Below are 112,078 nucleotides of genomic sequence, written 5' to 3'. Positions count from 1 at the left end.
AGGATCAGCGGCTCTCGCTGGAAGGGGACTTCGATCGGCACTTCTCGCTGTTCTGCCCCGCGGGGTACGAACGCGATGCCCTGTACCTGTTCACACCGGACATCATGGCCCGTTTCATGGACCATGCCGCCCAGTTCGATGCCGAGATCGTCGATGACTGGCTGTTCCTCTACGCCAGGAACGAGCAGGTCTCCACACTGGACCCGGCGCGCTGGTCGGCGCTCTTCACCACGGTGGGCGCTGTGCTGACCAAACTCGACCAATGGGCCCGGTGGCGGGACGAGCGCCTTCGCGCCGACGCATCGGCCGTGGCGAGCGCCTTCCCGGCGCACTCGCCCTGGGCGGACGGCGCCGGCTCGACCGCTTCTGCGCGTCCGCTCGAGGGGGCAGCCGCTTCCGCCGTTCCCTTCGCCGCACCTCCGGCGCCGGGGGTCGCCGCCCCTGGACGACGCCTCCGACGCACCGGATCCTGGATCGGCGTCGTCGCGGTCGTCGGCATCGGCGCCCTGTGGTTCTTCTCCCGCATCGTCTTCGGCCACTGAGCCCCCGCGCCGTTCCCTCATCCCGCCGCTGCCGACCCCGGCCTGACGAGGCCCTGCGCCCACGCGCTGACCGGGAGACTGCAACTGCGTTCCAAGAGTGCAGGAAAATCGCGCAGTCTCGGAACGCAGTTGCAGTCTCGCGGGGAAGGACGAGGCGAGTCAGCGGCGGCGCACCGACTGCCAGAGGGCGCGGCGCTCGGCCTGCTCGACGGGATCCGGAACGGGGAGCGCCGCGAGGAGCTCCCTCGTGTACGCGTCCTGCGGGTCGTTCAGCACCTGCACGGTCGAGCCCTGCTCGCGGATCCGTCCCTGCTGCAGCACGATGATCCGATCCGAGACGGCGTCGATCACGGCCAGGTCGTGGCTGATGAACAGCGAGGCGAAGCCGAGGTCGGCCTGGAGCTGCACGAACAGGTCCAGCACCTTCGCCTGCACCGAGACGTCCAGCGCGCTGGTCGGCTCGTCGGCGATCAGGAGCTTCGGGTCCAAGGCCAGGGCCCGGGCGAGCGAGGCCCGCTGACGCTGGCCGCCGGACAGCTCGTGCGGATAGCGGTCGCCGAAGGAGGTCGGCAGTCGCACGGCGTCGAGCAGCTCGTCGACCTTGCGACGCGCGGCGGCCATGTTCGCCGCCTTCCCGTGCACGATGAGCGGCTCCGCGATGCACTCGGCGATCGTGAGCAGCGGGTTGAAGCTCGTCGCCGGATCCTGGAACACGAATCCGATCTCCGGACGGAGGGGCGCGAGCTGCCTCGCCTTCACCCCCCGCATCTCCAGCCCGAGCACGCGCAGCGACCCGCCGACCACCGTGGTGAGACCCACCACGGCCCGCCCGATCGTGGTCTTTCCCGATCCGGACTCGCCGACGAGGCCGACGACCTCGCCCGGTCCGACCCAGAAGTCCACGCCCTTGACGGCGACGACCCCGCCGCGCCCGAACCTCCCGGGGTAGCCGATCTCGCACGCCGAGGCGACGATCAGGCTGCCCTCCGGGGCGGAGTCGGCGACGGCGGCCTTCGGATCCTGCGAGCGCGACTTGCCCTGGCCGACGTGGGGCACGGCGGCCAGCAGCTCGCGAGTGTAGTCCTCCGCCGGCCGCTCGAACAGATCGTGGACGGGCGCCTGCTCGACGATGTCGCCGCGGTACATCACCACCACACGATCCGCGAGGTCCGCCACCACGCCCATGTTGTGCGTGATGAGCACGATGGTCGCGCCGAACTCGTCCCGGCAGGTGCGGAGCAGGTCGAGGATCTCGGCCTGCACGGTCACGTCGAGGGCCGTGGTCGGCTCGTCGGCGATGATGAGCCCGGCGTTGAGGACCAGCGCCATCGCGATCACGATGCGCTGCTTCTGCCCGCCGGAGAACTGGTGCGGGTACTCGTCGACGCGCTTCTCCGGATCGGGGATGCCGACCCGGCGCAGGATGTCGACGGCCTTGGCCCTGGCATCCTTCTTCGAGAGCTTCCCCTGCCCTGCCGGGCGATGTGCGCGCAGTCCCTCCGCAATCTGCCACCCCACGGTGTACACCGGGTTCAGCGCCGTCGACGGCTCCTGGAACACCATCGCGGCGTCCCGTCCGCGCATCGCACGAAGGCGCGCGCCCGATGCGTGCACGACATCGGTCTCGTCCCCGGCGCGCGAGCGCACGATCACGGCGCCCGACATGGTCGCCGTCTCGGGCAGCAGTCCGAGCAACGCGTTGGCGGTGACCGTCTTGCCGGATCCGGACTCGCCGACGATCGCAAGCACCTCGCCGGCGTGCGCCTGCAGATCGATGCCCTTGACCGCCTCGACCGGGTCGCCGTCGGTGGCGAACGTGATCCGCAGATCCTCGATCTGCGCGACGTCCGCGCCGGTGGCGATGCCGGTGCGGGTGTTCTCGCTCGAAGCGGTCATGCCGCACCTCCTGCGCGACGGCGGGTGCGCAGTCGCGGATCGCTCAGGTCGTTCAGACTCTCTCCGACCAGGGTGATGCCGAGCACCACCAGCACGATCGCGAGACCGGGGAAGATCGAGGTCCACCAGATGCCGCTCGTGACGTCGGCCACCGAGCGGTTCAGGTCGTACCCCCACTCCGCGGCGGCCGTGGCCTCGATCCCGAAGCCGAGGAAGCCCAGGCCCGCGAGGGTCAGGAGCGCCTCGGACGCGTTGATCGTGACGACGACCGGCAGGGAGCGGGTGGAGTTGCGCAGCACATGGCGCAGGAGGATCCGCCGGGTGGACACCCCGATCACCTTGGCCGACTCCACGAAGGGCTCCGACCGCACCCGTACGACCTCGGCGCGGATCACGCGGAAGTACTGCGGCACGAAGACCACCGTGATCGACAGCGCCGTCGCCATGACGCCAGCCCACAGGCTGGACTGCCCGCGGCTGATCACGATCGACATGACGATCGCGAGCAGGAGCGAGGGGAAGGCGTAGATCGCGTCGGCCACGACGACGAGGATCCGGTCGAGCCAGCCGCCGAAGTATCCGGAGAGGAGGCCGAGGAGGATGCCGAGGAAGATCGAGCAGGCGATCGCGGCGAGGATGACGAGGAGCGCGGTCTGCGCCCCCCAGATCATGCGGGAGAACACGTCGAACCCGGACACCGTGGTGCCGAGGAGGTTCGTCGCACTCGGCGGCTGCTGCGTGCCGAACTTCTGGCCGTCCACCGACTGCTGCGCCCAGGAGTACGGGGCGATCAGCGGCGCGAGGAGGGCGACGACGACGAAGAACAGCGTGATCACGAGGCCGGTGACGAGCATTCCGCGCTGGAGCCCGATGCTCTGGCGGAGGTGCGAGATCACCGGCAGCCGCTCGGTCCAGCGGCGCTTGCGCGGCGTCGCGACGGCGAGGGTCGCGGTCGACGGCGTGGGCAGGTTGCGGTCCACCACGTTCAGTACCTCACCCTCGGGTCGATGACGGCGGCGACGATGTCGACGAGGAAGTTCGTCACGGCGACGATCACCGCGATCATCACCACGATCCCCTGGACGGCCACGAAGTCGCGGGCCTTGAGGTACTCGGCGAGCATGAAGCCGATGCCCTTCCACTCGAACGTCGTCTCGGTGAGGACGGCGCCGGCGAGCAGCATCGCGATCTGCAGGCCGATCACGGTGATGATCGGGATCAGCGCCGGCCGGAACGCGTGCTTGGTGACGAGGCGGTACTCGCTCACGCCCCGCGACCGCCCTGATGTGACGTACTGCTGTCCGAGGGTTCCGATCACGTTCGTGCGGATGAGCCGGAGGAAGACGCCGGCCGTGAGCATGCCGAGCGCCACGGCGGGCAGCACCGCGTGCCACAGCACATCCCCGATGGCCTCGCCGTTGCCGAGGCGGATCGCGTCCAGGAGGTAGATGCCGGTGGGCGTGTCGATGCCGCTCATCAGCAGCTCGGTCCGGGTGCTTGCCCGGCCGGACACCGGGAACCATCCCAGCCAGACCGAGAAGAGGAGCTTCAGCAGCAGTCCGACGAAGAAGATGGGCGTCGCGTAGGCGAGGATCGCCATGATCCGCAGCGCCGCGTCCTGCCACTTGTCACGGCGGTAGGCGGCGACGAGGCCCAGCGGGATGCTCACGGCGAAGGCGACGATGAGCGCGTAGACCGCGAGCTCCAGCGTCGCCGAGCCGTACTGGAGCAGGACGTCGGTCACGGGGCGGCCGTCGGTGATCGTCATGCCGAAGTCGCCGCGGAGGGCGGCGCCGAGGTACTCGAAGTACTGGACGATCAGCGGCCGGTCGTACCCGGCCTGGTGGATGCGCTCCGCGAGCTGTGCCGCGGGGAGGCGGCCGCCGAGGGCCGCGGTGATGGGGTCGCCGGTGATCCGCATCAGGAAGAAGACCATCGTGACCAGGATCAGGACGGTCGGGATGATGAGCAGGAGTCGGACGATGATGTAGCGCCATAGTCCGCCGCCGGCGGATATGGAGCGAGCCGCCGGGAGTTCCGGGGCGAGGGCGTCTACGGCCATGGAGGCACCTTCGTTGCTTGGGGCCGATCGGGGCGCCGTCACGCGGACGGCGCCCCGATCGGATGTGCGCTACTTGGTCAGCGGCGCGTAACGGAACTTGAACGAGGCATCCAGCGTGGCGCCCTTCACGCCCGAGCCGACCACCGCGACCTGCTTGCCCTGGAGCAGCGGCAGAGTGGAGAGATCGGTCGCGACGAGGTCCTGGATCTCGCCCAGCATCTCGAGGCGCTTGGTCTTGTCGGTCTCGGTCTGCGACGCGACGATCATGTCGTTGACCTTCGGGTTGTCGTAGTGGTTTCCGAGGAAGTTCTCCTTGAGGAAGAACGGCGACAGGTAGTTGTCGGCGTCCGAGTAGTCCGGGAACCAGCCCAGCTGGTAGGCCGGGTACACGTCGGCTGTGCGGTCCTTGGAGTACTGCACCCACTCGGTCTGCTGCAGGTTGACCGTGAACAGGCCGCCCTGCTCCAGCTGCGCCTTGACGGCGGCGTACTCGTCACCCGACGAGGGGCCGTAGTGGTCGCCGTTGTACTGCAGGTTCAGCTGCACCGGGGTCTGCACCCCTGCCGCCGTGAGCGTCTCCTTCGCCTTGTCGACGGAGGCTGCGCCCTTGCCGTCGCCGTAGAGCGACTTCAGCGGCTCCGTCGCACCGGGCATGCCCTCGGGCACGAACGAGTACAGCGGGGTGTAGGTGTCCTTGTAGACGTCCTTGGCGAGCGCTGCGCGGTCGACGAGCGAGGCCGCGGCCTGACGGACGGCCTGCGCCTTGGCGGGGTCAGCCTCGGGCGTGGTCGCACCGAACGGCATGGTGTTGAAGTTGAACACGATGTAGCGGGTCTCGCCGCCGGGGCCGTCGACGACCTTGACCTTGTCGTTCTTGGACAGGTCGTCGATGTCGGTGGCGGAGAGGCTCCGGAAGGCCACGTCGATGTCGCCGTTGCCGATCGCGAGCTTGAGGTTCGAGGCATCGGCGTAGTACTTGGCGGTGATGCCGGAGTTCTCGGCCTTGCCCAGGTTGCCCTTGTAGTCGGCGTAGGGCTTGTACGCGATCAGCTCGTTCGTCTTGTAGCTGGTGATCTCGTACTGCCCGGCGAACGCCTTCTCCTTGACGATCGTGTCATCGGGGGTGACCGCGTCGGCCGAGAAGACGTCCTCGTCGACGATCGGGGCGGCGGGGCTGGAGAGGATCAGCGGCCAGATCTGGTCGTTGCCGTTCTTGAGCGTGAAGACGACGGTGGTGTCGTCCGGCGCCGCGACGCTGGCGAGGTTGCCGAGGAGGGCTACGGGGCCCTCGGCGTCGTTGATCTTCACCACGCGGTCGAACGAGAACTTCACATCGCTGGAGGTGAGGTCGTTGCCGTTGGCGAACTTCAGGCCCTTCTTCAGCGTCACCGTGTACTCGGTCGGCGAGGTGAACTCCGCCTTCTCGGCGATGTCGGGCGTGACCTCGGCGGTGCCGTAGGTGCTGTTGAGGAGGAAGGGGTAGATCTGGTTCATCACGGCGAAGGAGCCGTTGTCGTAGGAGCCCGCAGGGTCCAGCGACGTGATCTTGTCGGTCGTGCCGACGACGAGCTCGCCGCCGCCGGAGCCGGAGCCCTCGGCCGCGCCTCCGCCGCCCGTGCTGCTGGTGGCGCAGCCGGCGAGAAGGATGGCCGAGGCGCCGAGCGCCCCGATGGCGAGGCCGAGCCGGCCCCGCGTGCTGTGCAGTGACATGTACACCTCTTGTATCTGTGTGATGACTTCTTCGTCAGGACCGCAGCCTCGCGGTCAAGGCGTCGGGCAGAGGTCTTCATCCTGCCCGATCCTGGCGGCTCGCGCTACGGACGCCGCCGCCCGGCGGACCTTCCCTCCGCCTAGACCTCGCGTTACTAACATATTACAAATTCAGATGATCGGTGGAATCTCACTCACGAGGGATTCTTGAATTAAGACTTGATCAGCAGTTTTTTTCTGGTATCCGAAAATCTCGGCCCGAAGACTTCCCGGAGAGATCGCTTCTTTTCCCGTTTAGTGCAATGCTACTGACGAGATAGGCCTGGTCCGCGCGACCGGTCTCCTCGCCGCGCAGTGACGCGCGGATTCCCCCGATATCGAACGAAGGAGACACCTTGGCTTCCACACCAGGGCACGGCTCCGGATGGTCCACCCGGCGACGGGTCGCGGCAGCGCTGACTGCCGCGGGGGCCATCACGGGCCTGATAATGAGCGGCTCGATCGCCGCGGTCGCCGGCGACGCCGCCGTCGACCCGAGCGTGCTCGACCCGATCGATCCGCAGAACTGGGTCAACGCGGATGCGATGACCTGGGACGACTACGTCCCGATCCCCGGCACCGACTGGTCGAACGACACCGACGGGTCGACCCGCCAGTTCCATGGTGCGATCGTCCTGGTGGACTTCGCCAACCAGGACTTCGTGGTGACGCAGGAGGAGGGCACCCACGTCTTCGGCAACCCGACGGGGCTCGCCGAGCCCGTCGATCGGGAGGAGGTGCCCGACTTCTACCTGAACCTCCTGAACACCCCGAACGACCTCAACCACGGGCGCACCATCAACGAGTACTACATGGAGCAGACGGGCGGCCGTCTGAGCGTGCAGATGGAGGCCTTCGGGCCCTATCGCATGCCCGGGAACATCGAGGAGTACGGCCTCAACGACTCCTTCAACAAGACCGGCGGCTCCAACGCCACGCTCTGCCCGCAGGGCCTGACCTGCAACAAGAACATCCGCACCGACGCCCTGGGCCTCTGGGCCGCCGAGATGGGTCTCACCGATCCGCTGGCCGAGTTCGACCAGGTCTTCTGGGTCACGGCGGGACACGACGAGTCGGGGACCTGGGAGGAGTTCGGCCCCATGGTCTTCGCCAACCCCGAGGACGTGACCGACGACTTCGGACCCCCGCGCGACGCCGAAGGCAACGCCTTCGATCAGAACGGGGACCCGATGGCGAACTGGGCGAAGACCCGGTACGTCCCGTGGACCAGCTGGGCGTCCGCGAGCAACCACTGGCCGAACGCCAACTTCCCCGTCAAGGACGGCGAGGGCAACGTGCTCCGCGCCGGCAACTCCACCCAGGCGGAGTCGAGCGGCATGGGGGTCTTCGCGCACGAGTTCGCCCACATCCTCGAGATCGGCGACAACTACGGGAACCCGTACGGCACGGACGCTGACGACGGAGGGCCGCTGCGCGACACCTCCGGGCCCTACGACGTGCTCGCCCGCGGCGCCTTCAACGGCCCCGGCGGACCGCACACCCGCTGGAACGTGCCCGCCCTCGCCGGCGCGTCCCAGCCCTCCGGCCTCGCACTGCGCAACCGGCTCAAGCTCGACATGATCGACGCCTCCAGCGTCGTGAGCCTCAACCGCAGCGAGCTCGCCGCGGCGGGCTCCATCGCGGTCGACCTGCAGAGCCGTGCGCACCAGGAGGACGGCGTCTCCCTCGGCGTGAACCTCGTCCTCGACGGCGGCGACCTCTCCACCGGCTCGTGCACCCGCAAGGCGCAGTGGGACTGCGACGGCGGCGGCTACGACAACTACACGCTCGAGGTCATCGACCGGATGGGCACGGACTCGTTCCAGCCCGACAGCGGTGTGATGATCGCGAAGACGAAGAACCAGGACAGGAACCCGTTCATCTGGACGGTCGACGCCAACCCGCAGGACATCGACACTCTCGACTACGTGCGTGCCGATGGCACTCCGGTGCCGATCACCCGCGGTGACCAGCGCCAGCTGAACGACGCGCTGTTCCACGCCGGCATCGACTCCGGCTCCGAGTTCGAGTACGTCGACGAGGCCAACCGCCTGCACTTCTACGTGGCCGACCGGGCCCGCGACGACCGTGGGATCCTGAGCTACGGCATCGCGGTGCGCTCGCTCGACAGCGCAGGACCGCAGGCGCGTGCGGTCGCACTCGGCGAGACCACCCAGTCCGGAACCGTGGCCGACGGCCTCGTCGCCCTGAACGTTCCGGTCCGCAACACCGGCGGCGCCGTGACCGACCAGCGCGCGAACAGCGACATCTACCGCATCACGACCTCGGTCGTGGGCGGAGGCGGCGCATGGAGCGTCCAGACGCCGAGCGAGATCGTGACGATCCCGACCGGCGAGGAGCGCACGGTTCCGGTCTACGCCTTCACGGGTGCCGCCGAGGCGCTCACCAAGGCGGACGTCCCGGCCGTTCCCGCCGACGCCACCGTCACGGTGACGATCACCAGCGAGAACGACCCGACGGCGACGGTCACCGAGACGTACGACCTCGCCAAGGCGGTCGAGCCGACCCCGACCCCGACGCCGGAGCCGACGGTCGAGCCGACGGCGACCCCGGAGCCGACGGCGACGCCGACCGAGAACCCCGGCAACCCTGGCACTCCCGGCACTCCCGGCACGCCGGGCGGCACGGGAGAGAACGGCGCCGGCGGTCAGCACCCCGGCGGCGGCCTCGCCACCACCGGTCAGGACGGCGCCCTGCCGCTCCTCCTCGCGGGCGGTGCGGCGATCGCGGTCGCCCTCGGCTCCGGCCTCCTCGTCGCCGTCCGACGGCGCCGGGCAGCGCAGGAGTGATCGTCCCCTGACCGCCCTGCGGCGGCACCCTCTCCCCCTTCCCCTCCCCCTCCCGGAAGGGGGAGGGGGTGCCGCCCGCTCGACCCACCCTCTCGACCTGTCCGCCCGATCCGGAGTCCAGATGCCCCTCCGCACCCTCATCGATGCCCGCCGTCGCCTCGCCGTCCTCGCCGGATCCGTCCTCGCCGGCGCGGCGGTGACCGGGATCGCCCTGACCGCCTGCGCCCCCCAAGCGACGGCGCAGGACGGCCTGCTGGTCGTCCGCGACGGCGCCCTCCGCGCACCGGACGCCGACTGCGCCGGATCCGGCAGCGCCCTCTTCCTGCACGCGGGCGCCGTCCTCACGGCGGTCGACGACGACGGCCGGACCGTGCTCGAGGCCACACTGCCCTCCGGCCGCGCCGATCGCTCCGACGACAAGGACTACGGATCCGCATCCCGCATCCCCACCGTCTGCGCCTTCCCCTTTCCCGCCGCCGCGCTCGAGGACGGCCGACCGTACACGTTCCGCGTCGACGGGACGGAGATCGGCCGCACCGAGATCAGGCGCACCCGCGACGACCTCGCCGTCGTCGCCTATCCCCTGCTCGGAGACCCGAGCGCGACCACGGGAGACGACCGATGAACCGACGCCCCGCCCTTTCCGCCCTTCCCGTCCTCGCCGCTCTCCTCGGCGCCCTCCTGCTGCTCGCGGGCTGCGCATCGTCCCCACGGGGCGGCGCGGAGACCCTCCCCTCGGCGGCGCCCGAGGCGGCGGGCGAGATCTTCTCCCCTCTCGACGGAGCAGTCAGCGCCCCGGCCGCGTCGGGGACGCTGATCGACGGCACCCGTGTCGATCTCGCCGACCTCTGGGCAGAGCGTGTGCTGATCGTGCAGTTCACCGCGACCTGGTGCTCCTCGTGCAAGGCCGCGGAGCCGATGCTCCGCGACACGGTCGAGGAGTACGGCGACGCCGTGCTCCTCGTCCACATCGCGCTCGACGAGCCGGTCGACGAGGTCAGGGCCTTCCTCGACGAGAACCGGACGACCGGTCCGGTTCTGGTCGACGGATCCGGTGCGCTCTGGCGGGACTATGCGGTCTCCGAGCCGCCGATGACGGCCGTGATCGACACGGCGGGCGGGATCGTCCGGATGTGGCCGGGAGGCGCAGGGGGCGACGAGCTCCGTGCGGCGCTCGACCGTGTCGTGCGCCGGTAGCGCGGCGATCGGTCAGCCGTGGCGCACCGCGAGGCACGGCACCAGGAATCGCTCGATCTCGCCCGTGCCCTCCAGGTCGACGGCCTCCACGTCGATCACCGACGAGACGAGCGGCGCCCCGTCCGTGGCGCGCCGCAGGGCGGCGCGGCGGGAGCGCTCGGGGCCGACCACCCTGATCCGTTCATAGGCTCCCGCCGCACGCGCCGCCCACCGGTCCGCGGTCTCGACCCGCACCGAGGCTCCGGCGCGGAGGAGACCCCTGTGCAGGCGGTCGGCGAGCGGATGACCGAGACTCAGCTCCACCGTGAGTCCCGCGCGAACGGCCGCGGCGACCACGCGGAGCACCTCGAGCATGTCGGACCCGTCGGCGGCCTTCACGCCGAGACGCCGTCCGACGGGCTCGCCCGGTGCCTCGGACCGGACCCGGAGGTCATCGACCGCGGCACGACGGAGACGCTCGGCCTCCCCCGGCTCCAACGCCTCATCGGCGGTCCGCAGTATCTGTCCGATCGCGATCTCGACATCGACAGACGGGATGGGGGCGGCAAGGGGCATCATCGGTCCTCTCGGGTACGGCCTCGACTCGGAGCGCCTCCGGCGCCGTCGTCGACGGGGGTTCGGCCGTCAGGATCAGTGTGGCCTCCGCCGTTGGTGAGGAGAAGTGCCAGAATGTGACCAATCCAATGAAGCACAGATTCACAATCGGGAGCGACGATGCTCGATGTCCGACGGCTTCGCCTCCTGCACGAGTTCCAGCTGCGCGGCACCCTGGCCGAGGTCGCCAGGGCGCTGTCGTACTCGCCCTCGTTCATCTCCCAGCAGATGGCCCTCCTCGAACGGGAGACCGGGGCGGCGCTCCTCCGGCGCAGCGGGCGCAGGGTGCACCTCACCGCGCAGGGTGAGCTGCTCGCCACCAGGGCCGGGGAGATCCTCGACCGTCTCGAACGCGCGGAGGCGGAGCTCGCCGCGCAGACGGCGACCATCGCCGGCACGGTGCGGCTCGCGGTGTTCCAGTCCGTCGCGCACACGGTCCTGCCCCGGGCCGTCGCCCTTCTCGCCGGCGCGCACCCGGGCCTCCGTGTGGAGATCGTCGAACGGGAGCCGGAGCTCGGCCTGTTCGAGACGACGGCGCGCGACTTCGACCTGGTCGTCGCCGAGCAGTACCCGGGGATGCGGCGACCGCGGCGCAAGGGCATCGACCACGTCACGCTCGGCGAGGACGACCTGCTGCTCGTTAGTGCTCGGGCGGGGCGCCACACGGCGGGCGGTCTCAGCGACGCCGAGACCGCCCCCTGGGTCATGGAGCCCCGCGACACCGCCTCCCGCTCATGGGTCACGCAGATGTGCCGCGGCGCGGGCTTCGAGCCGGACGTCCGCTTCGAGACGCCGGACCTCGTCACGCATCTCCGCCTCATCGAGCGGGGAGAGGCGGTGGGGGTGCTCCCCGCGCTCTTCCTGGCCTCCCTGTCCGCCGACGTCGTCGTGCGCTCGCTGCCCTCGGCACCGAGGCGCGAGGTGTTCAGCGCCACGCGGACCGCTGCGGCGCCGGCGCCGGCCATCACCGCCGTGCGGACCGCGCTCGCGGACGCCTATGCGGACGTGCTGGAGGAGATCCCCGCGGCGGGATGACCGGCGGGGCGCGGCTGCTCCCCCTCGACGTCGGGGACGCCGCTCAGGATGTGGGCGCGGACGAGCTCCGCGACGCCGGGTCCGTCCCCGTCGATGAGGCGGTCCAGGATGAGATGGTGCTCGCTCGCCGAGCGACGCATCTCCGGGCTGTCGAGCTGAGCGGCCAGTCCCACCTGCCGCGAGCGCTGGCGGAGACCTGCGACCACCTCCAGCAGGGTGCTGTTGTCGAGCACGGCGAGCACGCGCTCATGGAACGCCACATCCGCCTCGACGTGTCCGCCGAGATCCCCCTCGTCCACCGCGCGCACGATCTGATCCGCCAGCGCCCGGAACTCCGACACGCGCTCGCGGGGGAAGACGGCGGCGATCTCCGCCATCGCGGGCGCCTCGATCCATGCCCGGAGCATCGCCACCTCGCGGAGGTCCCGGTCGCTGACCTCCGTCACCCGAAAACCCTTGTTGCGCACGGGCGAGAGGAAGCCGCGCTTCTGGAGGTTGACCATCGCCTCGCGGACGGGGGTCGCCGAGACCGCGAACTGGGCGGCGAGCGACGGGACCGTGATCAGCGTGCCCGCCACCAGCTCCCCGGTGACGATGGCGTTGCTCACCATGCGCTCGACCTCGTCGCGGAGTGTGCCGGACGCGTCGTCACGGTGGATGGTCGTCGTCTCCGTCGTCCTCACCTCTTCCCCCTCCTGGGCGGACCGTGAGGGCCCGCGGAGTCAGCATAGGACTGGACCCTCTGAACTGACCGGGATATCTCCCGCCGCGGCCGGGCTTTCCGCGTCGTGTCGACCCGGGCGAGCAGAGCTCCTGGTCAGGCGCGGGCGGCCCACCAGTCGCGGAGGCGCTGCTCCGACGCCTCCGGGCCGATCACGCCCTCGTCCAGACGCAGATCCAGCAGGAAGCGATAGGCCTCGCCCACCTCGCGGCCCGGTCGGATGCCGAGGATCCGCTGGATCTCGTTGCCGTCGAGCTCGGGGCGGATGGCGTCCAGCTCCTCGCGCTCCCTGAGCTCGGCGATCCGCTGCTCGATGTCGTCGTACGCCGCCGCGAGACGCGCGGCCTTGCGACGGTTGCGCGTGGTCACGTCCGCACGCGTGAGGATGTGCAGCCGCTCGAGCTGATCCCCTGCGTCCCGCACGTACCGGCGCACGGCCGCGTCCGTCCATGCGCCCTCCGCATAGCCGAAGAACCGCAGGTGCAGCTCGACGAGGGTCGCCACGGCCTCGGTCGCGTCCTTGTCGAAGCGCAGCGCCTGCATCCTCTTGCGCGCGAGGCGGGAGCCCACGACGTCGTGATGATGGAAGGTCACCGCGCCGCCGGGCTCGAGCTTGCGCGTGCGCGGCTTCCCGATGTCGTGCAGCAGGACCGCGAGCCGCAGCGTGGCGTCCGGGTCGGCGCCGGGATGACGGGACCGCTCCAGCGCGATCGCCTGCTCGAGCGCCGTGAGCGAGTGCTCGTAGACGTCCTTGTGGTGATGGTGCTCGTCCACCTCGAGCCGCAGCGCCGAGACCTCGGGCAGGAACTCCTCGATCAGGCCGGTGTCCACGAGGACCCGGATGCCGCGGACCGGGTCGTCGGTCTGCAGGAGCCGGACGAGCTCGGCCTGGACCCGCTCGGGGCTGACGATCCGGAGGGTCTCGCGCAGGCGGGCGATCGCGTCGAGGGTCGCCTGCTCGATCCCGAACCCCAGCTGCGCGCTGAAACGCGCGGCGCGGAGCATGCGCAGCGGATCGTCGCCGAAGCTGACCGCCGGGTCGCTCGGGGTGCGCAGCGATGCGGCAAGAAGGTCCTCGACGCCTCCGGTCGGGTCCACGAGCCGCACCTGGGGCACCTGCAGCGCCATGGCGTTGACCGTGAAATCGCGACGGCTCAGATCGCCCTCGATCGTGTCGCCGAACTCCACGGTCGGCTTGCGGGTCTGCCCGTCGTAGCTGTCGGCGCGGTAGGTGGTGACCTCCACCTGCTCCCCCTGGACGCGGGCGCCGATCGTGCCGAACTCGCGCCCGATGTCCCACTGCGCCGTCGAGACGGGGGTGATGATCCGAAGGATGTCGTCCGGACGGGCATCGGTCGTGAAGTCGAGGTCGTGGGTGCTCCGATCCAGGAGCGCGTCGCGCACCGGGCCGCCGACGACGGCGAGGTCGAACCCCGCATCGGCGAACGCGGTCGCGAGCGTGCGCACGACCGGGTGCTCCGCCAGTGCGCTCAGACGCGCGAGTCCCTCGGCCATGTTGAGCATGGATTCCAGGGTACCGGGGGTCATCGAACGCCCGACCCGCCTCTCAGCCCGTTCCCGTCGCGAAATCTGCCGCATCTCCGGGCGGCGCGCGGCAGATTTCGCGACGGGAAGGCGGCGAGCGCGTCAGGGACGGGGAGGAGGCGCCGTGCCGCCGACGTCGCGGATCGCCTGCTGCTGGCTGCGGGTGGAGGTCACCAGCCAGACCGACAGGGAGATCGCCCCCAGGAGGGCGAGGACGATGATGAGCCACATCCCCTGATCCGGGTCGACGATCCCGAGGACGTAGACGACCAGGGTCGCCGCGGCGAGAGCCGCGCCCTCGACCAGGGCGAAGCCGACGAAGAAGCGCGTGCGCTTGCGCCCGTACTCCTCGTTGACACGGCGGACGCGGGCTTCGGTGGAAAAGTCCGTGGAGTCGCTCATGCCCTCAGGCTAGCGACCGGCCCGGGGGATTCCCACCCTCGGCCGGTGCTTCGAATCCGACCTCTCCGCATCGAGGGAGACGTCACGTACTACGGGTTTCCACCTAGCCACTCCCCCCTTGTCCCCCGACACCGTGGCATCGCCTCGGCAATCGGGTCACGTTCACGACGCGCGGCTCTAGGCTGTCTGCGCGCCACCGTCCGGGCACGGACGGTGGCGCCGGACGCTCGCACGCGGCCCGCGGAGAAGACTCGCTCCCGCCGGCGGCTCGGCCGGGAACCGCCGCCACCGTTGGCGCGGTGCCGACCAGCCGCTCTCCTCCCGGAGGACGCGAATCCCGAGCCAGAGGAGGACTCATGCCGTGGAAACTGACGACGACGCTCGTGCAGATGCGCGAGGCGGCGTCCTCCCCCGTCGCCCCGCACGTGGCGGCGCAGGTCGGCGCGTTCGCCGACGGCGACCCCGGGATCGTCCGCGAGGTCACGACGGCGCTGACCCCGGCGCAGCTGCGCGGGGGCTCGGCGCTGCCCGATCCGCTCCCCTTCCCGTCGAGCGTGCGGACCGAGGAGCTGGACGGGCTCCGCGTCGCGGAGCGGCGCGTGCTGCTCTTCGCCGCGCTGACCCGGACGGCGGCGATCTCCGATCTGCTGGACGCGGCGGCCGTGGACATCGATCTGCTCCTGTTCGGCCGGATCCGGCAGCTCCTGACGATCGACCGTCAGCGCGTCCGTTTCGCCGATGACCGGATCAGGGCGCAGATCCTGCTGGAGTCCTCCGAGCCGGAACGCCGCGCGGTGCACGAGGCCCTGGCGCGCTCCATCCGCCGTCGCGGCGAGAACCCGGCGGCTGCCTGGCACACGGTCGGCGCGGATCCGGCGCGGCGCGCGGAGTCCGCACCGCTGCTCCTCGCCCACGCCGAGCAGCGGATGGTCGCCGCGGACCCGTGGACGGCGCAGCTCGTCGCGAGGACCGCGGCCGAGGGCAGCGGAGACGCGGCATCGCGCGCCTGGGCGACGGCCGGCGTCGCCGCCGTGTGGTCCGGCACGTTCGACGACGCCCAGACCTGGCTGCAACGCGGGGCGAAGGGCAGCGTCGCCCCGTCGGCCGAGATCGTCCGCGACCTGCTCCGCGTCCACGAGCTGCTGACGGTCGGATCCGCCAGCGGCGGCCCCTACGACGCCGAGGAGGCGGGGTTCGTGTTCCGCACGCTCCGATCGGCCGCGCGGGGACCGGCGGATCGCGAGGCGATGCGCCATCTCGGCGCCGTCTACACGGCCGCCTACCGCGACCTCGGGGCCGCCGACATCCTGCACGCCCGCATGCTGCTCACGCTCTCGGGACGATCCTCCGAGGAGTCGCCCCGCCTCTCCCCGCACGCCGAGGCCCACGTCGTGGTGTCGCAGGCGACGGCGCTCGTGCTGGCCGGCGAGCTCGACGGCGCGGCGCGACTGCTCGCGAGCGCCGTCCCGCGACTCCCTTTGATCCATCCCGGAGGCGGTCTCGTCGCGAGCTACGTCCGCCTCTGCGCCGGCCGTTCGGGTCTCGACGGCGTCATCGCCTCCGCGTTCGAGGAGATCGGGCCGGCCACCCCCCTGCGCCACGGCAATGGCCTCTCCTCCCTGACTCTCCCCCCTGCCGCGACGGCACGGGCGGCGGCCGCGGCGACCATGATCGCGCCGGCGACGGACTCCGCCGCCGCGGGGACCACGCCGCGGGAACCGCTGTCGGCACGCCAGAGCGAGGTGCTGGATCAGATGCTCCGCGGGGTGTCCAACCGGATCATCGCGGACGCGCTGGGCGTCTCCCACCGGACCATCGAGGTGCACGTCGGCCATGTGCTGCGCAAGTACGGCGTGACGTCCCGCAGCGCCCTGCTCGCCCTCCTCTCCGGAGGGGACGCCCTCGGCGGCTGATCCGTCACGAAAAGGGCGAATGCCGTCACCCGGGGCGCGGAGTCGGGATAATCGAGGGACGACCGTCCCCCCGAGGAGAGAGCGATGCCCTGGGATCTCAGCGTGACGATCCGTGAGATGCAGGCGATCACGGACTCCCCCATCGACCCCCGCGTCGCACAGCGCGTGATGCTCTTCGCCGACGGTGACACCGAGATCCTCCGCGCCGCGTCCCTCGCGCTCACACCGGCGCAGCTGCGGGGCGGCGCCGCGCTCCCCGATCCCCTGGCGGGAGCCGGAACGAGACACGGCGAGACCTGCGACGCCCTGAGCACCGCCGAGCGCCGGCTGCTGCTGCTCACCGGGCTGTCGATCACGCAGCGCACCTCGGACCTGCTCGACGCCGCCGCGGTCGACATCGACGTGCTCCTGTTCGGCGGCCTGCGCGAGCTCCTCCGCGTCGAGGACGGACAGGTGCGCATCCGGGACGAGAGGGTGCGCTCCCGGATCCTGCTCGACACGGACGAGACCGAGCGTCGTGAGGCCCACGCCGCCCTCGCCCGCGCCTCACAGCGACGCGGTGCACGGGGATCGGCGGCCTGGCACCGGGCGAACGCCTCCGGCACGGACGCCGAGCTCGGCGCCGCTCTGGTCGCCTTCGCGTCGGCCCGGCTCGCGCAGGGCGACGCCGCATCCGCCCGGACGATCGCCCGCTTCGCCGCGGAGACGAGCGGCGGGCACCTCGCCGTCCAGGCCTGGGCGACCGCGGGACTCGCGGCGTTCTGGAACGGCGAGATGGAGGACGCCGAGGAGTGGCTCGGACGCGTCCAGTTGCCCGCCGACTCCCCCCTCGGCGCGAGCGTCGATGCGGCGCTCGAGGTCAGGAGGGCGCTCGAGCAGGGACCAGCCGGCACGATCTTCTCGCACGGCGAGGCGACGCCGATCTTCCGAGCGATGACGACCGCCGCGCGCGGACCGGCCGACCGAGAGGCGATGGCGCAGCTCGGGGCCATCTCCGATGCCATCTACCAGGAGCCGCTCCTCGCGGACTCCCTGCAGGCGAGGCTCTTCCTGTCGGCCAGCACCGGGGTCGGGGACCGCGGGGGCCTCACGGCACATGCGGAGGCCCACGTCGTGATGATGCAGGTCGGGTTCCAGTCGCAGGCCGGCGACAGGAGGGGCGCGGCCCGCCTCCTGTGCGGGGCCGTCCGACGCCTCCCCCTCGCGCACCCCGCCGCGGGAGTGATCTCCAGCTTCGTGCGCATCCTCGCCCCCGAGGGACCGGGACTCGACGAGACGATCGCCGGCGCCTACGAGTCGATCCGTCCCCATGGCTCCATGCGCTACAACGGCGACGGGGCGTCCCTCGGTCACGGAGCCGACATCGGGTCCCGTGCGTCCGCGGCGGCCGGGCTGCATCGATCCGCCTCTCAGGACGCGTCCGATCCGCTCTCCTCCGAGCCGCTGTCGGCCCGCCAGCGTCAGGTGATGACGCTCCTGTCGGGGGGCCTCACCAACCGGGAGATCGCCGACAAGCTGGGGCTCTCGCATCGGACCGTCGAGGTCCACGTCGGCCACATCCTGCGCAAGCACCGGGTGACCAGCCGCGCGTCGCTGCTCTCGCTGATCTCCGGACGCACGCGACCGGAGGTCGGCGAGGACCCGCCTCCCCCCGCCGTCGACTGAGCCGCCGCGCGGTCGTCCTGGGGGCCGAGCCTCCGTTCAGAGGCGCTCACGGGCGCTCAGGGGTGCTGAGGGCTCGTGAAGACGTCGTTCAGGGTGACGGTGCGCAGCCCGCGCTCGGCGATGATCTGCGCGAGCTGCGGGAAGACGGTGGTGACGGGCGTGTGGTTGAGGTGACCGATCACGATGTGCTGCGGCAGGAACCACTCGTGGCCGAGGCGCAGGATCTCCTCGGCGGGGATGAGTCCGGAGTCCGCCAGTGATCCATACCAGAGGACCGGCGAGGTGTATCCGATCGAGGCGGCCACCTCGCGGACCCGATGGTCGTGGAACCCGTACGGAGGGCGGTAGAACGGGCGGGCGTCCACGCCGTAGAGCTCGCCGATCCGATCGTGGGTGCGCTGGAGCTCGTCGATGATCGCGTGGTCGGAGAGGGTCTGCAGATCCGGGTGGCTCCAGGTGTGGTTGGCCAGCTGCACCTGCCCCGATGACACGAGCGGCTTCAGCACGTCGACGTTGTCGGCCCACGCCGAGTAGGAGCCGGTCGCGAACAGCGTGAGGCGCGTGTGGGTCTCCGCCGCGAACTGCGCATAGGCGCGGACCACCGCGGAGTCGGAGCCGTCGTCCACGGTCCAGGCCAGCAGGTTGCCCTCCCCGGGGAGGGCGGTGAACGCGTCGACGGGCGCGGGCACCCGCACGAGCTGGGGCGCGGGCGGAATCGTGAGGGTCGGCGTCGGCCGGGGCGCCGTGACCAGAGGACGAGGGGCGGGCGTCGACGTCGCCGCCGGATCGACGGACACTTCACCGCGACCCCCACAGGCAGTGATGAAGGTGCCGATCGCGAGTCCGGTCGCCGCAAGGAACGTACGACGCCCCCATGCGTGTATGTTCCCGGTCACGACGCCCTCCCCTCGTTTCGCGAACGATACGCGCCCGCCCCGTGTCCGCCGCCGCCGGTCCGGAAGAACCGCGGAATCTCCGCGTTTCCGACATCGCCCACCTACGGGCTAGCTCGTAGCCGGCCCGTTTCCGGGCTGTCAGGGCCTCCGTGACGGCTCGCCGGCCGCCCGGCGACCGCGTTCATCCGCCGGCCTCCCGCGGGACAACGACAGGCCATCTGGCGTTGATGGGCTGGAGCCGTTCGCGTCGCCGCCCCGGGCGCGCGGAGATCCTCATCGCTATGCAAAGGACCGACACATGACATCCCCCACCCCTGCGGTGCGGTGGCGACGGCGCGGAATCGTCTCCGCGACCGTGCTGGCGCTGCTCGGCGGCGCCTACGCCTCGCCGTCCGCCGCGCTCGCCGACGGCTCCCCCGCCGTCCCCACGACGCCGCTGATCACCAGCGACAGCACCTGGCGCTATCTCGACGACGACACCGACCCCGCCCGCGGTGACGCCGACATCCGCGTCTGGACCACCCCCGGCTACGACGACACCGCGTGGAAGAGCGCCCCCGGCTCCTTCGGTGCGAAGAAGGGCGCCCTCGGCGCCGTGGGTCCCCATCAGCCCCGCACCCTCCTCACGCACTACATCGACGGCACCAAGACCGCCATCCCCACCTACTTCCTCCGCACCTCCTTCACCCTGGACCAGGGCGTCGCGGAGAAGGTCGCGACCCTCGCCAGCACCGTCACCTACGACGACGCGCTGGTCGTGTGGATCAACGGCACGAAGGTCGCGAGCTTCGCGGACGGCCGGATCACCGAGACCACCAACCGCGAGTACGCGGGCGAGGGCAACGGCGACCCGGTCACGAGCACCTTCACGGCGGAGGGCGGGCTGCTCCACGACGGGGAGAACACGATCGCCGTCGCCCTGCACCAGGACCGCGCGTCCAGCTCCGACATCTACTTCGACATGTCCGCGCTCACCCTCGTCGCGGCCACCGACGGCGAGGGCCCGATCGTCGCCCCACCGACGCGCGTGATCCTCACCCCCACCGAGACGCCGACCACCTCGCAGTCGTTCTCCTGGCTCGCCGGCGACGCCTCGCACACATCGGGCGCGGTCGAGATCGGCACCGCGGACGGCGGCGAGACCCGACTCGTCGACGGCTACGACGCCGGCGTCGTGAACGGGAACCCGAACCACCACTTCTCGGCGACCGTCGACGGCCTCTCCCCGGCCACCGCCTACCGCTACCGCGTCGGCCTCCCGGGCAGCTGGAGCGACTGGCACGAGTTCCGCACCGCGGACCCGCAGCAGACCGACTTCCAGTTCGTCTACTACGGCGACGCCCAGATCGGGCTCGACACCACCTGGCCGTCGGTCGTGAAGCAGGCGGAGGAGAAGGCGCCCCGATCGATCGGATCGGTGCACGCCGGCGACCTCATCAACAAGTCCAGCAACGAGGTCGAGTGGCTGAACTGGTTCAAGGGGATGCAGGACTCCGCGACCCGCACCAACGTCATGGCGGCCCCCGGCAACCACGAGTACTCCGGCGACAAGCTGCTGCAGGCGTGGAAGGCGAACTTCGAGTACCCGCACAACGCCCCGGACGACAGCACGATCGGCGAGCTCGCGGCTCTCGCGCAGGGCGACTCCGATGTCGCGCGCCAGTACCGGTCCCTGTTCGACCACTGGGCCGAGTTCGCCAAGGAGACGGTCTACTTCACCGACTACCAGGACGTGCGCTTCATCACGCTCAACGCGACGCGCGACGAGACCTTCCTCACCCCGCCGAACATGCCGGCGTGCTCCGCGCCCGAGTGCCCGGCGTTCGACGGCGAGCGGCTGTGGACCCGGTTCCAGGCCGCCTGGCTCGACCATGTGCTGAAGAACAGCCCGTCGAAGTGGAACGTCGTGACCTTCCACCAGCCGGTGTTCTCGGCATCCGAGGGCCGGGACGAGCCGATCCTGCGCGCCGAGTGGCTGCCGGTGTTCCAGGAGAACGACATCGACCTGGTGCTCATGGGTCACGACCACACCTACGCGCGCGGCTACCTGGACAGCGACGCGACGGCGACGCCCGGCATCACCTCCGGTCCGGTCTACGTCGTCTCCAACGCCGGGGCCAAGCACTACGACCTCGCCCCGGCCGAGGACAACGTCTGGACCCGCAACGGCGCCACCCAGGTGCTGCGCGGCGAGGGCGTGACCACATATCAGGTGATCGACGTCTCGCATGACAAGCTCGTCTACCGCTCCTACCTGGCCGAGAAGACGCCGACGGCCAGCACCGACCTCCCCGTCGGCGCGACCTACGACGAGTTCACCGTCACCAAGACCGATGACGGCCGGAAGTGGGTCACCGAGGCCGGCCTGGAGCCGCCGGCTCCGGCCTCGCTGACGCTGGGCGCGGGCGAGGTCGGAGCCGGCGGCGAGCTCGCCGTGACCGGGGCGGGCTTCGACGCGGGCGAGAAACTCTCCTTCGAGCTGCACTCCACGCCGGTCACTCTGGGAACGGCGACCGCCGACGACGCCGGATCCTTCCGGACGACGCTGACCATCCCGGCCACTACCCCGGCCGGAGCGCATGAGCTCGTGGCGACCCGCGCCGACGGCTCGCAGCTCTCGGCCGCCGTCACCGTGAAGGCGGCGCCGGAGACCCCCAAGCCCGAGACGCCGAAGCCGGAGACCCCCACTCCGAAGCCTGAGACCCCCAAGCCGGGGATCCCCGGCGGGACGGGCGGATCGGGCACGGGCGGATCGGGCACCGGGTCCGGAGGCTCGGGCGGCCTTCCTGCCACCGGTGCGGACAGCCTGCCGTACCTCGCCGGCGGTGCACTGCTGCTGATCACCGGAACCGTCCTCCTCGTGGCCCGTCGCCGAGCGCGCGGCGGGGAGATGCGTCCTCCCGTCAGGTAGTCCGCGGGTCCCGCCGGTTCAGCCGGTTCAGATTGCAGGACCATTCCACCGTTGTCGGCCCATTCAGCCGATCCGGGCCGACAACGGTGGATGTGGCCGACAAAGTGAGCAGGCAGGGTCAAGCAGGCAACGTCCTAGAGGTATCCGGTTGCCGGATCGATCGCCGCGAGGAAGTCACGAATAGCGGCCACATGCCGTTCATGAGGGAACGGTTCGAAGCCTCCGAACACACTGAAGCCATAGCCGTCGTTGGGCCCCGACACCCAGTCGTAGTGGTTGGAGCCGTCGTCGTCGCGCCTGCGAACGACGAAGGTCTCACCATCCACGGTGAAGGTCCCGACGTCGGTATAGGTATCGGCGTCCGGCAACGCAGAAAGAGGGACGTAGGTCACTCCCTCGTCCTCCGTGGCGTCGCGGTCGCTCTCCATCCGCTCGACCCTACCCAGAGGACGCGAGGCCTGCCATCGCGTCACCACTGCATCGCCGCCGAGTCGACCCGCTGTACCCCGCGGGTTCAGATCGCAGGACCATTCCACCGTTGTCGGCCCATTCAGCCGATCCGGGCCGACAACGGTGGATGTGGCCGACAAATGTGGCCGACAGAGTTGCCCCGGCACGGAGCACGCCGGGGCAACTAGCGCCGGGCCTCAGATCGGGTATCCGCCGACCGGGCCCTCGGTGTTCGGCTTCCAGCCGAGCGCGGGCGCGACGTGCTCGGCGAAGGCCTCCAGGACGTGCAGGTTGTACTCGGGCCCCAGCTGGTTCGGGATGGTGAGCATGAGGGTGTCCGCCGCCATCACGGCCTCGTCCTGCTGCAGCTGACGGATGAGCACGTCCGGCTCGGCCGCATAGGTCTTGCCGAAGGTGGAGCGGAAGCCGTCGATGATCCCGACCTGGTCATCGCTCTCCTCGGACCTCAGGCCGAAGTAGGCCCGGTCGCGGTCGTCGATCAGCGGGAACACGCTGCGGCTCACGGAAACGCGCGGGGTCCCGGTGTGACCGGCCTCGCGGTAGGCGGCCCGGTAGAGGTCGATCTGCTCCCGCTGCAGCTCGTGGAACGGGGCGCCCGTCGCCTCGGTGACGAGGGTCGAGCTCATCATGTTCAGACCGCGCCGCCCCGTCTCCTCGGCGGTCGCCCGGGAGCCGGACCCCCACCAGATGTGATCGCGCAGCGTCGCCAACCGGGGCTCGATGGCCAGGTACCTGCCCTCGCCGACCATCCTCGGGTCGCCCTGGACGACGCCTGCGCCGTCGATCGCCTGGAGGAAGAGGTCGAACTTGTCCCTGGCGAGGTCGGCGCCCCGCGGATCCTCGGATCCGACGTACCCGAAGGCCTCGTAGCCCCGCAGCGCCGTCTCGGGTGACCCCCGGCTGACGCCCAGGGCGATGCGTCCGTCGGCGATGAGGTCCAGCGCCGCCGCCTCCTCGGCGAACTGCAGCGGGTTCTCATAGCGCATGTCGATCACGCCGGTCCCGACCTCGATGCGCGACGTGCGTGCGGCCATCGCCGCCAGCAGCGGCATGGGGGACGCCGCCTGCCTCGCGAAGTGGTGGACGCGCACGTACGCGCCGTTCACGCCGATCTCGTCCGCGCCCTCAGCGATCTCGATGGTCTGGGTCAGCATGTCCCCCGCGGTGCGGGTCGCCGAGCCGGGCACATCGGCGTAGTGCCCGAAGGAGAGGAATCCGAAAGCCTTCATGATCTATGCGAACGCATGAATCCGACGGGGCATTCCCCGCAGCGGGCCCGAAGGCGCGGGCGGCGGGACATCATGTCGCGGCCGGGGCGAGGAACCCGTCGACCACGAGCTCACGGATCCGCGGTTCGAGATCGGCCCAGAGATCGGGCAGCGGCACCTCGAACAGGTCCGCGAGCGCCGCCGCGATCTGGCCGACGGTGAGCTCCCCGTCGCAGGCGCCGACGAACCCGGCGAGCGCGGGATCCGCCGAGACCGTCCGCCCGAAGCCTCCGCCCTGGCGCAGCTCGATCACGCTCGGGGCGTCCTCGCCGGGGATGTGGTGGCGGGCCTCGGTGACGTCGGGGGCGACCACGAGGCGCTCCGGGATCCCCGCGGCGAGCGCGTCGTGCGCCGCGAGCCCGTCGCGGAAGGCGCGCCCTGGACTCGATGCGGGCTGGGCGACGCGCTCGAGACGCCGCAGCCGCGGAGCCCTGTCGCCATCCGGCGAGGCGTCCCGGGTCTCCGGGCGTCGGATCAAGACGTATCCGAACCCGACCTCGGTCACCCCGCGCGCGGCGAAGTCGTCGGACCAGGCGTCCAGCAATGTCTCGAACCCCTGGTCCCGCGGGGTCGTCCCGCCGTCGCGGATCCAGAGCTCCGCATAGCCGAGGGGGGAGAGCGTCTCCCGCTCCACGACCCAGACGTCGAGATCGTCGTCGATCCAGGAGTCCAGTCGGTCAAGGCCCGCGAGCCCGTCCCTGGACTCCCAGTTGCCCAGCAGCTGGGCCGCGCCGCCGGGGGCGAGGTGCGCGCCGACCTCCCGGACGAAGCGTTCCACCAGCGCGTCGCCGACCAGGCCGCCGTCCCGGTACTCGTAGGCGGGCACGCCGTCGCGACGCGGCGTGATCACGAACGGCGGATTCGACACGATCAGCCCGAAGCCCTCCCCGGCGACGGGATCGAATATGCTGCCGAGCCGGAACTCGATGTTGCCCACGCCCGCCAAGTGGGCGTTCAGCTGCGCGTAGGCGAGGGCGCGCGCGGAGACGTCGGTGGCCACCACGTGCCCGGCGTGACGCGCGACCAGCAGCGCCTGGATCCCGCATCCGGTGCCGAGGTCGAGTGCCCGCTCGACCGGCACCGGCATCACGAGCGACGCCAGCGTCCGGGACGCGCCGCCGACCCCCAGCACATGGTCCGCGGGGAGCGGGCCGCCGAGGGCCGCCTCGTCGAGATCGCTCGCGATCCACCACTCCCCCACGCCGTCGGCGTCGACGAAGGACTGCGGGCGGATGAGGGCGGCGGGGATCACATCAGCGCCCTCCCGCTCGGCGAGTCCCAGCGCCTCCAGCCCGTCGATCCCCGTGCGCGGGAGCGCCGCCTCGACCGCATCGGCCGGCTGCGGCAGCCCGACGACGAACAGCCGCCCGAGCGTCACGAGCGGGTCGGTGCGATCGGCGACCGCACGCAGCAGCGGGGAGCGGATCCCCCGTGCCAGGGCGTCGTCGGCGTCCTCCCCCCAGGCGGCCCTCAGCGGTTCCGAGCGGAAGTCCGCGGCATCGAGATCCGCGGCGAGCGCGGAGCACAGCAGGGCGTCGGGGCGGGGATCGAGGTGTCGGAGCACGGCGTCACTCTACGCGGGCCGCACCCGCCCGCCTCCAGGGTTCGCCCGGCGCAGCCGCCTAGAATCGCAGGGCAACGACTCATCCGCGCCCGTTCCCCGGCGCCCGACGGACCTTCCATGACCGCTTCGCACTCCCCAGAAGACCGCGCGCGCCGGGCGCATGCCGGCCCGCGGCCCGCGCGTCGATCCCGTCTCCGCGCCACGGCGGTCGTCGCCCTCACCGCGCTCGCGGTGCTGACCGGATCATTGGCACCGGGGCTGTCGGCGTCTCCCGCGATCGCCGCGACGAGCCCCACCCCGACTCCGACGCCCGAGGAGAGCGGCGTGGCCCTGTCGCTCGCGCCCGACGCCCACGGGACATATGTCCCCGGCACGCCGCTGACCGCCTCGGTGTCCGTGCAGAACGGGACCGAGGAGGAGTTCACGACCGGATACGTCCGCCTCGACATCGGCCGCTCGGCCCTCGCGGACCGGGTCGCCGTGACGGCCTGGCTCGACGGGAGCTCCTCCCCCGCCCTCACCGCGGTCGGCGGCGCGGAGACCCCCGCGATCGGGGACGGCTCCTCCGGCACGGCCAGCATCAGCGTGCCCGCCCTCGATGTCGGAGCCCTCGCCCCCGGCGTCTATCCGATCCGTGCGACGTTCACCCCGACCGTCTCGGGGCGGTCGCCGGACCCGGTCACCGCGGAGAGCGTGATCGTCGTCTCCCGCGGCCAGCGGGCTGCGGTGAGCGTGATCGTGCCGATCACCGCGACGCCGGCCGCCGACATCCTCAGCCCGGAAGAGCTGATCGCCCTGACCGCGCCGGACGGCGCGCTGACCGCTCAGCTCGATGCGGCCTCCGGCACGTCCGCGATCCTCGCGGTGGATCCGGCCATCCCCGCCGCCATCCGCGCACTCGGCACCTCTGCCCCGCCGACCGCGACGACCTGGCTGAACCGTCTCGAGGCCCTCTCCAACGAGCGGTTCGCGCTGCAGTTCGCCGATGCCGACACCGCGGCCCAGGCGGCCGCGGGTCTCACCGCGCCGCTCGGTGTCGACACCCTGGCCCCCTTCCTGCGCGGTCAGGCGACGGCGACGCCGACCCCCACGTCGAGCGCGACCCCGTCACCGTCCTCGACCACGGCGCCCGCCGTCCCCAGCGTCGAGGACCTCACGGCGATGGGCAGCGCGCAGCACAGCCTGCTCTGGCCGCGGGGCGAGGTCTCCGCTCAGGACGTCGCGGCGCTCGCCGGGTTCCGGAGTCCCGGCGATGCGGCGGAGACCGCCACGACCACGATCCTCCCCTCCACCTCCTTCACGACCGGCGCCGATCACGCGCCCGTCCCCGCCCGCGGCGACGTCGACGGCTCTGCGGTGCTCGCCGTGGACGCCGCGGTGTCCGACGCCCTGAGCCGCGCGGCGGCGGAGCGGGACCCCCTCCGCCGGGGCGCGCCCCTCGCCGAGGCCGAGGCCATGCTCTGGTTCGCGGACCCCGCCGGCCCCGTGCTCGCCGGCCTCGCCCGCGACGAGACGAGACAGGGCGATGCGCTGAGCTCGACCCTGGCCGCCGCATCGGGCGGCATCGCCGCTTCATCGCTCGCGGGGCTGCTCTCCTCGACGCCCGCCCCGCTGTCGATCTCCTCCGCGTTCGCCTCCGACCGCGCCAGCGCCGTGACCGACGCCCTCGAGGACGAGCGGCAGGTCGCCGCCTTCTCGTCGATCCTCGACGAGCCGGCGCAGTTGACCGTCCGCCAGCGCATCTCGATCCTGCGGCTGTTCGCCGTCGGCCTCCACCGTGACGCATCCAGCTTCTCGATCGCCTTCGCCGACCAGCGCGCGGTCACCCGCGCGACTCTCGGCTCGGTGGGGATCCAGCCATCGAACCCGATCCTCATCAGCGCCGCCGTCGACGTGCCGATCTGGCTGCGCAACGACCTGCCCTACCCCGTGAACGTCCGCCTCGGGATCCAGCCGAGCGACGCCCGGCTGGATGTCCCCGTCTCGGTTGAGGCGAAGGGGCAGGCCGGGAGCACGACCCGGCTGAAGGTCCCGGTCGAGGCCCGTGTCGCGACCGCCGAGGTCAACCTGTCGCTGTCGCTGACCAGTCCGACCGGCGTCCCCATCGGGTCACCCCAGGTCGCGCGACTGACCGTCCACGCCGAATGGGAGAGCATCGGCCTGATCGTGCTCGGCGCCATCGCGGCACTGCTGATCGGAGGGGGGATCGTCCGCACGATCCTTCGACGCCGGAGCATCGCCGCGACACATGCCGCGGACGGCATGAACGAGGAGAAGAGCACGGATGACTAGTCTCGGACGCGCCAGCGCGCTCCTCGCCGCCGGTACGCTCGTCTCCCGGATCACGGGTCTCCTCCGCACGATCGTGCTGGTGACGCTCATCGGCTCGTACGGGTCCGAGGCCGCCGACGCCTTCTCCGCGGCGAACCAGCTCCCGAACGACGTCTTCTCCCTGATCTCGACGGGGATCCTCACCGCGGTCATCGTCCCGCAGATCGTGCAGGCCACCGCGCAGCGAGACGGGGGCAGCGCCTTCATCTCCAAGCTCTTCACCCTCGGCACCGTGGTGCTGGTCATCGCCACCGCGATCGCCGTCCTCCTCGCCCCCGTGCTGGTGACGTTCGCCGCCGGAAGGGCGACGCCCGAGATGCAGGCGCTGGCCACGGCGTTCGCGTACTGGTGCCTGCCGCAGATCCTCTTCTACGGCCTGTACGCGATGATCGGCGAGACCCTCAACGCCCGCCGCATCTTCGGCCCGTTCACCTGGGCGCCCGTCATCAACAACCTCCTCTCCATCGCCGGCTTCCTCATCCTCGCTGCGGTCTTCGGCGGCGCGCAGACCCGCGTGGAGAGCTGGACCCCCGAACGCATCGCCTGGCTCGGCGGGCTCGCCACCCTGGGGATCGTCCTGCAGGCCGTGGTGCTGCTGCTGTTCTGGCCGCGGACGCGCCTCGCGCTCCGTCCCGACTTCCGGTGGCGCGGGGTCGGCCTGGGAGCTGCCGGGAAGCTGGCCGGCTGGACCCTGCTGATGGCCGTCGCGAGCCTCGTCGCCGGCTATCTGCAGCACAACATCGCGTCCGAGGCCTCCGGCGAGGGCGCGTCCCTGACCGTCATGATGAACGCCTGGCTCGTCTTCATGCTCCCCTACTCGGTGATCGTGCTCTCGATCGGGACGCCCTACTTCACCCAGCTCAGCGAGCACGCCGCTGCCGGGCGCGATGACGACGTGCGTTCCGACATCTCGCGCAGCATCCGCACCCTCGGCGTCTTCCTCACCGGCGCCCTCGCCGCGGTGCTCGCCGCGGCGATCCCGGCCTCCCGGATCTTCACGGGCGACGCGGAGAACGCCGCCCAGGGAGCGGTCGACTCGGCGCTGGTCCTCGTCGCCTTCCTCATCTCGCTGCTGCCCCTCGCCGTGCTCTTCATCGTCCAGCGGACCTTCTACGCCTATGGCGACACCCGGACGCCATTCCTCTTCACGATCCTCCAGGCGGCACTGGTCATCGGCACGGCCTATGCCGCACAGGCCCTGTACGCAGCGGGGGTGCTGCCCATCGAGTACCTTGCCGCGGCCCTCGCGCTCGGCCAGTCGCTCGCCACCGTGCTGCAGACGATCGTCGCCACCGTGCTCCTGCGCCGACGGCTCGGAGGGATCGGCGCGGGGGCGTGGATGCTCTCGCTGCTCCGCTTCGTCGTCGCGGGCATCCCGGCAGCGGCCGCCGGATGGGGCGTCTACCTCCTCCTCGGCGGCCCCGATGGCTGGACCAACGCCTCGCAGATCTCCGGCGCCGCCGGCTGCCTCATCATCGGCCCGGTGGTGCTCGCCGTGTACGTCGGCGCCCTCGCGCTCCTCCGCGCGCCGGAGCTCTCCGCCGCGACCGGTCTCCTCAAGCGCTTCCTCCCCGGCCGCTGATCCCGCCGGGGCGGGAGGATGGAGGCATGACCGCCCCCTCGGCCGGGTACCCCGACACGATCTCGTCGGCCGTCACCCACGAGCTCGTCGAGCGGAAGTCCCGCTTCATCGCCCACGCCTCCCCCGTCTCCTCCGTCGCCGCAGCGGACGCTCTCATCGCCTCCGTCCGCAAGGCGGCCTGGGACGCCAGCCACCACTGCACAGCGATGGTCCTGGGCGTCCAGGGCGATCAGGCGCGGTCCTCGGACGACGGCGAGCCCTCCGGGACCGCGGGCGTGCCGATGCTGGAGGTCCTCCGGCGCCGGCGGCTGACGGATGTCGTGCTGATCGTCACGCGATACTTCGGCGGGACGAAGCTCGGCGCCGGCGGGCTGGTCCGCTCCTATTCCTCCGCCGCCTCCGAGGTCCTCGACCGGGCCCGGATCGTGCATCGCGGCCTGCTCCGCCAGGTGACGATCGACATCCCTCACGCCGATGCGGGGCGCCTGGACAACATGCTCCGGGACTGGGCTCACGCGCACGGGGCAACGCACGGCCCGACGACCTATGCGGCCTCCGCGGGCTTCGAGCTCTGGGTCCCCCCTGATGCCCTCCCCCGTCTCGGAGACGATCTCGCCGCCTTCTCCTCGGGCACGCTGCGTCCCGTCGTCGGCATCGATCGCATCGTCGACGTCCCCTCAGCGCACTGATCCTCGTCCGCCTCGGCACCCGGTCCCCCGTGCCGCCCAGCGCGGGGGAATGTCCCACGGCTACCATGTGTTGAGGCACGTGAACACGAGGAGAGTCAATGCGTCAGGTCATCATCATCGGTTCCGGTCCCGCCGGCTTCACCGCCGCCATCTACGCCGCCCGAGCGAACCTGCAACCTCTGCTCATCGCCAGCTCCGTCGAGGTCGGCGGAGAGCTGATGAACACGACCGAGGTCGAGAACTTCCCCGGGTTCCCCGAGGGCATCCAGGGCCCCGAGCTCATGGCGAAGCTGCAGCAGCAGGCCGAGCGCTTCGGCACCGAGATCGTCTATGACGATGTGGTCGAGCTCGAGCTCAACGGCCCCGTCAAGAAGGTCGCGCTCGGCAGCGGGGCGACCCACGAGGCGGCGACGATCATCTACGCCACCGGCTCCGCGTACCGCAAGCTCGGCGTCGCCGGCGAGGAGCGCCTCTCCGGTCATGGCGTGTCCTGGTGCGCGACCTGCGACGGCTTCTTCTTCCGTGAGCGCACGATCGCGGTCGTCGGCGGCGGCGACTCGGCGATGGAGGAGGCGACCTTCCTCACCCGCTTCGCGGACAAGGTCTACGTCATCCACCGCAAGGACTCGCTCCGCGCCTCGAAGATCATGCAGGAGCGCGCGTTCGCGAACGAGAAGATCGAGTTCGTCTGGAACAGCGAGGTCGAGGAGATCCTGGGCGAGGAGGCCACGTCCGGCGTCCGCCTGCGCGACACCGTCGACGGCTCGACCCGCGACCTGGCCCTCGACGGCCTGTTCATCGCGATCGGCAACGACCCCCGCACCCACCTCGTGCACGAGAAGCTGGACCTCACCGCCGAGGGAACGATCTGGGTCGACGGGCGTTCGTCCCGCACCTCCGTCCCCGGTGTCTTCGCCGCCGGCGACGTGATCGACCCGACCTACCGCCAGGCCGCGACCGCAGCGGGCTCCGGGACGGTAGCGGCCCTGGACGCCGAGCACTTCCTGGCCGACTTAGAGGACGCTTCGGTCGAGGTTCCGGCCGCCGTGGCCGCCGAGATCCTCACCGCCTGAGTCGGGAACATCCCGGCCTCACCCGCTGTTGACGTCGATGAACGTCACTGTTCACGAACAAGGAGAATCCATGACTGCCAAGGCAACAAGCCAGGCGACCTGGGAGCAGGACGTGCTTCAGGCCGAGGGCACCGTTCTGGTCGACTTCTGGGCTGTCTGGTGCGGGCCGTGCCGCATGGTCGCGCCTGTCCTCGACGAGATCCAGGCGGAGAACCCGGACAAGATCACCATCCTCAAGCTCAACGTCGACGAGAACCCCGAGCTGGCGATGAAGTACCAGATCACCTCGATCCCCGCGATGAAGGTCTTCCAGGGTGGCGACGTCAAGACGACGATCATCGGCGCGAAGCCGAAGTTCGCACTGGAGAAGGACCTCGCCGACTTCCTCGGTTGAGCCTCCCCTTCAGATCCTCGAAGCCCGTCCCCGCCTTTTGTGGGGGCGGGCTTCGTCGTTCTCGCGTGACGTCGGGTCGTCGTCGGATCGCACGATGTTTCACGTGGAACGTACCGTCATTGCCCGCCCCCGCTGAGGGGTTACAGCCCCCGGGACATGGCGCCGATCGCTGGGCTCAGAAAGCGGGATGTTTCACGTGAAACGGTTTGCCTGATCCGAAGTGCCCTGCTGAGGGTCGGCGACCACCGGATCCCAACGGCGATGCGAAGACCCGTGGCCGAGCAGACTCCAGACGACGGGCGTGAGGTCGGGATAGTCCAGGGCGATCTGGCGAAGCAGGTCGTAGTGACGCGTCGCGTCGGGCCGTACTCCCCCGTCAGAGGTGATCCCTTCGGCCCGGAGCAGGAAGACGACGAGCTCGTCGATGCTCGGGAGCTCCTCCATGAACGCCCACGGATCCTCCCCGCCGAGAAGCCTCTCCTGAACGAGCACAGCCAGCTCATCGGCTGCTTCGGCACGAAGCACCTCGAGACTCGCGCGACGGGCCGGGGATTCACTCACCCGACAAGCCTACGCGGGAGCACCGACATCGGGGCCCGTCCGTGACCGTCTCGCCCACGCGCTGGCAATGGGCTCAGGCATCCACGGCGGCCTCTCCGCACGGACCGGATCTGCCCGGCGGGATCAGCTCGCGCCGTAGCCGTCCTCGCCGAGCTCGTTCAGGATGCGATTGAGGTCTTGAATCGAGGCGAACTCGATCTTGACCTGGCCTTTTCGTGCTCCGAGCGCGATCTGCACCCGAGTGTTCAGACGGTCGCCGAGCTTGTGAGACACCTCATCGAGGTAGGCACGACGGGCTCCGGCATGGGGCTTTGACCCCGTCGACGAGGACCCCGCCGACTGGATCGTCTTCGCGGCCTCCTCCGTCGCGCGCACCGAGAGGTCTTCGTTCACGACCTTGTCGGCAAGTCTCTGCATCGCCTCCGGATCGACCAGGGAGAGGATCGCACGCGCGTGCCCGGCGGTGAGGACCCCGGCCGCCACACGCTGCTGAACGGGAACGGGCAGCTTCAGCAGGCGGATGGTGTTGCTGATCTGTGGCCGGGAACGACCGATCCGCGCCGCGAGCTCCTCCTGGGTCGTCCCGAAGTCCTCGAGGAGCTGCTGGTACGCGGATGCCTCTTCGAGCGGATTCAGCTCGGAGCGGTGCAGGTTCTCCAGCAGCGCGTCCCGCAGCAGGTCCTCATCCGCGGTCTCCCGGAGGATCGCGGGAATCTTCTCCAGTCCGGCCTCGCGCGCTGCTCGTGTGCGCCGCTCCCCCATGATGAGCTCATAGGCACCATCGGCGTTCGTCCGAACCACGACCGGCTGGAGGACACCGAACTCCCGCACGCTGTGCACGAGCTCGGCGAGGTCGCCCTCGCGGAAGTCCGACCGCGGCTGACGGGGATTGGGGACGATCGCGTGCGGATCCACGTGGATGAGCCGCGCGCCCGGAACGATGAGCAGCTGCTCCTCTGCCGCGGCCGCCTCTGCAGCCGCGGTCTCCTTCGCGCCCGGGAAGAACACGTCGACCGGCCGTTCGGCCTGCTCTACGGTGGGGATCAACGCGCCGATACCTCGTCCCAGTCCAGTGCGCTTGGCCATCAGTTCCTCTTTCCGATCCGCGCCGCGCGACCGGCGATCTCCACTGCAGCCTCACGGTAGGCGACCGCGCCCACCGACTGCCCATCGTAGGCAATCACCGTCTGCCCGAAACTCGGCGCCTCCGAGACACGGACGGATCGTGGGATCACGGTGTCCAGCACCTCATCGGGGAAATGCTCGCGCACCTCCTCGGCGACCTGCTGTGCGAGACGGGTCCGTCCGTCGAACATCGTCAGCAGGATCGTCGAGAGCTTCAGCACCGGGTTGAGATGCTTCTGGATCATCCGAATGCTGCCCAGCAGTTGGCTCAGCCCCTCCAACGCGTAGTACTCGCACTGGATCGGGATCATGACCTCGGTCGCCGCTGTGAAGGCGTTGATCGTGAGGAGGCCCAGCGACGGCGGGCAGTCGATGACGACCACATCCGTGGGATGCGACTCCAGGTAGTCGTGCAGGGCCGTCCGAAGCCGGTGCTCACGCGCCACCTGGGACACCAGCTCGATCTCCGCGCCGGCGAGATGGATAGTGCTCGGTGCGCACAGGAGATCCGGGGACTCGGGGCTCGTCTGCACGACGTCCGCCAGCGACGTGTCGTTGATCAGGACGTCATAGATGCTCGGCACGTCCGCGGTGTGCGGGATACCGAGTGCGGTGGACGCGTTTCCCTGCGGGTCCAGGTCCACGACGAGGACACGCGCGCCCAGCTGAGCCATCGCTGAGGCGACATTCACCGCGGTGGTCGTCTTGCCGACGCCGCCCTTCTGGTTCGAGACGGTGAAGATCCGTGTCGGGCCATCGAAATCCACCGTGACATCGGCAAGAGCCTTGCGTCGAGCCGTCAGATCAGCCAGCTCCCGCGCGAGCGGGGTATCGCCGCCGTATCCCGTCGTCGAGGGCTTCTCGGACTGTTTCACGTGAAACATCCACTCCTTTCGGCGGAATCGGCGGCCTGCCCATCTACTCTAATCGCGCTCACCGACACCGGAGGACGGATCGGCCTCTTGGCTGCCACGAAACGCGATGTTTCACGTGAAACGTCGCGTTGAGCCGGGGTGTCCCCCATGCGTCTCCGCACATCGACCTGTCGTGGACCGTTTCACGTGAAACACCGACGGTTCATCTCGCACTCACATCTGGCGCTCATACCGCGTCGGCGACGAGCTCCACCTTGAAGCCGGAGGAGTTCTCCACCCATCCCGCGTAGTGATCCCGCCCGCCGGCGTGCGGATACCGGTCGTGGTACAGCGGTGTCCATCCATGCTTCGGCGCATCGGACATGATCGCATCAACCGTCTCCCGCGCACCCACAGCGAAGGCGATGTGGTTCACTCCGGGGCGCCGGCGATCGTGAGGGTCGTCCTTCAGGTTCGGAGACGTGGTCAGGACGAGCGCAGACCCACCCACGTCCCACGACTGTCCTTCCGCCCACTCCGCTTTCAGCGTGAATCCCGCGCGCCGGAGAAGCCATCCCCATTCACTCAGTGCGACATCGAGGGGGGATACCCAGACCTCGACGTGGTGGATTCCTGGCATGGGAACAGTCCGCCCGTCACCGATACTGCGAGTCAGCCACGGCCAGTGGCCCGTACAGTGGCGCGGATCACGCGCGTGCTCTCGTCCAGACGGCCCTCGCCGAGAGTCTCGACACGGACGTTCGTCAGTCCGAAGCGCTTGATCTGCTTCGCCGCCGCGCCGATCTCGTTCTCGGCGTTCAACCCCTTGAGCAGCGTCAGCTCTCCCCCGTCACGGACCAGGGGTGCCGTGATCGGGATCAACGTGCGCAGCGCGCTCACCGCACGGGCCGTGACCACGTCGAAGGACCGCTCACGTCCGACGTCCTCCGAGCGGCCCCGCAAGATCTCGACGTTGTCCAGGCCGAGCGCATCCCGCTGCTCGGTGAGCCAGGTCACCCGACGCTCCATCGGCTCGATGAGCGTCCAGTGCACGTCCGGGCGTGCGATCGCCAGCACGAGCCCGGGAAGCCCAGCCCCCGAGCCGATGTCGGCGACGCTGCCATGGAACAGCGGAGCGGCGATCGCACTGTTGAGGATGTGCCGAGTCCAGAGCCGTGGGAGCTCCTGCGGACCGATGAGTCCGCGCTCCTCCCCCTCCTGGGCGAGTGAGGCGGTGAACGCTCGGGCCAGATCGATCCGCTCGCCGAACAGCTCGATCGCGGCGGAGGGTTCCGGCTCGAGTCCGTCGATCGCGATCATCCGCTAGCTCCCTGTTCTGCGGAGACGCACACCGCGATGTTTCACGTGAAACGTCAGGCGCGACGGATCACGGTGTGCCGGGTCGGGCCTTCGCCATACGACTCGGAGACGAGACCGCGGTCGGCGACGATGTCGTGGACGAGCTTCCGCTCGTAGCTCGACATCGACGGGAGGGACGCCTGCGAGGCCCCCTCCTCCAGCTTCACCACGGCGAGGTCGACGAGCTTCTCGAGCTGCTGACGCCGCGCGTCACGTGACCCGCCCACGTCCAGGATGAGGCGGGAGAAGGCGCCCGTCTTGCTCTGGACCGCGAGACGGGTGAGCTCCTGCAGGGCCTGGACCGTGTCCGGCTCCGAGATCAGGCGCAGAGCGTCGTCATCGGCGTCGACCGACACGTAGGCCCGCCCCTGGCGAACGTCGAGTGTGAGGTCGCCGTCGATGTCCGCGATGTCCAGAAGTCCCTCGATGAAGTCCGCGGCGACGTCGCCCTCGTTCTCCAGCTCGCTGACCGATGGAACCTCGTCCCGGACATCGGTGTCCCGGACATCGGTCACGGTGCCGTCCTGATCGCTCATGCCTCGCCCTTCTTCTTCGAACGCTTCTTGCTCATGGGCTGCTGACGCTTCGGAGCCTCCGCCTTCGCGCGCTCCGCCTCGTCGAGCATGCGCTGCTGCTCCGCCTGGTAGGCCTCCATCGGGACGACCTTCCCCTCGCCGTTGATGGCCTTGCCCTTGCGCGCGAGACGCTCCTCACGGGCCTTCGCGGCGTCCGACCCGGGGGTCGGCATCTCACGGAGCACGAGGAACTGCTGCCCCATCGTCCACAGGTTGCTGACGAACCAGTAGATGACGACGCCGAGCGGGAAGAACACACCCGAGAAGATGAAGCCCAGGGGCAGCACGTAGAGCATGATGCGCTGCATCTGGTAGGCCTGACCGGTCTTGGCCTCCGGCGACAGGTTCTTCGAGATGATCTGCAGCTGGGTGAAGAACTGCGATCCGATCATGAGGACGACCAGGATCACGAGGATCGTGACCACGACCTCCCAGCCGTCCGGCTTCTGCTGGATGGCCTCGATGAGGCTCGTGTGCAGCGGGGCGACGCCGAACAGCTTCGCGTCGTAGAACTCCTTCGTCAGCGCCGAGCTGAGCAGCCCGACACCTCCGACGCCTGCCTCGGCGTGCTTCTTCACATCGCTCAGCGTGTAGAACATGCCGAGCAGGAACGGCATCTGCACCAGCAGCGGGAGACAGCTCGACATCGGCGTCGTGCCATGCCTCTTGTACAGCGCCATGGTCTCGCGGCTCATCGCCTCACGAGAGAGCTGATCGCGCTTTCCCTTGTACTTCTCCTGAACTTTTCGCAGTTCAGGGGCAATTTCCATCATCTTGCGCTGGCTCTTGATCTGCCGCACGAACAGCGGGAACACCGCCGCGCGGATCACGATCACCAGACCGACGATCGAGAGCACCCACGTGAGTCCGGCCGCGGTCGGCAGCCCCACCGTCGTGAGCACCCAGTGCCAGCCGACGAGGATCGCCTCGACCAGGAACTTGAACGGCCACATGACGGTGCCGAGCAGGTCGAAGCCGCCGCCCCCGGAGGGGGTAGGCGACGGTGTCGCTGCGGCGAACAGGAGATCCCAGCCCACTGATCAGTCCTTTCGGGAAGGTACGACGAACCCTCGTGGTGTGAGGGAATGTCGGAAGTTCTTGTGCGGCCGCACGTCATCCACACCGCCGTGAGTCCAGGGATTGCACCGCACGATGCGCCATGCCGCCAGTCCTGCGCCCTTCACGGCGCCGTGCTGTTGCACCGCACCTACAGCGTAGGCGGAACAGGAGGGATAGTACGCGCACACGTCGCCGTAGAGCGGGGAGATCACTGCACGGTAGGCGGTGAGGAACCCCAGCACCAGGTTCCTCGGGACGAGCGGAACGGCACGGAGAGCGTCCGTGCCGTGGAGATGAGCAGTCCCCCGGGAGTAGGACGGGAGAGCGCTCATGCCCTGTTCCCCACACTGTTCTCCACGCGGCCCAGGGACCGGGAGACGTCGGCGAGCAGATCGGCGAACGGCGCGGAGGCGGAGGCCGGGAGCGCACGGATCACGATGTCCGCGCCCGCGGGGACCTGCGGCAGATTCCGCGCGCAGACGTCCTTGAGCCGCCGTCGCACGGTGTTCCGCACGACCGCATTGCCCACCTGCTTGCTCACGATGAAGCCGAACCGCGGCGGGCGGTCCTCCTCCGTGAGCAGCACGGAGGTGACGACCCGCGCACCGCCGTATCGCCTGCCGCGGCGGACCACCGTGCGGTAGTCGATGCCGCGCACGAGCCGATGCCGGCGGGCGAGCACGGGTGTTACGCCGAGAGCTCGGTGCGGCCCTTCGAGCGGCGAGCCGAGAGGATCGAACGACCGGCGCGGGTGCGCATGCGGGCACGGAAGCCGTGCTTCTTGGCGCGACGACGGTTGTTGGGCTGGAAAGTGCGCTTGCTCATGAGTTACTCCGGGAGTGCTGTCACCGGGATCGCTGCGACCGGAGACGGGCGGACAAAGACTGCCGATAGGCATAAGTCAACCGATTAAGGCTACGTCTTCGCCCCCGACATCGCAAACCGACGAGCCCGCCTCCGTCATTATCCACAGCTGTGGACGGATGAGCGGAAGGAACACGCATCCGCACGTTCTCCCCAGTTCTCAAGGGACAGGTTGCCCTCCGCCCCCGCGCTGACTACCGTGGCACGAGCAGTTATCCACAGGCGGCCGTCCTCATCCGGGGCCGCCGTTCCGACCCCCCGGAGCACCATGTCGTCATCCGCGCAGCCTGAGGTTCCGATCTGGAGCGTCCTCCTGGACGCCCTCGCCGACGACGATCGGGTGACGCCCCAGCTGCAGGGGTTCCTGAGCCTCGCGGTGCCCGCCGGCGTCATGGGCTCCACGCTCTACCTGGACGTCCCCAACGATCTCACCGCCGCGCAGATCAACAAGCGCCTCCGGCTGCCGATCATGGAGGCGCTCTCCGGAGCCGGCGACGAGGTCACCGCGTTCCGCGTGATCGTGAACCACGAGCTGGCCGAGCATCAGACCATGCCGATCCCGGTCTCGGACTTCGGCGCGTCCCGTCAGGAGTCGACCCGCGCCGAGTCCCCCATCGAGCAGCCGACCCCGATCCGCCACGACTCTCGGCTGAACCCGAAGTACACCTTCGACAACTTCGTCATCGGCCAGTCCAACCGCTTCGCCCACGCGGCGGCGGTCGCGGTCGCCGAGGCGCCGGCCAAGGCGTACAACCCGCTCTTCATCTACGGAGACTCCGGCCTCGGCAAGACGCACCTCCTGCATGCGATCGGCGACTACGCCCAGTCCCTCTACACCGGGGTCAGGGTGCGGTATGTCTCCAGCGAGGAGTTCACGAACGACTTCATCAACTCGATCGCGAACAACCGAGGCGCCGCCTTCCAGGCGCGCTACCGCGACGTCGACATCCTCCTCATCGACGACATCCAGTTCCTGCAGGGGCGTGCGGAGACGCAGGAGGCCTTCTTCCACACCTTCAACACGCTCCACGACCACAACAAGCAGGTCGTGATCACGAGCGACGTCGCGCCGAAGCTCCTCACCGGCTTCGAGGACCGGATGCGCAGCCGCTTCGAGTGGGGCCTCATCACCGACGTGCAGGCGCCGGACCTGGAGACCCGCATCGCGATCCTCCGCAAGAAGGCCCAGAGCGAGGCGCTCCACATCCCGGACGAGGTCCTCGAGTACATCGCGACCGTCGTCTCCTCGAACATCCGCGAGCTCGAGGGCGCGCTCATCCGCGTCTCCGCGTACGCGAGCCTGAACCGGTCGACCCTCGACATGCCCCTCGCCCAGACCGTGCTCCGCGACATCGTGGACCACTCCGAGGACAACATCATCTCGCCGACGGACATCATCACCGCCACCGCCGGGTACTTCAAGCTCACCGTCGACGACCTCTACGGCTCCAGCCGCTCCCAGCAGATCGCGACCGCGCGTCAGATCGCCATGTACCTGTGCCGCGAGCGGACCAACCTGTCGCTGCCGAAGATCGGCCAGCTGTTCGGCAACCGCGACCACACGACGGTGATGTACGCGTACAAGAAGATCAGCGATCTCATGAAGGAACGTCGCTCGATCTACAACCAGGTCACCGAGATCACCGCCCAGCTCGGGCGCCGCTGACCGGTCACTGCCCGTCGCGCCCCGCGAATATCACGAATTACACATGTGGATAACCTGTGGATGAATGACCTCCGCAGGGGTCGGAAATCCCCAAGGATCCCCTCAACCTGTGGATAACCCTCCGGAGCCGCGTTCGGCCCCCGGTCCCCCGATCCCCCGGATTCCGCAGAGAATCCACATCTCACACCGTTGTAGTTCCCTTGTCCCGTCAGGAATCCCCAGAGTTACCCACATTCTCCACAGTTGTTAACACCGTTAAGGAGTTAACTCGAATGACGGTCGCTCGATCACCTGAAGGAGGGCGGCTGGGGACGGATCGGCTCCGGGGACACCCCGGCTGTCGGATCCCAGGAAACGTGGCATTAGCATGGGATCCCGTGGCGTCCGCCATGTGACGGCATCTGCCGTGGAACGACGACGAAGGAGCGCTCAGTGAAGTTCCAGGTCAATCGCGACGTCTTCAGCGAGGCGGTGTCCTTCGTCGTGAAGCTGCTCCCGCAGCGCAACCCGCAGCCGATCCTCGCCGGCGTGCTCATCGAAGCGGGCGAGGACGGGCTCACCCTCTCGGCCTTCGACTACGAGGCCTCCGCCCGCACGACGATCGAGGCGTCCATCGACGAGCCGGGAACGATCCTGGTCCACGGCCGTCTGCTGTCGGACATCGCGAGCCGGCTGCCCAATGCCCCGATCGACATCGCCGTCGAGGACGACGGCGGGATCACCGTGCGCTGCGGATCCGCACGGTTCACCCTCGCCGCCATGCCGGTCGAGGAATACCCGTCGATCCCCGAGGTCTCCGGCACCTCGGGCGTCGTGCCCGCCGACGAGTTCAGCACCGCGATCGCCCAGGTCGGCTTCGCCGCATCCCGCGACGACGTGACCCCCGTGCTCACCGGTGTGCAGCTCGAGGTGAGCGGACACCAGCTCAGCCTCGTCGCGACCGACCGCTACCGCGTGTCCCTGCGCGACGTGCCGTGGGACGGCGAGTCCTCGGAGCAGAGCGCTCTCGTCCCCGCCCGCACGCTGCAGGAGGTCGGGAAGACGTTCGGCAACGCCGGGACGATCCAGATCTCGTTCTCGGGGGCGGGCGATCGGGAGATCATCGCCTTCACCGCGGGCAACAAGACCGTCACCTCGCTGCTCATCAAGGGGAACTTCCCGCCGGTGCGCCGGCTCTTCCCCGAGCAGACCGAGCACCATGCGGTGGTCAGCACCGCCGAGCTCTCCGAGGCCGTCCGCCGTGTGGCGCTGGTGCTGGACCGCTCGGCGCCGCTGCGCTTCACGTTCGGTCCCGACAGCGTCACGATGGACGCATCGGGGAGCGAGCAGGCGCGCGCCTCCGAGTCGGTCGACGCGCACCTCATCGGTGGTGACGAGGTCACTCTGGGCCTGAACCCCCAGTACCTCCTCGAAGCGCTGAGCGCGGTCAAGAGCGAGTTCGTGCGGGTGACGTTCACGTCGTCCGACAACGCGAACAAGCTCAGCCCGGTGCTCGTGACCAGCCAGACCTCGGTCGAGCAGGCGGGTCTCGACTCGTTCAAGTACCTGCTGCAGCCCAATCTCCTGCTGCGCTGACCGCCTCGTCGCGGCCCTCCCCTCCGCCGAGACTGCACTTGCGTTCCGAGACTGCGCGAAAATCCCGCAGTCTCGTGACGCAGATGCGGTCTCGCGGGCGAGGGAGGGCCGGGCGTCGGCGATCGGCCGGCGTCGGACCCGGAAGGTAGGGTTGCTCGCGTGATCGTGGAGCACCTGAATCTCGTGGACTTCCGCAATTACGCCACCGCGGATCTCACGCTCCACAGCGGCCCGAACGTCCTGGTCGGCCGGAACGGGCAGGGCAAGACCAATCTCGCCGAGGCGGTCGTCTTCCTCGCGACCCTCGGCTCGCATCGCGTCTCCTCGGACGCGCCGATGGTGCGGGACGGCAAGGACGCGGCGTTCGTCCGAGCGCGACTCGCCCACGGGGAGCGCCGGGTCCTCGTCGAGGTGCAGATCAACCGGCAGGGATCGAACAAGGCCCGGATCAACGGCTCCCCCGGTCGCACGGCCGATCTCCCCCGGTACGCCCACGTCGTGCTGTTCGCCCCGGAGGACCTGCAGATCGTCCGCGGCGATCCGTCGGCGCGACGGCGCTTCGCCGATCAGCTCCTCATCCAGCGCACGCCGCGGATGGCGGGGGTGCTCGGAGACTACGACCGGGTGCTCAAACAGCGGACCGCGCTGCTGAAGTCCGCCCGCGCCAGGGGCGTCCGGGGCGAAGGGCTCAGCACTCTCGACGTGTGGGATGACAAGCTCGTGGCCCTCGGCTCCGAGATCATCGATGCGCGCACGCGCCTCGCGGACGACCTGCAGAAGCCCCTCACCGACGCGTACGCGTCGATCGCGGGCGCCGATCACGACCCCCGGATGGACTGGGCGCTGTCGATCCGGGGCGCGGATCCCGAGGAGGGGGACGCCGAGGCGGAGGCCACGGGCGGCGGTGCCACCGCAGAGCTGTTCCGCACGGCGCTCGCGGCCAGGCGCTCGGCGGAGCTCGAACGCGGCCTCACCCTCGTCGGCCCGCACCGCGACGACCTCGTGCTGCGGGTGCGCGACCTCCCCGTGAAGGGCTACGCCTCGCACGGCGAGTCGTGGTCGATCGCCCTCGCGCTGCGTCTCGCCTCGGCCGAGCTCCTGCGGCACGAGTCCCCGGCGGGGGATCCGGTGCTGATCCTCGACGACGTGTTCGCCGAGCTCGACGCGGACCGGCGGCAACGGCTCGCGGCGATCACCGCCGGCTACGAGCAGGTCGTGGTCACGGCCGCGGTGGAGGAGGATATCCCCGAGGTCCTCCATCGGCATGTGGTGCGGATATCCGCGGGCACGATCACCGACGAGAGGGCGGGCGTCGAGGAGCAGGAGGGCGAGGATGACTGAGCCGGACGACGTCGCACGCGTCCCCGAGACGGTCGCGACCTACCTTCGCCTCCGGGGGCTGAAGCCGAGCGCCACCTCGTGGAAGCGCAAGCGGCGCATCGTCACGGACGACGACAACGCCCCGTTCACCCCGGGGCGCGACCCGGGGATGCTCGGCGACGTGCTGATCCGGCTCAGCAAGGACTCCGGGTGGGAGACGACCCTCAGCCGCGAGGACCTGGTCCGCCAATGGGGCGAGCTCGCCGGGCCCGACACCGCGAAGCACTCGGAGCCGGTGTCGCTGGAGGGAGGCATGCTCACCGTCAAATGCGACTCGACGGCGTGGGCGAAGAACCTCCAGTACATGCGCGCGGTGATCGTCACGGAGATCGGCCGGCGCTATCCGGAGGCCGGGGTCGAGAACATCCGGTTCGTGGGGCCGGACGTCCCCTCATGGAAATGGGGCCCCAGAGCCGTTCCAGGGCGTGGTCCCCGCGATACCTACGGCTAGGACACGTTCCATCCCGTTCCCAGGGGTTTCGGACGCGCAGAGAGCCGCACAGCCTGCATCGAAGGCGGATCCACGATAGGATGGAGCTCTAGATTTCGATGTGGAGCCTGCCTTCCGATGACGCTTGAACCCCCCTCCGACGAGAACGAGTCGAAAACGAACCCTTCTCCCCAGAACGCAGGGGGCACACAGACTCCCGACAACATGGCGACCCCGCCCAGCGGCGACTACGGCGCCGACGACATCCAGATCCTCGAAGGACTGGAAGCCGTCCGCAAGCGCCCGGGCATGTACATCGGGTCCACCGGTCCCCGGGGCCTGCACCACCTGGTGTACGAGATCGTCGACAACTCCGTCGACGAGGCACTCGCCGGCTACTGCGACGCGATCGTCGTGACGATCCTCCAGGACGGCGGCATCCGCGTCGTCGACAACGGCCGTGGCATCCCGGTCGATCCGCACTCGTCCGACCCGAACAAGTCGACGGTCGAGGTCGTGCTGACGATCCTGCACGCCGGCGGCAAGTTCGGTGGCGGCGGGTATGCGGTCTCCGGCGGCCTCCACGGCGTCGGATCCTCGGTCGTGAACGCGCTCTCGACGCGCTTCGAGATCGAGATCCGGCGTCAAGGGCACGTCTGGCGGCACAGCTTCGCCAACGGCGGCGTCCCGCAGCAGGCCCTGGAGAAGGGCGAGGAGACCGAGGAGACCGGGACGATCATCACGTTCTGGCCCGATCCCTCGATCTTCACCGAGACCGTCGAGTTCGACTACGACACCCTGCGCACCCGCTTCCAGCAGATGGCCTTCCTCAACAAGGGCCTGCGGATCGAGCTGCACGACGAGCGCGACTCCGCCGCGATCGAGGAGGAGGTGGACGGCACCGTCGTCGCGAAGCAGCGCGAGGACGTCTTCCTCTACGAGCAGGGCCTCGTCGACTACGTCGACTACCTCAACCGGGTGCGGCACGCCGAGGTCGTGAACGAGGAGGTCATCGCCTTCGAGTCCGAGGACACGGAGCGCCGGATCTCCCTCGAGGTCGCGATGCAGTGGACCACCGGCTACACGGAGAACGTGTTCACCTACGCGAACACGATCAACACGCATGAGGGCGGCACGCACGAGGAGGGCTTCCGGGCGGCGCTCACCACGCTCGTCAACAAGTACGCCCGCGCGAACGGACTCCTCAAGGAGAAGGACGACAACCTCTCCGGCGACGATGTGCGCGAGGGGCTCACCGCGGTGATCTCGATCAAGCTCGGCGAGCCGCAGTTCGAGGGGCAGACCAAGACGAAACTCGGCAACACCGAGGCGAAGGCGTTCGTGCAGAAGGTCGTCGGCGATCAGCTCGGCGACTGGTTCGATCGGAGCCCCGCGCAGGCGAAGAACGTCGTGCGCAAGGCGATCGACGCCGCGACCGCCCGCCTCGCGGCGCGGAAGGCGCGCGAGACCGCCCGTCGCAAGAGCGTCTTCGAGTCGGCCGCGATGCCGGACAAGCTCAAGGACTGCACCTCGAAGGACCCCTCGATCAGCGAGATCTTCCTCGTGGAGGGGGACTCCGCCGGCGGCTCCGCGGTGCAGGGACGCGATCCGCACACGCAGGCGATCCTCGCCCTTCGCGGAAAGATCCTCAACGTCGAGCGTGCGCGTCTGGACAAGGCGCTCGCCAACAAAGAGGTCCAGGCGATGATCCAGGCCTTCGGCACGGGCATCGGCGAGGACTTCGACCTCGGCAAGGCGCGGTACCACAAGATCGTGCTGATGGCCGATGCCGACGTCGATGGCCAGCACATCACGACGCTGCTGCTCACGCTGTTGTTCCGGTACATGCGCGGGCTCATCGAGGCGGGCTTCGTCTACCTCGCGATGCCCCCGCTGTACCGCCTCAAGTGGACCAACGCCCCGCACGAGTACGTCTACTCCGACGCCGAGCGCGACGCTCTGCTCAGGGACGGCCTCGCCGGCGGCCGACGGATCCCCAAGGAGGCGGGCATCCAGCGGTACAAGGGTCTCGGCGAGATGAACGCCAAGGAGCTGTGGGAGACCACGATGGACCACACCACGCGGACGCTCCGCCAGGTGACCATCGAGGACGCGGCGGCCGCGGACGAGATCTTTAGCGTCCTGATGGGCGAGGACGTCGAGTCCCGCCGGACGTTCATCCAGCGCAACGCGAAGGACGTCCGGTTCCTTGACATCTGAGGTGAGACGGTCCGGGCGTCGTGGTGTCGGCTCCGCAGTCCCCCGCCGCGCTGCGCGCGGCTCCCGCCAGGCCCGATGCCTGCGGAGCCGACACCACGACGCCCTCCCCTCGACTCGACAGCAACGACCCACCCGAGTGCCGCGCGTCCCGCACTCGAACGTAGGAAGAAACGCAGATGACTGACGACGAACGCCCCGACCCCAACGCCGGCCACGTGCACGGCAAGATCGACCAGGTCGACCTGCAGTCCGAGATGCAGCGCAGCTACCTCGACTACGCGATGGCCGTCATCGTCGGCCGCGCGCTGCCGGACGTGCGCGACGGGCTCAAGCCCGTGCACCGCCGGGTGATCTACGGCATGTACGACGGCGGGTTCCGCCCCGACAAGTCGTTCTCCAAGTGCGCCCGTGTGGTGGGCGAGGTCATGGGCCAGTACCACCCGCACGGCGACAGCGCGATCTACGACGCGCTCGTCCGCCTCGTGCAGCCGTGGTCGCTGCGCTATCCGCTGGCCCTCGGCCAGGGAAACTTCGGCTCCCCCGGGAACATGGGCGCCGCCGCCCCCCGGTACACCGAGACGAAGATGGCCCCGCTCGCGCTGGAGATGGTGCGGGACATCGAAGAGGAGACCGTCGACTTCTCCGACAACTACGACGGCCAGACCCAGGAGCCCGACGTCCTTCCGGCGCGGTTCCCGAACCTGCTCGTCAACGGCTCCGTCGGCATCGCGGTCGGCATGGCCACGAACATCCCGCCGCACAACCTCCGCGAGGTGGCGGACGCGGCGCTGTGGGCGCTGGACAACCCCGGCATCTCCCGCGAGGAGCTGCTGGACGGGCTGGTCCAGCGCATCCCCGGCCCCGATTTCCCGACCGGCGCCCAGATCCTCGGCACCAAGGGCGTCCAGGAGGCGTACCGCACGGGTCGCGGCTCGATCACCATGCGCGCCGTGGTCAGCGTCGAGGAGATCCAGGGCCGGACGTGCCTGGTGATCACCGAGCTCCCGTACCAGGTCAACCCCGACAACCTCGCCGTCAAGATCGGCGATCTCGCGCGCGACGGCAAGATCAACGGCATCGCCGACATCCGCGACGAGTCCAGCGACCGCACCGGACAGCGGCTCGTCGTCGTGCTCAAGCGCGACGCGGTGGCGAAGGTCGTGCTGAACAACCTGTACAAGCACACGCAGCTGCAGGAGAACTTCGGCGCGAACATGCTCGCGATCGTCGACGGCGTGCCGCGGACGCTGGCCCTGGACGGGTTCATCACGAACTGGATCGATCACCAGATCGACGTGATCGTGCGGCGTACCCGGTTCCGCCTCCGCAAGGCCGAGGAGCGGATGCACATCCTCCGCGGCTACCTCAAGGCGCTCGACGCGCTGGACGAGGTCATCGCGCTGATCCGCCGCTCCCCCACCGTGGAGGACGCGCGCGTCGGCCTGAAGGCGCTCCTGGACATCGACGACGTGCAGGCCGACGCGATCCTGCAGATGCAGCTGCGTCGCCTGGCGGCCCTCGAGCGGCAGAAGATCATCGACGAGGCGAACGACCTCGAGGCGCAGATCACCGTGTTCAAGGAGATCATCGCCGACCCCGCCCGCCAGCGCACGATCATCCGCGAGGAGCTGACGGAGATCGTCACCCGCTTCGGGGACGAGCGTCGCACGCACATCCTGCACGGCTACGACGGCGACATGTCGATGGAGGACCTCATCCCCGAGGAGGAGATGGTGGTCACCGTCACGCGCGACGGGTACATCAAGCGCACGCGCAGCGACAACTACCGGTCGCAGCACCGCGGGGGCAAGGGCGTGAAGGGCGCACAGCTGCGCGCGGACGACCTCGTCGAGCACTTCTTCGTCACGACGACGCACCACTGGCTGCTGTTCTTCACGGACAAGGGCCGGGTCTACCGCTCGAAGGCGTACGAGATCCCCGAGGCCGGTCGCGACGCCAAGGGGCAGCACGTCGCGAACCTCCTGGCGCTGCAGCCGGAGGAGAAGATCGCGCAGATCCTCGACATCCGCGACTACGAGGCGGCCGACTACCTGGTGCTCGCCACCCGCGGCGGGCTCGTGAAGAAGAGCCGTCTCGGCGACTACGACACGAACCGCCAGGGCGGCGTGATCGCGATCCGCCTCCGCGAGGAGGACGAGCTCGTCAGCGCGTTCCTGGTGGACGCGACCGACGACATCCTCCTGATCAGCCGTCGCGGCATGTCGCTCCGGTTCCACGCGACCGACGATGCGCTGCGCCCGATGGGACGCGCCACCGAGGGCGTCAAGGGGATGAGGTTCCGCGAGGGCGACAGCCTGCTCTCCGCGTCCCTCGTCACCACCGAGGGATACGTCTTCGTCGTCACCGACGGGGGCTACGCCAAGCGCACCGCGGTGGACGAGTACCGGGTCCAGGGACGTGGCGGACAGGGCATCAAGGTGGCCAAACTGAACGATGATCGGGGCGTTCTCGCGGGCGGTCTGATCGTCGCGGACGACGACGAGGTCTTGGTGGTTCTTGCCAGCGGCAAGGTGGTACGCTCTGCCGTGGCCGAGGTCCCGGCGAAGGGTCGCGACACGATGGGCGTTGTTTTCGCCCGTACCAGCGACGACGACCGGATCCTTGCGATCGCCCGGAACACCGAGCGAGGACTTCCCGAAGACGCAGATTCGGAAGACACGGAGAACCCGGCCGACGAGCCCCCCACCTCTGAGGAAAGCACGAACGCATGAGTACCGTAGCCGACAAGCTGGCGAAGAAGTCCTCGAAGAAGACCACTGGGAAACAGGTCCGCCTGCGTCTCGTCTACGTCGATTTCTGGTCGGCGCTGAAGCTCTCCTTCCTCGGTGCCGTCGCACTCGCCATCGCGACCATCGTCTCCTTCCTCCTCGTCTACCTGATCGTGGACGCCACGGGCCTGGTCGAGAAGGGAGACGAGATCATCGCCGGCATCACCGAGAACAAGGTCTCGCTCACCCAGATCCTGGGCCTGCCGCAGGTCATGGCCTTCGGCTCGGTCGTCGCGATCCTCAACCTCATCGTCTTCACGGTGCTCGGTGCGATCATCGCCGGGATCTACAACCTGGCGGTGAAGGTCACCGGCGGCCTGCTGGTCGGCTTCACCTCGAACTGACCCTCCTCGACTGACGCTCCTCGAAGGCCCGGATCATCGGATCCGGGCCTTCGTCGTTCCCGGGGCCTCGCCGGGATCGTGCACACCTGCACGATCCAGACCCGGATGCACGACGATTCCCCCGGTCCGGTCGTGCAGGTGTGCCTGAGTCGTGCAGGTGTGCAGGCAGGGACCTGGTGCGGATCAGACGACGCCGGACGTGCCGAGCAGGGTCCCGATGAGCCAGGTCGCGAGGAGGGCCAGCGCGCCGCCGAGCACGAGACGGACGGATGCGCGGACGGGAGACGACCCGCCGATGAACGCGGACACGCCGCCGGTGAGGGCCAGCGCCACAAGCACGGCGACGAAGGTGATCGGAATGCGGATCCCCGCCGGAGGGAGAAGGATCGCGAGAAGGGGCAGCAGCGCGCCGAGGGTGAACGCGATCGCGGAGGAGAGCGCCGCGTGCCAGGGGTTCGCGAGGTCGTCCTGATCGATCCCGAGCTCGACCTCCAGGTGCGCGGACAGCGCGTCGTGCGCGGTGAGCTCCTCCGCGACCCTCTTCGAGGTCTCCTCGGACAGGCCGCGCTGGCGGTAGAGGGCGGCGAGCTCTTCGAGCTCCTCCTCGGGCATCGTCCGCAGCTCGTGCCGCTCCTTCGCGATGAGCGCTCGTTCGCTGTCGCGCTGGCTGCTCACGGAGACGTACTCGCCGAGGGCCATCGACACGGCGCCGCCGACGAGGCCGGCGATGCCCGCCGTCAGGATCGCCGCGTCCTCGGTGGTGGCCCCCGCGACGCCGACCACGAGGGCGGCGACCGAGACGATCCCGTCGTTCGCGCCGAGGACCCCGGCACGAAGCCAGTTGAGCTTCTGGGCGAGCCCGGCGCCGTGCGGCTCGCCGTCGTGAGGTGCGCTCATGATCCCATCCTGGCCCCTGTTCCCCGCCCTCGGCATCATCGAGGTCCCGTGGATACTCACCCGAGGTCTTATGGATAGCCGGAACCGAAGCATCCGGATGGCTCCGTTCCGGCGCGGGGGCCATCGCCGTACCGTGGAGCCATGACCACGATTCCGTCTCCATATCCGGCCGCGGGAAGCGCGGTGCCGACGCCTCCGTCGGCACCGGCATCCGCGCCGACGACCGGCAAGCCACCGCTTCGCCTGGTGCTCACGATCCTCGAGCTCGCGGCCCTCGGCCTCGTCGGCTGGGCGATCGGCAGCAGCCTCGCTGGGACGTTCGCCGCCGGTGTGGGGCTCGTCTTCGTCTTCGGTGTCGGGCTGATCCTGCTCGTCGGGTTCGTGTATGCGCTCTTCGGTCTCGGCTGGTTCGAGATCGCCCGCCTCAACGGGCTCTACGGGTTCGATCTCCCCGCGCTGCGACTGCGGCCTCGGCAGACGCCCGGCTTCGGCGGCTGGCTCCGTGCACTCGGCCGGCAGGCGATCGACGGACGGATGTGGCGCGCCCTGGCCAACTTCGCCATCGCCTGCGTTCTCGGCAGCGTCGTCCTGCGGGCCATCGAGTGGCTCGGCTGGTCGGCCGTGACGGCCTTCGCGCCGATCTTCACCGCAGCGGACGCCGACACCGGATGGGGAACGCACTACCCGGTCGCCTGGGCACCGGTCGTCGGCGTGGTGGGGGTGGCCGCCTCGCTGATGCTGCTGTGGTGCATGGCGCTGCTGCACCGGGTGCTGTCCCGTGCGATCGTGGCGGCCCCGACGCGGGAGGCCCAGCTCACCGAGCAGGTGCGGACCACATCCGCCCAGCGCGTCGGCGCGGTCCGTGCCGCCGATGTCGAGCGCACCCGCATCGAGCGGGACCTGCACGACGGCGTCCAGCCGCGGCTGGTGTCGGTGGGGATGACCCTCGGCATGGCGCAGCAGAAGATCGACTCCGATCCCGTCGCCGCCAAGGCGCTCATCGAGGAGGCGCACACCTCCACGAAGGCGGCGATCACCGAGCTGCGTCAGCTCGCCCGCGGCATCCACGCGTCCGTCCTCGACGATCGCGGTCTGGACGCGGCCCTCTCCGCCCTCGCCGGTCGCTCGCACATCCCCGTGATCCTCGACGTCCGCATCGACGGACGGTGCAGCAGGGACGCGGAGGCCGCCGTCTACTTCTCCATCGCGGAGTCCCTGACCAATGCGGCCAAGCACTCCCGGGCCAGCGAGTGCCGGGTGGTGGTGCGCCGACGTGAGGACGGGACGCTGTGGGCCCGCGTCGAGGACAACGGCATGGGCGGGGCGCAGGTGCTCCCCGGCGGCGGCCTGGACGGGATCTCCAACCGGGTGCTCGCCGCCGGCGGCACGGTACGACTGGAGAGTCCGATCGGCGGACCGACGAGCCTGGAGGTGAGCGTGCCATGCGCATCCTGATCTGCGAGGACTCCGTGCTCCTGCGGGAGGGGCTCGTGCGCCTCCTGGAGGACGCCGGTCACGACGTGGTCGCGGCGCTCCCCGACGCGACGGCGCTGGACGAGACCGTCGACGCCGTGGCCCCGGACCTCTGCATCCTCGACGTGCGGCTCCCGCCGACGTTCGTGGACGAGGGGATCCGTGCGGCGCTCGCCCTCCGCAGGCGCATCCCTCCGCTTCCGCTCCTCGTGCTCTCGCAGTATGTGGAGGAGCGCTATGCGAGCGACCTGATCGTGGCACAGAGCGGAGGGGGTCCCGGTGGTCCCGGCCCGCTGGGCTATCTGCTGAAGGACCGCGTGGCGGACGTGGCCGACTTCATCGAGTCGGTCGAGAGGATCGCCGCCGGCGCGACCGTCCTGGATCCCGAGGTGGTGGCGCAGCTGCTCACCCGACGCAACCAGGACGACCGGATGCGCGCTCTCACCGAACGCGAGCGCACCGTCCTCTCGCTGATCGCCGAGGGGAAGTCGAACGCGGCGATCGCCGCTCTGCTCTTCCTCTCGGAGGCGAGCGTCGAGAAGCACATCACCGCGATCTTCCAGAAGCTGGGCCTCGAGCCCGACGAATCCGGCAACCGTCGCGTGCTCGCGGCGATCGCCCACATCGAGAACGTCTCCGGCACCCCGGTGCCGCCCCAGACAGGAGTGAACTGATGGACACCACACCCCTCACGCCGCCGGAGCCGGGATCCACGCCCACTCCCCCGCTCGGTCCGGTGCCGCCCGGGGTTCCGGGAGCGCCGGGAGCACCGGGCGCGCAGGCGCCTTCCGGGGTCTCAGCGTCTTCTGGACCTTCGGGACCGTCGGGTCCTTCCGGTCCTTCTGGTCGTTCGGGCTTCTCGGCGCCTGCGGAATCGCCGGTGTCGCGTGGTCGGGGCATCACGATCGCGGCGGCGATCGTCGGTGGCCTGGCGCTGCTCGGCACCGGTGGCGGGGCGGCGTTCGCGGCCACCGGCCAGTTCGTCGACGGGGCGACCGGGCACGGGACGGCCCTGGATGGGGCCGGCCTCAAGGACCTTGACCTGGAGTCGGGCGGCGCGGACGTCGAGGTGCGCTTCGGTGACGTCGACAAGGCGACGCTGGAGGTGACCGGCAGCGATCGAGGGCGCTGGGAGATGCGGCGAGACGACGACACGCTCGTCGTCCGTGGCCCCGAGCCCGCCTTCGGCTGGTGGATCAGCGGTTGGTTCCACAACGAGGTGACCGTCACGCTCACGCTTCCGACGCGCCTCGACGGAAAGCTCGACGCGGAGCTGGACGTCGCCAGCGGCTCGCTGAGCGCGCGGGGCGATTTCCGGGAGCTCGATCTCGGGCTGGGTGCGGGAAGCCTCGCGGTCGACGGCTCGGCCCAGAGCGTCAAGGCGTCGATCAACGCGGGTCGTGCCGACCTCACACTGTCCGACGTCCGCACGGCGGAGCTCAGCGCATCGGCCGGTCGTCTGGAGGCGGGTTTCTCCGGCCGGCAGCCCGACGACCTCGTGCTGGAGATGTCCGCGGGATCGATGGATGTCACCGTCCCGCGCGGCACCTACTCCGTGCAGGACCAGGTCAGCGCGGGGAGCTTCGACAATCAGCTGGAGACGGCCTCGGCCTCCAGCCACACCGTGTCCGTGACGGTCTCCGCGGGGAGCCTCTCGCTCCGGCCGGGGAGCTGACGGCCGATTTCGTGAACGCGTCGATTTCCGGTAAAGTCTTGGAGGTTGACGCGGGGCTATAGCTCAGGCGGTTAGAGCGCTTCACTGATAATGAAGAGGTCCCAGGTTCAAGTCCTGGTAGCCCCACTCCGCAACAACTGAAAACCCTCGGGATCCACCCGTGCCGGTCCGCCGGCCGCGAAGCCCGGGCCCCGGGGCCTTAGCTCAGTTGGTAGAGCGCCTGCTTTGCAAGCAGGATGTCAGGAGTTCGAATCTCCTAGGCTCCACAGTTTCCCTTCCTTCCGTCCGGACGTCTTCGTCTGGCGTTCCTTCGTTGGCGTTCGGCTGGCCCGCTTGGCGGGAGATTCCCCGCCCGGCGGGCCTCTCCGCTTCGAAACGCCAGCCAAGCGGGGAATCTCCATGCAACTGGGCGCCGATTCGGCTCACGCGCCGCGGGTCCGCGTCTCGATCGCGGTTGCTGGTGTCAGTCCTCTTCGGCCAAGTAGGTCGTGCCGTACAGGTCGCATCCGATCGCGGCAAGATCGCTGATCACGTTGGCGGGCATGGCGAAGCCGCCCTGAGAGCTGTCCGACGACCCGTGCCACCAGATGATCGTCTCGCAGGAAGGTCGGAGGTCACGAATCCTCGTCGCCTGTGGCTTCACGGAATCAAGCAGCGCTCTGAGCGAGCCGAATGCGCCGAACCCCTCAGCGACGGGCGAGTTGAGATGCCACTGCGCCTGCGGATATGTCAGGTGCTTCGCCAGGTGCGGGCGTCCGGAACGGGCAGCGTAAGTGGGATCGCCGCGTTCGTGCGTCCTCGTCGGAGGAATGCCGAGGACATCGGTGATCTGGGCCGCGGTCAGGTGATCGCTGTAGATCGAGAGAGTGGCCATGCCATCCGTGGTGATCACGATGTCAGGCTAGCGCCTGTATGAGCACCCGCGATGTGTGCGATTCAGCCCCATTGGGCGGTGACGGCGGCGGCGATGGTCCCGAAGACGGCGGGGATCAGCACGACCGCGAGGAATGCGCGACCCCACGGCGACGGGGTGAACAGCGCGGTTCGCTCGGCGCTGCGCTGCTCCCAGCCGGATCGCGTGGCGTCGTCGATGGTCATCGATCGCGACAGCACGACGTCGACGAGGACGGCGAGGTCCTCGACCCAGCGCCAGAACGCGGTGTCGGTCATCGCGAGCCGGCGGCGCGCGATGATGGAGACACGATCGCCGACGATCTCGATGTCACAGTGCGACGCGAGCCGCAGCAGCGCCTCCCGGACGTCCGGACCGAGGATCCGTCGGACATTCTCACCGTCCCGGGGATCGCAGTACACGCCGATGTGGGCGTCGAGCTCCGCATCGATCTCCTGTCTCCGCTGACTCGTCGGGGGAACGACGGGCTGGCCCCAGACATCGCCGAGTCGGGTGATCAGCGTCATGGCCGAAATTCCGGCAGGGGCATCGAAGGCGACGAAGCATGCCGTGTGCGGCATACGCGTTCGCGCGGTCATCTTCTCGTAGCCGTAGTTCGCCGTCTGGATCCCGGGCCTCGACAGGCTGTCACGGAGCGCCCGGGAGCCGCCACGGCGGAACAGCGCGGGCGGCAGCTCCGCGTCCGCCTGGTACGGCGCATATGCCATGGAGTTCGCCGCGGCGAACCGGGCGAGACGGTACCAGCTCTCCTCCTCGTCGCGCCGCGTCCTGATCTCCGCCCTGATCTGGAAGACGGCCAGAGGAATCACCATGATGGCGGCGATGAGCCACGTGAAGACGTTGGCGCTCCAGCCGCCGAAGAACAGCTGCACGGCGACCACGAACAGGGATGACAGCACGCCGAATCCCACGATCAAGACGGTCAGACGGAAGACGGTTCGGGCGGTCCGGCTCGAGCTTCCGTGCTCCCCGAGGATCTCCCGCACATGGGCCTGAGCCTCGGCGTGCGCGGCCTCGGCGTCGATCGGCCCCTGAAGGGCTGCCGTGTCGAAACGGGGGATGCTCATGGTCGCGCGGGGAGCTTCCGGTCGGGGCGGGGGCCATGGTCAGGACGAAGTCACCATACCAATCCCTCTGTGCCACCCGATGGGCTTGCCGGAACGGCGTCCATGGGATTGGCGGCAGTCCGTGCCGCGTGCGACATCATGTTGTGCCGAACCCTCGACCACCGACGTCACGGCAGCGTGCCCTCCTTCACACTACTGATGCGACGGGAGCCGCCGTCGAAGCGAGCGTGAGGGGAAACCATGGGGGAGATCGAGATCACCGAAAGCACGGACGGCATGGGGGCCGTCGACGGTGTCCAGCGGCGGGCCGTCGTGAAGGGGGCGGCCTGGTCGATCCCCGTGATTGCGATGGCCGTCGCGTCACCGATGGCATCAGCGTCCACGACGCCCGTGTGCCGCACCGTGCGCGTCGATGCTCCGCTGCCGACCGGGACGGGACGGGTCGAGCCCGCGTCACGGACGACCACCTTCACCGTTCCCGCGACGGTGACCCGCATCGACTTCGCCGTGGCCGGAGGGGCTGGTGGAGGCGGCGGGGGCACGGGGGGCTCGGGAGCCCTGGTGACAGGCGTGCTCTCGGTCGTGCCCGGCGAGGTGCTGACCCTGACGGTCGGTCAGGGAGGCTGGACCGACACCCGGCCTTCGGGCACGATCACCCGCCCCGAAGTCGCCGGCGGGCAGGGGTACGGCGACGGTGGGACCGTGGTCGAGGTGGCCCGCCTCAACGACAACGGGGTGCTGAGCTCGACCGATCAGGGCGGCTCGGGCGGTGGCGGCTCGGCGATCCTGTCCGCTGGCACTCCACTGGTCGTCGCCGGCGGGGGCGGCGGACGGAGCAGTGCGGTCTGGGAGGTGCAGGACTGGAACCTGACGACCTCCCCCGCGGGCGGGAACGGAGGGCAGCCGAACAGCGCCGTCGCGAATCGCATCGATCGAGTGGGCAACGACGCATGGCTGTCGGGCGGTCGTGGACTTGGCGGCAGCGGATCGACTCCCGGCGCCGGCGGCACCGGAAGCTCGAACATCGCCGCCGCGAACATCGCGTCGGGAGCGAACGGTGCCGGACGTGACGGGGGCAATGGACAGCTGATCGGCATCGGTGGCGGTGATGACCTCGTCAGCGGGGCGGGCTTCGTGCGGACAGCGGCGGGCGCGGGCGGCGGCGGATACGCGGGCGGAGGCGCGGGCGGGCGTGCCAGTTTCTCGAACGACGTGACCAAGGCCGTCATGGGCGGTCCCGCCGGCGGCGGGTCGAACTACGGGTCCCCGCGCGCCGTCGGCGTGAGCCACGGTCTTGCCGGCAACAACGCCGGCGCGGGCGATGTGCGCAGGCCCGGCTGGATCACCCTGTCGTACGAGATCTGCAGCTGACATCAGCTGTCGCCTGGATCGCCGCCCCGTCGGCTTCCCGCGGTCAACCCTTCACCGGACATGCGGAGGTGCGGACGCGGGGCGGCGGAATCCTGTGCGGGCGAATGCGTCCCGTGCAAGCGGCCGGGATCAACCATTCGGCTGATCTGAGAATGCCCGCGGCGATCCACGATCGATCGAGATGGCTCAGTGTCCCCAGCGAGCCCGAAGGAGAAAGACGGCTCTGACCATGCCGCATCGTGACCTCATGCCCAAAGACCCGCCTCGTGGGTGGAGCGATCTGGTCGGACATCGTCGCTACGGCTACGACTCTCAGCGCCCGGAGAGCCGCAGGGCGCTCGCGCAGTTCATCGCGGGCGCCGGCATCACCGTGGTCGAGGGCGACCTGTCGACGCTCAGCGTCAACGCCCTCCGGCTCAACACCTTTTTCGTGGCGCGCATGACCGCCGCACAGCTCCATGTGTCGTGGACGAGGGACCGCATCCCTGCACGGTCGCGGTATCTCTATCTGTTCGTCAACCAGGGCATGGTCGAGTTCCTCGGCGATGCCGAGCGTGTCGTCGCCGACGGTGGCGGTCTCTGCATCGTCCTCCCCGGCCGGGTCCCCGTCGAGTTCCGGATTCTCGGGCCCACCGAGATGATCTTCTTCACGTTCGACGAACGGGAGATCCTCCCGCTGTCACTGTCGCAGTCCAATGCGGGTTCGCTTTCCAGGTCGTCCACCGTCTTCCGGGGCGCCTATGCCTACCTGCAGGCGATCACCGCTCCGCAGAGCGAGGAGTCGGACGGGGAGTCGCTTGTGCTCCGCACCCTCACCCGTGACGTCGCGAGGGCGGTGATCGCCGAGGCGGCCGTTCGTCGCAAGGTCGACCCCCTCTTCGAGACGGCACAGCTCGTCATCGCCGAACGGGCTCTGGACAGCCGTTTCACAATCGACGACCTCGCGCGCGCGTGCGGGGTCTCGCGGCGCACGATCTATCGTGTCTACGCCGACCACTCGACCAGCCCTTCCGAGGAGCTCAGACGGAAGCGGCTCGAACGAGCACTCGATGTTCTCGAGAACAATCCCGGCACATCACTCGCGGGCGTGGCCGCGGCCAGCGGCTTCGGTTCCGTCTCCACCCTCGAGCGTGCGTTCCGCACGGTTCGTGGTGTATCCCCCCGCGTCGCCACCCGAGCCCAGACATCTGGATCGTAGGTCGGACACCCCTGTCTGGTCGATCAGTGCCGTTCGCGACAGCAGGTCGTGCCAATCCTGGGCAGCGGAGCAGGAGGACGGCGTCCCTGCGTCCAAGCTTTTTCCGGTGGGCGGGTGCCCACCGGCGAGAGCCGATCGACCAAGGGGAGGATCATGGGAGAGCTCGAAGGACGGACCGATGTCGACAGACGTGAGGGGCACCGGGCGGCGAAAGGAACGGGACGGCGTGCCGTGCTCAAGGGGGCGGCATGGTCGATTCCCGTGATCGCAGGGGTTGTGGCGGTGCCGTCGGCGTCGGCATCGGGCGGACTGCTCGCTCCGCTCACCGGGGGAGACTGGACGTCGCAGTACCCCGGCGGTGGTCAGTTCGACGTCCACGCTCCGGTCAGCACGGGCGGTTGCAGCTCGATCCAGGTGACCGTCGTCGACTACACGATCACCATGAAGAACGGGCAGAGCCTGACGGCCAGCACGAGCATGGTGAACGCCGACATGTACTTCACTCGGTCAAGTCGTCCCGGGGAGGGCCGAATCACACTCGGGGGGCAGATGCCTGCGGTGCCGCTCGCGGAGTTCGAGCAGCTTGTCGTGATCCTGAACGTCTCCGAGAACTGTGGGGGCCCGACCGGCAACATCACGTTGCGCTGGAGCGCCTTTCGCAACGACCAGGATCAGCCGGGGCAGAGCGACGGCATCTGGACCGCCATCGCCTAGGCCGAGGCACTGACGAAAGGGCGAGCGGGGGACGGAGGAATTCGAACCCTCCGTCCCCCGCCACGGCCCGTTCGTCAGCGGGTGGTGTAGCCGCCGTTCGCGAAGATGGTCTGCCCGGTGATCCACCATCCGTCGGTGGCGAGGAAGGTGATGATCGGCGCGATGTCCTCGATCTGCGTGAGCTGGTCGCCCATGGCCTGGGACTTGTGGAACGCGACGCGCTCGGGGGTCTCCTGCCCGTAGAAGAACGGGGTGTCCATGGGTCCGGGGGCGATCGCGGTGACCGAGATCCCCCGGTCGGCGAACTCCTTCGCCGCGGCTCGGGTGAAGTGCTCCACCGGGCTCTTCCCGCCCGCGTAGGTCGAGTAGCCGTCGGTGAACGCGCCGAGCAGGGAGGTGACGATCGTGATGATCCTGCCCCCGTCGGCGAGGTGGGCACCGGCCTCCTTGATGAAGAAGTACGCCGCCTTCGCGTTGATGTCGAACATCGAGTCGTACTCGCCCTCGGTGGTCTCCGCGATCGGCTTGCGGAGCACCTTCCCGACCGTGTTCACCGCCACGTCGATCGCCCCGATCCCGGCCTCCGCATCCGCGAACAGCTTCTCCACGTTCGCGGGGACCGTGAGGTCGCCGCTCAGCAGCACGGCCTTGACCCCCGCGGCCTGCACGTCTGCGAGAGTCCCCTCCGCCTCGGCTCGGCTGGACTCCGAGTTGTAGTGGATCGCGACGTTCGCTCCCGCCGCCGCTGCCTCCCGGGCGAACAGCCCGCCCAGGTTCTTACCTCCTCCTGCGATCAGAACGTTCTTGCCCTCAAGCGTCCGCACCATGGCAAACCTCCGGTTGTGTCGTCTCGTTTGTATCAGTGATATGCGATTACATATCACTGATACTGGATACTATAACAAGATGACAGACATGCCGCACGTCGATACACGGACGCGTCTGCTGGACGCCGCGGCCGACCTCATCGCCGCCGAGCCCGGTGAGGACTTCTCCTTGCGTGCGGTGTGCGACAGCGTGGGGGTCAAGATGCCCACGCTCTATCACTTCTTCGGGAGCAAGCAGGGGCTGATCGAGGCCGTCATCGAGCGTGGTTTCGACATGTATCTGGCGCAGAAGGAGTCGGCGGAGCCGAGCGGGGACCCGATCCAGGATCTCCGCTCCGGCTGGGACGCCCATGTCGCGTTCGGTCTCGCGAACCCCGGCTTCTACTCCCTGATGTACGGCAAGGTGCGACCGGGATACTCGCCCGAGGCGCAGTCCCGTCCGAGCGAGCTGCTGCGGGGGCTGACGGCCGAGGCGCACCGTCAGGGGAGGCTGGTGGTGCCGCCGGAGCAGGCGGCCGCGCACGTCCTCGTCACGAACATCGGCGTCACGCTGCGCCAGATCATCCTCGCCGCCGAGGACAGGGCGCTGTCGATCGCCGTGCGCGAGGGAGCCATCGCCGCGATCACGGGTACGGCGCCGGCCGCGGGGGACGGGATCCTCCCATCCGCCGCCGACCTTCGTGTGCGCGACCTCGTTGAGCGCGCCGCGGCGCATCCCGAGGTGCTGGGAGCGGCGGAGACCCGGCTGCTCCTGAGCTGGATCCAACGTCTCGGCGGCGACGGCGCGTAGGCCCCGGCCTCACCCCCGCCTCACGCCCCGGGGCCGGCGCGCCCGTGCGGGCTACTGCGCCGGGGCGGCGGTGCGGATGCGCTCGGCGAGGAAGGCCAGATCCACGTCGCCGAGGGCGGTGACGGCGTAGCGGGTGGGCCAGAGGTCGCCGTCGTCGAGCTGCGCCGCCCACTCGAACTCGACCGTCGCGTAGCGCACCTTGAACTTGGCCTTCGGCTTGAAGAACAGGACGATCTTGCCGTTCCCGTCCGCATAGGCGGGCATGCCGTAGTAGGTGCGGGGGAGGAGGTGCGGAGCGTTCTCCGAGACGAGGCGGTGCACCGCCTCGGCGAGCACGCGGTCCGCCTCCGTCATCTCGGCGATCTTCGCCAGCACCTCCGCCTCGCCCTCGCGGCGGACGGCCTCCGGGTCCGCCTTCGTGCGCGACCTGGCCGCACGGTTCTCGGTGACGGCGTCCTTGACCGCGGCGCGCTCCTCGGCGCTCAGCCCGTTCCCCGAATCCTTCGTCATGGTCGTCCTCCTGTGTCCGCGCCGCGGCGGAAACCCCGGCGATACGCCCAGCCTAGGAACCGGGCCCGCTCGAGGCTTCTTCAGAACTGATCGATCGACGGAGACAGCGACGTAGATGGCGACAGAGACGGCGACGGTGACGAGGCAGCGGCGCTCGCGGCATGCGCTCGGCAGAACGCGCACGGCCCGAGGTCGGTAGGGTGATCGCGTGGACATGCGCGTCGCCGCCTATGCGGTCATCACCGGCGATGACGGTCGCGTGCTGCTGGCACGCTGGACGGAGGGGCGGCGGGCGTCGTGGACGATGCCGGGCGGGGGACTGGAGTCCGGCGAGGACCCCGAGGACGCCGTACGTCGTGAGGTGCGCGAGGAGACGGGGTACAAGGTCGTCGTCGACGAGCTCCTCGGGATCCACTCGCGGGTGATCCCGGCCGGACAGCGCGTGACGCAGGGTGCGACGACACCACTGCACACCCTGCGGATCGTCTATCGCGCCCACATCGTCGGCGGACGGCTCCGCTTCGAGAAGAACGGCTCGACCGACATGGCGGGATGGTTCGACCTGGACGCCGTCGGCGGGCTGCAGCGCGTGAAGCTGGTCGACATCGCCCTCGGGATGGCCGGCATCGACCGGGCCTGAGTGGCGACCGGACCGCACCGCCGAGCCAAACTGCGCGGCCGCGCTGCCGCGCTGCCGCGCTGATACGCCGCGCCCGCGGGCCCGTGTCTCAGGGCCGGACGGTCATTCGGGCTCGGAGATGTCCGCGACCGTGGCGTCGTAGGCCGCGATGAGCGCGTCCGCCTCGACGAAGAGGCTGTAGCCGTGGGCGCCGGCACCCATCGCGATCCGCTGGCCGCGGATCGACTCGTCGGCGAAGACGGGCCAGTCGCCCGTGCTCCCGATCGGGACGATCGTGCCCCGTTCGTATCCGGTGGCGGCGAGGGCGACCTCGGCCTCCGGGAGCTTCAGGCGGTTCACGCCGACGACGGCACGGAGCTTGGGCCAGGAGATCTTGCGGCCTCCGGGGACGAGCGCGAACAGGAACGTGTCGTCCGACCTCTTCACGACGAGCGTCTTGACGATCCCGGAAGGCAGGATCCCCAGGACCGCCGCCGCCTCGTCGAGGCTTCGCGCGACCGGCCGCTCGCGGATCTCGATCTCCAGGCCGCGCGCTGCTGCCGCGTCCCGCACCCTGGAGTGCGGGACGCGTGCGTCGTCGGTCACGCCGCGGGGGTGCTCAGCGGGTCGTCGGCGACCCACAGCTCGTCGTCGGCGCGGAGCGTCTGCCAGGCGGCGAAGAGCACGCCGACCGCTGCGCCGATGCCGAGCACGACCGCGATCACGGTGCCGATGCCGCGGCTCTTCTTCTCGGGCGCCGGGGCGACCAGTTGCACGGTGCTCGCACGACCGTGCGATCCGCTGCGCTTGGCGTTCGCGATGTCCCAGGCGGTCAGCGCGGTGCCGATGGCTCCGCCCACCGCCGGGACGACGCGGTCGTCGACGAGGTGCTTGGAGAACTTGACGCCGCGGTCGACGGCCGGGACGACGCGGTGCGCGTAGACGTCCTGGACGGTCGGCACGACCTGCTCACGGCTGAAGTTGCCGAGCTGGCGGCTGGCTTCGCGAGCGACGTTGGCCGCCTCGCCGACCAGCACCTGCTGCGCCTCCCACAACTTGTTCGCATCGCCTTGCAGACGGTGCAGTTCCTTCTTGCGCTTACGGCTCAGGCCCACGGTGCCCTCCCAATCGACAGGGGTTCGGATTCACCATCTTGCCAGACTGCGCGCGAGAAACCGTGGAGTTCCCCGAGAACTCATCGGAAGCTCTGCGAGAATGGACCCATGCCTCACGCCACTCATGTCGCTACGTTCCACACCAATCACGGGGACATCGTCGTCAGCCTGTTCGGCGACCACGCTCCGCGCACCGTGAAGAACTTCATCGGTCTCGCCGATGGAACGGGCGAGTGGACCGATCCCGCCACCGGCAAGCCCGGTGAGGGCGCGCTCTACCAGGACGTCATCTTCCACCGGATCATCCCGAACTTCATGATCCAGGGCGGCGACCCGCTCGGCCAGGGCGTCGGCGGTCCCGGCTACACCTTCAACGACGAGATCCACGGCGAGCTCGACTTCAATGCCCCGTACAAGCTGGCCATGGCCAACGCCGGCCTCCGCCGCAACCCCGCCACCGGCGAGGTCGAGGGCACCAACGGGTCGCAGTTCTTCATCACCACGGACCCGACGCCATGGCTCCAGGGCAAGCACACCATCTTCGGCGAGGTCGCCGACGAGGAGTCGCAGAAGGTCGTCGCCGCGATCGCGGCCGTGCCGACCGCTGCGGGCGATCGTCCGATCGAGCCCGTCGTCCTGCAGTCGATCGACATCGTCGCGTCCTGACATGCCGATGAGCTCCCGTCCGCGCGCCGGGGCGTCGACCCCGGCGGACGGCGGGGTGCGCCGATGACCACGCCCGAGTTCTCCGCGAACCGCGACAACTACTGCTACCGGCATCCGGATCGGCAGAGCTTCGTGCTGTGCCAGCGGTGCCTGCGCACGATCTGCCCCGAGTGCCAGACGCAGGCACCGGTGGGCGTGATCTGCCCGGAGTGTCTCCGGGATCAGCGCAAGGCCGAGTCGCCCGCGCAGCGCAAGGCGCGGAGGAGCTGGGGTCGCGGGCCGATGGGTGCGGTGACCGACGGCCGGCCGGTCATGACCTACGGGATCATGCTCGTGACGTCGATCGTCAGCCTGATCCAGATGATCCCCGGCGTCGGCGATGCGATCACCGATCAGCTGTACTTCGCCGCGATGTACCTGTATCCGCAGTTCAGCGTCGCGCCGTTCGAACCGTGGCGGCTGCTCACCGCGGCGCTCGTGCACGGCGGGTTCCTCCATCTGGCGTTGAACATGCTCGCGCTGTGGATGATCGGCCGGAGCCTCGAGCCGGTGCTGGGGCGATGGCGGTTCCTCACGCTCTATGTGCTCAGCGCCCTGGGCGGCTCGGTCGCCGTCGCGGTGATCGCCCCCGGCACAGCCACCGTCGGTGCTTCCGGTGCGGTGTTCGGGCTCATGACGGCGCTCTTCGTGGTCGGCCGCCATCTGGGGGCGAACGTCACCGGAATCCTGGTGGTCCTGGGCCTCAACCTGGTGATCGGCTTCCTGCCCCAGATCTTCGGGGGACAGTCGATCATCGCGTGGCAGGCCCACGTGGGCGGTGCGCTCGTCGGCGCTCTCATCGGCTTCATCTACACCCGGACGCGACGCCCGAACCAGCGTGGCTGGCAGATCGCGCTGCTCGTGGCCGTCGCGGTCGTCCTGCTGGCGGTGGTGGCCGTGGTACCGCCGATGCTCCTTCTCGCTGGAGCCGTGGGCTGACGCACGACGTCGATCTGTCGGCCAGAGTCAATGAGGTCGGTCCGTTTCTCGCGAACGGGCCGACCTCATTGCATCGGTCCGACGATGTTGCCACCGAGACCGCTGAGACAGACGTGTCAGCGGGACCGAGGCGACCGTGCGGAAAAGTTATCCACAGGTGTTATCCACATGGGGAGAATTACACCCATGTAATTCGATGCCTCTCCGATCGGCTACGGAGCCGATCGGAGCCGCAGATGCGCGGAAGAGGAGCAGGAGACGAGAAACGCCCCCGCGGGATGGCGGGGGCGTTCGTCGGTCGGAAGGGGCGTCGTCAGCGCCACTGGGTGGTCATCAGGAAGCCGATCATGGCGATGCCCAGGCCGATGAGGAGGTTCCAGGCGTCGAGACCGGGGATCGGGAAGGCCTGTCCGCTGATGTAGTAGACGAGGATCCAGATGAGGCCGAGGAGCATGAAGCCCACCATGACCGGCTTGAACCACGCCGCATTGGGCGCCGCCTCACCCTCGACCTTGTCGATGGCGGGTTCTTCGCTCTTGCCGGATCGTGCCATGCGTTCCAGTGTACCGGGCGGGCCGATGTTCATCAGAGATGGGTAGGATCGCGGCATGACCCCCACCGTCGACGTGCCGCGTCGCGCCCGGCGCCGGCGCCCGCGGGTCACCGTGACCGGCGTGATCGGTGAGCTCCTGCTGACCGCCGGTGTCCTGGTCCTCCTGTTCGTCGCCTGGCAGATGTGGGTCGGCGACTGGATCATGGCCGCGGAGGGCGACGCGGAGGGGAGCCAGATCAGTCAGGAGTGGGCGCAGGAGCCGCCTCCCGCCCCTCCGGCCCTGCAGGACCCCGCCACTCCCGACGCCGCCCCGCAGTACGAGCCGCCGCTCATGACCGCTCCCGGGGACGGCGAGTATTTCGCGCAGATGATCATCCCGCGCTTCGGAGCCGACTACAACCGCATCCTCGCCGGCGGCGTGACCCGACCGGTTACCCTCGACAACGGCTGGATCGGGGTCTATCCGCAGTCGGCGATGCCCGGACAGGTCGGCAATTTCTCGGTCGCGGGTCACCGGACCACATGGGGCAAGCCGCTCAACCAGATCGACCAGCTGCGACTGAACGATCCGATCGTGGTCGAGACGCGCGAGGGATGGTATGTCTACCGCTTCCGGACGCTGGAGTACGTCACGCCGGACCGGGTCTCGGTGCTCGAGCCCGTCCCCGAGGCGCCGGGACTGCAGACCGGCGAGCGGTACATCACGCTGACCGCCTGCTCGCCGCTGTACTCGCTCGCCGAGCGGATCATCGCGTACGGCGTGTTCGATCGCTTCCAGCCGCGTGCCGACGGCGCACCGGTGGAGCTCACCGAAGGGGGGCTGTGATGTACGGCGCATTCTGGCGGATCCTGCCCGGCCCGTGGTGGGTGCGGCTGCTTATCGTGCTCGTGCTGCTGACGGCGGTGCTCTACGGCCTGTTCTTCTACGTCTTCCCGTGGCTGAGCCCGATCATCGCCCCCGGTGATGTGACGATCGAGTCCCCGACCCCTTCCTAGCCCGCCAGCTGGCCTGCCCGGCCCCGCCCGCCCCGCCCGGCCCGCGCCCTCCCAACCCGCGAGACTGCAACTGCGCCACGAGACTGCAGGAAAATCGCGCAGTCTCGTGAGGCAGTTGCAGTCTCGCGGTGAGAGAGGGGAGTCGGGAGAGGGCGGGTCAGGAACCGGAGCAGTAGCTCAGGTCGATGGTCGAGAGGACCGGGACGTCGCCCGGCGCGACCGACATGGTGCTGACGAGCTTCTGCTCCGAGCCCTTGCAGGCCGGGTTCGCCACCGGGTTGCCGGTGAGTCCGAGCTCCTTCAGCGCCTCGACGGCCGCGTCCACCGGCCAGCCGGTGAGGTCCTTGAGGGTCACGACCCCGCTGGCGACCACGAGGTTCACCACCGTGCCGGGCAGGACCTCGGCATCGGCGTCCGCGCTCGCCTCGAGCACCGTCCCGCGCTGAGCCTGTGGATCGTTGCGCTGGAGGACGGAGCCCACGGTGAGTCCCGCCTTCTGCAGTGCGTCCTTCGCCGCAGCCTCGCCGAGCCCGAGGAGGGTCGGGACCTTCGACATCGCCGCACCGGTCGAGACGTAGAGCGTCACGGTGTGGCCGACCTCGAGGGTTGCTCCGGTGTCCGGGTCGCTGCGGATCACGTTGCCCTCGGCGACCTCGGCATTGGCCTCGTTGATCCGGGCCGCGGTGAGGCCCAGCTCGCCGAGCGCGGCCTCCGCCCGCTCGAACGTCATGCCGGACAGGTTGGGCACGTCACGCGAGTTGGAGGGGAGCTCCTGGGATGGGCGCATGGCCACGACCCAGATGAGGACGGATGCGAGCAGGACTGCCAGAAGGGCGACGCCCGCCCAGATCCAGGCCACCGGGGGACCGGACTGCGTGCGCGTCATGGTCGTGTCGGAGCTGAGCTGACGCAGGGTCCGCGCCGTCTCGGCGGCGTGCCGCGGACTCGGACCGTACAGCTCGCTGGTCAGAGCGCCCAGCTGCTTCTTCGTGGGCGCGACGCCGGTCGCGGTCTCCTCCAGCGCCTTCCGGAAGGCGGCGGCGTCGGGGAACCGCTGGAACGGGTCCTTGGCCATCGCGCGGAGGACGACGGGGTCCAGTGCGCGCAGCGCGTCGGCGTCCTCCGTCCGGTCCGTCGCCTCGCTCGGCGGCACCGGGGTCTCGCTCACGTGCTGATAGGCCACGGCGACGGGCGAGTCGCCGCGGAAGGGCTGGCGTCCCGCGAGCATCTCGTACAGCATCACGCCGGCGGAGTAGATGTCGGTGCGGGCGTCGACCTGCTCGCCCTTGGCCTGCTCGGGGGAGAAGTACGCGGCCGTGCCGATGATCTGCGTCGTCTCGGCCACTGTCGACGAGGAGTCGGAGATCGCGCGGGCGATCCCGAAGTCCATCACCTTCACGGCGCCGGTGCGGGTGATCATGACGTTGCCCGGCTTGATGTCGCGGTGGACGACCCCGGCGCGATGCGAGTACTCGAGCGCCTCCAGCACGCCGTCGGCGTAGCGGACGGCATCCGCCACGGGGACGGGGCCGCGGGCGATGTGGTCCTTGAGGAGCTCGCCCTCGACGAGCTCCATCACGATGAACGGGACCGGCTCGGCGGGGCTGCCTCCGGCCTCGGCGGACGGGTCCTCGCCGGCGTCGAACACGCGCACGATCGAGGGGTGCGCCATGCGCGACGCCGCCTGCGCCTCCATCCGGAACCGCGTGCGGAAGGCGGTGTCCCTGGCGAGGTCGCGATCCAGGATCTTGATCGCGACCTCGCGCCCCAGGGTCATGTCGTACCCCCGGTAGACCTTGGCCATTCCACCCCGGCCGATGGGTTCATCGACCCGATAGCGCTCCGAGATCACGCGCGACTGCGTGGACAACGAAGGACCCCCCTGAACGTCGACGATCGAAAAATGCTACTTGCGGTTGGTGCCGCCGGCGCCGTTGCCGGCACCCGTGCCGGTCCCGTTGCCGTTGCCGTTGCCGTTGGTGTTGCCCGAGGGCTCGGGCGTCGGCGCGCCGGCGATCGACTCCATCAGCTGCGGCGACGATCCGGTCGGTCGGTCGCCGCACATGGCCGTGTAGCTCGCGGTGACGTGCTGGCCGGGGAGGTTGGCGACCGTGATGGAGTCGCTGGTCTGACCCGCCCCGTACGTCTTGGTCTGAGTGCCGTCGCCGAACGAGGCGCCGCTGATGACCACCGTGTAGCCGCTGACGTTCCCGGTGCCGCTGGGGCAGACGTACGCCGCCCAGCTCAGGGTGGCGGTCTGGCCGGCCACGGCGGGCTGGTCCAGGCTCGGGGCGTTCGTGGGCGCTCCCACCGCGGTGCGGTCGCCGTGGATCGTCAGGGCGAGGATCGTGCCCTTCTGCACGGTTCCCGTGGGCTGGACGCTGTAGACCTTGCCCACCTGGTCGTCGCTGGGTGCGGCGTCCCCGGTGGTGCAGCTGGCGTCGAGGTTCGCGGCCTTCGCCTTGGCGGTCGCCTCGTCACAGGTCAGGCCGACGAGGCCGAGCGCGTTGACGTCCACACGGTCGGACACCGGCGGTGCCGACGGAGTGGTCGGGGTCTTGGACGGCGTCGACTTGGGCGTCGCCGAGGGCGAGCTCGACGTCGGTGCGGGCGCCGGCGTCTGGTTCTGGTTCATCAGAGCGAAGACGGTGCCGCCGAGGACGATCGCCAGCAGCGCGATCAGAGCGATCAGCGGCCACGTCCAGGGGCTGCGCTTCTTCTTCTCTTTCTGCTCCCCCGCGTCGTCCCCGGTGGGGATCTGGGCGGTGGTGGGAAGGATCCGCGTGGCGCCCTCCGTGCCGGTCGCGCCCATCAGCTGGGTCAGGGCGTCGTCCGCACCCGCGCCGGCGGCGGCGACGCCTGCCGCGATGGCGGGCACGGCGATCGCGGCGGAGTTCAGGTCGCCGCGGCGCAGGGCCTGTGCCGCGCGGGCGACGGTCGCCGCCGAGGTCGGCCGGTCGGCCGGCTTCTTGGCGATCATCGCCATCACGAGGTTCTGCACCGGCACGGGCACCGTCGGGGCGAGCGGCGGCGGCTGCTCGTTGATCTGCGCCATGGCGATGGCCACCTGCGACTCGCCCGTGAAGGGACGCTTGCCGGCGAGGCTCTCGTAGGCGACGATCCCGAGCGAGTAGATGTCGGTGGCGGGGGACGCCGGATGCCCCGAGGCCTGCTCCGGCGAGAGGTACTGCACCGTTCCCATGACCTGCCCGGTGGCGGTCAGCGGGACCTGGTCGGCGATGCGCGCGATGCCGAAGTCGGTGATCTTCACACGGCCGTCCGGCGTGATCAGCAGGTTCCCCGGCTTGATGTCGCGGTGGACGAGACCGGCGGCGTGCGCAGCCTGCAGCGCCGACGCCGTCTGCGCGACGATGTCGAGCGTCTTGTCGGCGCTCAGAGAGCCCTCGCGCTCGAGGATGGTCGACAGGGCCTCGCCGGGCACGAGCTCCATGACGAGATAGGCGGAGCCGTTCTCCTCGCCGTAGTCGAAGACGCTGGCGATGCCCTCGTGGTTGACGAGGGCGGCGTGCCGGGCCTCGGCGCGGAAGCGCTCCAGGAAGCCCGGATCCCCCATGTACTCGTCCTTGAGGATCTTGATCGCGACCGTCCGTCCGATGACGTGATCGGTCGCCTCCCACACCTCGCCCATGCCGCCGATCGCAATCCGCGACTGCAGCTCGTAGCGACCACCGAACGACACTCCCTGCGTCGGCCTCATCTGTTCAGCACCGCCTCTATGACCTTCTTCGCAATCGGTGACGCGATCTCGTCACCGGATCCGGATTGACCCTTGCCACCGCCGTCTTCGACGACGACCGCTACGGCGATCTCCGGGTTCTCCACCGGCGCGAAGCCGGTGAACCACAGTGTGTAGGGCCTGGTGTCGCCGTTCTCCGCCGTACCGGTCTTCCCGGCCACGTTGACCCCGTCTATTCTTGCACCCTGCGCCGCGCCATTCTGGACCCCAGCCATGAGCACCTGGCTGATGGCGCTCGCGTCCTCGGCGCTCATCGCCCGGCCGAACTCGGTGTTGTCGTAGGCCTTGACCACGGACAGGTCGTCTCCCAGGATGCTGTCGACCATCCGCGGGTTCATCACGACGCCGCCGTTCGCGACGCCCGCCGACACCATCGCCATCTGCAGGGGAGTGGCCCGGACATCGCCCTGGCCGAAGCCGGTCAGCGCGGTCTGGTCGGGGCTGAGGTTGGACGGGTAGGTCGAGGGGGTGGACTCGAGTGGCGTGGCGAAGCTCTTGTCGAAGCCGAACTTCTCGGCCGTCTGCTTGATCGCGTCGTCGCCGAGCTCCGCGGCGAGCTCCGCCATCGGGATGTTGCAGCTGAGCCGCAGGGCCTCGGCGAGCGTGACCGTGTCGCCCGCGCCGCACGCGCCGCCCCAGGCGTTGTGCACGGCGGTCGTTGTCCCGGGCAGCGTGTAGGCCGCGGGATTCGGGAACGTGGACTGGAGCGTGTACTTGCCGGACTGGAGCGCCGCGGCGACCGTGACGATCTTGAACGTGGATCCGGGAGGGTTGAGGTCGCCGGCGAGACCGCGATTGAACAGCGGCTTGCCGGGGTCGTTCTCCAGCGCGTCGTAGGCGGCCTGGGCGGCATCGGCGTCGTGTACGGCGAGGCTGTTCGTGTCATACCCGGGCGTGGAGACCATCGCGAGGATCCGCCCGGTCTTCGGCTCGACGGCCACGATCGCGCCCTGGTATCCCTGCAGGGCGTCGTAGGCGGCGCGCTGCACGGCCGGATCCAGGCTCAGCACGACGTTCGCGCCGCGCTGGGGCTGGCCGGAGAGGATCCGCTCGACCGTGGCGAAGAACTGCGTGCCCCCGGTGCCGGAGAGCTCGCTGTTCATGGCCCGCTCGATGCCCGTCGCGCTGCCGAGCGCGGGGTTGTAGTAGCCGGTGACGGGGCCCCAGAGCGCGGGGTCCGCGTAGACGCGCTGGAAGGAGTACTTGTCGGCGGCGGGGACGGAGGAGGCGATCTGCGTGCCGCCGACGAGGATCGATCCGCGCTGGATCTCGTAGCTGTCCAGCAGGGTCCGGGTGTTCCTGTCGTTCTGCGCGAGCTCATCGACCTGGACCACCTGGATCCAGCTCGTCGCCACGAACAGGGACAGGAACATCAGCAGCACGACCGCGCTGATGCGGCGCAGTTCCTTGGTCATCCGATCACCACCCGGGGTTGACGGCGCACGCCGTCGGAGATCCGCAGCAGCAGTGCCACGATGAGCCAGTTGGCCACGAGGGAGGAGCCGCCCGCCGCGAGGAATGGCGTGGTCAGCCCGGTCAGCGGGATCACGCGCGTGACGCCGCCGACCATGATGAACACCTGCAGGGCGATCGTGAACGACAGGCCGGTCGCGAGGAGCTTGCCGAAGTCGTCCTGCCCGGCGAGGCCGATCCGAAGGCCCCGGCTCACGAACACCATGTAGAGGCACAGGATCGCGAACAGCCCGATCAGGCCCAGCTCCTCGCCGAGGCTCGGGATGATGTAGTCGCTCTCGGCGAGCGGGGTCAGCTGGGGTCGCCCCTGCCCGAGGCCGGTGCCGAGGAGCCCGCCGTGCGCGAGGCCGAAGATGCCCTGCACGAGCTGGAAGCTGCCGCCGTCGGCGTCGATCAGCGCGGGATCGAACGCGTCCAGCCAGTTGTGGAAGCGGCCCTGCACGTAGCTGAGGATCTGGGTGGCGACGGCGACGCCGGCCGCGACCATCGCCAGTCCGATCAGCACCCAGCTCGTCTTGCCGGTCGCGACGTAGAGCATGACGATGAACATGCCGAAGATCAGCATGCCGGTGCCGAGGTCGCGCTGAGAAACGATGATCGCGAGCGAGATGAGCCAGACCACGATCACGGGGCCGAGCTCGCGCATGCGCGGCCAGGTCATCCCGAGGAACCGCTTGCCGACGGACGACAGGCTCTCCCTGGTCCGCACGAGGTAGCCGGCGAAGAAGACCGCCAGGAGGATCTTCGCCAGCTCGCCCGGCTGGAACGAGAAGAGGCCGCCGATCGAGACCCACACGTCCGCGTTCGAGCCGGTCGCCCCAAGGCCCGGGACGAACGGGAGGAGGAGGAGCACGATGCCGGCGAGGCCCGAGAGGTAGGTGAACCGGTACAGCACGCGGTAGTTGCGCAGCAGGATGATGAGCGCGATCGCGCCGGCCAGCGAGATCGCGGTCCACACCAGCTGCTTCGTGGAGAACGCCGCCCAGCCGGTGAGCTTCTCGGCGATGTCGAGGCGGTAGATCATCGCGATGCCGAGGCCGGTGAGCAGGGTCGCGATCGGGAGCACGAACGGGTCGGCGTCCGAGGCGACGAAGCGCAGCACGATGTGCAGCGCCAGGGCGAGGACGGCCAGACCGCCGCCGATGAACAGGATCATCGGGTCGATCTGTCCGAGGGCGCCGAGCTGCACGAGGGTGATCGCCGCGCCCGAGACGAGGGCGGCGAACAGCAGCAGCCACAGCTCGCGGTTGCGCTGGGTCTGCGGTCCGCGGATCCGGCGCAGCGCGCGCAGGACGCTGGTGTCGGCGGAGACGTCGGCGGTCATGGGCGCCCCTTCGCGGATTCGCGCAGTCGTTCGACGATCTGCTGGGCGTCCTCCAGGGAGCCGGCCGTCAGGGTGGTCTCCACCCGGGAGCGGTCGAAGCTGGGCAGGTCGCGGAGGCGGATCCCGGTGTCCTCGTACACGCTGGAGAGGGAGAGCGGGCCGATGTCCTGCTGGATGCCGCGGAAGATCACCACGGAGTCGGAGTCGGAGCCGACGAAGAAGCGGGTCTGCGTCCAGGCGTAGGCGCCGAACAGGCCTGCGGCGAGCAGCACGATGACGGCGATGAGGCCGGCGAACCAGCCGACCCGCCGGCGGCGGGAGCGCCGCCGGTCCTCCTCGATGAGCTCTTCGAGGTACGCGGCGGCCGGCTCGAAGTGGGTGGGCTCGTTCGCGGCCTGGCGCACCGGGTGCAGCCAGCTGGGTCGGGCGGGGCGCGCGGCGGGGACGACGACGCCCTGCGGGTTGGAGGCGGATCCGACGATCGTCGGCGTTCCCGACATCAGCGGGTGCTGCCCGCCGACGTCGACGATCACGATCGTGACGTTGTCCGGCGCCCCGCCGTCCAGGGCCTGCTTCAGCAGGCTGTCGGCGGTGCGCCCCGGTGCCATTCCCAGGCGCAGCACCTTCGTCATGTGGAGCTCGTCGACGACGCCCGAGAGGCCGTCGGAGCAGAGCAGCCAGCGGTCGCCGGGCTGGGTCGGCATGACGAACATGTCGAGCTCGGGGTCCGCGTCCATGTCGCTGAGGACGCGCATGAGCACCGAGCGCCGTGGGTGGTAGCGGGCCTCCTCGGGCGTGATGCGCCCGGAGTCGACGAGCCGCTGCACGAACGTGTGGTCCGCGGTGATCTGGGTGAGCGCGCCGTCGCGGTAGAGATAGATGCGCGAGTCGCCGATGTGGCCGATGACCGCGTAGTCGTCGACCATGATGATCGCGCTGAGGGTCGTCCCCAGTCCCGCGAGCTCCGGACGGTCCTTCGCGGCGCGGATGAGGTCGCCGGCGGCCGTCGTCGCGGCGGCCTGGAGGGATGCGGCCGCGTCGTCGGTGGAGGGGAAGGCCTGGTCCAGGCCCTCGATCCGGTGGATCGCGATGCTCGACGCGACGTCCCCGCCCGCATGCCCGCCCATTCCGTCGGCGACGACGAACAGGTTCGCCCCGGCGTAGCCGGAGTCCTGGTTGTTGGAGCGGACCTTCCCGGTGTGGGAGATCGCGGCGCTCGAGCCCTCGAAGACCATGTGCGCCGTTACGCCCGCAGCTCGAACGTCGTCGCGCCGACCTTGATCGGGGTGCCGATGGCGATGGCGACGGGTGCGCCGACGCGCTCGCCGCCGAGGAAGGTGCCGTTGGTGGAGTCGAGGTCCTGCACCATCCAGTTCTCGCCCCACAGCAGCAGGCGTGCATGGTGGCTGGAGGTGTAGTCGTCGCGGATGACGAGGCCGGACTCGCTGGAGCGCCCGATCGTCATGGGCTCGTTGCCGAGCGGCAGCTCGAGACCGGCCTTCGGGCCGGACGTGATGACGAGCTTGGTGACGGTGGAGGTCGTCGCAGGTCCTCCGGTCTTCTTCGAGGGTTTGCTCGGCGCTGGCTTCGCGGCCGGCTTGCTCGGCGCGGCGGGCGCCGCCTCCGCGGGCATCTTCCGCACGCGGACGCCGAAGAGATCGGCGCGGAGGGAGTACACCACCGCGAAGACGAAGAACCACAGCAGCACCAGGAACCCGATGCGCAGCAGCAGCAGCGTCAGTTCGCTCACGGCATCGCTCCGAACGCGCGGGTGGCGGCGTCGTCGCCACGGGAGGGGCGGGTGGCCGTCGGGACGATCCGGAAGACGAGATCCGTCCGTCCGATCGTGATGACCGTGTCGCTCGGCAGGGGCGCCTCGCGGACCTTCTCGCCGTCGACCTTCGTGCCGTTGGTGGATCCGAGGTCGCGGAGCATGGCGCGCTCGCCGTCCCACAGCACCTCGGCGTGCTTGCGGCTGGACCCGGCGTCCGAGATCGTGATGTCGGCGTCGCTCCCGCGGCCGATCACGGTCCTGGCACGGCCGAGCGGGTGGCGGGTCCCCGCGACGTCGATGACGGCCTGCCAGGTGACGCGGCCGTCGGCGGCGCCGGATTCGACGCGGACCGTGCCGGTCGGGATCCTCTCGTCCGTCTCGAGGGTGATCGAGAGGGGCCCGGCGAAGCTGTACCCCTGGGAGCGGGCGTGCGTCGAGAGAAGGGAGTGCAGTTCGTCCGTGAGCGCGCTGCCAAGGCCCTTCATGGCCGAGGCGTCCTCTCCGCTCAGATGCACGACGAACGAGCTGGGAGCGATGATCCGGTCCCGGCTGACCACGGCGGCCTTCGTGTCGACCTCTCGGCGCAGGGCCGAGGCGATCTCCACGGGCTGGATGCCGCTGCGAAAGGTCTTCGCGAACGCGCCGTTGACGGCACGTTCAAGACCCTTCTCAAAGCTGTCTAGTAGTCCCACTGGGCTCCCAAGGCTCACCGATTGGTACGGCCATCGTAGCCACACGGCCTGAATGATCCCCTTGACCGGCCTCTTCATGGTTTGCCCCGGGTCGACGAGGCCGTCTTCCGCGCCGCTTCAGGCGGGAGAGCGGGGGAGGGGAGGGCGAGGGGGCGCGATCGTTCATGATATTCTCGGGAGGTTGGTTCTTCGGAGCCGGCATGCGCGAGTGGCGGAATAGGTAGACGCGCTGGCTTCAGGTGCCAGTGCCCGTAAGGGCGTGGGGGTTCAAGTCCCCCCTCGCGCACGTAGTGAAATGGCCCCTGATCCGGGATTTTTAACTCCGGATCTGGGGCCATTTTCGCATTGTCCGGCGAGTGTCATCATCGGTCCATGTACCCCATGTGCTGCGCGTTGTACCTGGTGCCGGCGACGCCGACAGTCCGGGCGAGGGCGTCGAGATCGGCCACGTCGTCGGCCGAGAGGGCGATGGCGGTCGCTGCGGAGTTCTCCTCGATCCGGCTGGTGCGGCGGGTGCCCGGAATCGGCACGATCCACGGATGCTGCGCGAGCAGCCACGCGAGGGCGATCTGCCCGGGTGTGGCACCTCGGTCGTTCGCGAGCTGTGTCACCTGTTCGACGAGCGCCTGGTTCGCGGCGAGGTTGTCGGCCTCGAACCGGGGGACTCGACGACGGATGTCGTTCTTGTCGAAGGTGACGTCGGCAGTGACCGTCCCGGTGAGGAAGCCCTTGCCGAGCGGGCTGAACGGCACGAATCCGATGCCGAGCTCGCTCAGCGTCGGCAGCACCTCGGCCTCGGGGTCGCGCGTCCACAGCGAGTACTCGCTCTGCACCGCCGTGACCGGGTGCACGGCGTGCGCTGCGCGGATCGTGGCAGCGGATGCCTCTGAGAGTCCGAAGTGTCGGACCTTTCCTTCGGCGACGAGATCGCCCACCGTGCCTGCGACGTCCTCGATCGGCACGTCCGGGTCGACGCGATGCTGGTAGAAGAGGTCGAGGACGTCGACCCGCAGGCGCGTCAGCGACGCCTCGGCGACCCGGCGGATCCGCTCGGGTCGCGAGTCGAGGCCGACGCTCTGACCGTTCTCGATGTCCCACCCGAACTTGGTCGCGATGACGACATCGTGGCGCAGCGGCTCGAGCGCCTCGCCGACCAGTTCCTCGTTGACGTAGGGTCCGTATACCTCCGCAGTGTCGAAGAAGGTGACTCCGAGCTCGACCGCGGATCGAAGCACGGCGATCATGTCGTCGCGGTTGCCCGGGTTCGGGCCGTATGACTGCGACATGCCCATGGCGCCGAGTCCGATGGCCGACACCTGGAGGCCTTGGCCGAGCGTTCGTGTGTGCATGGTTCTACTCCTTGACGGGCATCGTGTGACGATCAGAGACGGACTCGGACTCGGGCGCTGACTCAGAGACGGGCTCGGGCTCGGACTTGGACTCGGCGAGGCTGGCCAGCAGACGGATCCTCTCCTCGGTCGGGGTGTTCGTCTCGGCTGAGTAGATCAGCAGGGACAGATGGGGCTCTGCGGCCAGCTTCATCTCCTCGTAGACGAGGGTGACGTCGCCGACGGCGTGGTGGTGGAAGGTCTTCATCCCGGTGGAGTGCTGTCGCACGTTGTGCGCGCCCCAGCGGGTCCGGAACTCGTCGCTGCGGGTGGACAGCTCGCCGACGAGGTCGTGCATGGCCTTGTCGTACGGGTCACGCCCCGCCTCGGTGCGCATGATGGCCACGGTGATGTCCGCTGCCGTCTCCCATTGCGGGTAGAAGGCGCGGGCTCGCTCGTCCAGGAACGCATACCTGGCGATGTTCCCGTGGCCGGGTGCGTCGAACACCTCGTCATAGAAGGCTCGGCCGAGAGGATTCGTGGCAAGGATGTCCATGCGTCCGTTTCGGACGAATGCAGGCCCGCCGGTTATCGTGTCGAGGACGAGCTGCAGTCCGGCTCGACGGGTCCATTTTTTCTGCTTCGGCGCCGGCCTGCGGGATGAGGCAGCATTGGCGGCGCGGGCGAGGTCGAACAGGTGCGCACCCTCGGCCTCGTCAAGCTGGAGCGCGCGTGCGATGGCGTGGAGGATGGCGTCCGATACGCCCGAGAGGTTCCCCCGCTCGAGATGGCCGTAGTACTCGGGGCTCACGTCGGCGAGCATCGCGACCTCGCCGCGCCTCAGGCCAGGCACGCGCCGGTTGCTGCCTCGGGCGATGCCGGCCTGTTCTGGAGAGAGCCGCGCACGACGCGAGTTGAGGAAGTCGCGCACCTCGCTCCGATTCTCCATGACACTGACGGTACGCCGCTGTCCCCGAGGAAGGGATGCTCTGTCAGTACACGTTTCGGCCGGGGCTTGGTCCATGACTGGATATGAACGAGTACGGCATCACCGTTGGCTGACCGACACTCGAGGTCTTCGCCGATGAGCACCTCGTCGGCATCTGGTTTGAGTCCAGCGGAGGCGACCTGGATTCCGGGCCAATCACGGAACACGTTCTCGGCTGTGGGGCTGTGTAACCGATTCCGACTACGCACGAAGAGCACGTTCATGCCCAAGGCTACGTATGCATTCACTCCGAATCCCGGTGACATCGCGGCCATCCCCGGAGGTCCTGCCGGGTCGCCACCGTGCCCTTTCGCGAAGGTGAACTTTGGTGCAGTTCAGGACTGTACTTGAGTACATGCGTGCGTCTCTTCGGTGTTCGTAGCGTGGTCGGTACGAACACCGAACCACTACCGAGGAGACGCAGAATGAACGGTCTTCAGCTCGCGGGCATCAGCCGGAGCTTTGGCAGCAATACGGTCCTGCAGGATGTTGATCTGACAGTCCAGCGCGGTGAGATCGTGGGATTCATCGGCGGAAACGGTGCCGGGAAGACCACGACGATGCGTCTGATTCTCGGTCTCCTTTCTCCGAGCCAGGGGTCGATTACCTGGGATGGTCGTCCGATCACCGCCGCGGATCGACGCAACATCGGCTATATGCCTGAAGAACGTGGCCTGTACCCCCAGATGTCGGTTCGCGATCAGGTCGTCCATTTCGCGCTTCTCGAAGGCCATTCCCTTGCGAGGGCCACGGTGATCGTCGATGACCTCATCCGTTCCTTGGGGCTATCGGATCGCGCAGAGTCGCTTGTGCAGGATCTGTCTCTGGGGAACCAGCAGCGGGTCCAACTGGCGGTGTCGCTTGTCGGCAACCCGGCGCTTCTGGTCCTGGACGAACCATTTTCAGGTCTGGATCCCCTCGCCGTCGAGACGATGGCTGCACTCATTCAGGAGCAGGCTGACCGCGGAGTCGGGGTTCTGTTCTCCTCGCATCAGATCGAACTGGTCGAACGCATCTCGGATCGAGTCTGCGTGCTGGACCGCGGCCGGGTCGTCGTATCCGGACCCGTTTCGGAGCTGCAGAGCACCGGTACCACACAGTGGCGTTTGACATTCTCCATCCCAGTGAACGGCCGGCTGCTGGCCGAGCTCGCCGTTCCTGGGGGAATCAGAACTGCCATCGACCCGGAGAACCCGCAGGCCGTGCTCGTAACTGTGGGCGGAGACAAACAGGACATCCCCGACGAACTGCTCGACGTCGTTCGTCGCACGGGAGGTCTGCTCAGCATCGAACAGGTTCGTCCGTCCCTCACAGACATTCTGTCGCAACGTTTCATCTCCTCCGGCAAGGCGCCGTCCGACGAAGCACAAGAATCTGCATCCAAGATCACGGCGGGAGGCATCCGATGACTACGAATATTCTTGCGTTCGACGCCATTGGCGTCAGTAAGGCGAAGGAGAGCCCGAGCACGGGCAGGGAAACCTGGTTGGTGATCCGTCGAGAAGTTCTCACTCGGCTGACGAATCGCACTATCCGGTTTGCCACGGCAGTGCTTTCTCTCGGGCTCGGAGTCGGCCTGTACTTCGCTGGAAGGGCACTTCACGATTTCGTCGGCACGGTTGGAACAATGAACTTCCGACCGGAGACGTTCTTTCCCGTAGCCATGGTCGTCATCCTCATGACGGCTCTCGTCTATTCGTCCTCATCATTGACTTCGGGTGTGGTCGAGGAGAAACAGTCCAGAGTCGTCGAGATTCTCCTGACCAAGATCGGGGTGGCGCCGCTCGTCGCTGGAAAGGTGATCGGAATCGGCCTGGTCACGCTGGCCCAGCTCGTTCTGATCGGAGGGAGCGGCGCTGTCGGATTCACTCTTGCCGATGGTTGGGCCGCGCTCGACGTGGATGCCCCGCTGCCATTGCTCGGCTGGTTGCTGCTGTGGTTCCTACTCGGATACGCCATCTACGCGTTCTTGAACACGATCTTGGCATCGACTGTTGCGCGCCAAGAAGACCTGGGCACGGCACTGATGCCGCTGAACATTCTCCAGATGGTGATGGTCGGAGTGTCGCTATGGGCAGGTCTCTCGGCAGAACGTGAGTCGACCTGGTTCCACGCGCTGTCCTTCGTCCCGCTGTTCTCTTCATACCTCATGCCCATGCGGCTTGGCATGGGCGATGCCCCCACGCTCGAACTTGTCGCGGCGGGAGGGATCGCAGCCATAACCATCCCGCTGCTGTTCTGGATGACGGCCCGTGTCTACCGGAATACCGCGCTGCGTACCGGATCCCGGCTCAGCTTGCTCAACGCACTCACACCGACCGACTCGAAAGGATCCACCATGACCGACACTCGATCAATCGACGCCAAGGCCGTGCGCAAGCGCAAGCTCATCTGGATGACGCTTCAGATCGTCGCCGGAGCCGTTATCGCGTATGCCGTCATCGGTCTCTTCTTCTGAACATGTTTCTCCCCGAACCTGCTCCGACCGACACTGTGACCCGCCCGTTCCCGCCCGATCATTCCCGAGAGGAGGAGAGAATCCAATGCTGATCCTTGCCGCCCCGCCCGCCGATAGGAGCATCTCGTGCGTTCTGGCGCGTGGATCGAGAGTCAGTGGGCACCCGCGTCTTCGGTCATCGGCGCAGCTGGAATCGTCGAGATCCGCGAGTGGAGGGAAGAGATGCTGAGCGGCACCCAACTTGTACGTGGCCTGGGTGGTCGGAGAAATCGCGGAACTCTTTGCGTTCTACCCGGACCTGCGCCCCGTCCTCGCCGGTTTCCGAGGTGGATTCATCGAAGGCTACGGTGATGCCGACTTCGGAATGCTCCGAATCGGCATCGCGTATCGACTCGCTCAGCACGCGTACGACTGGTTCCACTACGCGGACGCAACCGAAGCGCAGGCTCGTAGTCTCCTCACCCTCGCGGCGGCATACGTCACGTCACGATCGGTGAAGGACCGCGAGATGGTTGGCCGGTGAAGAAGATGATGAGTGACGAGAATCTGAGAAGCATCTCCGTGAGAGGTCTTGCAAATGGGGCCAGGACGGTGGTCGTCCACGACCCTCGTGCGAAGAACTGCACGGTTGTTCTTGCGGTTGCCGCAGGGATGCGCCATGAGCGGCCAGGGCAGGAGGGGATGATGCATCTGCTGGAGCATGTCATCTACCAAGACAGTGAGCGGATTCTTGCGACTGACAGGCAATATCAGCTCGAACGCAGCGGAGCGGTCCTTGGCGGGCATACCCACATGGACTATTCCGAGTACTACGAGACGGCCGCGCCGGATGATCTGCTCCAGATGGTTGGACGGCTTGACGACCAGGTGTTCGCTCCCGCCTTCGAGCCGGGGCAGATCCGGACCCAGGTCCATGGCGTGGCTGAAGAACGTACAAGGCGTCTCGGAGCCGCTCCCGGCGGCGTCCTCCCGTGGCCTCACCTGACTCAGCGTTTGTGGTTGGACTGGCCGAACCGTCACGACGGCACCGGTGATCTCGACCTACTCGAACGTGCGACTCCAGCGACGTTGCAGAAGCTGCATCAGCATCACTATCGCCGCGCGAATGCCGTCCTCGTCGTCTTCACACCGATTGCATCTGAACTTGTCCACGAAGGGATCGAGAGCATCTTCGGTGCCGTGGACCGGCTCGGTCGCCCAACGGATCAGCTCGCCCTCCGCGGAGTGCCGGCAGGAATCGACCAGGATGTTCGAATCCAGTCCGAGTCGCCAACTGGACGTCGGCTCCAGGCTGTACGCCTCGCAGATTCGCTCGAGATCACGGACCTGGTGCTCGGCGAACAGCTTGCGGCCGCGGCGCTCAGGGGGCAGCAGAGCATCGATGCGAGTGCCGGCCTCTTCGGCCCAGGCGATCTTGCGCATGACGATCTCTTCGTCATCGTCGATGACAGTGGACTCGCGCTCGACGCTGAGGATCGCTTCCAAGCTCTTCCTACGATCAGCGGGGAAATGCTCGATCAAGCGATCGCCGGTGCGGCGTTTCGGGTGGAGAAGCTGATCCATGACGATGAGCACGCCACGAGAACGATCGCCCGCGATCTGCTGCTTCGCGGGGACGTCGCCTTCTCCGAGAAGTTCGTATCGAAGCTCTCGGCTCTCATCGGCAAACCTGAGCATGCACGCGAGCTTCTCGATAGTGCGAGCTGCAGACTTGCTGCGCAACCAGCCGTATCGATCACCCTCGATCCGTGAGAGGAATACAGATGAACGAAATTTCCGCCGCTTCAACGCCCTTCTGGGTCGCTGATACCCGTTCCCTCTTCACGGCTGTATCAATCGGATGGCGAATGCCGAGCCGAGACGCCCTCCAGCGCACAAAGTCACTACGCGAGATGTTGGGCGGCGAGTTGTCTCTCCAGCGGAGACGGACTGCGCAGGTCATCACGGAATGGACTGTCAGCGACGGTGGTGAATGTATGACGGCGGCCCTTCCCCGAGGATTATTGATGACGTGGCTACGAGATGTCCTTGAACGAGCTCGGGCTCTCGGTATCGGAGAGGGGTACATCTCCGTGGTGGGCTCACCAGATGAGCTCGGAGAAGCCGAAGCACAAGTGATCGCGAGTGCTTCACACGCATCGGCGACGGTTCCGATTCTGTCGTCGATGAGGCAGACCAAACTACAGGGATATCAAAAGACCATCGTCCTTGGGACGGATCCAGCAATGGATATCGGCGCTGCGGAGACGTTCATCGCGATCTGCCTTGCCACAGCCGGACGAGACGCAATTGTCCCCGCCACGATCAGGCGACACCGCCTCAATGGGACTATGCAGCTCAGCCGCGGACTGAAGGAGGGCTCACCGGCACTGATCTGGCAGACCATCGCTCAGGAGGACCACTCTGCGAGCCTTCTCGAACACTGCCTCGACGCGGTTGCCCACTATCGGGTTCTTCAGAACCCAGATGCGCTCATCCGAACGATGAGGTTCGCGCGAACGAATCTGGCCCGGCCGTGGCGCAGTCCGTTCGAGCTTGCGCGGACTCTGACCCAGTATGAGGTCATGGGGTGGGACGGAAGGCTCGTCCGGCTGCCGGAGGACATGCTCGCACGAGTCGAGGAGGCAGGAATCGAGCGAGCGCTGGCTGCGCTCATCCAGCCGCTCAACGAGGTACTTGGACGGCGGTGACTATCGACCGAGCGGTGTCTCTCCGCGTAGGTCGACCAGTCCTCGGGCGACCGCCACGACGAGGATCTGTACGCGGTCACGCACGGAGAGCTTCTCCATCACCTTTACGAACCGAGCCTTGATCGTGGACTCGGTGACGTACAGGGCGTCGGCCATCTCTCTGTTGCTCATGCCACGAGCGAGAAGATGGATGACCTCGATCTCCTTCTCTGTAAGCACCGCGATGAGATCGGCATCAGGCTGGATCTCCGCAGGCACAGAAGCTTCGAGCCCTTTGACCACGTGGCGGGTCACCTCCGGGGAGAGGATGGACTCGCCGGCGACGACTTTGTGCACCGCGTTGACGATGTCTTCGGGGCGCGCGTCTTTGACGAGGTAGCCGGAGGCGCCGGCCCGAAGCAGATCGACGACATAGCGGTCGGTTGAGAATGTGCTGAGCCCGAGGATCGCAACATCCGGCCATTGCCCATGAATATCCGCCGTTGCCGTGACCCCATCCATCACGGGCATCTGCATGTCCATAAGAACCACATCCGGCTGCAGGGCAGCGACCTGCTGAATGGCAACTCGCCCGTTCGACGCCTCCCCGACGACCTCCAGCTGAGCGTCGGAGTGGAGGTAGTCGCGAAGGATCTCTCTCGTCATCGCTTCATCGTCAACCAGCAGGACTCGAATCATCGGGTTGCTTTCGTGTGTTCCGCTGAGCGAGCTACGCCGTCGAGCGGGATGGACATTTCAGTGGTCCAGCGTTCGCCGTTGCCGCCGCTCTCAATCCTGCCACCGAAAACCTCGCATCGTGCTCGCATCGCTTCCAGCCCTGTCCGAGAGGACGCCACCGGCAGTCGACCTCTTCTATAGGTGTTGCTCACTCGAATGGTGACGCAGGGATCTGAGATGATGAGTGTGACTTCGACCGGGCCCGCAGTCGCATGCTTGAGTACGTTTGAGCCGAGCTCGCGAATCGTACGTCGCAACGCCTGACGCAGACTTTTTGGAACACGAGCGACCTCTCCGCGAACCGCGAAGTCCACCTCAAATCCGCTGCGTTCGAGCGCTTCAACCACGTTTTTCAGATCGTGGAAGAATCCGAGCGCGGTCGTCGTCTCCCCGGAAACCTCAGGTGTGTCGAGCAAGTCGTCTGCTGCGGCACCGACGATCGGCTCTGGCGCTTCCTCGTCCTTGAGGAGGAGGACCAGGCTGCGGAGATCGTTGAGTGCCTGGCGGGCAGAATCGCCGATGCTCCGCAAGATCTCCTGGGTTTTGTCTGCCTCGGTGACCAGACCAGCACGCTGAGCCTGCATGGCGATGATCGTGACGTCATGCGCGACGATGTCGTGGAGCTCGTGAGCGAGGGTCGTCCGTTCTTCTCGACGGATCTGCGCCTGCCGTTCCTTGAGTGTCTTGATCTCGTCGATGCTCCGACGATTTCGTTCTTGGTAGATACGCAGACTAACGCCGACGGCGATGCTCATGCTGTACACGGCGGCTTCGATCAGCGCCGACTGGCTCACTTCCGGGTTGATCAAGAGAGCAATGGGAATTGTGAGATATGCCGCTGCTGAGAATGCGAGCGAAGAACGCCAAGGCATGAGGAATGCCACGAACGCGAGAACGATCGCGGTCGGGAGCAAGAACTGAGCCAGCTGATACAGCTGGCTGCCCAGACACAGCAACAGGACGGCCGTGGCCAGCCACGCCACGGCCGCCGGGAAGGCGCCGAAGAGCAGAGCGATGAGCGGTACGTATGGAACGAACAGGTTGATCCAGCCGAGAGGGCTGGTGAGATCGATGTACCTGCCGGGCAGGTCAACCGCAACCATCAGGCCGACGAAGCTCAAGAGCAGTGCTCGGATGGCCCACCCGCCAGGCAATGGTCTGGCGGGCTTCCAGCGGCCGACGCGAGCTTCCGTCATGCCTATCGAGCATAGCGGGAGGGGCGTCGCCTGATCAGGCCGTAGCGAAGAACTGAACTTTCGTACAGTTCTTCGCCGTTCTCGAGGCATATTGACCTTTTGTATAACTCAGCATGGCAGAAGGGGCAGGAATCTGAACACACCCAGATTCCGTCGACGCGACGGATCCACAACCAAGGAGAATCCAGTTGCTGAAGAATGCAATCGCCACCGTCGCTATCGTCGCCAGTCTCGGCGGCGGACCCGTGCTCACCAACGCAGCAATGAGCGAGCCCTCTGTGCGGCAAGGAGCAGCGGCCGGAGAAGTTCTTACCATGCAGAAGGCGAACTTCTTCTGCATGGTGCTAAAGGTCTGTTAGGCCGTGACCTCGGCTGCGCTGTCCGACATGAGTCAGTTCGGGTGGTGATCGCGGGACACTGGATGTCGGACCGTTCACCCATTGTCGGATGGATTCGCCGATCTCGACCGATCAGCGTGCATCGGGCCGACGAGAGTCTTCATGCAAGGGGCGGGCGACATCCCTGCGAAGATCGGGGAAGAGGGCGCAGTCGTCGGCCTGCGAGAAGTGGATGGGTGAGCATGGTCTCTTACGTCGTCATCCCCGGGATCGATGGTTCGGACGGGCAGCATTGGCAGACGCTGTGGGAGAAGCGCTGGGGGGTGCTCGGGGTGCGGATCGAGCCGCGATCCTGGTCCGAACCCGATCTGGCGGACTGGATCGACTCCGTGCAGACGGCATTCGAGGTCGCCTCGGAGCGGGACTCCGATGTGGTGCTGGTCGCCCACAGCCTGGGCTGTTGGGCCGCAGCGGTCTGGTTGGGCCGCAATCCCTCCGCGCAGGTCAAGGGCGCCTTCCTGGTGGCCCCGCCCGACCCGCGAGGCAGCGCCTTCCCGAGCACGGCGGCGCCCACCTTCCTCAGCGTCGAGGCGCGCACGCTGCCGTGCCCGAGCCTTGTCGTGGCCAGCGCCGACGATCCTTACTGCACTCTCGACGCTGCAAGACGTCTGGCCGCGGGCTGGGGGTCGGCGTGGCACCCGGCGGGGGCCGTGGGGCACGTCAACTCCGCAAGCGAGCTGGGGTCCTGGCCTCGTGGCCAGGGCGTCCTGGAGGCGTTCGTCCAGCGCTGAGGTCAGCGTCGAACCGGATCCGCATCCCCGGTGAGGAACCGTTCGAGCTCGCGCCGCGTCGGCGCGGCCTCCCAGTCGCCCGGGACGAGGCAGGCCATCGCGCCGCAGGCGTTCGCGCGACGCAGCACGGCTTCCAGGTCGAGGCCGTCGAGCAGCGCGCTGAGGTATCCCGCGACGAACGCGTCACCGGCGCCGACCGTGTCGACCGCGTCGATGACGAATCCGGGCGCTGTGACGACCTCTTCTCCGACGTGCACGGCGGCCCCGCCGGGTCCGAGCTTGACGACGACCGTCGCGCATCCGGCCGCGTGCAGCAGGGACGCTGCGCCCCCGGTCGAGGTGCCCGGATAGAGGATGCCGAGCTCGTCGACGCCGCCGAAGACGATGTCCGCGCGCTCGGCGAGCTCCCGGAGAACCGGTCCGGCGACCTCGGCCCCGGCCAGCGCCGACCGGTAGTTGACGTCGAAGCTCACGGTCGTCCCCGCGGCTCGCGCGCGATCGACGGCCGCGTGCACGGCATCCTTCGCCGAGGCGGAGAGCAGTGGCGTGATGCCGGTGATGTGCAGCAGCGAGGCGTCCTCGATCCAGCCCGCGGGAAGATCGGACGCGACCAGTCGCGAGCCCGCGGATGCGGCCCGGTAGTAGATGACCGCGGTCGACGAGGCGGACGGGCGCTCCTTGACCATGAGGCCGGTGGGCGCGTCGGGATCGACGATGCCGTGCGTCGCGACGCCCTCGCCGCGGATCTCCCGCAGCACGCGTTCGCCCATCGGCCCATCGCCGACTCGTCCCAGCCACGACACGGAGACGCCGAGGCGTGCGAGCCCGATCGCGACGTTGCTCTCCGCCCCGCCGATCCCCAGGCGCAGATCGCCGACGTGGCGCAGCGATCCGATCTCGGTCGTACGCATGAGCGCCATGGTCTCGCCGAGCGTGACCACCGAGGAGGAGGTCATGCCGACCCCCCTGCGCAGACCGCGACGAGCGCCTCGGCCCTAGTGCGCAGCGCACCGAGATCGCCGCCGTCGAACGCATCGCCCAGCAGCGGGCCGCCGACGCTGACCGCGACCGCTCCCGCGGCCAGCCAGGCCTCGGCACTTGCGAGGTCGACCCCGCCCGAAGGCACCGCGACGATGTCCGGGAACGGGCCGCGCAGATCCTTCAGATACGAGGGGCCGACCTGCCCTGCGGGGAACACCTTCACGGCGGACGCCCCGGCCGCCCACGACGTGAACAGCTCGGTCGGCGTGAGGCCTCCGGGAACGATCGGCACGCCGGCGTCCCTCGCCTGTGCCACGAGCGCGGGCGACGTGACGGGGGTGACCAGATAGCGCGCCCCGGCGTCGACGGCGCGGGCGAGGTCGTCCCCGTTCGTCACCGTGCCGACACCGAGGTCGGCCCGACCGTCGTAACGCGCCCGCAGCTCGGTCAGCAGGTCGAACGTGCCTGGTGTCGTGAGGGTGAGCTCGACGCTGCGGATGCCGGCGTCGATCAGGACGTCGAGCACCGCCTCATAGTCCTCGGCCCGCCGGGCGCGGGCGACGACGATGAGCCGCGATTCGACCGTGCGTGCCGGCAGGGCGACACGGCTCCGCTCACCAGTCATGCACGGTCCCGTCGAGCAGGCGGTTCACCGGCAGATACGCCTTCGTGTACTCGTGTCCGGATGCGGCGTCCTCATCGAGCTCGACCCCGAGGCCCGGGCGGTCGCCGGGATGCAGGAAGCCCCTGTCGAAGGTGAATGAGGTCTGGAACACCTCGAGCGTCCTGTCGTTGTGCGGCATGTACTCCTGGATCCCGAAGTTGTGGATCGCGAGGTCGAGATGCAGGGCGGCGGCCATTCCGACGGGGGAGATGTCGGTCGGACCGTGGATGCCCGACTTGATGCCGTAGATCGCGGCGAAGTCGAGCAGCTTCTTCATCGCCGTGATGCCGCCGGTGTGGGTGACCGCCGAGCGGACGTAGTCGATCAGGCGCTCGGTGATCAGGGTCTGGTAGTCGAAGACCGAGTTGAAGACCTCGCCGATGGCGAGCGGCGTCGTCGAGTGCTGACGGACCAGACGCAGGGCGGACTGGTCCTCACCCGGGGTGCAGTCCTCGAGCCAGAACAGGTCGTACGGCTCGATGTCCTTCGCGAAGCGTGCGGCCTCGATCGGCGACATGCGGTGGTGTCCGTCGTGCAGGATGCGCAGATCCGCGCCGAAGTCCTCGCGGATCCTCGCGAAGATCCCCGGCATGTGGGCGAGGTAGTTGCGGGTGTCCCAGCGCTCCTCGCTGGGACGACCGTTCTCGACGCGCTTGGCCGGCTCGTAGTCGTAGCGCACCCCGGGGCCGGTGGCCGAGACGCCATAGATCTGGCCGAGGCCGGGAACGCCGGTCTGCACGCGCACGGCGGTGTATCCGAGCTCCTCATAGCCGGTGATCGCGTCCTTGAGGGCGGCGTAGTCGGTGCCCGAGGCGTGCGCGTAGACGCGGATCCCCTCACGGCTGGCACCGCCGAGCAGCTGATACAGGGGCATCCCGGCCTTCTTGGCCTTGATGTCCCAGAGCGCCATGTCGACCGCGGCGATCGCGGCCATCGTGACGGGTCCGCGACGCCAGTAGGGCCCGCGGTAGAGGTACTGCCAGGTGTCCTCGATCCGGTCCTCGTCGCGGCCGATGAGCATCGAGGCGAGGTGGTCGGAGAGGTAGGAGGCGACCGCGAGCTCGCGGCCGTTCAGGGTGGCGTCCCCCCAGCCGACGACACCGTCTGCGGTGGTGATCTTGAGGGTGACGAAGTTGCGTCCTGGGCTGGTGATGTTGACGTCGACGAGCTCGATGGTCATGTCGGGTTCCTCATGGTGGCGGGGTGCGGCCGGCGGTGGCGACCGCACCCCGGGTGATGTGCGGTGGGGGTCGGGTCACATCGCGGCGCGCGGATCGGTCAGATCGCGCCCCGTCCACTCCGGCGCCCAGATGGCGGCCGCGAGGGCGGACGCCGTGAAGACGCCGAGGAGGATCATGACCGGGACGATGCTGCCCGTGGTCGCCGAGACCCAGGCCGCGACGACGATCGGACCGACCCCGGTCGCGATGATGGCGGCGATCTCGCGCACCATCGCGGTCAGCGTGTACCGGTTGCGCGCGCCGAAGATCTCGGGGATCGAGATGTTCTCCATCGAGGCGAGACCGAGGACGGAGATGTTGTGGATCAGCGCGTAGCCGACGAACACCCAGACGAGCTCCGCCGTGTTGATCATGAGCAGCGTCGGCACGATGAGCACGAGCGACAGCGAGGTCATGACGATGTACATCCGGCGGCGGCCGAACCTGTCGCCGAGGAAGCCCATGAGGGGGATCGTCAGGAAGCCGATCAGCGAGGAGACGATGACGACCTCGGGGCCGACCTCCTTGGACATCGCGAGCGTGATGGTGATGAACGAGATCAGGTACGTCTGCACCAGGCCCGAGTTGCCGGCCTGGCCGAAGCGCAGGAGGAACGAGACGATCACGGCCTTGACGGGCTTGCGCTCGAGCGACTCGAGGGTGCGGATGTCGTTGGTCTCCGTGGCGAGCTTGACCATGTCCTCGCGTGAGAGCGCCTTGCCGTCGACGACGTCGGTGCGCTCCTCGAAGACCGGGCTCTCCTTGAGGTTGAACCGCACCCAGAGCGCGAAGAGCATGATGACCGCACTGCCGATGAACGGAATGCGCCAGCCCCACTCGATGACGTCGCTCTCGAGCATCACGGCGAGAAGGATCGCCCAGATCGCCGAGGCGAACAGCGTGCCGCAGTTGGTGCCGAGCGCGACCAGCGAGGCGATGACACCGCGGCGGTTGCTCGGGGCGTACTCCGAGAGCATGACGCCGGCGCCGGAGATCTCCGCGCCCGCGCCGAAGCCCTGGGCGAGGCGCAGGACGACGAGCAGGATCGGGGCGAGGATGCCGACCTGCTGGTAGGTGGGCAGGAAGCCGATCAGCGTGGTCGCGGCGCCCATCAGCAGGATCGTGTAGAACAGCACCTTGCGGCGGCCGACGCGGTCGCCGATGCGGGCGAAGACGAAGGCGCCGATCGGACGCGCGATGTAGCCGACGCCGTAGGTGGCCATCGCGAGGACGACCGCCATGCCGGGGTCCTCACCCGCGAAGAACAGCTGGCTGAAGACGAGGGCCGCGGCCAACGAGTACAGCTGGAAGTCCATGAACTCCAGCGCTGTGCCGAGCCAGCCGGACACGGCGGCGCGGACGAGGTCGCCCATGGTTCGTTTGGCGGCGGGCGGTGTCGCGGGGGCGTCCACGCCGGGGGCTGAGGGACTGCTCATCGGAGTACTCCTTTGTAGTGATGTGCGCGGGGCGGGGGAACGGCTAGAGGGCCAGCAGGACCTTGGCCGAGGCGGACGAGTCGCGGGCGAGCTCGAATGCCCGGACGGCGTCGGCGGCGGGGATGACGTGGGAGACGACCGGGTCGAGGGCGTCGGACTCGGCGAGCATCGCCACCGCGTCGTCGATCTCGGTCGAGAAGCGGAAGGCGCCGCGGATCGTCAGCTCCTTCGCGAGCAGCGGCGCGAGGTTCACGCCGATCTCCGCGTTCGGGAGCATGCCCACCTGCACGATGGTGCCGGTCCGTCTCGTGGCGCGCACGGCCTGCGTGAGGGCTGCCCCGACGCCGGAGCACTCGAAGACGACGTCGTACGACTCGTCCTCGATCCCGTCCCGACCGACGAGCGCGACCTCGGTCGCACCCAGGGCCTGTGCGCGGTCGAGGGGCTCGGTACGCACATCGCTGGCGCCGACGACCCCGGCGCCGGCGTGCACGGCCGCGGCGACCACGAGCAGGCCGATGGGGCCGGCGCCGATGACCAGCACACGACGGCCGGTGAGGTCGCCCGCGAGACCGACGGCGTGGAGGGCGACGGCCAGGGGCTCGGCGAGGGCGGCCCGCTCCAACGGCAGGTCGTCCGGGAGCACGCGGACCATGTGGTCCTCCACGATCAGCAGCTCGGACGCACCGCCCTGACGATGCGGGGCGGCCGCGGCGCTGCCGAGGTAGTCGCCGCCGGGTCGCAGGTGCGGGCGGGCCTCGAGACCCGGGATCGCGGGGCCGTAGCGGGCCGGGTGCACGGTGACCGGCGTCCCTGGCGCCAGGCGCCCGGACGGGTCGACGTCGACGACCCCCGACAGCTCATGGCCGGGAACGAGGGGCTCCCGGATCGTGTACTCCCCGTTCGCGCCGTGGAAGTAGTAGTGCAGGTCGGATCCGCAGATGCCGACGAAGCCGATGCGCAGTCGGATCTCGCCGTCGCGGGGCTCGGGGACCTCGCGGTCCTCCCAGCGGATGTCTTCCTTGCCGTGGATGACGAGCGCCTTCATCGTCGCCCCTCCTTCGTGATCGTGTGGGATGCCGAGACGGCGTCGGAGATGGCCGCATCGACGCCTCGGCTGCGGATGATGTCGATCAGGTCGCCGATGCGGGCGATGAACGCGTCCTGTCCAGCGAGTTCATCACCGAATAGCTGCAGCTCGGCGATCACGCGCTCGGCGAGGTCGCGTCCGTGGCGTGCCGTCGCGGCGAGGGCGGCGAGACGTTCGCGCGCGCCGTCGGTCATCGCCGCGGCGTGGCGCCCGGGGTCGAAGCCGGGAAGAGGCGCCAGGCACGACAGATAGCCGGCGACGGTCAGTGCGATCAGGTGCGGTATCTCGCCGTTGCGCAGCGCCAGCATGGCGGGCTCGGGGATGCGCTGGCGCAGCTTGACGGAGCCGTCGGTGCCGACCTGGCTCGTGCGGTGGCCGAGTGCGGTGTTGCCCCATCGTTCGAACAGGCGGCTCTCGTACTCGCGGAGATCGACATCGGAGGGGGCATCGACGGAGGGCTCGTACTCGCCGCGGAGGATCGAGCGGGCCGCCTCCTCGACCTCCTCGAGGCGGATGGCCTCGGGGATCGTCGCGACGCCGCGGAGCGCGCCGAGGTAGGCGATGAGGGAGTGGGTGCCGTTGAGCAGACGCACCTTCATCTGCTCGTAGCGGCCGACCTCGTTCGTGAAGACGGCGCCGCCCGCCTCCCAGGCGGGGCGTCCACCGGCGAAGCGGTCCTCGATGGCCCACATCGTGAACGGCTCGGCGGGCACGGGAACCTCGTCGCGGACGCCGAGGAGCGCGCTCACCTGCTCGCGCAGGTGAGCGGTGGTCGATGGCACGATGCGGTCGACCATGCTCGACGGGAAGGTTACCGCCTGGTCGAGGAACGCGAGCGTGTCGGCGCCTTCGCCGTGAGGGAGGGCGCCGAGGAACTCGCGCACCAGCTTCTCGGTGTGGGCGCCGTTGGAGGAGAGGTTGTCGCAGCTGAGCACGGAGAGCGGGGCGCCGTGGTGCGCGGCGCGGGCCTGCAGGCCGCGGGCCAGCTGCCCGATCGTGGAGCGCGGCGCCCCGCCGCGCAGGTCGGACTGCACGATCGGGTCGTCGAGGTCGAGACGCTGGGTGGCCGCCGAGTAGCTGTAGCCGTTCTCGGTGACGGTGAGCGTCACGATGCGGATGCTCGACTCCGCCAGGTGGGCGACCACGCGCTCGGGCCGGGCGGCGCCGACGAAGGCATCCGTGTGGACGCCGGGGATCGCCAGCGACGTGCCGTCGGGTGAGATGGTGGCGACCGAGTAGAGGAGGTCCTGTGCGTGCAGGGCATCGACGACGGCGTGCGAACGCGAGGCGACGCCGATGATCCCCCAGTCGCCGCCCGCGCTCCGAAGGGCGGCGGCGGTGTAGATCGCCTGATGGGCGCGGTGGAAGCTGCCGAGCCCCAGGTGCAGGATCCCCGCGCCGGAGGGGGAGGCGAGCGGGGTCGCCGTGCCCGGCGTCGTGCGGCCGAGGGCGGATGCCCGGATGCTCATGAGGTGCTCTCCTCGAAGGCTTCGGCGCACCGCGGGGGGTGATCGGCGATGATCATCATGTAAAGAAGTGTGTATGAATTGTACAACATTGTCAACCAGTTTTACATCGTGATCCGTGCTCGTAGGATTGCGGGATGACCGGAGGGCGACAGTGGCAGCGACTTTGACGGACGTGGCGAGGCACGCCGGAGTGTCCATCGCGACGGCATCCCGCGCTTTCGGAGAGCCCGAGAGGCTGGCGGGCGGAACGCTCGAGCGGGTTCTCCAGGCCGCCTCCGATCTCGGGTACACCGCCCCGCAATCGGCTGTGACCACCAGGACCTTCGGGGTCGTGGTGCCCGACGTCTCCAACCCCGTCTACGCGACCCTCCTCAAGGCGATCCAGGGGCAGGCGTGGCACGGACGCCATCGCATCGTGCTCTTCGACGCCGACGAGGATCTGCGGCGCGAGCGCGAGCAGATCGAGCAGGCGCGCAAGCTCGACGGGATGCTGCTGTGCTCGCCACGGCTTCCGGACGCCGAGGTGCTCGCGCTGGTCGGAGACACCCCCTACGTCGTGGTCAACCGGCAGATCGACGGTGCGCCCTGCGTGCTGATGGACACCGAGGACGGGCCCACGCAGGCGATTGAGCATCTGGTCGCCCTCGGCCACACGCACATCGCCTACGCCGCCGGTCCGCGCGGATCCTGGGCGGACGTGCGCCGCGCCGACACGATCGCCAGGGCCTGTGAGCGCCATGGCATCCGGCTCACCCCGCTAAGCCATCACGCGGCATCCATCCAGGGCGGCCGTGCCGCCGCCGCGCCCGCCGCCGCGAGCGGAGCCACCGCGGTCGTCGCCTACAACGACCTCGTCGCGCTCGGCCTGGAGGCCGGCATGATCGAGCTCGGCCGACGTTGCCCCGCCGACATCAGCATCGTCGGGATCGACGACATCGACCTCGCCGGTGCGGTGACGCCCGCGCTCACCACCGTCCGGATGCCCATCGAGCGCAGCGGCGCGCTCGCGGTCGACCTGCTGCTGCAGGCGATGTCAGGGGTCGTGATCAGCGACATCGTGACGCTCGGCTCGCAGCTCATCGTGCGCGCGTCGACCGCGCCGCCGCCCGCCTGACACCGCCCGCCTGACCGGCGATCCGGTCGGGTGCCGGTGTGGCGGGGGCGGGGCCGGCTCATCCGGCGGGAGATTTCCCGTTTGGCGGCGGTTCCACCGGCGGAGCTCCCGCCAAACGGGGGATCGCCATGCACGGGGAGCCGGGCGGGGCGGTGGACAGGGCGGGCCGTCGGGCACGGTGGGGAGGTCGGAGGGGTGCATCCTGGTCGGCCAGATGCACGCAGGTCGGATGGAATCGCGGAATCGGGCCGACGGGAGTGCATCCGTCCGACCGGAGTGCACGACGGCGAGGGTGCACGACGACCGGAGTGCACGGCGGCGAGGGCGCACGATGACGGGAGTGCACGACGGCGAGGGCGCACGGCAGCCGCCCGGCGTGATCAGCGACGGGAGGCGATGCCGTGCTCGTAGGCGAGGATGACGAGATGGACCCGATCGCGGGCCTGGAGCTTCGCGAGGATGCGATTGACGTGGGTCTTGATCGTCGGGACGCTCAGGTGCAGTCGCGCCGCGACCTCAGGGTTCGACAGTCCGTCCGCGACGCCGAGGAACACGTCGAGCTCGCGAGGCGAGAGCGCGGTCCGCGGGTCGATCGCGTGCGCCGTGACCCGTTCATCCGCTCCTGAGGAGACGAACGCCTCGATGAGTCTTCGGGTGATCCGGGGATCCAGGACGGCGTCGCCTCTCGCGACGGTGCGGATGGCGTCGACGAGGCGGTCGGGGGAGGCGCTCTTGAGCAGAAAGGCGCTGGCTCCGGCGTTGAGGCTTGCGAAGGCGTATTCGTCGAGGTCGAACGTGGTCAGCACGATGACCCGCGTCTCGGGCCGGGCGGCGGTGATCCGGCGTGTGGCCTCGATTCCGCCCATGCCGGGCATGCGCACGTCCATCAGGACGACATCCGGCGCGAGCACCGCTGCCCGTTCGGCGGCCTCCTCTCCGGTCGATGCCTCTCCGCGGACGACGAGGTCGTCGGTGGATTCGATGACGAGAGCGTTGCCGGTGCGGATGAGGGCGTGGTCATCGACGAGCAGCACGCGGACCGGTGCGTGCGGCTCAGCCATCGGTCGCCCGGCTCTCGGGCGGGTGGAGGACGGCGTGGGTGCGCCAGCCCCCTCCGGGTATCGGGGCCGAGCACGCTCGGCCGCCGAGCGCCGCAGCGCGTTGCTCGATGCCGATCAGCCCGTGACCGGGCGTATGCGGGCGGTGCGCGACCTGCCCGTCGTCCTCGACGGTGATCTCGATCCGTCCGTCCTCATGGCGGATGTGCACGGCGGCCCGAGTCGGGCTCTTCGCATGCCGGAGGGTGTTGGTCAGTGCTTCCTGCACGATGCGGAACACCGCGAGCCGCACCCCGGTGTCGGCGGGGAGCGGTGTCCCGTCCCGGATGATGGCCACGGGAAGCCCGGCAGCGTCGAATCGGTCGGCGAGCTCGTCGAGGGACGGCAGATTGTCGCCGGACCGGTGGAGGTTCGCATCCAGCCCGGTGTCGGCGCTGCGCAGCATATCGAGGGTGCGGTGCATGTCCTCCAGCGCGTCCCGCCCGACGGCGGCGATCTGCTCGACGGCCGCGTCGGCCTTCGCCGGGTTCTTGCTCCGGATGCTCGTGGCGCCGTTCGCGAGGGTGACGATCACGGTGAGGGAGTGCGCGACGACGTCGTGCATCTCCGCGGCGATCCGGGTGCGCTCGGACAGGGCGGCGTTCTCGATGCGCTGGTTGACCAGCTCGACGAGCCGGCGTTGCTGCTCACGGCGGTTCCTGACGATGAGGCCGGCGACGAGGGCGATGAGCGAGAACGGGTCCAGAAGCGTGACGAGCGGCGGGGTCGTGCCGCTCAGCGAGTACGGGACGGTGGCGAGGGTCGTCACACCGATCCCGATGCCGTACCCGATCAGCGCGCGGGTCGCGGACCGGCGCGAGGCGACCGTGTAGAGGGCGACCGAGAACGGGATCATCGGGAAACCGAATCCGGGCTGCGCGAGCGGGCTGCACGCGCACGCGATCGCGACGACCACCAGGACGGCGAGCGGGTGACGGCGCCGGAACAGCAGCGCCGCGGCCGTGATCGCCAGCAACGGATATCCCCACCAGCCGAGATCCTCGGCGCGAAGGATCAGGGCGATCAGCTGCGGGACGCAGGCGACGAGGACGACGGCGATGTCCACGGCGACCGGGTGCCGCCTCAGCCACTCCGCAGGGCGCGATGGCGGTCGTCGCAGATCCGCGAGCCGCATGTCCTGGCCGTTGCTCACGCCGACTCCCTTCTCGTCTCAGGACCCGTCTCAGGACCTGTCGTCGGACCCGTCCCCCGTCCGCTTCCCGCTCACCCGCTCCATTCCAGTCTGAGCGACATCGAGCCGCCGCGCATGTCCTCTCGTGATGGGTCAGGCATCGCGGGCTCGGAGCAGGATGCCGGCGGCGAGCAGCGCCGCGAGCGTCCAGGCGACGAGCACCCCGAATCCGGCCCAGGGGGTGAGCTGCGCGATGGTCTCGTAGTCGGAGATGAGGCGGCGCCCCGCGGAGGTCGGGGTGTAGTCCGCGAGCCGGCCGATGCCGGGGATCGAGGACAGCACGGGCGGCACCACGATCAGCAGCGCCAGCACGGAGACGAGGCCGGCGACGACATGTCGCAGCACGGCCGTCAGCCCGACGGCGAATGCGGCGATCGCGGCGAGGTAGAGCCCCGATCGCAGGCAGAGCGCTGTGATCTCGGACAGCTCGGGGTCGTAGTGCACGCCGGTGCCGGTCAGCGCGAAGACGGAGCCGCCGAGCGAGATCGCGGTGCCGATGACCCCGACGAGGAAGCCGGCGACGGTCAGCACGAGGGCCTTCGCGCCGAGCCATGGCAGGCGTGTCGGCAGCGCCAGGAGGGAGAGCCGCACCTGACCCGAGGCGTATTCGCTCGTGACAGCGAGCACACCGAGGATCGCGACGACGATCTGCGCCCAGAGCACGCTGTCCACGAACTGCAGGGGTGTCGCCCCCACGGCCTGCCCCGCGAAGCGAGGATCGGTGAGCCTGCTCACCAGGCCCATCGAGAACAGGCTGCCGGACCCGACGATGATGAGCACGGCGACGGCGAGGAGGATCCGGTTGGACAGCAGCGTCCACAGCTTCAGCGCCTCGGCGATCAGCGCACCGGACCACGTTGGTCGAAGGGACGCGCGGCTGTCTCGACGGGTCATCTCGGTTCCTCTCCTCGGATGTCAGTTGTCGGTTGTCAGATGTCACGGACGCGCACGGCGATCGTGGCGCCGACGAGGGCGGCGCACGACCAGATGAGCAGCACCGCGCCGCCCGCCCACGGGGTGAGCGGCGCAGAGGGGTTCTCGACGGCGAGCAGCTGTCCGCCCGCGGGCGAGGGCAGATAGGCGATCAGGCGCTGCACCACCGGCGAGGGGATCAGCGTGACTGCCAGCGGGAGGACCCAGAGGAAGCCGATCACCGTGAGGATGCCGCCGACCAGGTTGCGCGCGATGGCGCCGAGGCCCAGGGAGAGCACGGAGAGCGCGCCGAGGTACACGCCCGCGCCGAGCACGAGCCGGATCGCCAGCCCGGTGTCCGCGCTGACCTCGACCCCGCCGGCTGCCCCCAGGGCGAGCGCGCCGGCCGCGCCGAGGGCTCCGACGACGAAGGAGACGGCGCCCACGACCGCGGCTTTGCCCAGCAGCACCGGCCACCTGGCCGGGACCGCGAGGAAGGTGACGCGGCTCGTCCCTGACGCCCACTCGGAGCAGACGAAGACGACGGCGAGCACCGCGAGCAGCAGTTGCGCCCAGGAGACCCCGGTCAGCAGTTCCACCGGCGATGTCGAGACCGACTCTCCGGCACGCGCCCAGACCAGCACGCCGGAGAGCGCGACGATCATCCCGAGCGAGGCGAAGGCCGTGAGGGGGTTCGAGGCGAGCGTGCGGAACTTCAGCCATTCGGCGTGCAGGGCACGGGCCGGTGTGACCGATGCGGACGGCGTGACGGGTGTCCCGGGGGAGGATCCGGTGACCGGTGCGGCCGGTGAGGAGGTGGGGATGTCGGCGCTCATGCCTCGCCCCGTCCCACGTCGTCGGTGCGGTACTCCACCGCGTCGTGCGTCAGCTCCGTGTACGCCTCCTCCAGCGTGCGCCGCACCGCCGTGACCTCCAGCAGGACGATCCCGGCCTCCGCAGCACGACGCGCCACATCCTCGACCGGGAGGCCGGTGATCTCCGCCGTGCTGCCATCGGATGAGGCGAGGATCGCCCCGTCCGGGGCGAGCAGGCGCAGCAGCTCGTCGAGCTGTCCGGTGCGCACTCGCACGCGGTCGGCGTCATCCGTCAACGTCGTGATCGCGGCGTCCGCGATCAGCTCGCCGCGTCCGATGACCACGACGTGCTCGGCGACCAGGGCCAGCTCACCGAGGAGATGCGAGGACAGGAACACCGTCCGGCCCTCCGCGGCCAGCGATCCGAGCAGGGTGCGCATCCAGGTCACGCCTTCGGGATCGAGTCCGTTCACCGGCTCGTCGAGGATCAACGTGTGCGGGTCTCCCAGCAGCGCGACGGCAATGCCGAGCCGCTGGCTCATCCCGAGCGAGAACTTCCCCGCCTTGCGTCGGGCCACGCTCTCCAGGCCCGCCAGCCCGATCACCTCGTCCACCCGCGCGCGCCCGATCCCGTGCGTGGCGGCCACCGTCCGCAGATGATCGACCGCTCGACGGGAGCGGTGCGCGGATTTCGCATCCAGCAGCGTTCCCACCTCGCGGAGCGGCGACCGCAGCTGCGCGTACCGCCGCCCGTCGATCAGCGCCTGTCCGGAGGTGGGGCGATCCAGGCCGACGATCGAGCGCATGGTCGTCGACTTCCCCGCCCCGTTCGGTCCGAGGAAGCCGGTGACGATGCCGGGCCGGACGGTGAACGTGAGGTCTCGGACCGCCCAGCTCCGCCCGTATCGCTTGCTCAGCGCCTGCACCTGAATGGCCATGATGATCTCCGACCTGCTCCGTGGACTCGACTCGTCTCGACGCTACGGAGCAGCGCCGGCGATGCGATGCCAACCCAGGGTGGAACTTCCGTCGTCGGTTGTCGGCGTCGCAGGCGGTTGTCGGGCGCCGCGAGCGGGCGGTGGGCGCATCCTCGTCGGCCGGATGCACGCAGGTCGGATGGAATCGCAGAATCGGGCCGACGGGAGTGCATCCATCCGACGGGAGTGCACGACGGTGCGGGTACGCGACGGCGCGGGTGCGAGAGGCCAAATTCCTGCCTGAAAGTCAACGTTGTCCTTGCCGGATCCGCACCGCATAGTAGACGCCGGACTAAGCGGGCAATGCCGGGCGGCGGCGGAAGGCGGAGGGCGAGGCGTATGGGCGAGAGCGTGAGCAAGGCCGGGCAGATCGAGGGGCAGATCGAGGAGGAGCAGCGATCCCTCGATGCGATGTATGCGCGACTCGACGCGGATCTGAGCGCGAGGATCGCGGCGCGCGACCGGGCGTTGGCCAGGCCGGTCGAGGGGCCGGAAGAGCTCTCGGCGAGGGACTTCGAGGTCTCGCGGCTGGCGGACGGTATCCGTCAGCTCCGTGTGGGGGAGAGGTCGTTGTGCTTCGGGCGCATCGACGGAGTGCAGGCGGGGGAGTCGTGGCACGTCGGTCGGATCGGACTGCGCACGGACGAGGGGGAGCCGTTGCTCCTGGACTGGCGGGCGGAGGCCGCACGGCCGTTCTACGCGGCCACGATGGCCGCGCCCTTGGGGCTGCGTCGCCGCCGTCACCTGCGCACGGACGGCCGCACGGTCATCGACGTGAGCGACGAGATCCTCGACGGAACCGATCCGATCGCCGGCGACGTCGTCGGCGACGGGCCTCTTGTCGCGGCGCTGAGCGGTGCGCGGACGGGACGGATGCGGGAGGCGGCCGCGACCCTGCAGAGCGAGCAGGACGAGATCGTCAGGTCGCCGCATCGCGGGATCATGGTGGTCGACGGCGGTCCGGGCACGGGCAAGACGATCGTCGCCCTGCACCGGGCGGCGTATGTGCTGTACGCGTTCCCCTCGGTCGCCGAGCGCGGGGTCATGGTGTTCGGGCCGAACAGACGGTTCCTCGCCTACATCTCCGACGTGCTGCCCTCGCTCGGGGAGAACGACGTGCAGCTGGCGACGCTGCCCGACCTGGTGGGTGCGGAGGCGACAAGGGGTGAGCCGGACGCGATTGCACGGATCAAGGGCCGCGCGCAGCTCGCCGACGGGCTCGCCCGTTGGGTGCGGGCACGTCAGCCCGACGACGTGCCGCTCGAGCTGCAGACGGCGCACGGGACCGTCGTCCTCGATCCCGGCCTGGTCGACGCCGCGCGACGGCACGCCCTGCAGGGAGGCGTCGGGCACAATCGCGCCCGAGAGCTGTTCCTCGAGCACGTCGTCGAGGAGCTGGTGAACGAGCTGGAGCAGCAGACGACAAAGGAGGTCTCGGACTTCGAGGCCGAGATCGAGGCGTTCCTGGGCATCGACCTCGATCGAATGGTCGCGGGGGACCTCCGACGCGCCGGCTCCGGTGGCGCGGATGCGAATGCGAATGCGGATGCGGATGCGGATGGCGGTGCGGGTGGCGGGGGTGCGTCCGCGGGCGGTCTGGACATCGATTGGGACCGGATCCGGGAGGACCTCCTCGGCGACCCGGCGATCGATCGGATCGTCGATCGCGTCTGGCCCCGGCTCCGCGCGGAGGACGCCGTCCGTGGCCTTCTCGCGGACCGCGCTGCGCTCGCCGAAGCCCTTCCGGACGTCCCGGAGGCGGATCTCGCCCTCCTCGCCGGTCCGGGCCGGGCGGGCCTGTCGGCGTGGACGGAAGCTGATCTCGCCGTGCTGGATGAGGCACGGGCGCTCATCGACGGTCTCCCCGAGAGCGCGTACGGGCACATCGTCGTCGACGAGGCGCAGCAGCTGTCCGAGATGCAATGGCGGATGCTGATGCGCCGCTGCCCGCAGCGTTCGATGACCATCGTGGGGGACCTCGCCCAGGCGGGCCCCGTCACCTCCATCCGCACCTGGCGCGAGGCGCTGGAGCCGTTCGTCGGCGAGCGGTACGCGCGCCACACGCTCACGGTCAACTACCGCACCACCGCCGAGATCCTCCAGACGACGGAGGATCTGCTCGCCCGCATCGCCCCGGAACAGCGCCTCTCCCGTTCCATCCGGCACGGAGAGCAGCCCGCCGTCGTCACGATCGCCGCAGAGGACACCGATGGGGACACCGCGGAGAACACCGCATCGGTGCTCCGGGAGCTGATCGAACGCACCCGGGAGGCGCATCCCGACGGGCTGATCGGCGTCGTCGTCCCCGAGCGACGCTCCGCCGCCCTGGGCGCGGAGATCGGCGAGACGGACGTCACGATCCTCGCCGCCCCCGACGCCCGCGGCCTGGAGTTCGACACTGTGATCATCGTCGACCCCGACGGCATCCGATCGGCCGGCGAGGCGGGTCTGCGCGACCTCTACGTCGCGCAGACCCGGGCGACCACGCGCCTCCTCATCCTGGAGGTCGCATCCCCGGCCGGTCTCACCGGATCCACCCCGGACTGATCCGCCCCCGCCCTGCCCGCGCCCGCCCCGGCCCACCCACCCGACCGCCCCGGGGCGGGTGCAGATGGCGGGAGTTCCCCCGCTTGGCGGTCGGCCCGCCGGGGGAACTCCCGCCAGGCGGGGAAACGTCATGCAGGTGGGCGGACGACAGGTGGGTGGACGCCGTCAGCCGAGCAGGGCGACGAGGCGCTCGGCCGTGGCGACGCTCGACTGCGGGTTCTGGCCGCTCACGAGACGGCCGTCCACGACGACCGTGCTGCTCCACGGCTCCCCGGTCTCGATGATCGCGCCGAGCTCGCGCAGCCGGCCCTCGACCCAGAAGGGCGTGCGCTCGCCGAGGCCGCCGATGCGCTCCTCCTCGTCGGTGAAGACGGCCAGGCGGCGGCCGTCGAACGCGAAGCCGCCGTCGGGTCGGACCGCGCTCAGCAGCCCGGCGGGACCGTGGCAGAGCACGCCGACCACGGCGTCGCGGTCCACGGCGTCGATGAGCAGCCGCCCGAGGTCGGCGTCCGTGGCGAGGTCGGCCATCGGCCCGTGCCCGCCGGGCAGGACGATCGCGTCGTAGGAGCCGACGGCGATGTCGCCGAGCGTCAGGGGTGCGGCGAGCACGTCGTCGATCGAGGCGAGGTAGTCGCGCAGCCCGACTCCGGCATCCCCCGCCGCGTCGAGGCTTCCCGGGTCGACCGGCGGACGGACGCCGCCGGGCGTCGCCACGTCGACGTCGTGACCGGCGGCGACGAGGGCGCGATGCAGCTCGACCAGCTCCTCCGCCCAGAATCCGGTCGTGTGTGCGCTGCCGTCGGCGAGCGTGAGCGTGTCGGCGCCGGTGACGGCCATCAGGACCCGTGACATCGTGTTCTCCTTCTCTCGGGGCGCGGCCTCCGCGGGCCACGGGGAGGAGAACCTCGGAGTCATCGACAGGATTCCCTACACTGAATTCCAGCCATAGAAATTCTGATGGGAGAGCATGCGCGACCTCGATCTGCTCCGGACCTTCCTCGCCGTCCACCGCGCGGGCTCCCTCACCGCGGCCGCCGCCGAGCTCGACCTGAGCCAGCCGGCGGTCAGCGACCGGATGGCACGGCTGGAGGCGGAGCTCGGCGAGCCGTTGCTCGTCCGATCCCCGCGCGGCGTGTCCCTCACCCCGGCCGGGGAGCGGCTCGCCGCCCGCGTCGCCGAGCCGATCGACCGGTTGCGCGACGCCTGGGCGCCCACCGCGGAGGTGACCGGGACCGTGCGCATCGGCGGGGCGAGCGATGTCGTCGCGAGCCGGATCGTCCCCGCGCTCGCGCCCCTCGCCGCGGGCGGGATCCGGCTGGACTTCTCGCTCGGGCTCGCCCCCGCGCTCCTCGACGACCTCGCCGCGGGCGCTCTCGACCTCGTCGTCTCGTCCATCCGTCCCACGGTTCCGGCGCTCCGCTCCCAGGGGCTGATCGATGAGGAGTTCGTGCTCGTCGGAGCGCCGTCCCTCGCGCGGACGGTCGATGAGGCCAGGATCCGCGCGAACCCCGCCGAAGCCCTCGCTCCGCTCCCTCTCGTCGTCTACGACGAGGAGCTGTCGATCATCCGCCGGTACTGGCGCAGCCAGTTCGGGCATCGCCCCGCCAACCCGGTCGCCCTCGTCGTGCCGGACCTCCGTGCGATCCTCGCCGCGGTCGTCGCAGGCGCCGGCATCGCCGCCATTCCCCGCTACCTCGCCGAGCCCGCGATCCTCAGCGGCTCCGTCGAGCTGCTCCATCGCCCCGAGGAGCCGCCGATCAACACGCTGCATCTCGTGATCCGCGCGGGCACCGCCATCACGCCCGCGACTTCGGCGGTCATCGCGCGGCTCCGGGACGCCGCCCGCTCCTGGAGCGTCTTCTGACCGCGGCCTGAGGTCGGGGCAGGTGGAGCGGCCGACCGGACAGGGTCGGCGGGCCCGGTCAGCCCGCGCTGCGGTCGTGGGCCGCGATCACTTCCCGGGCGGTGCGGGCGAAGGCGGGCGCCACCTGATCGCGTCCGTCGAGGTATCCGCCGACCATGGCGGCGTCGCGCAGCAGCACGAGCGAGGCGGCGACCGCGTCGGGGGCATCGAGGCCCGCGGCGTCGGCGAGCGCTCCGAGCGTGGAGCGGAACCACTCCCGGTGGGTGGAGATCAGGGCTCGCACAGGCCCCCGCTCGGGATACTCCGCGGCCGCGTTGATGAACGGGCAGCCCCGGGTGTGACGCAGGCGGATGTCGTCGGCGATGCCGTCGATGACGAGCTCCAGCAGGCGTCGGGGTGAGGCCTCCGGCTTCGACGCCGCGGCGAAGAGGGCGCGGATGCCGGCGTCCTCGCCCTCGAGGTATGCGAGGACCAGACCCTCCTTGCCCTGGAACTGCTTGTACATGGTGGCCCTGGTGACCCCTGCCGTCTGGATGACGCGATCGATGCCCACCGAGTGGATGCCCTCGTTGTAGAAGAGGGCCGTGGCTGCGGCCAGCAGCCGCTCGCGCGGGGGGAGGCCGGAGGCGGCGATGGTGTCGCTCGTTGTCATGGCGGCTCCTTTCGTATTCATCGTGCCATCGGTCTGAGGTTCACTTGACATAGACAGAACGTTCGGTCTACCTTGTCACCATATCAACCGAACCCCTTCGCGAACAGGAGAACCTCATGGACACCGCCCCTCGGGCCGCAGGCGAGAAGGCCCCGATCGTCCTCATCCACGGCCTATGGATGACGCCCAAGAGCTGGGACACCTGGGCAGGGCGGTTCCGCGACGCCGGCCACGAGGTCATCGTCCCGGGGTGGCCCGGCATCGATGACCGCAGCGTCGCCGACATCCGCCGCGATCCCGGCCCCCTCAAAGGCATCGGCCTCATGCAGATCGCCGACCACTACGAGCGCATCATTCGCGGCCTCGCGGTGAAGCCGATCATCATGGGTCACTCCTTCGGTGGTCTGCTCACCCAGATGCTGGCCGACCGCGGCCTCGGCGTCGCTTACGTCGGCGTCGCCCCCGGGCAGCCGGCGGGGATCACCACGCTGCCCTTCTCGACCCTCCGCACGGGAGCGCCCATCCTGTCCAACCCTTTCGGCCGCAATGGGGCGAAGCCGCTCTCTCGGGCGCACTTCCACTACACGTTCGGGAACGACCTCGATCGAGCGACCTCTGATCGGCTCTGGGAGGATTTCGCGGTCAACTCCTACAACCGGGTGTTCTTCGAAGGCGTCGCCGCGGCCTTCAACGAGAAGGGCGGCGTGAGCCGTGTCGACTTCGCCCGTGCCGACCGTGCACCGCTGCTCCTCATCGCCGGAGACCGCGACCATGTCGTGCCGCCCGCGATCGCGCGGGCCATCCTGAAGAGGTACACCGGCACCGGGAGTTCCGCCGTCGTCGAGTACAAGGAGTACCCCGGCCGGACCCATCGCCTCGTGAGTCAGGACGGCTGGGAGGAGATCGCCGACGATGCGCTCGGCTGGGCGGTCGAGCACGCGCAGGGCTGAGCCGCGTCGCTCCGCGCGGCCGCCCCGTCCCATCTGGCGGGAGATTCCCCGCTTGGCGGGCGGCTGACGGACGGTTCGGCCGCCGCGCGGGGGATCTCCCGCCAGACGGACCGGCCGGCGGTGTCAGACGGAGACGACGGTGCCGGTCGCGGTGCCGTCGATCACCGCGCGGTACGCGCGCACCACGTCCTCCGCCGGCACCGGGGTGAAGCCGGGGAAGCTGGAGTGGTAGCCGGTCGCCTCGAGGAGGACGTTCGGGCTGACGGCGTTGATGCGGAGGCCGCGCGGGAGGTAGGGCGCCGCCGCCATGACATAGGCGTTCACGGCCCCGTTCGCCACGGAGGCCGCGGCGCCGGTCGGGATCGGCCGGTCCGCGAGGATCCCCGTGGTCAGCGTGAAGGATCCGCCATCCGCCACGAACGGCGTCCCCGCCTCGACGATGGCGAGCTGGCCCAGCGTCTTGTCGGCAAGGCCCGCGCGGAAGTCGTCGACGGTGAGGTCGGCGAGCGGCTTGAACGGGACGGATCCGACGGCCGCGACCACGGCGTCCACGGTCCCGACGCGCTCGAAGAGGGCGTCGAGGGACGCGCGGTCGAGCACGTCGACCTTCTCCCCGGACGAGCGGGAGGCGCGGACGACGGTGTGCCCGGCCGCGTCGAGGGCGTCGGCGAGCGCGCCGCCGATCAGACCGCTCGCACCGATGACGAGGATTCTCTGGGCCACTCTCTTCTCCTGTTCCCGCGGACCGCGGATGGTGCTCAGGCGTCGCGGTCGACGACCAGGGTCCGCTTCCGCTCCAGCCTCTCACCCGGAGGGGACACCGGGGGCGAGACGAGCGTCACGAGCACCACGGAGATGATCATGAGCAGGAACCAGCTGGAGAGCTTGGACAGCGACACCAGCTGCCACCCGTCGACCTGGTCCGGATAGAGCCAGGCTCCGGACCAGGTGCCGATGTTCTCGGCGAACCAGATGAACAGCGCCACGCCGGCGAACGGCAGCAGCAGCGGGATCCGCAGGGTCCGTCGCCAGACCCGCGCGTGCATCACGGTCGGGAGCCACAGGAGCACGACCAGGGCCGTGAGCACCCAGCGGGCGTCCCAGAACCAGTGGTGCGTGAAGAAGTTGAGGTAGATGAGGGCGGCCAGCACGATCGTCGCCCAGAGCGGCGGATAGCGCCGGAAGCCGAGGTCGAACAGCCGGTGCACGCGCACCATGTACGAGCCGACGGCGGCGTACATGAAGCCGCTGAACAGCGGGACGGCCCCGATCCGGAGGATCCCGTCCGCGTCGTAGACCCACGACCCCATGTCGGTCTTGAACAGCTCCATGACGGTGCCCGTCACATGGAACAGCATGATGACCCAGAGCTCGCGGCCGCTCTCCAGCCGCGTCACGAGCATCAGGACCTGGATGAGGACCGCGATGATCGTGAGCAGGTCGTTGCGGGCGAGGGCGAGCCCCTCCGGGTAGAGGCCGCGCACGAGAACGATCGCCAGGAGCAGCAGGGCGCCGAACACACATGCCCACGCCTGTTTGATCACGAAGACCGCGCACTCCACCAGGAACCCGCGGACGCCGGAGGCGGGGGCCTTGGCGAGGATCCGCCGGGCGGTCGCATCGATGCGCGCCTCGAGCCGGGTGGGCTGCAGCATGCCCCGACGCTATCCGCGCCGCGCGCCCCGAGGCTGGGAGGATGCCGTCCGGGCGGGGAGGGGCGGGCGCCGATGCGATGTCCGAAAACCGCCGGAGCGGGCGAGGCCGCGGCGGGAGGATGGAGTCGCGCCGGACCCGGACATCGGGGTCGGATGCAGGTCGTCGAGGAGGGCCGGATGACGGACATCGCCGCAGGGAGCACCGCCACGGAGCGCCGTCATCGTCCGTCCTCGGTCCTCGTCCAGTTCGTGCTCCTCGCCGTCACCTGGGGGTCGAGCTTCCTGTTCGTCGCGGTGGGGCTCACCGGCCTCTCCCCCGCGCAGGTCGTGCTGGGCCGGCTGGTGGCCGGTGCCGTGACCCTGGGCCTGATCTGCGCGATCGGTCGACGCCGGCTCCCCCGCGGGATCGCGATCTGGGGGCATCTGCTGGTCGTGGCGCTGCTGCTGTGCGTCATCCCCTTCCTCCTCTTCGCCTGGGCGCAGCAGGGGATCTCCTCCGGCATGGCGAGCATCTACAACGCCACCACCCCGCTCATGACCGTCCTGGTCTCGCTCATCGCGCTCCGTGCGGAGCCGCCGACGCGGGCGACCGTGCTCGGCCTCGTGGTGGGCTTCTGCGGAGTGCTGATCGTGCTCGGCCCGTGGAACGGGCTGGGCGGCGGAGACGTGTGGTCGCAGCTCGCCTGCCTCGCCGCCACCGCCTGCTACGGGACCGCGTTCGTCTACCTGCGCCGGTTCGTCGCGCCGCGCGGCCTCGACGCGATCCCCGTCGCCACGGTGCAGGTCGGGCTCGGCGCCGCGGTCATGCTGCTCCTGGCCCCGGCGATCGCGATGGGCCCCTTCACCCTGTCGGTCCCTGTCGTCCTCGCCGTCCTCGCCCTGGGCGCCGTGGGCACGGGCCTCGCCTACGTGTGGAACACCAACATCGTCATGGCCTGGGGCGCCTCGAACGCGGCGGCGGTCACCTATCTCACCCCGGTCGTCGGCGTCCTGCTGGGGGTGGTGGTCCTCTCGGAAAGGGTGAGCTGGAACGAGCCGGTGGGCGCGGTCGTGGTGATCCTCGGCATCGCCGTGGCCCAGGGACGGTTGGGACGGGGGCGGTCAGGGCAGGGACGGGTGGGGTCGCGTCGTACGCTGGAGCGATGACCGATCCGCTCGACGCCGTCGACTGGCCGCTGCGCACCGAGCGCCTGATCATCCGCCGCCTCTCCCCCGCCGACACGGAGTCGATGTGGCGCTACCGCCGGCTCCCCGAGGTGTCGGAGTGGATCAGCACGGCGCCGGAGACGCTGGAGGCCTTCCGCGACCACCTGTCCGAGCCCTGGCGGGCGGCCCTCATCCTCGTGATCGAGCTCCCCGCCACCGCGAACGAATCGGCAGGCGATTCGGCGGGTGGTCCGGCGGGCGGTCCGGAGGGCCCGACGGTGATCGGCGACGTCATGCTGCGGGTCGAGGACGGCTGGGCGCAGACCGAGGTGATCGAGGGCGCCCGCGGCTCGCAGGCGGAGCTCGGCTGGGCTCTCGATCCGGCGTACGGCGGCCGGGGCTATGCGACCGAGGCCGTCCGTGCGGTCGTCGATCTCTGCGTCGGGAGGCTCGGGCTTCGGCGCGTGCACGCCGGATGCTTCGCCGACAACGAGCCTTCCTGGCGGCTCATGGAGCGGATCGGCATGCGGCGCGAGGAGCACAGCCGGGGAACCGCCCTGCACCGTTCCGGCCGCTGGATGGACGGGATGAACTACGGGCTGCTCGCGGAGGAGTGGGCGCCGTCCGCCGAGAGGTGACGGTCGCAGCCGGGTGACGACATCCCGTTGCGGGTTCATGGACAAGGTCCAGGAGCTCGCCTAGGGTTGATGACGCGCGCACGGCGATCACGCTCCGCCCGATGTCCCCCACAACGAATGGTGTACGGCTTCCCCAGAGCCCGAGCGGTTCCGGCGCGTACAGGGTCCCCTCGAGTCGCCCAGTCCCCAATGGGCCGCTCGAGGGGACCGCTCTGTCCGGGCCGGTTCTCTCGTTCGGGTCGAGGTCTCTCGCATCTCCGTTGATGCGATCCGTTCCGGGTCGATGACCGGGTCGATGGGAGTCATCCTGACACCGGTTGAAGATCTTGTCCACCATTTGGGGGACAAACGCTCCGGAACCAGGTATGCTGAATCGTGACGCACCCCTCCGGTCGTCTTGGCCCTCATCGCTCCCCCCGCGGTGAGGGCCGCACCATTCTTCCCGGGTCTCGCCCGGATTCCGTCGGCAACGTTTGGGTCACGCATATTTCAGCGGGGGTTGCGGTGTCGGAGAACTCCAGTAGCGTTAGGCGAGTCGGTGCGTCCTGCATCGGCGTCGCCCCCAGTAAGAAGGCAGTACATGAGCACCCAGGGCACAGTGAAGTGGTTCAACGCGGAGAAGGGCTTCGGCTTCATCTCCCCCGATGACGGTGGGGCCGACGTGTTCGCGCACTACTCCGCCATTACGACGTCCGGCTACCGCTCGCTCGACGAGAACCAGCGCGTCGAGTTCGATGTGGCGCAGGGCCCCAAGGGCCTGCAGGCCGAGAACATCCGACCGCTCTGAGCGGTCCGCGCGGAGTCATCCGCGCACCATCTGAACTCCCCGGGGTGCTTCTGCGCCCCGGGGAGTTCTGCGTCTCCGCCCGCTGACCGGGTACGTCGCGCAGCTCGGTTCCAGATGGTCATGCCCCGCCGGCCTATGTACTGCCGGCCTACGTACTGCGGGCCGGGTCGGCGATGTGCTCCCCTCGTCGCAGCGCCGCCTGCAGGCGGGGGACGGAGGAGAATCCCGCCGTCCTCGCGATGTTCCCGAGGGTGTCCTTGCTCCGCGCGGGGGTCACGGTCAGGAGCGCCTCCGCCGCCCGGACGCGGCGCTCCTCGATCGCCGCGCGGGGGCTGGTGCCGGCGATGGCGAAGAGCCGACGGAGGTAGCGCGCCGAGACGTGCAGGGCCTCGGCGAGGGCCGTGACGTCGAAGGAGCTGTCCGGGAACCGCGTCTCGACGATCGCGTACGCCTCCTGGATGAGTCTCGCCTGGGTCGGCGAGAGCGCCGTGGTGTCGCTGGTCGCGTCGAGGACGGCGGACATGACGACACCGGAGAGCGCATCCAGCAGCGCACCGGCGCCGCCGGAGGTCCCCAGGTCGCCGTGGGTGCTGATCACGTTGGTCATCGTCGCGATGAGCGCGTATCCGCCCCCCTTAAGGGTGAGTGGTCTGGAGAAGGCCGCGGCGAACCTGTTCTGCCGGAGGGCGGGCGAGCGGAGGTGCCATTCGTAGCGGGCCCAGACGTCGTTGCTCTCCGTGGAGACCGGCGTCCGCCCGTCGACCAGGAGGAGCTGCCGCGGCTCCAGCCGCAGGGCGTCGTGGTGGTCGAGGCGGACGGAGGCCGCGCCGTCGACGCCGACGACGATCCGGCTCACGCCGTTGTCGAGGGGTCGCGCATCGAGCGCTCCGGCCGTGGACCAGGCGCGGGAGACGGTCCAGGCGGCGCTGGAGGTGAGCTCGGCGGACGAGCGTCCGGGCGCCGATCTCGATTCGGGGGCGTGCCAGCCCAGCGACGACAGCGAGAGCTGGGTCGCCGGGGACGCGGATGCCGGGTGGACGGGAGGTGTGGTTGTGGTCATGGTCATCGCAATGGGGAGGAGGGGCGGGTGTGTATGCCCCGGGCACACAGGCGTGCACGGGGCTCGGTGATCGAAGCCTCCTGCATGGGGGATGACACACCATTCGCGTTGTTTCGTTAACGCGGGAAAACGGAACCCAGATCGATGAAGACCGGTCCGGATCGGCCCCGGAGGCCAATGGCGTCGGGCCTGCGCTGTCTCAATGGGTAAGCGCGACCGGTGGCACTGGCGGCCGGCGCGGATTGGCTGTTGACACATCGAAATGGGGAAAAGCGTGAAGGACGACACTGCCGGGACATCGAACCTGGGCTGGGAGATCGAGGAGAGCGACGGGGTGTCGCGCCGCACCCTCGTGAAGGGTGCGGCGTGGTCGATCCCGATCATCGCGGCGGCCGTGGCGGTGCCGGCGTATGCCGCATCGGGGGACAAGAAGCTGACGTTCGGGCCGGTGTCCGGGTGCGCGGCCGTGGGCGCGCAGACCTCGCTGACGCTGACGCTGGCGAACCCGGCTGCCGGGGACACCGCGGTGGTGAGCCTGGTCGGTACGGGTTACACGTTCGCTGAAGGCTCGACGACGATGACGGTGCCGGTCGCGACCGGCACGGCGACCGTGGTGGTGAAGAACGTGACGGGTGCGGGGAACGTGACCGTCCACGCGGCGCTCACGGGGGCGCCGGCTGTGACGGCCGATGCGACGGTGAAGCCGAGCTGCTCCGGTCCTGCCGGGACGGTGTTCGCGAGCGTGCGCGACTATGACGTCGCGGAATCGGTGAACGGCAATCTATATGTCACGGGCAATGGTTCGAATGGCAATGACTCTGCATACTTGACGGTTCTCAATGCGGCCACGGGTGCGGTCGTTGCGAACTGGGACATCTTCAGCAAGCTCCGCGGCCCTGGCGCCACCCTGCCGGCCTACTCCGCGAGTCCGTATGATATCGTTGCCTCGCCTGACGGTACGAGGGTTTACGTGAACTATTGGGCCTCCTCGGGCAATCTCACCGGGGGATTCTATAACGGTGTATTGATCCTTGATGCGGTGACTGGTGACCTTATCCAGAGGATCGAGGGCGCGGCCGCGACGGGCGGACTTTCTATTTCGCCTGATGGGACACGATTGACCACTTTCGGTGGTGCAAACACTCACGTCATAGACCCAACCACCGGAACGATCGTGCAGACCATCCCAACCGGTGTAAACGGCGCAGGCTTTAGGTCAGGAGCGGTAGCGTCACCCGACGGATCGACGCTCTACATTCCTACCCATGAAGGCACAAACGGCCTTGTCAAGGTTGTGGATGCTGCAACCGGCAACGTTCTGCGCACGCTCGATACGCCTTACCCATCATCTAGCTTCGCTTCCTCATATCATCTTGAGATCTCGCCCGATGGGCGCACGCTATACAGCGTTATGTATTCATATAACGCTCCAGTGGGTTTCCAACTAACCGCCGTGGACATCGCTACCGACACAGTGGTCAGCGTTCGCCCACTCCCGCTGGGCAAGGGTTTCCCCCGTGGAATGGGAATGTCTCCGGACGGAACGCACTTGTGGATCCAGTATCACGATGACAGTGGCAGTTCTATCCCGACGCTCGTCAAGGTTGATCTTTGAGTCGACCCGACCGGGTGATGGCCGACCGGGCTCTCGTCTGACGGCCTGATCGACGATGGGGGTGGCTGCACATGCAGCCACCCCCATCGTCGTCCCAGAGGAGTGCGTCAGGAACCGGGGAGGAGGAGCGGGAGGAGGTCGGTGGGCGTGGCGACGTGCGCGACGGCCCCCTCCGCCTCGCTCGGCTCGCCGAAGCCCCAGTCCGCGAAGAGCACGGGGATGCCGAACGGGCTCGCGCCCTCGACGTCGTGGTGGCGGTCGCCGATCAGCACCGGGCGGCTGACGTCGACGCCGGCGGCGATGAGGCGGTCCAGCGCGCTCCGGATGACGGTCGCCTTGTCGTCGTGACGGCCCGCGGTGTCGGGACGGGCGCCGGCGGTGACCGTGAGGAAGCGCGCCAGGTCGTAGTGCTCGACGATCGCGATCACCTGGTTCTCCGGCTTGGAGCTCGCGGTCGCCTGCGGGATCCCGGCGTCGGCCAGGGCGCTCATCACCTCGGGGATCCCGGGGTAGATGGCGACCGATGCGGCGTAGCCGTCCCTGGCGGCGAGCTCGCGGTAGCGGAGCACGGCCTGCTCGGCCTGCTCCGTCGTCATCCCGCCGCGGTCCCGGAAGGACTCGAACATCGGCGGACCGATCCACAGCGACAGCTCGTCGGCGGGAGGCGCGGGCTTGCCGTAGGAGGCGAAGACCTCGGCGAGCCGTGGCAGGATCCCCGCGGACGCGTCCGCGATGGTGCCGTCGACGTCCCAGAGCACGCAGGAGTAAGGGGAGTCAGCCATGCGATCCAGCCTATGCCGGACCCGGGGCGCCGAATGCCGAGCCTCGACGCCGGGTGGCGAGGCGGGCGTGACGGGTCAGAAGAGGCGAGGGGCGCCGGACTCGGTGCCCTTCATGTCCTCATAGTCCAGGACGAGGCAGCGGATGCCGCGATCCTCGGCGAGCACGCGCGCCTGGGGCTTGATCTCCTGCGCGGCGAAGACGCCCTGCACCGGCGCGAGATGCGGGTCGCGGCCCAGGAGCTCCAGGTAGCGGGTCAGCTGCTCGACGCCGTCGATGTCGCCGCGGCGCTTCACCTCGACGGCGATCGCCGCGCCCTGCGCGTCGCGCACCATCAGGTCCACGGGGCCGATCGCGGTGGGGAACTCGCGCCGGACGAGCGTGGCGCCCTCCGCGATGAGGTCCACCTGCTCGGCCAGCAGGCGCTGCAGGTCGGCCTCGACGCCGTCCTTCTGCAGGCCCGGGTCAACGCCGAGCTCGTGGGCGGAGTCGTGCAGCACCTCGTAGATCTGCACGCGCAGCGCGTCGCCGGTCTTCTGGTGCGTCACGCGCCAGACCTCGGTGACGCCGGCCGACGCCTCCTCCTCCCCCGGCTCCTCGGTCTCGAGGCGACAGGGCGGGCTCATCCAGTTCAGCGGCTTGTAGCTGCCGCCGTCGGAGTGCACGAGCAGACTGCCGTCACCCTTGTGCACGAGCAGGCGCGTGGCCAGGGGCAGATGGGCGTTGAGGCGGCCGGAGTAGTCCACGGCACAGCGGGCGATCACGAGGCGCACCTGTCCACGCTACCCGGTGATCAGTCGGCGATGAGCCTCTTGCCCAGATCGATGGTGTCGTCGATGCGGTAGCCGAGGTGCTCGTAGAAGGCGACGACCTGCGCGTTCGAGCTCCGCACCTGGAGGTTCACCTTCGGGCAGCCGAGGGCGAGGAGCGCCTCCTCGACGTGCGCCACCAGCGCCCGGCCCACCCCCGATCCTCGGACGTCGGGTGCGGCGGCGAGGTAGTTCATCCAGCCGCGGTGCCCGTCGTAGCCGGCCATGACCGTGCCGATGACGCGGCCGTCGTCATCGGTCGCGACCACGAAGAGCTCGGGCTGGACCTCCCGCTTCCGCGCGATGTCCTTCCGCGGATCGTTCCACGGTCTCGTCAGGCCGATCGACTCCCACAGCGCGACGACGGACTCGGTGTCTGCGGGGCGGAAGGACCTGAGGTGCACCCGATCCAGTCTGCCCGACCCGGCCCGCCTCCGGCCGCCTGTCCCGCCACCTGCCCCGCCACCTGTCCCGCCGGTCCGGTCACTTGGCCTTCCCGTCGCGGTTTTTTGCGCGCCCGCGGGCGTGTATGGGGCCCAAAAGCGGCGGGGGGGGGGGGTGGGGGCCGAGGACAACGCGGGGGCGTGGGGCGGGGGGGGGGGGGGGGCC

Annotated in this window: 106 protein-coding genes and 3 tRNA genes (1 of these 109 cut by a window edge); 49 read left to right on the top strand and 60 right to left on the bottom strand. The window is 69.2% G+C overall.

The genetic code is table 11. The annotated features are described in order from the left end of the window. Positions 1-542, top strand: the final stretch of a protein-coding gene (locus J2Y69_RS12910) for a hypothetical protein (RefSeq protein WP_310021364.1). The gene continues 631 nt to the left of window position 1, outside the view; 542 of the gene's 1,173 nt are visible here — the last part of the coding sequence; its start codon lies beyond the left edge, outside the window; the stop codon is at positions 540-542. 159 nt (positions 543-701) lie between these two features. Here J2Y69_RS12910 and J2Y69_RS12905 read toward each other — a convergent pair whose 3' ends face one another. The 4 genes from J2Y69_RS12905 to J2Y69_RS12890 form a co-directional block, all read right to left on the bottom strand. Then, positions 702-2,438, bottom strand: a complete 1,737-nt coding sequence (locus J2Y69_RS12905; RefSeq protein WP_310021361.1) for an ABC transporter ATP-binding protein — start codon at positions 2,436-2,438, stop codon at positions 702-704. Continuing rightward, entirely contained in the window at positions 2,435-3,421 is a 987-nt protein-coding gene (locus J2Y69_RS12900; protein WP_310021360.1) for an ABC transporter permease, read from the bottom strand. The genes J2Y69_RS12905 and J2Y69_RS12900 overlap by 4 nt, the downstream gene beginning before the upstream one ends. A gap of 2 nt (positions 3,422-3,423) precedes the next feature. Then, positions 3,424-4,500, bottom strand: a complete 1,077-nt coding sequence (locus J2Y69_RS12895; protein ID WP_310021358.1) for an ABC transporter permease — start codon at positions 4,498-4,500, stop codon at positions 3,424-3,426. Between the two features lie 69 nt (positions 4,501-4,569). Next, on the bottom strand, positions 4,570-6,210 hold the full coding sequence (locus J2Y69_RS12890) for an ABC transporter substrate-binding protein (RefSeq protein ID WP_310021355.1): 1,641 nt from the start codon (positions 6,208-6,210) through the stop codon (positions 4,570-4,572). 395 nt (positions 6,211-6,605) lie between these two features. On the opposite strand from J2Y69_RS12890, the gene J2Y69_RS12885 reads away from it, so the two are divergent. The 3 genes from J2Y69_RS12885 (at position 6,606) to J2Y69_RS12875 (ending at position 10,256) form a co-directional block, all read left to right on the top strand. Next, positions 6,606-9,059 (top strand): peptidase M6, encoded by a 2,454-nt coding sequence (locus tag J2Y69_RS12885; RefSeq protein WP_310021353.1) that lies wholly within the window; start codon positions 6,606-6,608, stop codon positions 9,057-9,059. A gap of 121 nt (positions 9,060-9,180) precedes the next feature. Further along, positions 9,181-9,684 carry a hypothetical protein gene (locus J2Y69_RS12880; protein ID WP_310021351.1) on the top strand — a complete coding sequence of 168 codons (504 nt, stop codon included), beginning with the start codon at positions 9,181-9,183 and terminating at the stop codon, positions 9,682-9,684. Then, on the top strand, positions 9,681-10,256 hold the full coding sequence (locus J2Y69_RS12875) for a TlpA family protein disulfide reductase (protein WP_310021349.1): 576 nt from the start codon (positions 9,681-9,683) through the stop codon (positions 10,254-10,256). The genes J2Y69_RS12880 and J2Y69_RS12875 overlap by 4 nt, the downstream gene beginning before the upstream one ends. A gap of 12 nt (positions 10,257-10,268) precedes the next feature. Here J2Y69_RS12875 and J2Y69_RS12870 read toward each other — a convergent pair whose 3' ends face one another. Further along, positions 10,269-10,814: a hypothetical protein gene (locus J2Y69_RS12870; RefSeq protein WP_310021347.1), complete on the bottom strand. Its 546-nt coding sequence runs from the start codon at positions 10,812-10,814 to the stop codon at positions 10,269-10,271. Between the two features lie 156 nt (positions 10,815-10,970). Here J2Y69_RS12870 and J2Y69_RS12865 point away from each other — a divergent pair, with 156 nt between their 5' ends. Then, complete coding sequence (locus J2Y69_RS12865) at positions 10,971-11,885, top strand: LysR family transcriptional regulator (protein ID WP_310021346.1); 915 nt, start codon at positions 10,971-10,973, stop codon at positions 11,883-11,885. On the opposite strand, the gene J2Y69_RS12860 is transcribed toward J2Y69_RS12865, so the two are convergent. From J2Y69_RS12860 to J2Y69_RS12850, 3 genes are all read right to left on the bottom strand, one after another. Then, on the bottom strand, positions 11,846-12,568 hold the full coding sequence (locus J2Y69_RS12860; RefSeq protein ID WP_310021344.1) for a GntR family transcriptional regulator: 723 nt from the start codon (positions 12,566-12,568) through the stop codon (positions 11,846-11,848). The genes J2Y69_RS12865 and J2Y69_RS12860 overlap by 40 nt on opposite strands. A gap of 134 nt (positions 12,569-12,702) precedes the next feature. Then, on the bottom strand, positions 12,703-14,130 hold the full coding sequence (locus J2Y69_RS12855; protein WP_310021342.1) for a CCA tRNA nucleotidyltransferase: 1,428 nt from the start codon (positions 14,128-14,130) through the stop codon (positions 12,703-12,705). Positions 14,131-14,253: 123 nt separating this feature from the next. Then, positions 14,254-14,553: a hypothetical protein gene (locus J2Y69_RS12850; RefSeq protein WP_310021340.1), complete on the bottom strand. Its 300-nt coding sequence runs from the start codon at positions 14,551-14,553 to the stop codon at positions 14,254-14,256. A 356-nt stretch (positions 14,554-14,909) separates the two neighbouring features. Here J2Y69_RS12850 and J2Y69_RS12845 point away from each other — a divergent pair, with 356 nt between their 5' ends. Further along, a complete protein-coding gene (locus tag J2Y69_RS12845) occupies positions 14,910-16,466 on the top strand; it encodes a helix-turn-helix transcriptional regulator (protein WP_310021338.1) in 1,557 nt (518 codons plus the stop codon). An 84-nt stretch (positions 16,467-16,550) separates the two neighbouring features. Then, a complete protein-coding gene (locus J2Y69_RS12840) occupies positions 16,551-18,131 on the top strand; it encodes a helix-turn-helix transcriptional regulator (RefSeq protein WP_310021336.1) in 1,581 nt (526 codons plus the stop codon). 56 nt (positions 18,132-18,187) lie between these two features. On the opposite strand, the gene J2Y69_RS12835 is transcribed toward J2Y69_RS12840, so the two are convergent. Further along, positions 18,188-19,027, bottom strand: coding sequence for a polysaccharide deacetylase family protein (locus J2Y69_RS12835; protein WP_310021334.1), 840 nt, complete (start codon positions 19,025-19,027; stop codon positions 18,188-18,190). A gap of 298 nt (positions 19,028-19,325) precedes the next feature. On the opposite strand from J2Y69_RS12835, the gene J2Y69_RS12830 reads away from it, so the two are divergent. Then, on the top strand, positions 19,326-21,938 hold the full coding sequence (locus J2Y69_RS12830) for a fibronectin type III domain-containing protein (RefSeq protein WP_310021332.1): 2,613 nt from the start codon (positions 19,326-19,328) through the stop codon (positions 21,936-21,938). A gap of 134 nt (positions 21,939-22,072) precedes the next feature. On the opposite strand, the gene J2Y69_RS12825 is transcribed toward J2Y69_RS12830, so the two are convergent. The 3 genes from J2Y69_RS12825 to J2Y69_RS12815 form a co-directional block, all read right to left on the bottom strand. Continuing rightward, the gene (locus tag J2Y69_RS12825) at positions 22,073-22,366 is read right to left on the bottom strand and encodes a hypothetical protein (protein ID WP_310021330.1); all 294 of its coding nucleotides are present in this window, start codon (positions 22,364-22,366) and stop codon (positions 22,073-22,075) included. 219 nt (positions 22,367-22,585) lie between these two features. After that, positions 22,586-23,638 (bottom strand): LLM class flavin-dependent oxidoreductase, encoded by a 1,053-nt coding sequence (locus J2Y69_RS12820; RefSeq protein ID WP_310021328.1) that lies wholly within the window; start codon positions 23,636-23,638, stop codon positions 22,586-22,588. A 70-nt stretch (positions 23,639-23,708) separates the two neighbouring features. Continuing rightward, entirely contained in the window at positions 23,709-25,241 is a 1,533-nt protein-coding gene (locus J2Y69_RS12815; protein WP_310021327.1) for a DUF7059 domain-containing protein, read from the bottom strand. A gap of 117 nt (positions 25,242-25,358) precedes the next feature. Between J2Y69_RS12815 and J2Y69_RS12810 the strand changes: the two genes are divergently transcribed. The 5 genes from J2Y69_RS12810 to trxA all read left to right on the top strand — a co-directional run bounded on the left by J2Y69_RS12810 (position 25,359) and on the right by trxA (position 31,310). Next, complete coding sequence (locus J2Y69_RS12810; RefSeq protein WP_310021325.1) at positions 25,359-27,533, top strand: DUF6049 family protein; 2,175 nt, start codon at positions 25,359-25,361, stop codon at positions 27,531-27,533. Further along, positions 27,526-29,154, top strand: coding sequence for a murein biosynthesis integral membrane protein MurJ (gene murJ, locus J2Y69_RS12805; protein WP_310021323.1), 1,629 nt, complete (start codon positions 27,526-27,528; stop codon positions 29,152-29,154). The genes J2Y69_RS12810 and murJ overlap by 8 nt, the downstream gene beginning before the upstream one ends. Before the next feature lie 26 nt (positions 29,155-29,180). Further along, entirely contained in the window at positions 29,181-29,843 is a 663-nt protein-coding gene (locus J2Y69_RS12800) for an IMPACT family protein (protein ID WP_310021321.1), read from the top strand. A 98-nt stretch (positions 29,844-29,941) separates the two neighbouring features. Next, entirely contained in the window at positions 29,942-30,916 is a 975-nt protein-coding gene (gene trxB / locus J2Y69_RS12795; RefSeq protein WP_310021318.1) for a thioredoxin-disulfide reductase, read from the top strand. A gap of 70 nt (positions 30,917-30,986) precedes the next feature. Next, positions 30,987-31,310, top strand: coding sequence for a thioredoxin (gene trxA, locus J2Y69_RS12790; protein ID WP_310021316.1), 324 nt, complete (start codon positions 30,987-30,989; stop codon positions 31,308-31,310). A gap of 192 nt (positions 31,311-31,502) precedes the next feature. Here trxA and J2Y69_RS12785 read toward each other — a convergent pair whose 3' ends face one another. The 10 genes from J2Y69_RS12785 to rpmH all read right to left on the bottom strand — a co-directional run bounded on the left by J2Y69_RS12785 (position 31,503) and on the right by rpmH (position 37,668). Further along, entirely contained in the window at positions 31,503-31,871 is a 369-nt protein-coding gene (locus tag J2Y69_RS12785; protein WP_310021313.1) for a tryptophan synthase subunit alpha, read from the bottom strand. Positions 31,872-31,994: 123 nt separating this feature from the next. Continuing rightward, positions 31,995-32,957 carry a ParB/RepB/Spo0J family partition protein gene (locus J2Y69_RS12780; RefSeq protein WP_310021311.1) on the bottom strand — a complete coding sequence of 321 codons (963 nt, stop codon included), beginning with the start codon at positions 32,955-32,957 and terminating at the stop codon, positions 31,995-31,997. Continuing rightward, positions 32,957-33,880: a ParA family protein gene (locus J2Y69_RS12775; RefSeq protein WP_310021310.1), complete on the bottom strand. Its 924-nt coding sequence runs from the start codon at positions 33,878-33,880 to the stop codon at positions 32,957-32,959. Before J2Y69_RS12775 ends, J2Y69_RS12780 begins: the two co-directional genes overlap by 1 nt. Positions 33,881-34,097: 217 nt before the next feature. Beyond that, entirely contained in the window at positions 34,098-34,490 is a 393-nt protein-coding gene (locus J2Y69_RS12770) for a VOC family protein (RefSeq protein ID WP_310021308.1), read from the bottom strand. Positions 34,491-34,522: 32 nt separating this feature from the next. Beyond that, positions 34,523-35,170, bottom strand: a complete 648-nt coding sequence (gene rsmG / locus J2Y69_RS12765) for a 16S rRNA (guanine(527)-N(7))-methyltransferase RsmG (protein WP_310021307.1) — start codon at positions 35,168-35,170, stop codon at positions 34,523-34,525. Between the two features lie 53 nt (positions 35,171-35,223). Further along, entirely contained in the window at positions 35,224-35,745 is a 522-nt protein-coding gene (locus tag J2Y69_RS12760; RefSeq protein WP_310021305.1) for a Jag family protein, read from the bottom strand. After that, positions 35,742-36,821, bottom strand: a complete 1,080-nt coding sequence (gene yidC, locus J2Y69_RS12755; RefSeq protein ID WP_310021303.1) for a membrane protein insertase YidC — start codon at positions 36,819-36,821, stop codon at positions 35,742-35,744. Before yidC ends, J2Y69_RS12760 begins: the two co-directional genes overlap by 4 nt. Positions 36,822-36,824: 3 nt before the next feature. Further along, positions 36,825-37,175 carry a membrane protein insertion efficiency factor YidD gene (gene yidD, locus J2Y69_RS12750; protein WP_310021301.1) on the bottom strand — a complete coding sequence of 117 codons (351 nt, stop codon included), beginning with the start codon at positions 37,173-37,175 and terminating at the stop codon, positions 36,825-36,827. Beyond that, entirely contained in the window at positions 37,172-37,525 is a 354-nt protein-coding gene (gene rnpA, locus J2Y69_RS12745) for a ribonuclease P protein component (RefSeq protein WP_310021298.1), read from the bottom strand. The genes yidD and rnpA overlap by 4 nt, the downstream gene beginning before the upstream one ends. Positions 37,526-37,530: 5 nt before the next feature. Next, the gene (rpmH, locus tag J2Y69_RS12740) at positions 37,531-37,668 is read right to left on the bottom strand and encodes a 50S ribosomal protein L34 (protein ID WP_310021296.1); all 138 of its coding nucleotides are present in this window, start codon (positions 37,666-37,668) and stop codon (positions 37,531-37,533) included. 307 nt (positions 37,669-37,975) lie between these two features. Between rpmH and dnaA the strand changes: the two genes are divergently transcribed. The 7 genes from dnaA to J2Y69_RS12705 all read left to right on the top strand — a co-directional run bounded on the left by dnaA (position 37,976) and on the right by J2Y69_RS12705 (position 48,111). Beyond that, positions 37,976-39,373 carry a chromosomal replication initiator protein DnaA gene (dnaA, locus tag J2Y69_RS12735; protein ID WP_310021294.1) on the top strand — a complete coding sequence of 466 codons (1,398 nt, stop codon included), beginning with the start codon at positions 37,976-37,978 and terminating at the stop codon, positions 39,371-39,373. A 432-nt stretch (positions 39,374-39,805) separates the two neighbouring features. Beyond that, positions 39,806-40,948, top strand: a complete 1,143-nt coding sequence (dnaN, locus tag J2Y69_RS12730) for a DNA polymerase III subunit beta (RefSeq protein WP_310021292.1) — start codon at positions 39,806-39,808, stop codon at positions 40,946-40,948. A gap of 159 nt (positions 40,949-41,107) precedes the next feature. Continuing rightward, entirely contained in the window at positions 41,108-42,289 is a 1,182-nt protein-coding gene (recF, locus tag J2Y69_RS12725; RefSeq protein WP_310021290.1) for a DNA replication/repair protein RecF, read from the top strand. After that, positions 42,282-42,779: a DciA family protein gene (locus tag J2Y69_RS12720; RefSeq protein WP_310021288.1), complete on the top strand. Its 498-nt coding sequence runs from the start codon at positions 42,282-42,284 to the stop codon at positions 42,777-42,779. The genes recF and J2Y69_RS12720 overlap by 8 nt, the downstream gene beginning before the upstream one ends. A gap of 204 nt (positions 42,780-42,983) precedes the next feature. Next, on the top strand, positions 42,984-44,978 hold the full coding sequence (gene gyrB, locus J2Y69_RS12715) for a DNA topoisomerase (ATP-hydrolyzing) subunit B (protein WP_310021286.1): 1,995 nt from the start codon (positions 42,984-42,986) through the stop codon (positions 44,976-44,978). Between the two features lie 176 nt (positions 44,979-45,154). Continuing rightward, on the top strand, positions 45,155-47,710 hold the full coding sequence (gene gyrA / locus J2Y69_RS12710) for a DNA gyrase subunit A (protein WP_310021285.1): 2,556 nt from the start codon (positions 45,155-45,157) through the stop codon (positions 47,708-47,710). Next, on the top strand, positions 47,707-48,111 hold the full coding sequence (locus J2Y69_RS12705; RefSeq protein WP_310021282.1) for a DUF3566 domain-containing protein: 405 nt from the start codon (positions 47,707-47,709) through the stop codon (positions 48,109-48,111). The genes gyrA and J2Y69_RS12705 overlap by 4 nt, the downstream gene beginning before the upstream one ends. Before the next feature lie 183 nt (positions 48,112-48,294). Here J2Y69_RS12705 and J2Y69_RS12700 read toward each other — a convergent pair whose 3' ends face one another. Next, entirely contained in the window at positions 48,295-49,008 is a 714-nt protein-coding gene (locus J2Y69_RS12700; RefSeq protein WP_310021280.1) for a VIT1/CCC1 transporter family protein, read from the bottom strand. 141 nt (positions 49,009-49,149) lie between these two features. Between J2Y69_RS12700 and J2Y69_RS12695 the strand changes: the two genes are divergently transcribed. The 5 genes from J2Y69_RS12695 to J2Y69_RS12675 all read left to right on the top strand — a co-directional run bounded on the left by J2Y69_RS12695 (position 49,150) and on the right by J2Y69_RS12675 (position 52,422). Next, a complete protein-coding gene (locus J2Y69_RS12695) occupies positions 49,150-50,463 on the top strand; it encodes a sensor histidine kinase (RefSeq protein WP_310021278.1) in 1,314 nt (437 codons plus the stop codon). Continuing rightward, positions 50,451-51,155 (top strand): response regulator transcription factor, encoded by a 705-nt coding sequence (locus J2Y69_RS12690; protein ID WP_310021276.1) that lies wholly within the window; start codon positions 50,451-50,453, stop codon positions 51,153-51,155. Before J2Y69_RS12695 ends, J2Y69_RS12690 begins: the two co-directional genes overlap by 13 nt. A 206-nt stretch (positions 51,156-51,361) precedes the next feature. Then, complete coding sequence (locus tag J2Y69_RS12685) at positions 51,362-52,156, top strand: DUF4097 family beta strand repeat-containing protein (protein ID WP_310021274.1); 795 nt, start codon at positions 51,362-51,364, stop codon at positions 52,154-52,156. Positions 52,157-52,208: 52 nt separating this feature from the next. Next, positions 52,209-52,282 (top strand) — tRNA-Ile (locus tag J2Y69_RS12680). A 67-nt stretch (positions 52,283-52,349) separates the two neighbouring features. Next, positions 52,350-52,422: transfer RNA gene (locus J2Y69_RS12675), tRNA-Ala, on the top strand. A gap of 197 nt (positions 52,423-52,619) precedes the next feature. Here J2Y69_RS12675 and J2Y69_RS12670 read toward each other — a convergent pair. Then, positions 52,620-53,048 (bottom strand): DUF4279 domain-containing protein, encoded by a 429-nt coding sequence (locus J2Y69_RS12670; RefSeq protein ID WP_310021272.1) that lies wholly within the window; start codon positions 53,046-53,048, stop codon positions 52,620-52,622. Positions 53,049-53,092: 44 nt separating this feature from the next. Further along, positions 53,093-54,136, bottom strand: coding sequence for a hypothetical protein (locus tag J2Y69_RS12665; RefSeq protein ID WP_310021270.1), 1,044 nt, complete (start codon positions 54,134-54,136; stop codon positions 53,093-53,095). A gap of 240 nt (positions 54,137-54,376) precedes the next feature. Here J2Y69_RS12665 and J2Y69_RS12660 point away from each other — a divergent pair, with 240 nt between their 5' ends. The 3 genes from J2Y69_RS12660 to J2Y69_RS12650 all read left to right on the top strand — a co-directional run bounded on the left by J2Y69_RS12660 (position 54,377) and on the right by J2Y69_RS12650 (position 57,419). Then, positions 54,377-55,507: a hypothetical protein gene (locus J2Y69_RS12660; protein WP_310021268.1), complete on the top strand. Its 1,131-nt coding sequence runs from the start codon at positions 54,377-54,379 to the stop codon at positions 55,505-55,507. 247 nt (positions 55,508-55,754) lie between these two features. After that, positions 55,755-56,705 (top strand): AraC family transcriptional regulator, encoded by a 951-nt coding sequence (locus J2Y69_RS12655; RefSeq protein WP_310021266.1) that lies wholly within the window; start codon positions 55,755-55,757, stop codon positions 56,703-56,705. Positions 56,706-56,858: 153 nt separating this feature from the next. Further along, entirely contained in the window at positions 56,859-57,419 is a 561-nt protein-coding gene (locus J2Y69_RS12650; protein ID WP_310021264.1) for a hypothetical protein, read from the top strand. Positions 57,420-57,493: 74 nt separating this feature from the next. On the opposite strand, the gene J2Y69_RS12645 is transcribed toward J2Y69_RS12650, so the two are convergent. Next, positions 57,494-58,246, bottom strand: coding sequence for an SDR family oxidoreductase (locus J2Y69_RS12645; RefSeq protein WP_310021261.1), 753 nt, complete (start codon positions 58,244-58,246; stop codon positions 57,494-57,496). A gap of 79 nt (positions 58,247-58,325) precedes the next feature. On the opposite strand from J2Y69_RS12645, the gene J2Y69_RS12640 reads away from it, so the two are divergent. Further along, entirely contained in the window at positions 58,326-59,036 is a 711-nt protein-coding gene (locus J2Y69_RS12640) for a TetR/AcrR family transcriptional regulator (protein ID WP_310021260.1), read from the top strand. A gap of 51 nt (positions 59,037-59,087) precedes the next feature. Here J2Y69_RS12640 and J2Y69_RS12635 read toward each other — a convergent pair whose 3' ends face one another. After that, positions 59,088-59,546, bottom strand: coding sequence for a hypothetical protein (locus J2Y69_RS12635; RefSeq protein ID WP_310021258.1), 459 nt, complete (start codon positions 59,544-59,546; stop codon positions 59,088-59,090). A gap of 208 nt (positions 59,547-59,754) precedes the next feature. Here J2Y69_RS12635 and J2Y69_RS12630 point away from each other — a divergent pair, with 208 nt between their 5' ends. Beyond that, entirely contained in the window at positions 59,755-60,186 is a 432-nt protein-coding gene (locus J2Y69_RS12630) for an NUDIX hydrolase (RefSeq protein WP_310021256.1), read from the top strand. Positions 60,187-60,288: 102 nt separating this feature from the next. Here J2Y69_RS12630 and J2Y69_RS12625 read toward each other — a convergent pair whose 3' ends face one another. Together J2Y69_RS12625 and J2Y69_RS12620 are read right to left on the bottom strand one after the other, a co-directional pair. Beyond that, positions 60,289-60,771, bottom strand: a complete 483-nt coding sequence (locus J2Y69_RS12625; RefSeq protein ID WP_310021254.1) for an aminoacyl-tRNA deacylase — start codon at positions 60,769-60,771, stop codon at positions 60,289-60,291. Then, positions 60,768-61,280: a DNA helicase gene (locus J2Y69_RS12620; RefSeq protein ID WP_310021252.1), complete on the bottom strand. Its 513-nt coding sequence runs from the start codon at positions 61,278-61,280 to the stop codon at positions 60,768-60,770. The genes J2Y69_RS12625 and J2Y69_RS12620 overlap by 4 nt, the downstream gene beginning before the upstream one ends. 108 nt (positions 61,281-61,388) lie before the next feature. Between J2Y69_RS12620 and J2Y69_RS12615 the strand changes: the two genes are divergently transcribed. Further along, a complete protein-coding gene (locus tag J2Y69_RS12615) occupies positions 61,389-61,946 on the top strand; it encodes a peptidylprolyl isomerase (RefSeq protein WP_310021249.1) in 558 nt (185 codons plus the stop codon). 63 nt (positions 61,947-62,009) lie between these two features. Beyond that, positions 62,010-62,924 (top strand): rhomboid family intramembrane serine protease, encoded by a 915-nt coding sequence (locus J2Y69_RS12610; RefSeq protein WP_310021246.1) that lies wholly within the window; start codon positions 62,010-62,012, stop codon positions 62,922-62,924. Positions 62,925-63,237: 313 nt separating this feature from the next. On the opposite strand, the gene J2Y69_RS12605 is transcribed toward J2Y69_RS12610, so the two are convergent. Then, a complete protein-coding gene (locus tag J2Y69_RS12605; protein WP_310021244.1) occupies positions 63,238-63,477 on the bottom strand; it encodes a cell division protein CrgA in 240 nt (79 codons plus the stop codon). Between the two features lie 55 nt (positions 63,478-63,532). Here J2Y69_RS12605 and J2Y69_RS12600 point away from each other — a divergent pair, with 55 nt between their 5' ends. Then, the gene (locus tag J2Y69_RS12600) at positions 63,533-64,303 is read left to right on the top strand and encodes a class E sortase (protein WP_310021242.1); all 771 of its coding nucleotides are present in this window, start codon (positions 63,533-63,535) and stop codon (positions 64,301-64,303) included. Next, entirely contained in the window at positions 64,303-64,473 is a 171-nt protein-coding gene (locus J2Y69_RS12595) for a hypothetical protein (protein ID WP_310021241.1), read from the top strand. Before J2Y69_RS12600 ends, J2Y69_RS12595 begins: the two co-directional genes overlap by 1 nt. Positions 64,474-64,630: 157 nt before the next feature. Here the strand turns inward: J2Y69_RS12595 and pknB are convergent, their stop codons facing one another. From pknB to J2Y69_RS12560, 7 genes are read right to left on the bottom strand one after another with little or no spacing between them, the layout of a single operon-like run. After that, complete coding sequence (pknB, locus tag J2Y69_RS12590) at positions 64,631-66,343, bottom strand: Stk1 family PASTA domain-containing Ser/Thr kinase (protein ID WP_310021239.1); 1,713 nt, start codon at positions 66,341-66,343, stop codon at positions 64,631-64,633. A gap of 36 nt (positions 66,344-66,379) precedes the next feature. Then, the gene (locus tag J2Y69_RS12585; protein WP_310021237.1) at positions 66,380-68,191 is read right to left on the bottom strand and encodes a serine/threonine-protein kinase; all 1,812 of its coding nucleotides are present in this window, start codon (positions 68,189-68,191) and stop codon (positions 66,380-66,382) included. After that, complete coding sequence (locus tag J2Y69_RS12580) at positions 68,188-69,645, bottom strand: peptidoglycan D,D-transpeptidase FtsI family protein (RefSeq protein ID WP_310021236.1); 1,458 nt, start codon at positions 69,643-69,645, stop codon at positions 68,188-68,190. The genes J2Y69_RS12585 and J2Y69_RS12580 overlap by 4 nt, the downstream gene beginning before the upstream one ends. Further along, positions 69,642-71,027, bottom strand: a complete 1,386-nt coding sequence (locus J2Y69_RS12575) for an FtsW/RodA/SpoVE family cell cycle protein (RefSeq protein WP_310021234.1) — start codon at positions 71,025-71,027, stop codon at positions 69,642-69,644. Before J2Y69_RS12575 ends, J2Y69_RS12580 begins: the two co-directional genes overlap by 4 nt. Next, positions 71,024-72,262 (bottom strand): PP2C family protein-serine/threonine phosphatase, encoded by a 1,239-nt coding sequence (locus J2Y69_RS12570; RefSeq protein ID WP_310021233.1) that lies wholly within the window; start codon positions 72,260-72,262, stop codon positions 71,024-71,026. Before J2Y69_RS12570 ends, J2Y69_RS12575 begins: the two co-directional genes overlap by 4 nt. Positions 72,263-72,270: 8 nt before the next feature. After that, positions 72,271-72,777: an FHA domain-containing protein FhaB/FipA gene (locus tag J2Y69_RS12565; protein WP_310021231.1), complete on the bottom strand. Its 507-nt coding sequence runs from the start codon at positions 72,775-72,777 to the stop codon at positions 72,271-72,273. Further along, positions 72,774-73,493 carry a DUF3662 and FHA domain-containing protein gene (locus J2Y69_RS12560; RefSeq protein ID WP_310021229.1) on the bottom strand — a complete coding sequence of 240 codons (720 nt, stop codon included), beginning with the start codon at positions 73,491-73,493 and terminating at the stop codon, positions 72,774-72,776. The genes J2Y69_RS12565 and J2Y69_RS12560 overlap by 4 nt, the downstream gene beginning before the upstream one ends. 202 nt (positions 73,494-73,695) lie before the next feature. Between J2Y69_RS12560 and J2Y69_RS12555 the strand changes: the two genes are divergently transcribed. After that, positions 73,696-73,779: transfer RNA gene (locus tag J2Y69_RS12555), tRNA-Leu, on the top strand. A gap of 76 nt (positions 73,780-73,855) precedes the next feature. Here the strand turns inward: J2Y69_RS12555 and J2Y69_RS12550 are convergent. Continuing rightward, positions 73,856-74,842, bottom strand: coding sequence for an aldo/keto reductase (locus J2Y69_RS12550; protein WP_310021227.1), 987 nt, complete (start codon positions 74,840-74,842; stop codon positions 73,856-73,858). Between the two features lie 4 nt (positions 74,843-74,846). Further along, on the bottom strand, positions 74,847-75,770 hold the full coding sequence (locus J2Y69_RS12545; protein WP_310021225.1) for a helix-turn-helix transcriptional regulator: 924 nt from the start codon (positions 75,768-75,770) through the stop codon (positions 74,847-74,849). Between the two features lie 464 nt (positions 75,771-76,234). Between J2Y69_RS12545 and J2Y69_RS12540 the strand changes: the two genes are divergently transcribed. The 5 genes from J2Y69_RS12540 to J2Y69_RS12520 all read left to right on the top strand — a co-directional run bounded on the left by J2Y69_RS12540 (position 76,235) and on the right by J2Y69_RS12520 (position 80,957). Beyond that, a complete protein-coding gene (locus J2Y69_RS12540; RefSeq protein ID WP_310021223.1) occupies positions 76,235-77,218 on the top strand; it encodes an ABC transporter ATP-binding protein in 984 nt (327 codons plus the stop codon). Next, positions 77,215-78,267 (top strand): ABC transporter permease, encoded by a 1,053-nt coding sequence (locus tag J2Y69_RS12535; protein ID WP_310021221.1) that lies wholly within the window; start codon positions 77,215-77,217, stop codon positions 78,265-78,267. The genes J2Y69_RS12540 and J2Y69_RS12535 overlap by 4 nt, the downstream gene beginning before the upstream one ends. A gap of 256 nt (positions 78,268-78,523) precedes the next feature. After that, a complete protein-coding gene (locus tag J2Y69_RS12530; protein WP_310021219.1) occupies positions 78,524-78,790 on the top strand; it encodes a hypothetical protein in 267 nt (88 codons plus the stop codon). Positions 78,791-78,795: 5 nt separating this feature from the next. Continuing rightward, a complete protein-coding gene (locus J2Y69_RS12525) occupies positions 78,796-80,019 on the top strand; it encodes a M16 family metallopeptidase (protein ID WP_310021471.1) in 1,224 nt (407 codons plus the stop codon). Between the two features lie 254 nt (positions 80,020-80,273). Further along, the gene (locus tag J2Y69_RS12520; protein WP_310021217.1) at positions 80,274-80,957 is read left to right on the top strand and encodes a hypothetical protein; all 684 of its coding nucleotides are present in this window, start codon (positions 80,274-80,276) and stop codon (positions 80,955-80,957) included. On the opposite strand, the gene J2Y69_RS12515 is transcribed toward J2Y69_RS12520, so the two are convergent. Both J2Y69_RS12515 and J2Y69_RS12510 read right to left on the bottom strand, forming a co-directional pair. Then, a complete protein-coding gene (locus J2Y69_RS12515; protein ID WP_310021215.1) occupies positions 80,958-81,635 on the bottom strand; it encodes a response regulator transcription factor in 678 nt (225 codons plus the stop codon). Further along, positions 81,632-82,870: an ATP-binding protein gene (locus J2Y69_RS12510; RefSeq protein WP_310021213.1), complete on the bottom strand. Its 1,239-nt coding sequence runs from the start codon at positions 82,868-82,870 to the stop codon at positions 81,632-81,634. Before J2Y69_RS12510 ends, J2Y69_RS12515 begins: the two co-directional genes overlap by 4 nt. Before the next feature lie 580 nt (positions 82,871-83,450). Here J2Y69_RS12510 and J2Y69_RS12505 point away from each other — a divergent pair. Further along, positions 83,451-83,999, top strand: coding sequence for an RBBP9/YdeN family alpha/beta hydrolase (locus J2Y69_RS12505; RefSeq protein ID WP_310021469.1), 549 nt, complete (start codon positions 83,451-83,453; stop codon positions 83,997-83,999). 2 nt (positions 84,000-84,001) lie between these two features. Here J2Y69_RS12505 and J2Y69_RS12500 read toward each other — a convergent pair whose 3' ends face one another. From J2Y69_RS12500 to J2Y69_RS12475, 6 genes are all read right to left on the bottom strand, one after another. Continuing rightward, positions 84,002-84,955 carry a sugar kinase gene (locus J2Y69_RS12500; protein ID WP_310021211.1) on the bottom strand — a complete coding sequence of 318 codons (954 nt, stop codon included), beginning with the start codon at positions 84,953-84,955 and terminating at the stop codon, positions 84,002-84,004. Then, entirely contained in the window at positions 84,952-85,605 is a 654-nt protein-coding gene (locus J2Y69_RS12495) for a bifunctional 4-hydroxy-2-oxoglutarate aldolase/2-dehydro-3-deoxy-phosphogluconate aldolase (RefSeq protein WP_310021209.1), read from the bottom strand. Before J2Y69_RS12495 ends, J2Y69_RS12500 begins: the two co-directional genes overlap by 4 nt. Continuing rightward, positions 85,595-86,824 (bottom strand): D-mannonate dehydratase ManD, encoded by a 1,230-nt coding sequence (manD, locus tag J2Y69_RS12490; RefSeq protein ID WP_310021208.1) that lies wholly within the window; start codon positions 86,822-86,824, stop codon positions 85,595-85,597. Before manD ends, J2Y69_RS12495 begins: the two co-directional genes overlap by 11 nt. 75 nt (positions 86,825-86,899) lie before the next feature. Next, positions 86,900-88,300 carry an MFS transporter gene (locus J2Y69_RS12485; RefSeq protein ID WP_310021206.1) on the bottom strand — a complete coding sequence of 467 codons (1,401 nt, stop codon included), beginning with the start codon at positions 88,298-88,300 and terminating at the stop codon, positions 86,900-86,902. 43 nt (positions 88,301-88,343) lie between these two features. Beyond that, entirely contained in the window at positions 88,344-89,348 is a 1,005-nt protein-coding gene (locus J2Y69_RS12480; RefSeq protein ID WP_310021204.1) for an L-idonate 5-dehydrogenase, read from the bottom strand. Continuing rightward, positions 89,345-90,859: a mannitol dehydrogenase family protein gene (locus tag J2Y69_RS12475; protein WP_310021202.1), complete on the bottom strand. Its 1,515-nt coding sequence runs from the start codon at positions 90,857-90,859 to the stop codon at positions 89,345-89,347. The genes J2Y69_RS12480 and J2Y69_RS12475 overlap by 4 nt, the downstream gene beginning before the upstream one ends. Before the next feature lie 115 nt (positions 90,860-90,974). Between J2Y69_RS12475 and J2Y69_RS12470 the strand changes: the two genes are divergently transcribed. Then, positions 90,975-91,973: a LacI family DNA-binding transcriptional regulator gene (locus J2Y69_RS12470; RefSeq protein WP_310021200.1), complete on the top strand. Its 999-nt coding sequence runs from the start codon at positions 90,975-90,977 to the stop codon at positions 91,971-91,973. A 380-nt stretch (positions 91,974-92,353) separates the two neighbouring features. Here the strand turns inward: J2Y69_RS12470 and J2Y69_RS12465 are convergent, their stop codons facing one another. From J2Y69_RS12465 to J2Y69_RS12445, 5 genes are all read right to left on the bottom strand, one after another. Further along, on the bottom strand, positions 92,354-93,034 hold the full coding sequence (locus J2Y69_RS12465; protein WP_310021198.1) for a response regulator transcription factor: 681 nt from the start codon (positions 93,032-93,034) through the stop codon (positions 92,354-92,356). Then, a complete protein-coding gene (locus tag J2Y69_RS12460) occupies positions 93,027-94,223 on the bottom strand; it encodes a sensor histidine kinase (RefSeq protein WP_310021196.1) in 1,197 nt (398 codons plus the stop codon). Before J2Y69_RS12460 ends, J2Y69_RS12465 begins: the two co-directional genes overlap by 8 nt. Positions 94,224-94,355: 132 nt before the next feature. Next, entirely contained in the window at positions 94,356-95,156 is an 801-nt protein-coding gene (locus J2Y69_RS12455) for a hypothetical protein (RefSeq protein WP_310021193.1), read from the bottom strand. Positions 95,157-95,191: 35 nt separating this feature from the next. After that, positions 95,192-96,010, bottom strand: a complete 819-nt coding sequence (locus J2Y69_RS12450; protein WP_310021191.1) for a hypothetical protein — start codon at positions 96,008-96,010, stop codon at positions 95,192-95,194. Beyond that, complete coding sequence (locus J2Y69_RS12445; protein ID WP_310021189.1) at positions 96,007-96,927, bottom strand: ATP-binding cassette domain-containing protein; 921 nt, start codon at positions 96,925-96,927, stop codon at positions 96,007-96,009. The genes J2Y69_RS12450 and J2Y69_RS12445 overlap by 4 nt, the downstream gene beginning before the upstream one ends. Positions 96,928-97,305: 378 nt before the next feature. Between J2Y69_RS12445 and J2Y69_RS12440 the strand changes: the two genes are divergently transcribed. Then, positions 97,306-99,513: a HelD family protein gene (locus J2Y69_RS12440; protein ID WP_310021187.1), complete on the top strand. Its 2,208-nt coding sequence runs from the start codon at positions 97,306-97,308 to the stop codon at positions 99,511-99,513. 165 nt (positions 99,514-99,678) lie between these two features. On the opposite strand, the gene J2Y69_RS12435 is transcribed toward J2Y69_RS12440, so the two are convergent. Continuing rightward, entirely contained in the window at positions 99,679-100,365 is a 687-nt protein-coding gene (locus J2Y69_RS12435) for a type 1 glutamine amidotransferase domain-containing protein (protein ID WP_310021185.1), read from the bottom strand. Positions 100,366-100,480: 115 nt separating this feature from the next. Between J2Y69_RS12435 and J2Y69_RS12430 the strand changes: the two genes are divergently transcribed. Continuing rightward, positions 100,481-101,377 (top strand): LysR family transcriptional regulator, encoded by an 897-nt coding sequence (locus tag J2Y69_RS12430; RefSeq protein WP_310021183.1) that lies wholly within the window; start codon positions 100,481-100,483, stop codon positions 101,375-101,377. A 58-nt stretch (positions 101,378-101,435) separates the two neighbouring features. On the opposite strand, the gene J2Y69_RS12425 is transcribed toward J2Y69_RS12430, so the two are convergent. After that, on the bottom strand, positions 101,436-102,029 hold the full coding sequence (locus J2Y69_RS12425; protein ID WP_310021182.1) for a TetR/AcrR family transcriptional regulator: 594 nt from the start codon (positions 102,027-102,029) through the stop codon (positions 101,436-101,438). A gap of 116 nt (positions 102,030-102,145) precedes the next feature. Between J2Y69_RS12425 and J2Y69_RS12420 the strand changes: the two genes are divergently transcribed. Then, positions 102,146-102,979 (top strand): alpha/beta hydrolase, encoded by an 834-nt coding sequence (locus tag J2Y69_RS12420; protein WP_310021180.1) that lies wholly within the window; start codon positions 102,146-102,148, stop codon positions 102,977-102,979. Positions 102,980-103,102: 123 nt separating this feature from the next. Here the strand turns inward: J2Y69_RS12420 and J2Y69_RS12415 are convergent, their stop codons facing one another. Continuing rightward, a complete protein-coding gene (locus tag J2Y69_RS12415) occupies positions 103,103-103,702 on the bottom strand; it encodes a short chain dehydrogenase (protein ID WP_310021178.1) in 600 nt (199 codons plus the stop codon). A 35-nt stretch (positions 103,703-103,737) separates the two neighbouring features. Then, complete coding sequence (locus J2Y69_RS12410; protein ID WP_310021176.1) at positions 103,738-104,634, bottom strand: DUF817 domain-containing protein; 897 nt, start codon at positions 104,632-104,634, stop codon at positions 103,738-103,740. Positions 104,635-104,811: 177 nt separating this feature from the next. Here J2Y69_RS12410 and J2Y69_RS12405 point away from each other — a divergent pair, with 177 nt between their 5' ends. The 3 genes from J2Y69_RS12405 to J2Y69_RS12395 all read left to right on the top strand — a co-directional run bounded on the left by J2Y69_RS12405 (position 104,812) and on the right by J2Y69_RS12395 (position 107,205). Then, on the top strand, positions 104,812-105,780 hold the full coding sequence (locus tag J2Y69_RS12405) for a DMT family transporter (RefSeq protein WP_310021174.1): 969 nt from the start codon (positions 104,812-104,814) through the stop codon (positions 105,778-105,780). Continuing rightward, complete coding sequence (locus tag J2Y69_RS12400) at positions 105,777-106,418, top strand: GNAT family N-acetyltransferase (RefSeq protein ID WP_310021172.1); 642 nt, start codon at positions 105,777-105,779, stop codon at positions 106,416-106,418. Before J2Y69_RS12405 ends, J2Y69_RS12400 begins: the two co-directional genes overlap by 4 nt. 580 nt (positions 106,419-106,998) lie before the next feature. Then, positions 106,999-107,205, top strand: a complete 207-nt coding sequence (locus tag J2Y69_RS12395; protein WP_197219821.1) for a cold-shock protein — start codon at positions 106,999-107,001, stop codon at positions 107,203-107,205. Positions 107,206-107,353: 148 nt separating this feature from the next. Here the strand turns inward: J2Y69_RS12395 and J2Y69_RS12390 are convergent, their stop codons facing one another. After that, positions 107,354-108,265, bottom strand: coding sequence for a helix-turn-helix domain-containing protein (locus J2Y69_RS12390; RefSeq protein ID WP_310021168.1), 912 nt, complete (start codon positions 108,263-108,265; stop codon positions 107,354-107,356). 274 nt (positions 108,266-108,539) lie between these two features. Between J2Y69_RS12390 and J2Y69_RS12385 the strand changes: the two genes are divergently transcribed. Continuing rightward, positions 108,540-109,880, top strand: a complete 1,341-nt coding sequence (locus J2Y69_RS12385; protein ID WP_310021166.1) for a YncE family protein — start codon at positions 108,540-108,542, stop codon at positions 109,878-109,880. Positions 109,881-109,987: 107 nt separating this feature from the next. On the opposite strand, the gene J2Y69_RS12380 is transcribed toward J2Y69_RS12385, so the two are convergent. The 3 genes from J2Y69_RS12380 to J2Y69_RS12370 all read right to left on the bottom strand — a co-directional run bounded on the left by J2Y69_RS12380 (position 109,988) and on the right by J2Y69_RS12370 (position 111,873). Then, the gene (locus J2Y69_RS12380) at positions 109,988-110,662 is read right to left on the bottom strand and encodes an HAD hydrolase-like protein (RefSeq protein ID WP_310021164.1); all 675 of its coding nucleotides are present in this window, start codon (positions 110,660-110,662) and stop codon (positions 109,988-109,990) included. A gap of 75 nt (positions 110,663-110,737) precedes the next feature. Beyond that, a complete protein-coding gene (nucS, locus tag J2Y69_RS12375; RefSeq protein WP_310021162.1) occupies positions 110,738-111,433 on the bottom strand; it encodes an endonuclease NucS in 696 nt (231 codons plus the stop codon). A 20-nt stretch (positions 111,434-111,453) separates the two neighbouring features. Continuing rightward, entirely contained in the window at positions 111,454-111,873 is a 420-nt protein-coding gene (locus tag J2Y69_RS12370; RefSeq protein WP_310021160.1) for a GNAT family acetyltransferase, read from the bottom strand. Between the last annotated feature and the right edge of the window lie 205 nt (positions 111,874-112,078).

Source organism: Microbacterium resistens (assembly GCF_031456305.1).
Lineage (GTDB): Bacteria > Actinomycetota > Actinomycetes > Actinomycetales > Microbacteriaceae > Microbacterium > Microbacterium resistens_A.
The sequence above is the reverse complement of the archived record's forward strand: the minus strand, read 5'-3'. Positions and strand labels throughout refer to the sequence as shown.

Excerpts from the sequence above, each read along its gene's own strand:
- J2Y69_RS12485 (WP_310021206.1), bottom strand. The coding sequence starts at position 88,300 with ATGAGCAGTCCCTCAGCCCCCGGCGTGGACGCCCCCGCGACACCGCCC.
- J2Y69_RS12505 (WP_310021469.1), top strand. The coding sequence starts at position 83,451 with ATGGTCTCTTACGTCGTCATCCCCGGGATCGATGGTTCGGACGGGCAG.
- J2Y69_RS12450 (WP_310021191.1), bottom strand. The coding sequence starts at position 96,010 with ATGAGCGCCGACATCCCCACCTCCTCACCGGCCGCACCGGTCACCGGA.
- J2Y69_RS12440 (WP_310021187.1), top strand. The coding sequence starts at position 97,306 with ATGGGCGAGAGCGTGAGCAAGGCCGGGCAGATCGAGGGGCAGATCGAG.
- J2Y69_RS12535 (WP_310021221.1), top strand. The coding sequence starts at position 77,215 with ATGACTACGAATATTCTTGCGTTCGACGCCATTGGCGTCAGTAAGGCG.
- J2Y69_RS12595 (WP_310021241.1), top strand. The coding sequence starts at position 64,303 with ATGTACGGCGCATTCTGGCGGATCCTGCCCGGCCCGTGGTGGGTGCGG.
- J2Y69_RS12430 (WP_310021183.1), top strand. The coding sequence starts at position 100,481 with ATGCGCGACCTCGATCTGCTCCGGACCTTCCTCGCCGTCCACCGCGCG.
- J2Y69_RS12845 (WP_310021338.1), top strand. The coding sequence starts at position 14,910 with ATGCCGTGGAAACTGACGACGACGCTCGTGCAGATGCGCGAGGCGGCG.
- J2Y69_RS12425 (WP_310021182.1), bottom strand. The coding sequence starts at position 102,029 with ATGACAACGAGCGACACCATCGCCGCCTCCGGCCTCCCCCCGCGCGAG.
- J2Y69_RS12575 (WP_310021234.1), bottom strand. The coding sequence starts at position 71,027 with ATGACCGCCGACGTCTCCGCCGACACCAGCGTCCTGCGCGCGCTGCGC.
- J2Y69_RS12875 (WP_310021349.1), top strand. The coding sequence starts at position 9,681 with ATGAACCGACGCCCCGCCCTTTCCGCCCTTCCCGTCCTCGCCGCTCTC.
- J2Y69_RS12870 (WP_310021347.1), bottom strand. The coding sequence starts at position 10,814 with ATGATGCCCCTTGCCGCCCCCATCCCGTCTGTCGATGTCGAGATCGCG.
- gyrB (WP_310021286.1), top strand. The coding sequence starts at position 42,984 with ATGGCGACCCCGCCCAGCGGCGACTACGGCGCCGACGACATCCAGATC.
- J2Y69_RS12800 (WP_310021321.1), top strand. The coding sequence starts at position 29,181 with ATGACCGCCCCCTCGGCCGGGTACCCCGACACGATCTCGTCGGCCGTC.
- J2Y69_RS12465 (WP_310021198.1), bottom strand. The coding sequence starts at position 93,034 with ATGGCTGAGCCGCACGCACCGGTCCGCGTGCTGCTCGTCGATGACCAC.
- J2Y69_RS12865 (WP_310021346.1), top strand. The coding sequence starts at position 10,971 with ATGCTCGATGTCCGACGGCTTCGCCTCCTGCACGAGTTCCAGCTGCGC.
- J2Y69_RS12820 (WP_310021328.1), bottom strand. The coding sequence starts at position 23,638 with ATGAAGGCTTTCGGATTCCTCTCCTTCGGGCACTACGCCGATGTGCCC.
- J2Y69_RS12810 (WP_310021325.1), top strand. The coding sequence starts at position 25,359 with ATGACCGCTTCGCACTCCCCAGAAGACCGCGCGCGCCGGGCGCATGCC.
- J2Y69_RS12605 (WP_310021244.1), bottom strand. The coding sequence starts at position 63,477 with ATGGCACGATCCGGCAAGAGCGAAGAACCCGCCATCGACAAGGTCGAG.
- J2Y69_RS12830 (WP_310021332.1), top strand. The coding sequence starts at position 19,326 with ATGACATCCCCCACCCCTGCGGTGCGGTGGCGACGGCGCGGAATCGTC.
- J2Y69_RS12615 (WP_310021249.1), top strand. The coding sequence starts at position 61,389 with ATGCCTCACGCCACTCATGTCGCTACGTTCCACACCAATCACGGGGAC.
- J2Y69_RS12480 (WP_310021204.1), bottom strand. The coding sequence starts at position 89,348 with ATGAAGGCGCTCGTCATCCACGGCAAGGAAGACATCCGCTGGGAGGAC.
- J2Y69_RS12495 (WP_310021209.1), bottom strand. The coding sequence starts at position 85,605 with ATGACTGGTGAGCGGAGCCGTGTCGCCCTGCCGGCACGCACGGTCGAA.
- J2Y69_RS12775 (WP_310021310.1), bottom strand. The coding sequence starts at position 33,880 with ATGTTTCACGTGAAACAGTCCGAGAAGCCCTCGACGACGGGATACGGC.
- rpmH (WP_310021296.1), bottom strand. The coding sequence starts at position 37,668 with ATGAGCAAGCGCACTTTCCAGCCCAACAACCGTCGTCGCGCCAAGAAG.
- J2Y69_RS12380 (WP_310021164.1), bottom strand. The coding sequence starts at position 110,662 with ATGGCTGACTCCCCTTACTCCTGCGTGCTCTGGGACGTCGACGGCACC.
- J2Y69_RS12435 (WP_310021185.1), bottom strand. The coding sequence starts at position 100,365 with ATGTCACGGGTCCTGATGGCCGTCACCGGCGCCGACACGCTCACGCTC.
- J2Y69_RS12525 (WP_310021471.1), top strand. The coding sequence starts at position 78,796 with ATGATGAGTGACGAGAATCTGAGAAGCATCTCCGTGAGAGGTCTTGCA.
- J2Y69_RS12600 (WP_310021242.1), top strand. The coding sequence starts at position 63,533 with ATGACCCCCACCGTCGACGTGCCGCGTCGCGCCCGGCGCCGGCGCCCG.
- yidD (WP_310021301.1), bottom strand. The coding sequence starts at position 37,175 with ATGAGCGCTCTCCCGTCCTACTCCCGGGGGACTGCTCATCTCCACGGC.
- J2Y69_RS12840 (WP_310021336.1), top strand. The coding sequence starts at position 16,551 with ATGCCCTGGGATCTCAGCGTGACGATCCGTGAGATGCAGGCGATCACG.
- J2Y69_RS12780 (WP_310021311.1), bottom strand. The coding sequence starts at position 32,957 with ATGGCCAAGCGCACTGGACTGGGACGAGGTATCGGCGCGTTGATCCCC.
- J2Y69_RS12855 (WP_310021342.1), bottom strand. The coding sequence starts at position 14,130 with ATGCTCAACATGGCCGAGGGACTCGCGCGTCTGAGCGCACTGGCGGAG.
- J2Y69_RS12455 (WP_310021193.1), bottom strand. The coding sequence starts at position 95,156 with ATGACCCGTCGAGACAGCCGCGCGTCCCTTCGACCAACGTGGTCCGGT.
- trxA (WP_310021316.1), top strand. The coding sequence starts at position 30,987 with ATGACTGCCAAGGCAACAAGCCAGGCGACCTGGGAGCAGGACGTGCTT.
- J2Y69_RS12520 (WP_310021217.1), top strand. The coding sequence starts at position 80,274 with ATGACGTGGCTACGAGATGTCCTTGAACGAGCTCGGGCTCTCGGTATC.
- J2Y69_RS12610 (WP_310021246.1), top strand. The coding sequence starts at position 62,010 with ATGACCACGCCCGAGTTCTCCGCGAACCGCGACAACTACTGCTACCGG.
- J2Y69_RS12695 (WP_310021278.1), top strand. The coding sequence starts at position 49,150 with ATGACCACGATTCCGTCTCCATATCCGGCCGCGGGAAGCGCGGTGCCG.
- J2Y69_RS12640 (WP_310021260.1), top strand. The coding sequence starts at position 58,326 with ATGACAGACATGCCGCACGTCGATACACGGACGCGTCTGCTGGACGCC.
- J2Y69_RS12850 (WP_310021340.1), bottom strand. The coding sequence starts at position 14,553 with ATGAGCGACTCCACGGACTTTTCCACCGAAGCCCGCGTCCGCCGTGTC.
- J2Y69_RS12635 (WP_310021258.1), bottom strand. The coding sequence starts at position 59,546 with ATGACGAAGGATTCGGGGAACGGGCTGAGCGCCGAGGAGCGCGCCGCG.
- J2Y69_RS12655 (WP_310021266.1), top strand. The coding sequence starts at position 55,755 with ATGCCCAAAGACCCGCCTCGTGGGTGGAGCGATCTGGTCGGACATCGT.
- J2Y69_RS12550 (WP_310021227.1), bottom strand. The coding sequence starts at position 74,842 with ATGCACACACGAACGCTCGGCCAAGGCCTCCAGGTGTCGGCCATCGGA.
- J2Y69_RS12585 (WP_310021237.1), bottom strand. The coding sequence starts at position 68,191 with ATGAGGCCGACGCAGGGAGTGTCGTTCGGTGGTCGCTACGAGCTGCAG.
- J2Y69_RS12770 (WP_310021308.1), bottom strand. The coding sequence starts at position 34,490 with ATGCCAGGAATCCACCACGTCGAGGTCTGGGTATCCCCCCTCGATGTC.
- J2Y69_RS12580 (WP_310021236.1), bottom strand. The coding sequence starts at position 69,645 with ATGACCAAGGAACTGCGCCGCATCAGCGCGGTCGTGCTGCTGATGTTC.
- J2Y69_RS12905 (WP_310021361.1), bottom strand. The coding sequence starts at position 2,438 with ATGACCGCTTCGAGCGAGAACACCCGCACCGGCATCGCCACCGGCGCG.
- manD (WP_310021208.1), bottom strand. The coding sequence starts at position 86,824 with ATGACCATCGAGCTCGTCGACGTCAACATCACCAGCCCAGGACGCAAC.
- dnaA (WP_310021294.1), top strand. The coding sequence starts at position 37,976 with ATGTCGTCATCCGCGCAGCCTGAGGTTCCGATCTGGAGCGTCCTCCTG.
- J2Y69_RS12545 (WP_310021225.1), bottom strand. The coding sequence starts at position 75,770 with ATGGAGAATCGGAGCGAGGTGCGCGACTTCCTCAACTCGCGTCGTGCG.
- J2Y69_RS12890 (WP_310021355.1), bottom strand. The coding sequence starts at position 6,210 with ATGTCACTGCACAGCACGCGGGGCCGGCTCGGCCTCGCCATCGGGGCG.
- J2Y69_RS12880 (WP_310021351.1), top strand. The coding sequence starts at position 9,181 with ATGCCCCTCCGCACCCTCATCGATGCCCGCCGTCGCCTCGCCGTCCTC.
- J2Y69_RS12540 (WP_310021223.1), top strand. The coding sequence starts at position 76,235 with ATGAACGGTCTTCAGCTCGCGGGCATCAGCCGGAGCTTTGGCAGCAAT.
- trxB (WP_310021318.1), top strand. The coding sequence starts at position 29,942 with ATGCGTCAGGTCATCATCATCGGTTCCGGTCCCGCCGGCTTCACCGCC.
- J2Y69_RS12390 (WP_310021168.1), bottom strand. The coding sequence starts at position 108,265 with ATGACCACAACCACACCTCCCGTCCACCCGGCATCCGCGTCCCCGGCG.
- J2Y69_RS12825 (WP_310021330.1), bottom strand. The coding sequence starts at position 22,366 with ATGGAGAGCGACCGCGACGCCACGGAGGACGAGGGAGTGACCTACGTC.
- J2Y69_RS12475 (WP_310021202.1), bottom strand. The coding sequence starts at position 90,859 with ATGAGCATCCGGGCATCCGCCCTCGGCCGCACGACGCCGGGCACGGCG.
- J2Y69_RS12705 (WP_310021282.1), top strand. The coding sequence starts at position 47,707 with ATGAGTACCGTAGCCGACAAGCTGGCGAAGAAGTCCTCGAAGAAGACC.
- J2Y69_RS12665 (WP_310021270.1), bottom strand. The coding sequence starts at position 54,136 with ATGAGCATCCCCCGTTTCGACACGGCAGCCCTTCAGGGGCCGATCGAC.
- J2Y69_RS12395 (WP_197219821.1), top strand. The coding sequence starts at position 106,999 with ATGAGCACCCAGGGCACAGTGAAGTGGTTCAACGCGGAGAAGGGCTTC.
- J2Y69_RS12500 (WP_310021211.1), bottom strand. The coding sequence starts at position 84,955 with ATGACCTCCTCCTCGGTGGTCACGCTCGGCGAGACCATGGCGCTCATG.
- J2Y69_RS12650 (WP_310021264.1), top strand. The coding sequence starts at position 56,859 with ATGGGAGAGCTCGAAGGACGGACCGATGTCGACAGACGTGAGGGGCAC.
- J2Y69_RS12645 (WP_310021261.1), bottom strand. The coding sequence starts at position 58,246 with ATGGTGCGGACGCTTGAGGGCAAGAACGTTCTGATCGCAGGAGGAGGT.
- J2Y69_RS12720 (WP_310021288.1), top strand. The coding sequence starts at position 42,282 with ATGACTGAGCCGGACGACGTCGCACGCGTCCCCGAGACGGTCGCGACC.
- J2Y69_RS12760 (WP_310021305.1), bottom strand. The coding sequence starts at position 35,745 with ATGAGCGATCAGGACGGCACCGTGACCGATGTCCGGGACACCGATGTC.
- J2Y69_RS12445 (WP_310021189.1), bottom strand. The coding sequence starts at position 96,927 with ATGGCCATTCAGGTGCAGGCGCTGAGCAAGCGATACGGGCGGAGCTGG.
- J2Y69_RS12515 (WP_310021215.1), bottom strand. The coding sequence starts at position 81,635 with ATGATTCGAGTCCTGCTGGTTGACGATGAAGCGATGACGAGAGAGATC.
- J2Y69_RS12400 (WP_310021172.1), top strand. The coding sequence starts at position 105,777 with ATGACCGATCCGCTCGACGCCGTCGACTGGCCGCTGCGCACCGAGCGC.
- rsmG (WP_310021307.1), bottom strand. The coding sequence starts at position 35,170 with ATGATCGCGATCGACGGACTCGAGCCGGAACCCTCCGCCGCGATCGAG.
- murJ (WP_310021323.1), top strand. The coding sequence starts at position 27,526 with ATGACTAGTCTCGGACGCGCCAGCGCGCTCCTCGCCGCCGGTACGCTC.
- J2Y69_RS12405 (WP_310021174.1), top strand. The coding sequence starts at position 104,812 with ATGACGGACATCGCCGCAGGGAGCACCGCCACGGAGCGCCGTCATCGT.
- gyrA (WP_310021285.1), top strand. The coding sequence starts at position 45,155 with ATGACTGACGACGAACGCCCCGACCCCAACGCCGGCCACGTGCACGGC.
- J2Y69_RS12420 (WP_310021180.1), top strand. The coding sequence starts at position 102,146 with ATGGACACCGCCCCTCGGGCCGCAGGCGAGAAGGCCCCGATCGTCCTC.
- J2Y69_RS12895 (WP_310021358.1), bottom strand. The coding sequence starts at position 4,500 with ATGGCCGTAGACGCCCTCGCCCCGGAACTCCCGGCGGCTCGCTCCATA.
- J2Y69_RS12700 (WP_310021280.1), bottom strand. The coding sequence starts at position 49,008 with ATGAGCGCACCTCACGACGGCGAGCCGCACGGCGCCGGGCTCGCCCAG.
- J2Y69_RS12660 (WP_310021268.1), top strand. The coding sequence starts at position 54,377 with ATGGGGGAGATCGAGATCACCGAAAGCACGGACGGCATGGGGGCCGTC.
- J2Y69_RS12690 (WP_310021276.1), top strand. The coding sequence starts at position 50,451 with ATGCGCATCCTGATCTGCGAGGACTCCGTGCTCCTGCGGGAGGGGCTC.
- J2Y69_RS12410 (WP_310021176.1), bottom strand. The coding sequence starts at position 104,634 with ATGCTGCAGCCCACCCGGCTCGAGGCGCGCATCGATGCGACCGCCCGG.
- J2Y69_RS12510 (WP_310021213.1), bottom strand. The coding sequence starts at position 82,870 with ATGACGGAAGCTCGCGTCGGCCGCTGGAAGCCCGCCAGACCATTGCCT.
- J2Y69_RS12570 (WP_310021233.1), bottom strand. The coding sequence starts at position 72,262 with ATGGTCTTCGAGGGCTCGAGCGCCGCGATCTCCCACACCGGGAAGGTC.